We start from the raw sequence: 115,343 nt of genomic DNA, 5'->3' as shown, positions 1-115,343 counted from the left end.
GGGCCGGTCGCGCAGTTCCCCGCGCCCCTGGTGCGGTGGGGTGTGTTGTCGGGTGCGGGTTCGGTGGGGGTTGCTCGCGCAGTTCCTCGCGCCCCTGATGGGCGGGGCTGCGCCCCTGGGTTTTTTTAGCCCGTCCGGCGTTTGAGGACGAGCGTGTTCAGCGCGATGGGGGGTCCGGGGGCGCAGCCCCCGGGGTGGTTACAGGAGGGAGGGGACCTCGGCTGCCGAGACCGAGCGGGCCGCTCGATCCAGGGCGCTGGCCAGCAGCGCCAGATCCGTCGGCCCGTTGCCAAGTTCCCGCACGGGCCGCCGCGCAGGCGGATCCCCCATCCGCGCCCACTCCAGCGGCACGACCGTGGGCCGGAGCGTCGCCGTACGGGGGATGCGCCCCGTGACCCGCCCGCCCTGGAACGGCACGGACCGCCCACCGGGCCCCGCCCCACCGACCCGGCCCCGCCCCGGCGACGGCTCCTCCGCCCCCACCCCGGGCGCTTCGAGCACGACCCGCAGCCCGGCCCGCCGGGCCAGCTCCGTCTCGTCCGTACGGACCCCGCCACCGGTGGCCGCCACCAGATGCACCCCGAGCCGCTCACCGTCCCGCGCGACCCCTTCCAGGGCCCGTACGACGGACCCGGCCGCCGGACGCCCGGGGGAGCCCAGCGCGGGGGACAGCAGCGCGTCCAGGTCGTCGACGACCACGACGAGCCGGGGCAGCGGCGGCCCCGCGTCCGGACGGGGCCGGGCCGCGGCGGGACGCAGCCGCAGCGTCGAACTGGACGTCGTGTCGATGTCTCCCGCACCGGCAGCACCAGCAGCACCGGACACGGAACCCGCCGACCGTTGCGCGACGACCCGGCGGGGCCCCTCCCGGCCGGCGTGCCACTCCGTGAAGTCGAGGCGCCCGAGCAGCTCGGCCCGTCGCTTCAGCTCGGCGGACAGGGACTGCGCGAACTCCCGCATGCGTACGGGATCGTGCGCGCCCAGATGCGTCGTGACGTGCGGCAGGTCCGTACAGACCTGCAGCCCGTCCCCGCGCGCCGCCGCACCACCGCTGCCCGTGCCGTCCCGCCCGTCGACCAGCACGATCCCGAGCCGGTCGGGCCGCTCCGCGGCGGCGAGCGACGCGGCGACCGAACGCAGCAGCTCCGTACGCCCGCTGCCCGGGGGGCCCTCGATCAGCAGGTGCGGGCCCTCGCCGACGAGATCCACGCCGACGGGGCCGCGCGGTCCGGCGCCGAGCACGGCCGTGGCCCGGCCCCCGAACGCCTCCGGGTCGTCGGCCGCGTCCGCCCAACGCGCCATCAGGGACGCCGGGGTCGCCCGCGCCAGACCCAACTCGTCCAGCAGCCGCGCGGCTTGCGGCAGGGGCGCGGACACGCGGGTGTGCCGCTCACCGGCCCCGCCCTCCGCGCGCAACGGCGCCAGGGCCCGTGCGAAGCGCTCTGCCCACGCCATGGAGACGGCGTCCACCGTGGCGACCGTGCCATGTCCGACGGGCCCACCCGAAGAACCCGAAGAACCAGAAGAAACCGAAGAACCAGACGAACCAGAAAGGCCGGAAGAGCCAGCAGAACCAGAAGAATCCGTGGGGCCCGACGAGCCGTGGGCCTGTGTCGCGGGCGCCACGCGCAGCAGCCGCAGGGCCGTCGCCACATCGCCGCTGAGCAGCGCGACAGCCCCGCACTCGCGGAACGCCGGCGACACCGCACAGGCCGCCTCGTACGTGTCGCTCACGGGCGAGGAGGGCGACGCGGCCGGTGTCTCGGCGAGGCAGATGACATGGATGCCGACCTGGGGGCCCTCGGCCGCGAGTCGCGACACGGCTTCCCGTACACCGGCCGACCCGGGGTCCCCGTCCACCACGACGACGGTGTGGGGACCGGACCACCCGGTCTCCGCAGGGTCGTCCGACCGGGCCCATGAAGGCCGCCCGGCCCTGCCCCGCGCCTCACCGGCCTGGATGCCGCTGCGGGGGAGTCCGAGGTGGGTGATGTTGGCGTCGCGGCCGAGGGGACGGCTCCCGGGGGCGGGTGCGCCGGACGCGTCCTGGAGGGGTGCCGCCCCGGCGTCCGCAGGGTTCCTGGGGCGTGGCGCGAAGGCCCCGCTGTCGTCCGGCGAGCCCGAGCCGACGCGGGGACCGTGGCCCCGCTCGGCGGCCCGCCCCGTCTCCGTCAGATGGTCCTCCAGGCGCCGGATCAGCTCCTCCGTGCGCGCCGTCGCCTGTTCGCGGTCGTAGGCGAGCAGCAGGCGGCAGTCCTGGCCGTGGGTGGGGCGCACGTGGGGCAGCCAGCCGAGCCACGACCACTCGGCGATGCGCTCCTCAAGGGAGCGCGAGCGGTCGGTGCTGAGGAGGGTGATCTCCAGCGAGTCGGGGGAGTGCAGCGCGGCCAGCTGGGCCACCACCGCGCGCGAGAGCCCCGAGAGCCGCTCGCGCGGTCCGGCCAGACCCAGCGCCCCGACCTCCCGCAGCCCGGCGGTCACCGGGACCGCGGACAGCAGTCCGGAGCCGTCGGGCGTGCTCCGGTCCGCCGTACCCAGCCGGACCGTGAGGGTTTCCTGGTGTCCCGGTTCGCGCTCCCACAGCCGCGGTCCCGGTCCCAGCGCCGCCAACAGCAGTGCGGCCGGATCGGGCCACCGCTCGGGCGCGGGCACGCCCAGGGCGACGGGCTCGGCGAACGGCGCCTCGTACGAGTCGTACGGGTCGTACTCGGCTTCGTCGCCGTACTGGTCCTCGCTCCGGGACCCCGCCAGCCGGCGGGCCCACGCGGAGAGGCCGCGCTTGCGCGCGTTGCGCGGCACGGATGTCCCCCGGAGGGGAGTGCCCTTCCGCTTGCCCTCACCCGGTCCCTGGACGTCGGGTCCCGGATCCTCCTCGTACGGCTCCCCGGAGTCCCCGTACTCGACCCGGTCCCCGGTGTCCCCGTACTCGATCCGGGGCGCCCCGCCCTGGCCCGGCACCACATGCGGTCCCGCCGGCAGGTGCTCCTGGGTGCCCGGGACCCCGCCCCCGGCGGCGCCCCACCCGGCCGTGCCGTAACCGTGACCGGTCTCGGCGGTCGGTGGCGCGACGCCGGAGCGGGAACCGCCGGTGCTCCGGGCGTCCCCGGAGTCCTCGTCCCGCGCACGCGGCACCCGCGCGCCTCCGGTGCCCGAGTCGGACCGGGACGCGGACCGGGAAGCGGACCGGGACGAAGCTCCGGATCCGGCCTCCGCGGTCTCACCGGAAATGGCCGGATTCCGCCCCTGCTCAGGTCGCCGGCCCCGGCCCAGGCCCTGATCCTGTCCGTGCCCCTGGCTGTCGCCCGGGTTCGTCCCCTCGCCCCGTATCCGCCCCTGCGCCTGCCCGTGCGCCTGCGCCTGCCTCTGTCCGTGTCCTGCCCCGGAACGACCTGAAACCGTCGAGCGTCCGGCTCCCCCGGAAGCGCCCGACGACTGCCCCGACTGCCCAGTCCGCCCCGGCCCCGACTGCCCCCGGCCAGGGGCCCCGGCCGCCGTCGGCACCACCCGTACATGCCCCTCGCCGTCCGGGGCGGTCTCCAGGATGTCGGCCGGCTCGCCCGCCGGGGCCAGCAGCAGGGCCGACTCGCCCACCCGCAGCAGCGCGCCCGGTGGGAAGGGCACCGGGCGCTCGCCCACGCGCCTGCCGTCCAGCACCGTGCCGTTCGTGGAGCCCAGGTCCGCCACGGAGACATGGCCGTCCGCCGCGACCGTCACGGCGCAGTGCAGACGGGAGACGTCCGGGTCGTCCAGCGGTACGTCGGCGTCGGCGGAACGGCCGATGTCGATCCGGCCGCCGTGCAGCAGATGGACGCCCCCGGCGTCGGGCCCGGCGACCACGCGCAGCTGTGCCGCCGCGGGATCGACATCGGGGCCGGGCTGCGCGGGGGACCCCAGGGACAGCACGGCGCCGTCCATCAGGGGAGGCTCACCCAGCGTGCAGCGCTGTGCGTCGAGCCGCTCCGCCTCCGCGTACAGCACCCCGGGGCCCTCGCCCCCGACCGCCGAGGCGAGGCCGGAGGCCACCGCCGCGAGTGCGGTCCCGGCGGGTGCTGTGACCAGCACGTCGCAGGACGCGGGGCGTCCGTCGGGGCGCGTCCCCAGCGGGTCTACGACGGTCAGCCGGATCTGCATCGCCGTCAGCGGTCCCTTCTGTCGCGGGCGCCCGCGACGGGGCTCTCCCGCGGTCCCCACCGCAGATTCCCCCACCGCGCACGGGCACGTCGGCCAGTACGGAAAGCATCCTCGCACTTGATACTGACAACACGCCCGCACTCCGCAAGCAAGTGATCTTGATTGGTCGGCTCTGCCCGCAAAAGTGCCTGACCAATGCCCGGTTGAGACCGGTCACGTCAAGATCCGGCAACCAAAGCACCCGAAGCGAGCGTCTTTTCATCGAACGGATACGGGAAAGCCCCACGTAATGCATGGGTGGGCGGGACTGAGAAAACCGCAGTGCGACGACAACCCGGAGCCGTGTTCGGCGGCATTACAGTGGGTCGGAACCACCCGTAGCGCGGTGGACGGACCAGCCAAGCAAGCAGCAGGGAGCGCATGACGTGCGGCCGGTAGGCAGCAAGTACCTCCTGGAGGAACCGCTCGGGCGCGGAGCCACGGGCACCGTGTGGCGGGCCAGCCAGCGCGAGACCGCGGGCGCCGAGGCGGCCGTGGCCGGCCAGCCCGGCGAGACCGTGGCGATCAAGGTCCTCAAGGAGGAGCTCGCCAGCGACGCGGACATCGTGATGCGGTTCCTGCGGGAGCGCTCCGTGCTGCTCCGCCTGACCCACCCGAACATCGTGCGCGTACGGGACCTCGTGGTCGAGGGTGATCTGCTGGCGCTGGTCATGGACCTGATCGACGGTCCCGACCTGCACCGCTATCTGCGCGAGAACGGCCCGCTCTCACCGGTCGCCGCGGCCCTCCTCACCGCCCAGGTCGCCGACGCGCTCGCCGCCAGCCATGCCGACGGTGTCGTGCACCGCGACCTGAAACCGGCGAACGTGCTGCTCCAGCAGCTCAACGGCCAGATGCACCCGATGCTGACGGACTTCGGCATCGCCCGCCTCGCCGACTCCCCGGGGCTGACCCGCACCCACGAGTTCGTCGGCACGCCCGCGTACGTGGCGCCCGAGTCGGCCGAGGGCCGCCCGCAGACCTCCGCCGTCGACGTCTACGGCGCCGGGATCATGCTGTACGAGCTGGTCACCGGCCGGCCGCCGTTCGGTGGCGGATCGGCTCTTGAGGTCCTCCACCAGCACCTGAGCGCCGAGCCCCGCAGGCCCTCCACGGTCCCCGACCCGCTGTGGACCGTCATCGAGCGCTGCCTGCGCAAGAACCCCGACGAACGGCCCAGCGCCGAGAACCTCGCCCGCGGTCTGCGTACGGTCGCCGAGGGCATCGGGGTGCACGCGAACTCCGCGCAGATCGCCGCCGCCGAGGCCGTGGGCGTACTCCTCGTCCCGGACCCGGCGCCCGCCGCCGTACCGGGCGAGTTCGGCGCCGCCGACCCGACCCAGGTGCTCCCGCAGGGCGCCGGCTCGTACGACCCGAACGGCGCGACCAGCGTCCTGCCGCACACCGGCGCCGGCGCGGCCGACCCCACCGCCGTGCTGCCCCACCGCGGCGCGGCCGACCCGACTGCCGTGATGCCGCCGGTACCGCCGAACCAGCCCGGGGCGGGCCCCGAGGACCCGCACCCCTGGCAGAACCAGCTGCGCGCGGCCCGCGACCGCAACGAGGCGACGCAGGTGCAGTCGTACCTCGACCCGAACGAGGACCCGCTGCGCCGCCGCCCGCAGCGGCAGGTCTCCCGGCCGCCCCAGCAGCAGCCGCAGCAGCCGCCCGCCCAGCAGCCGCAGCCGCGCGGACAGCGCAGGCAGCGCTCCCCGCAGCCGCCGCCGCAGAACCAGCAGGGATACGGCTACCCCCAGCAGGGCCAGCAGCCGCAGGGTTACGCCCCGCAGCAGCAGGCCCCCCAGCCCCAGCGGTACTCCCCGCCGCAGCAGCCCCAGCAGCCCGCGCCGCGGCCACCGCGCGAGCCCCGGCAGCGCAGCGCCAACCCGATGAAGATCCCCGGACTCGGCTGCCTCAAGGGGTGCCTGTTCACGATCGTCATCCTGTTCGCGGCCGGGTGGGCGATCTGGGAGTTCAGCCCGCTGCAGGACTGGATCGGCACGTCCAAGGGGTACTGGGAGCAGCTGTCGGACTGGTTCAGCACGGTCTCCGGATGGGTCGAGAAGATCGGCGGAGGATCCACCAACTAGGCATCCCCGGAATCACCTGGGAATCCCCGGAATCGCATCGCGGTTCTGGGGATTTGTCGACACCTGGGGGGTGATTTCCGCCGCCGAAGTGAAGGTTGGTGCTCCGGGCGCGTAGTTTTGTCGCCAACACGCGCCCGTAGGAGCAGTCTTGGTACGGAAGATCGGCAGCCGGTACACCGCGCACCAGATCCTGGGACGGGGCAGCGCCGGAACGGTGTGGCTGGGTGAGGGGCCCGAGGGGCCCGTCGCCATCAAGCTGCTGCGCGAGGACCTGGCGTCCGACCAGGAGCTGGTGGGACGGTTCGTGCAGGAGAGGACGGCCCTGCTGGGCCTCGACCATCCGCACGTCGTCTCCGTGCGGGACCTGGTCGTCGACGGCACCGACCTCGCCCTGGTCATGGACCTCGTCCGCGGCACGGACCTGCGGACCCGGCTCGACCGGGAGCGGCGCCTCGCGCCCGAGGCGGCCGTCGCGATCGTGGCGGACGTCGCCGACGGGCTGGCCGCGGCGCACGCGGCGGGAGTCGTGCACCGGGACGTGAAGCCCGAGAACGTGCTGCTCGACATGCAGGGGTCGCTCGGACCCGGCGGTTCGCACCCCGCGCTGCTCACGGACTTCGGGGTCGCCAAACTCATCGACTCACCGCGGCGCACCCGCGCCACGAAGATCATCGGTACGCCGGACTACCTGGCGCCGGAGATCATCGAGGGGCTGCCGCCGCGGGCGGCCGTCGACATCTACGCGCTGGCGACCGTGCTGTACGAGCTGCTCGCCGGGTTCACACCCTTCGGCGGCGGGCATCCGGGGGCGGTGCTGCGGCGGCACGTCACCGAGACCGTCGTCCCGCTGCCCGGGATCCCCGAGGAGCTGTGGCAGCTGCTCGTGCAGTGTCTGGCGAAGGCGCCGGCCTCGCGGCTGCGGGCGTCCGAGCTGGGGGAGCGGCTGCGGGAGCAGCTGCCCCTGCTCGCCGGGATGCCGCCGCTGGACGTCGACGAGCCCGACGGGGAGGCCGAGGGTCCCTACGAGGACGCGGCGCCCGCCGAGCCGGAGGTTCCGCGGGAGCGGGTGCGGCGCGGAGCCGTTCCGCTGGTGCCGGGGGCCAAGCCGGACTCGAACCGGGACACGCACACGTCCATGCGGGTGCCGGGGCCGGACGAGCTGGCGGGGGGCGCGCTGGGTACCGCGCGGGCGCCTCGGGCGGCGGGGGCGCCGCGGCCCGGGTCCGCGCGGCATCGCGCCTCCGCGCGGCGGCGCCGGATCACGCTCGGGGTGGCGGGGGTGGCGCTCGTCGCCGCCATAGGGGGTGGCGCGTGGCTGGCCGCGTCGGGGGACGACGCGGACGGGTCCCCCTCCGACACGGAGAGCTCCGCACCGGCCTCCCCGTGACCGGAGGGGGTTCCCGCCACTGCACGGGGGCTCCGCCCCCTGTCCCCCGGTGCGCAGTTCCCCGCGCCCCTGAAGGGGCGCGGGGAACTGCGCGATCAGCCCCCGCCGGGCCGCGGACGAAGCGCCCCGGCCGCAGCCAGGGCTGCCCGGCTTGGCGGAGCCGTTACGCTGGGGGGCGTGGCAGTCGTCGATGTTTCCGAAGAGCTCAAGTCCCTCTCCTCGACCATGGAGTCGATCGAGGCCGTCCTGGACCTCGACAAGCTGAGGGCGGACATCGCCGCGCTTGAGGAGCAGGCGGCGGCACCGTCCCTGTGGGACGACCCCGATGAGGCGCAGAAGATCACCAGCAAGCTGAGCCACCTCCAGGCGGAGGTGCGCAAGGCCGAGACCCTCCGCGGGCGCATCGACGATCTCAGCGTGTTGTTCGAGATGGCCGAGGAGGAGGACGACCCGGACACCCGTGCCGAGGCCGAGACCGAGCTCACCGCCGTCAAGAAGGCGCTGGACGAGATGGAAGTCCGCACGCTGCTCTCCGGGGAGTACGACGCCCGTGAGGCCGTCGTCACCATCCGCGCCGAGGCCGGTGGCGTCGACGCCTCCGACTTCGCCGAGAAGCTCCAGCGCATGTACCTGCGCTGGGCCGAGCGCCACGGCTACAAGACGGAGCTCTACGAGACCTCGTACGCGGAAGAGGCCGGCATCAAGTCGACCACCTTCGTCGTCCACGTCCCGTACGCGTACGGGACGCTCTCCGTCGAGCAGGGGACGCACCGGCTGGTGCGGATCTCGCCGTTCGACAACCAGGGACGCCGCCAGACGTCGTTCGCCGGTGTCGAGATCCTGCCCGTGGTCGAGCAGACCGACCACATCGAGATCGACGAGTCCGAGCTGCGTGTGGACGTGTACCGGTCGTCGGGACCGGGCGGTCAGGGCGTCAACACGACCGACTCCGCGGTCCGGCTGACCCACCTCCCCACCGGCATCGTCGTCTCCTGCCAGAACGAGCGCTCGCAGATCCAGAACAAGGCGTCCGCGATGAACGTCCTCCAGGCCAAGCTCCTTGAACGCCGCCGCCAGGAGGAGCAGGCCAAGATGAACGCGCTCAAGGGCGACGGCGGCAACTCCTGGGGCAACCAGATGCGTTCGTACGTCCTGCACCCGTACCAGATGGTCAAGGACCTGCGCACGGAATGCGAAGTCGGCAACCCCGAGGCCGTTTTCAACGGGGAGATCGACGGTTTCCTGGAGGCCGGAATTCGCTGGCGCAAGCAGCAGGAGAAGTAAGCGACTTTCTCGTACGTCGTTTTGTCGACAGGGCAACTGCGGTCCACCGGACGGCAGTTGCCCTTTCTGCTGCGCTCTCGTGAGTAATGTGTGGGTTTTACATCACACTCACATGACGCTGCGCCGGTCAAAAGGCCTTGATCTGGACATCGCGGTCGCAACGACCTTGACGATGCTTTGAAAGATGGGAAAGCTGACGCGTGGCATGCGTATTTCTGGGGCGCGTGTGAACCGGGGGCCCCACTGGGCCATCCCCGAGGTCGCGGCCCCGGACGCTGCACCACTGACAATGAGCTACTGGGGGTAGCAACCAGATGACCAAGAAGACGCGCATCCGGATCGCGCGGATAGCCGCCGGCGCGGTGATCGCCGCCGGCGCCTCACTGACCGCCGCCGGTGCCGCCTCGGCACTCGACGTGGGTGTCGACGTGGCCGGTCTCAACGTCGGCGCGAGCGTCGACGAGAGCGGTGTCGGCGTCGGTATCGCCGTCGACGACCCGACGACCCCGGCCCCGACTCCTCCGGAGCCGACCGAGGACCCGACGGTGATCCCGACGGACCCCACCACGGACCCCGAGGAGCCCACCGAGGAGCCCACCGACCCCACCGAGGAGCCGACCGAGCCCACGGAGGAGCCGACCGAGGACCCCACCGATGACCCGACCAGTCCCGGCAACGGGAGCGAGAACGGGACCGGCGGCGGCAACGGCGGCGGCACCGGTGGCAACGACAACAGCGCCGACAGCGGTGGCTCCAAGGTCGTCGAGCAGGGCGCCGGCAAGGAGAGCCTGACCGACACCGGTTCGGACACCTCCGCGCAGGGCACCGGCGGCGAGCTGGCCGAGACCGGCGCCGCCGAGAACATCACGTACCTGATGATCGGCGCCGCGACGATGATCGCCGGCGGCATCGGCTTCCGTATGCTGCCGCGCCTCACGAGCGGCCGCGGCGCGGCTGCCTGACGTACGACGCGTGACGCATGACGTGTGAAGTGTGATGCGGGAAGGGCCCGGAGCCATCGGCTCCGGGCCCTTCCTGTTCGCTCTCCGAGTTCTGCCGAGTTGTCTCCCCGACGCGCGCCCACGCCTGTGACGCGTGTCTCCTGGTGTGGTGGTGGCGGGTCCTAGGCGGTCTGGTGGGCCAGCAGGGCCATCGCCGCGATCAGGATGGCGAGCAGCGCGATCAAGGTCATGGGGTTGAGTCCACCGCCCATGGGGCCCTCGTTCTGCAGCCGTGCGCGGTTCGCGCGGCACACTGGGCAGCGGCCCTCGTTCACGGGCGCGGCACAGTTCGCGCACACCAGCCGGTCGTACGTCATGCGCTCGCCCTCCTTGCACCGGTTCCACGGACACAACGCTCTCCGGGACGGATACGTTCCCTCTCCACTGTGCCAGGTTCCTCCGGAAGGTGCGCGGGTTCCCTTGCAGGGGGCTCCGTGAGCGCCTCGGGAGGGGGCTCCAGGATGTATCGCGACCGCGGGGCGGCGGGGGCTTGTCGCGCAGTTCCCCGCGCCCCTGAGGGGCGGAGCCCTTCCCGAAGAAGCCTCTCCTCCTATGTGCCCGGTACAAATGCGCACAACCCTTGTGCAACCCGTCCCGGCGCCTGCGCGCGTGTACCCGGGTCGCGTAAGGTCACGCTCATCTACCCCCGATATCCCCGACGCCCTGTGGTGCATCCGTGATCCGATTCGACAACGTCTCCAAGGTCTACGCCAAGCAGACCCACCCCGCTCTCCGGGATGTCTCCCTGGAGGTGGAGCGCGGCGAGTTCGTGTTCCTGGTGGGGTCATCCGGCTCCGGAAAGTCCACCTTCCTGCGGCTGATCCTGCGCGAAGAGCGGGCCAGCCACGGTCAGGTGCACGTGCTGGGCAAGGACCTCGCGCGCATCTCCAACTGGAAGGTGCCGCAGATGCGCCGCCAGTTGGGGACCGTGTTCCAGGACTTCCGCCTCCTGCCCAACAAGACGGTCGCCGAGAACGTCGCCTTCGCGCAGGAAGTGATCGGCAAGTCCAAGGGCGAGATCCGCAAGTCCGTGCCCCAGGTGCTCGACCTCGTCGGCCTCGGCGGCAAGGAGGACCGGATGCCCGGCGAGCTGTCCGGCGGTGAGCAGCAACGAGTGGCCATCGCGAGAGCGTTCGTGAACCGGCCCAAGCTGCTGATCGCGGACGAGCCCACCGGAAACCTGGACCCGCAGACCTCCGTCGGCATCATGAAGCTGCTCGACCGGATCAACCGGACCGGGACCACCGTCGTGATGGCGACGCACGACCAGAACATCGTGGACCAGATGCGCAAGCGCGTCATCGAGCTGGAGAAGGGTCGCCTCGTCCGCGACCAGGCGCGCGGCGTCTACGGCTATCAGCACTGACCGCGAGTCCCACGCGTCCGTCCACGGAAAGGCCTGAGAAGACGCCATGCGCGCCCAGTTCGTTCTGTCGGAGATCGGTGTCGGTCTCCGCCGCAATCTCACGATGACCTTCGCGGTCGTCGTCTCCGTCGCCCTGTCCCTCGCCCTGTTCGGTGGCTCGCTCCTGATGAGCGACCAGGTGAGCACGATGAAGGGGTACTGGTACGACAAGGTCAACGTCTCGATCTTCCTCTGCAACAAGTCCGACGCGGAGTCCGACCCCAACTGCGCCAAGGGGGCGGTCACCAGCGAGCAGAAGAAGCAGATCCAGACCGACCTGGGCAAGATGTCGGTCGTCGACAACGTCACGCACGAGTCGAGCGACGAGGCGTACAAGCACTACAAGGAGCAGTTCGGCGACTCCCCGCTGGCGGCCTCGCTGACCCCGGACCAGATGCAGGAGTCCTTCCGCGTCAAGCTGACGGACCCGGAGAAGTACCAGGTCATCGCGACCGCCTTCGACGGCCGTGACGGCGTGCAGTCCGTGCAGGACCAGAAGGGCATCCTCGACAACCTCTTCGGGCTGCTCAACGGCATGAACTGGGCGGCCCGGGCGGTGATGGCGATGATGCTCGTCGTCGCGCTGATGCTGATCGTCAACACCGTGCGCGTCTCCGCGTTCAGCCGTCGGCGTGAGACCGGGATCATGCGCCTGGTGGGCGCGTCCGGCTTCTACATCCAGGCGCCGTTCATCATGGAGGCCGCCGTCGCCGGACTGATCGGCGGTGGTGTCGCCTGCGCCTTCCTGGTGATCGCGCGGTACTTCATCATCGACCACGGTCTCGCCCTGTCCGAGAAGCTGAATCTGATCAACTTCATCGGCTGGGACGCCGTTCTCACGAAGCTGCCGCTGATCCTCGCCACGAGCCTTCTGATGCCCGCGCTGGCCGCGTTCTTCGCGTTGCGCAAGTACTTGAAGGTGTGACACATGCCAAGAGGGCCGTACCGGCAACCGCCGGTACGGCCCTTCCCGTTGTCCTAGACTCACCCGCATGTCAGGCCGTGACCTGTTCTGTCAGCCCCGCCGCATCCGCCGCGGGGCGGCCCTGACGTTGGTCTTCGCGAGCGTCCTCGCGGCGGGCGCCGCGACCGGCTCGTTCGACACCCCCGGCCGGAAATCCGTCTCCCCGGCGGCCCGTACCGCGCAGGCGGGTCACCAGGACGACGTCGCCGACGCCGCCGCCGAGGCGATGGCCGACGGCAAGTCGCCCGTGGAGGCCGCCGAGCGGGCCGTCAGCCGCAGCGGCGACCGCTGGGGCGCCGTCTACTCCCCGGGCGAGTACGAGGAGTTCGAGGAAGCCCTCGGCGGCCAGTACACCGGCGTCGGCCTCTGGGCCCGGCGCGAGCGCGGCGGACGCATCGAGGTGACCCGGGTCCAGTCGGGCTCGCCCGCCGCGACCGCGGGCATCCGCAAGGGCGACCGGCTGCGCAGCATCGACGGCCACCGTGTCGACGGCAGGCCCGTCACCGAGGTCGTCTCGTTACTGCGGGGCGACGCCACCGACGCCGACGCGGGCACCGCCGTCGACCTCGGACTGCAGCGCGGCACGCGCGCGTGGAGCGAGACCCTGCACCGGGCGCGGCTGTCCACCGACTCCGTGAGCGTGCGCGAACTCCCCGGCGGCGTCACCGTGATCAAGGTCGCCGCCTTCACCAAGGGCGCCGGCGACCTCGTACGGACCGCAGTGGCAGACGCGCCCGTCGACGGGGGGATCGTCCTCGATCTGCGGGGCAACTCCGGCGGCCTGGTCACCGAGGCCGTCACCGCCGCCTCCGCCTTCCTCGACGGCGGCCTGGTGGCCACCTACGACGTGAACGGCGACCAGAAGGCCCTGCACGCCGATCCCGGCGGCGACACCACCAGACCGCTGGTCGCGCTCGTCGACGGCGGCACGATGAGCGCGGCCGAGCTCCTCACCGGCGGTCTGCAGGACCGTGGCCGCGCGGTCGTCGTGGGCTCCAGGACCTTCGGCAAGGGCTCGGTCCAGATGCCGAGCCGGCTGCCGGACGGCTCGGTCGCCGAACTGACGGTCGGCCATTACCGCACCCCCTCCGGGCGCTCGGTGGACGCCCGTGGCATCACCCCCGACCTGGAGGTCGAGGAGGGCGCGCTGGAGCGCGCCGAGACCGTCCTGAGCGGGCTCGGGGACGCCGAGTGACCGGCCCGCGCACGGCCCTCGCGGCCGCCGGCCCGCACTTCGCGTAATCGGCTTTCCCTCCGGCCCCCCTGTAGTGCGAAAATGGCCAGCACTATGAGCAAGGGCATGTACGTACCGAAGGAATCCCAGCCGAAGCAGGGAGGTGGCGCCAAAGCCGCCGTCAAGGACGGCAAGCGCAAGATCGTCGCGCAGAACAAGAAGGCCCGGCACGACTACGCGATCATCGATGTCTACGAGGCCGGACTCGTGCTCACCGGCACCGAGGTGAAGTCGCTGCGCCAGGGGCGCGCCTCGCTGGCCGACGGCTTCGTCCAGATCGACGGGAACGAGGCGTGGCTGCACAACGCGCACATCCCCGAGTACAGCCAGGGCAGCTGGACCAACCACTCCGCGCGCCGCAAGCGTAAGCTGCTCCTGCACCGCGAGGAGATCGACAAGCTGGCCTCGAAGTCGGAGGAGACGGGTCACACCATCGTGCCCCTCGTCCTGTACTTCAAGGACGGCCGGGCGAAGGCCGAGATCGCGCTGGCCCGCGGCAAGAAGGAATACGACAAGCGTCAGACCCTGCGCGAGAAGCAGGACCGGCGGGAGTCGGACCGGGCGATCGCGGCGGTCAAGCGCAAGCAGCGCGGCGAGTAGGACGGCAGGCCCGGCACACCCGCCGCGAGGGGCCGCCGGGAATACAGTGGCATCGACGTGCGTTGGTCACGTACGATGGCAACGCACCTCACAGCGGGTGCACACTCCCTCCTCGGAGGGTCCTCTTCGGAGGGTTTTGAAAAAACAACATGGGGATGATCGGTTTCGACAGCGGCTGTCGAAGCAGGGGAAGCGAGCCGAGGAAGCGGCAATGATCTCGTTAACCATATGTCGCAACCAATAATCGCCAATTCCAAGAGCGATTCCCAGTCCTTCGCCCTCGCTGCTTAATAACCAGTGACTGAAGGACCCTAAATGGGTGTCAGCCCGGGGGTGTTCCCGACCCGGATCCTGGCATAATCAAGGGAACTAAACCGTCTGACCCGGTCACGGGGTGAGACGGGAAATCAAACAGTGACTGAGCCCGTCGGAGACTTGTTCGCGTGATCTCCGGGGCTGAGAAAATCTAAGCGAACTGCGCTCGGAGAAGCCCTGATTCTGCACCGTTGGACGCGGGTTCGATTCCCGCCATCTCCACTTTCCCATGTTCACATTTAGAAGCGAAGGCCCCGCTGCCATAGGCAGCGGGGCCTTCGTCGTGGATGCTGCTGTGGCATGAGACGACTCGCAGGAGCCGGAGAAGGCAAGAGATCTCACCACCCGCGTGGACGGGCGTGGACCTGGGCCGTGGTGCTGGGGATGCTGCTGGCCGGGCTCGGCTGGAGCGCGCCCGCCGGAGCCGACCCGGGCACCAGCGGACTGCCGGAGGCCATCGACACCATCCTCGGGGACAGCCGGCTGGAGGGCGGGGCGGCGAGCGTCGTGATCGCCGAGGCCGCGAGCGGGGACGTGCTGTACCAGCGGTCGCCCACCGCACGGCTGATGCCCGCCTCGAACACCAAACTGCCCACCTCGGCCGCGGCGATGGAGATCCTCGGCCCCGACCACACGTTCACCACGGACGTCCTCGCGACCGGCCGCCGGCACGGCTCCACGCTGAGCGGCGACCTGTATCTGCGCGGCACCGGCGACCCGACCGCCCTGGCCGCGGACTACGACGCCCTGGCCGCACGCGTCGCCGCGTCGGGCGTCACCCGCGTCGACGGGCGGCTCCTCGCCGACGACACCCGCTTCGACCGCAACCGCCTCGGCCGCGCGTGGGCCGCCGACGACGAGTCCGCGTACTACTCGGCGCAGATCAGCGCGCTGAGCGTCGCCCCGGACACCGACTACGACACCGGCTCGGTGATCGTGACGGTCGCGCCGGGCGCCGCCGCAGGGGAGAAGCCCAAGGTCACCGTCACCCCCAGGACGAAGTACGTGAACTTCGACGTACGGGCCACGACCGTCGCCGCGGGCGGGGCGAACGACCTCACCGTGGAGCGCGAGCACGGCACCAACACGATCGTCGTCAGCGGTACGACACCGGTCGGCGGCTCCGGCGCCGAGGAGTGGGTGAGCGTGTGGGAGCCCACCGGGTACGCGGCGGCCGTCTTCCGTGACGCGCTCGCCGCGCACGGGGTGAAGCTGACCGGGGCTACCCGGCTCGGGCGGGCCACCCCCGCGACGGCCCAGCGGCTCGCCTCGCACGCCTCCATGCCGCTGAAGGACCTGCTGATCCCGTTCATGAAGCTGTCGAACAACATGCACGCCGAGATCCTCACCAAGACCATGGGCCTGAAGGCCTCCGGCGAGGGCAGCTGGAGCGCCGGGCTCGCCGCCGTGAGCGGTTACCTCAAGGGCGTCGGCGTCGACACGGGCAAGGTGCGGCAGGTGGACGGCTCCGGGCTCTCCCGGATGAACAACCTCACCGCGGGGCAGTTCGCCGAACTGCTGCTCGCGGTACGGGCCGAGCCCTGGTACGCCGACTGGTACAGGTCCCTGCCGGTCGCCTGCGCCCCCGACCGCTTCGTGGGCGGCACCCTGCGCACCAGGATGTGCGGGACGCCCGCGGCCCGCAACGCGGTCGGCAAGACCGGCTCGCTGACCGGGGCGTCCGCGCTCTCCGGATACGTGAAGGACGCGGACGGACGGGAACTCGTCTACAGCGTCGTGCTCAACAACTACCTCGCCGCGTCCGTGAAGCCGCTGGAGGACGCCATCGTGGTGACCCTCGCCCGGTCCACGGCGGACGCGACCGTGACGGTGGAGCCGACGAGTCCGAGCGCGCGCTCGGCCGAGCGGAACGGCGATCTGGAGTGCTCGTGGCGCAAGCCGATGGAGTGCTGAGGGAGTGAAGCACGGTCCGGGGCGCCGGCGGGCGCCCCGGACCGTGCTTCACCGCAGGTCAGCCGAGTGTGAACGTCGACAGCCGCATGCCGTCCCCCAGCACCAGGTACACGTCCTGGCGTCCCTTCACGGCGGCCGACAGCGAGGCGCTCACCTCGGCGTACGAGTACACCGACCCCGTGCCGGCCACCGCCGCCGTGCCGACGAGCGTCCCGGAGGGCGAGCCGAGCCGTACCTCCACCTTCCCGGCTGCCCCCGCCACGCGTGCCGTGAACTCCGCGCGGCCGGAGACCGGCCGCGCGTCGGCGAACTTCAGCCAGGCGCCGTCGCGCGAGGCCCCCACGGCGGTGCCCCGCGCCTTGGACTCGTCCACCAGCCGCACCCCCTCGTAGTCGTCGAAGTTCTCCGCCCGGGTGGTCCGGGTGAGATCCCGGGCCGGAATCTTCTCGCCCGCCACCTTCAGGGACGTACGGGAGCGGATGTCCTCGGAGGACGCGCCCACCAGGACGTCGTACGTGCCGCTCTCCACCACCCACTTCGAGCGGGTGACGTCCCAGTGCGCGAGGTCCCTCTCGCGCAGCTTCAGCCTCACCGTCCTCGTCTCGCCGGGCTTCAGCGGGACCCGCTCGAAGGCCTTCAGCTGCTTCAGCGGCTGCTTGTCACGGGAGAGGCGCTGGTGGGTGTAGAGCTGCACGACCTCGTCCCCGGCACGGCTGCCGGTGTTCGTCACCGCGACCTCGTAACCGCCGTCGACGCGCTGCACCTTCCCGTAGCGGAAGGAGGAGTACGAGAGCCCGTAGCCGAACTCGTACAGCGGGTCGCCCTTGAAGTACTGGTAGGTGCGGTCGTACTTGATGTTGTCGTACTCCAGGATGGACGGCAGATCGGCCTCCGAGCGGTACCAGGTCTGGGTGAGCCGCCCGGCCGGGTTCACGTCGCCGAAGAGGACGTCGGCGACGGCGTTGCCGGTCTCCTGGCCCGCGTGCGTGGTCCACAGGAGCGCGGGGACCTTCTCCCGGAGGGCGCCGAGGGTGGTCGGGTAGCTGTTCTCGACGACCACGACGGTGTGCGGGTTGGCCTTGCGCACCGCCTCGACCAGGGCTTCCTGGGACGGGGCCAGACCCATGTCCTCGCGGTCGTCGTTCTCGCGCCCGTTGATCGCGGGCATGGACCCGACCACCACGACCGCCGCGTCCTTGCCCCGCACGGCCGCCACGGCTTCCTCGGTGCCACTGCGGACGACGTCCTTCGCGTAGTGCGCGGCTTCCGCCCTGCCGACCAGGCCGAGCGTGCCGTCGGGGCCCGCCGGGCCGAGGTAGACCGGGTTCGACCACCAGGGCTCGCGGGTCTCGTAGCCCGCGTACCGCAGCAGATACGTACCGTCGTCCTGCTCCTCCAGCGCGAACTGCTGCTGGACGAACCAGCCGCCCGGCTGGACCTGGTCGTTGACGAAGTCCGACCAGTTGTAGCCGACGTATTTCCCGTTGGCGGCCGAGCGCAGGGTCACGATCCCGGCGCCCCAGTCGAACACGTCGAACTGCGCGGCCGTTCCGTCACCGGCGCTCTCCTTCAGCGCCTCGCCATCCGCGTCCGTCCCCGCCGTGACGTACGCGCCGCTCTCCGTGTTCCGCAGCGAGATCCGGTCGACGCCCTCGCTGCCGGTCACGGGAGCCCCGAGCCGCGCGGCGATGCCCGCCTTCGGGGTGACCGCGTACGGGAGGGTGCCCGAGTACCAGTCGGTGTAGAGGGTGTCGGCCAGCGGCCCGACGACGGCCACGTCCTTCGCGGAGGCCTTCAGTGGCAGTGCGCCGCCCGAGTTCTTCAGCAGGACCGCCGCGTCGGCCGCCGCCTTCCGCGCGAGCTTCCGGTGCGCCGGGCTGTTCACCACCGACTTGTCGATGGCCCCGTACTTCCCGCCGCCCGGGTCGAACTCCCCGAGCCGCACCCGGACGTCGAGGATGTGCCCCGCCGCCGAGTCCACGTCCGACTCCTCCAACAGACCGTCGGCGAGCGCCGACTTGACGGCGGTGGTCGTCGGTACGGAGTTCGTGTCGTCCGTGGTGAAGCTGTCGATGCCCGCCTTCAGCGCCGCCGCGTTCCCCTCGGCCAGGGTGTCGTAGTACCTCTGGCTGCCCGTGCCGGTCAGGTTGTTGGGTGCGTAGGCGTCGGTCACGTTCAGCAGGTCCCGCGAGGTCCAGGTGCGTACGTCGTCGAGCGCCGGATCCACCGTGGCCGGGCGGCCGTTGACGAGGTTGTACGAGGACATCACGCCCGTCGCCGCGTCCGCCTCGATCGTGGGCCTGAACGCCTGCTCCTCGTACTCCTTCAGCACCCGCGGGCGCAGGTCGGAGGAGGTGGTGGTGCGGTCGACCTCGTTGTTGTTGCCGAGGAAGTGTTTCAGGGTCGGAGCCGTCTTCAGGTGTCCGGGATCCCCGCCGGTCAGACCGGTGCCGTACGCCGTCGCCATCGAACTCGTGAGGTACGGGTCCTCGGAGTAGCCCTCCTCGTTGCGGCCCCAGCGGGGGTCGCGCAGCGGATTGACCACGGGCGCCCACAGGTTGAGGCCCCAGCCGGGCGGGCGTTCCTGCTGGAAGCCGCGCGTCTCGTCGCCGACCGCCGAGCCGACCCGGCGGATCAGGGCGGGGTCCCAGGTCGAGGCGAGCCCCACGGCCTGCGGGAAGACGGTGGCCTCGCCGAGCCAGGCGACCCCGTGCAGTGCCTCGGTACCGGTCTTGAACGCCTGGATGCCCAGGCGGGGGATGGCCGGCTGCCACTGGTGGAGCAGGGAGACCTTCTCGTCGAGGGTGAGCCGGGAGAGGAGGTCGTCGACGCGGCGGTCCACGGAGAGGCGGGGGTCGCGGAAGGGGTACGCGGGGTCGTCGGCCGCCGCCGGGGCGGTGGCGCCGAGCCCGGCGACGAGGGTGAGCGCGAGCACGAGCGGGATGCGCGGTCCTGTCCTGCTTCTCTTGCCTTTCATGTCACGGCTCCTTCGGCCAGTGCCTTGCACGAACGGAAGTCGGGTACGGATCAGGGGCGCGGCTGTGTGCTCGCCCGTACCGTCAGCCGGGGCGGCAGCAGCGTGGCCTGCGGTACCGGCGTGCCGCCCAGCTTCTTCATGAGCAGCTCCACCGATCCCGCGCCCACCTCGGCGGCCGGTATGGCGATCGAGGTGACGGGCACACGGACGCGTCCGGCCAGCTCGTCCGGGCAGATCGCGGTGACCGACAGATCACCCGGGACCCGTAACCCGAGTGCTTCGAAGGCGTCGATCAGCGGTTCCAGGACCGGCTCGTTGTGGACCACCACACCCGTCAGGGCGGGCCGCTCCCGCAGGAGCCGCTCGGCGACCTGCCGGGCCGCCGCGGGGTCCGCCTCGCACGGGTGGACCGAGGAGGACAGGCCGTTGCGGTCGGCCGCGGCGGTGAAGCCCTGGACCACCCGCTGGGCGAACCCGGTCTCGCGCACGTACACCTCGGGCGGTGAGCCCACCAGGCCGATCACCCGGTGGCCGAGCCCCGCCAGATGTTCGACGCACAGCTCGCCCGCCGCCTTGAAGTCCAGGTCGATGCAGGTCAGCCCGGCGGGCTCGGCGGGGAAGCCGATGAGTACCGACGGCCGGTCCAGGCCGCGCAGCAACGGCAGGCGCGCGTCGTGCAGCTGGACGTCCATCACGATCAGCGCGTCCACGAGGGCGGTGTCCGCGACCCGGCGCAGCCCGTCCTCGCCCTCCTCCTGGGTGAGCAGCAGCACGTCGTGGTCGTGGCGGCGGGCGGCCGTCACCACGGACACCGCGAACCGCATCACCACCGGCACATGGATGCCGGCCCGCAGCGGGACCACGAGCGCCAGCACGTTCGACCGGCTGCTCGCGAGGGCGCGGGCACCGGCGTGCGGGCGGTAGCCCAGCTCGCGGATGCTGCCCTCGACGCGCCGCCGGGTCTCCTCGGAGATCGGCCGCTTGCCGCTCAGCGCGTACGAGACGGTGCTGGGGGAGACCCCGGCGTGCCGGGCCACATCGGTGATCTTCACCATGCTCAGCCCCGCTCCCGGTGCGCGCCGTTCCCGGGGGCCGGCTCCGGCTCGGGTGCCGGCCGCAGTTCCGGTTCCGGTTCCCGTTCCGGCTCCAGTTCCAAGGACAGGAACCCGGTTCCGGCCGCCGCCCGCGCGGTCCGCTCGCCCGCCGCCAGCGCCCAGGGCGCCTTCGGGTCGCTCGACGACGCCCGCAGTGTGTCGCCCTCCCGTACGACGGTGAAGGTCACTCCGTCCACCGCCACCGTGACCTGCGCGCCACGCGCCAGACCGTACGCGTGCAGGGTGACCCCGTCCGCGTACGGATAGTCGGGGCGGTCCTCGACGGAACCCACCGGGATCACCGCGCCCGGCCGGACGAGGAGCGGCACGCTGGAGAATCCGTGCCTCTCGCGCACCCAGCGCGGCCCGGTCACCGTCCGCCCGGTCAGGAAGTGCGTCCAGGTGCCCTCGGGCACGTAGTACGACACGTCCCCGTCGTCGGAGAAGACCGGCGCGACCAGCAGATCGGAGCCGAGCATGTACTGCCGTTCCAGATGCGCGCACCCGGGATCGTCGGGGAATTCGAGCACCATCGCGCGCATCATCGGCACCCCCTGCGCGTGCGCGGTGCGGGCGGCCTCGTACAGGTACGGCATGAGGCGCAGCTTCAGGCGGGTGAACAGGCGCAGGACGTCCACGGACTCCTCGTCGAAGAGCCACGGCACGCGGTACGAGGAACTGCCGTGCAGCCGACTGTGCGAGGACAGCAGGCCGAAGGCGAGCCAGCGCTTGAAGAGGGCGGGGGTCGGGGTGCCCTCGAAGCCGCCGATGTCGTGGCTCCAGTAGCCGAAGCCGGAAAGCCCCAGCGACAGTCCGCCGCGCAGCGACTCGGCCATCGACTCGTACGTGGCCTCGCAGTCGCCGCCCCAGTGCACCGGGAACTTCTGGCTGCCGGCCGTCGCCGAGCGCGCGAAGACGACCGCCTCGCCCTCCCCGCGGTGCTTGCGCAGCACGTCGAAGACGGTCCGGTTGTAGAGGTACGTGTAGTAGTTGTGCATCCGCTCGGGGTCGCCGCCGTCCGCGTACGCCACGTCGAGCGGGACCCGCTCCCCGAAGTCGGTCTTGAAGCAGTCGACGCCCTGCGCGAGCAGCGCCTCCAGCTTCGCCGCGTACCAGTCGCGGGCGGCCTCGCTGGTGAAGTCGACGAGTGCCATGCCCGGCTGCCACAGGTCCCACTGCCAGACACTGCCGTCGGGCCGCCTCAGCAGATGCCCGAGCGCCTTGCCCTCCGCGAAGAGCGGCGAGCGCTGCGCGATGTACGGATTGATCCAGACGCTGATGTGCAGCCCGCGCTCCTTGAGTCGGGCCAGCATCCCCTCCGGGTCTGGGAAGACCCGGGGGTCCCACTCGAAGTCGCACCAGTTGAACTCGCGCATCCAGAAACAGTCGAAGTGGAAGACGGAGAGCGGCAGTTCGCGCTCCTTCATACCGTCGATGAAGGAGCTGACGGTGGCCTCGTCGTACGAGGTGGTGAAGGACGTCGACAGCCACAGCCCGAACGACCAGGCGGGCGGCAGCGCCGGACGGCCGGTGAGGGCCGTGTACTTGCGGATGATGTCCTTCGGGGTCGGCCCGTAGATCACGTAGTACGTCAGCTGCTGGGTCTCCGCGCTGAACTGGACCCGGGACACCGCCTCCGAGCCGACCTCGAACGACACCCGGCCCGGATGGTCGACGAAGACGCCGTAGCCCGCGTCCGTCAGATAGAACGGCACGTTCTTGTACGCCTGCTCGGTGGCCGTGCCCCCGTCGGCGTTCCACATGTCGACGACCTGGCCGTTCTTCACCAGCGGCCCGAACCGCTCACCGAGCCCGAACACATGCGTGCCGACGCCCAGGTTCAGCTGTTCCCGCAGGTAGTGGCCGCCGCTGCCGCTGTCGCGCATGATGCCCATGCCCTTGGGGCCGCTGCTGGTGAGGGTGCGGCCGTCGGCGAGGAAGTCCACGTGCCAGGGGCCGGTGCGGCTCACCCGCACGGACAGGGCGCCGGCGGTGAGGGTCGCGGAGTCGTCGTCGTACTCGGCGTGCGCCCGGAAGCCCTCTTCCCTGCCCAGCTCGAACTGCGGCTCCCGGGGCTCCTCGCCCTCGAAGTGGGTGAACGTGACGCCGATGACGTCGGGCATCGGGGCGTGCGCGCCGATCGTCACGACCGGTCCTTTCAGCAGATCGCCCCGGGTGCGGATGGGCTGGGTCGGCGCGTGGATCTCCAGGGCCCCGGATCCGGCGCTCACGTCGAGCACCTCGACCGGGTGGGCGGCGCTCACGCCCTCCCGCAGCAGCCAGTAGCCGTCGGTGAACTTCACGCGCGCACCCCTTACTTGACGGCACCCACGGCGATGCCGCGGGTGAGCGTCCGCTGGAAGACGAGGAAGAAGACGATGGCGGGCAGGACGCCCAGGAGCGCGGCGGCGTTCGTCATCGTGGCGTCCATCAGGCGCTGGCCCTGGAGGACGCCGAGCGCCACCGACACGGTCTGGTTGTCGTTGGAGATCAGCATCACCAGGGGGAGCAGGAACTCGTTCCAGGTCCAGATGAAGAAGAAGACCAGGAGCACGCCGATGGTGGGCCGGCTGACGGGCACCACGATCCGCCACAGCACCTGCCATTTGTTCGCGCCGTCGATCCGGGCGGCCTCGATGATCTCGCGCGGGAACTGACCGAGGACGGCGGAGAGCAGGTACGTACCGAAGGCGGCCTGGATCACGGTGAAGACGATGATCACGCTCAGCCTGGTGTCGTACAGGCCGGCTTCCTTGCTCAGGTAGTAGACGGGGTAGACCAGGGCCTCCTGCGGCAGCATGTTCGCCAGCACGAAGAAGGCGAGCACCCAGGTGCGGCCCTTGATCCGCCCGATGCCGATCGCGTACGCGTTGAGGACGGAGAGAACCACCGCGCCGAGGGCGACCGACCCGCTGATGAGCACCGAGTTCACGAGCTTCTGCCCGAAGTCGACGCGCTCCCAGAAGTCCTTGAGCCCGTCGAGGTAGACGCCCTCGGGGAGGCTCAGGGGGCCGTTCGCCGAGTACTCGGCGGGCGACTTCACCGCGTTGACGGCGACGATCAGGAACGGCAGGACCATGAACAGGGCCCCGATGACCAGGGCGAGGAGGACGGGGTAGCGGCGGAGGGCGGTCATCGTACGACTCCCTGTTCGGCGTCCTCGGCACGGGTCTGGAGCTTCAGGCCGACCACCGCGAGCAGCAGGACGATCACGGTCAGGACGGTGGAGATCGCGGCGCCGTAACCGACCTGCGTCTTCTCGAAGAACGTGGTGAAGGAGAAGTACGAGGGCACGTCCGTCGCCCCGCCGGGCCCGCCCTTGGTCAGCACGTACACCGCGCCGAACACCTTGAGTGCGGCGATCGTGCACCAGAGCAGCACGACGTAGATCTCGGGCCTGATCTGCGGCAGTGTGACGTGCCAGAACCGCCGCCACCAGTTGGCGCCGTCCAGTTCGGCGGCCTCGTACAGCTGCGGATCGACGCGTTGCAGGCCCGCCATGAAGATCACGAGCGGGAAGCCGAGCTGCACCCAGACCATCACGCCCATGACGCTGTAGAGCGCGAGGTCGGGATCGCCGAGCCAGTCCTGCTGGAGGCCGCCGAGCCCGACCGCCTTCAGGAGTTCGTTCAGCGAGCCGTTCTCGGGCGCGAGGATCCAGCTCCACACGATGCCCGCGACCGCGATGGGCAGCACCTGCGGCAGATAGAAGCAGGCCCGCAGCACGGCGGCCGTCCTGCTGCCGAAGTGCTTGCCGACGAAGTCGAAGAGGGCGGCGGCCAGGACGAGCCCGAGGACGGTCGGTACGACCGCCATCGCGACGACCATGAAGAGGCTGTGCCGGAACGACGCCCAGAACTCGGCGTCGTCCATCAGCTCGCGGTAGTTGGCGAGCCCGGTCCACTTCGGGCTGCCGACGCCCTGCCACTCGGTGAAGCTCACGCCCGTGTTCATCAGGAAGGGCAGGACGACGATCACGGAGAAGGCGAGGGCGCCGGGGAGCAGGAACAGGGCGTAGGAGTCGCGGGGCGGACGGTTGCGCTTCGCGGTCTTCGCCTGGTGACGCGCTTCGACGACCGTCTCCTTCCGTCCGCCCCGTTCGTCGACGGTGAACGTCATCGGTCCTGAACGCCCTTGTCGTACGCCGCCTTCACCGCGTCCAGGTAGGCGTCCGGCTTCGCGCTCCCGGTGATCAGCTTCTGGGTCTCGGAGACGAGGACGTCGTAGAAACCGGGGGCCGGCCAGTCGGGATAGAACGCCAGGCCGTCGCGCTCGGAGAGGGTGTTGAAGTTGGCGATGAGGCCCTTGGAGCGCGGGTCCGTGATGGCGGCGGGGTCGGCGGCCACCGGGACGCCGCCCTTGTTGCCGAGCAGGTTCTGGATCTTCTTCGACATGGTGATGTCGATGAAGTCGTACGCCAGTTCCTTGTTCTTGGCGCCCTTGGGGACCACCCACAGGTTGCCGCCCGAGCCGAGGGTCAGGTTCGACTCCGGCCACAGGAACGTGCCCCAGTCGAACTTGTTCTCCGCGGTGAACCGGCCGTACCACCAGCTGCCGGAGAACAGGATCGGGCTCTTGCCCTGCATGAACGAGACCCCGGCGTCCTCGGCCTTCGTACTCGTGGACTTCTTGCTGATGTAGCCCTTCTTCACCCAGTCCGCGAAGGTCTCGGCGGCGTACGTCCAGGCGGCGTCGTGGAAGTCCGGCTTGCCCTTGTAGAGCTGGTACGAGTCCACCCAGGCGCGGTCGGCCTTCGACAGCGCGAGCTGGTAGAGGTACTGGTGGGCCACGTACTCGGCGCCCGCGTTGGCGAGCGGGGTGACGCCCTTGTCGACGAACGTGTCCATGGCGGCGGTCAGTTCGTCGAACGTCTTCGGCTCGGCGATGTCGTACTTCTTGAAGAGGTCCTTGTTGTAGAACACCATCGTGTACTCGGCGTAGTTGGGGATGCCGAACCACTTGCCGGAGCCCATCACGCCCTTGGCGTCGTACTGGCTGGTGGTGCGCACGCCGGCGCTGAGCTTCTTGTCCCAGCCGCGCTCGGTCACTTCCGCGGACAGGTCGGTGAGCAGGCCCTGCTGGGAGAGGTGGCCGGCTGTCGCGTTGCCCTTGTTGTACTCCATGAGGTCGGGGGCGTCGTTGGAGTTGAGGACCATCGGGGCGGTCTTCTGGATCTGCTCGAAGCCCTTCTCCTCGAACTTCACCTTGACGCCCGGGTGGGTCTTCTCGAACTCCTTGATGGCCGCGTTCCAGGCCACCGCCATGGCGCTGTCGGGGCTTTCGTAGTGCCACAGCTTCAGGGTCTTCCCGTCGGACGACCCGCTGTCGGAGTCACCGCAGGAGGCCAGCATCAGGGTGGTGCTCACCACCGCGGCCGCCGCCGCCATCACACGCCTTCGTGCCGTCAACATCCTGTGCCTCCGGGGGAGTCGGACGGGTATCGGAGCCTCGCGCGTCGCCCGCACGGGGTCTCGTCGAATCGATTCGACGAGACTCGTCGAAGCGCTTCGACGGGGGAACGTATGTGGGGGCTCCGGGGGAGTCAATGGGGTGCGCGGGAATTGAAGCGAGCGTTCGGCGGGCCGACCGGGGTCTGGTTCGTATGGTGCGGGTGGGTGGGGGCTGGTCGCGCAGTTCCCCGCGCCCCTGAATGCGGCTGCGCCGCGTGGGGTGGTTCGTATGGTGCGGGTGGGTGGGGGTTGCCCGCGCAGTTCCCCGCGCCCCTGAAAGCGGCTGCGCCGCTCCAGGGCCCCGTCAGGGGCGCGGGGAACGGCGCGGGCGACCGAGGCCGGGCGGTCAGGTGGCATGCGGCCCGTTTTTGGGGGCGCGGGGAACTGCGCGGGCGGCCCCCACCGGGCGGTCAGGTGGCGTGCGGCCTGGTTTTCAGGGACGCGGAGCGGGTCGTCGTGAGTGCGATCAGCAGCGCCGTCACCGCCGCCCCGACCGGCACCCCATAACCCGCCGCAGGCGACGCGTGCTCCACCACGAACCCGCCCAGCGCGGACCCGCACGCGATCCCGCCCAACAGCCCCGTCACCGCCCACGTCATCCCCTCGTTCAGCCGCCCCTCGGGCGTCCGGTGCTGCAGCAGCGTCATCCCCGTGACCATCGTCGGCGCGGTCGCCATCCCGGCGAGCAGCAGCGCGAGACCGAGCGTCACCAGACCGCCCCCGCCCCCGCCCCCGACCGTGGCAGCCACCAGCGGCAGGCACATCAGCGGAGCCATCGCGCCCACGCTGAGCAGGAACCGCCGTTCCACCGCCCCTCCCAGCCGCAGCACCCCGTACAGCAGCCCCGCCGCACACGACCCGGCCGCCTGCAGGGCGAGTACCACCCCGGCCGCCGCCCGGTGCCCCTGTGCGTCCGCGAACGCGATCGTCACCACCTCCATCGACCCGAACACCGCGCCCGTGGCGAGGAACCCGACCAGCAGCGGCGGGATCCCTGGCGCCCGGAGCGGCGACGGCGCCCCGGCGTCCGTACGGCCCCGCGCGGGCGGCTCCGTCGAGCGCTGGGCGCTGAACACCAGCACGCCGGTCAGCAGCAGGACGACCGCGACGAGCGTGCCCGCCTCCGGGAACAGCGCCCCGCACAGCAGCGCGGCCAGCACGGGACCGAACATGAAGCACAGCTCGTCCACGGCCTGCTCGAAGGAGTTCGCGGTGTGCAGCCGGACCGGGTCCCCTTCGAGGAGATGGGCCCAGCGTGCCCGCGACATGCCGCCCGTGTTGGGCGTGGTCGCCGTGGCCGCGTACGCCGCGAACAGCGTCCAGTTCGGCGCCCCGAGCCGGACGCAGAGCAGCAGCGCGAGCGAGCCGAGCGCGGCGACCGCGGTCGCGGGAACGGCGATCCTGGCCTGCCCGTGCCGGTCGACGAGCCGCGCCGTCCAGGGCGCGACGACCGCCGTCGCCGCCAGACCGGTCGCGGTGACGGCGCCGGCGAGCGCGTACGAGCCCCGCGTCCCCGCGATCATGATCACGGCGCTCACGCTGAACATGCCCATGGGGAGCCGCGCTATCAGATTCCCGATCGTGAACGCCCGGGTTCCAGGAATGGCGAAAAGTCGACGGTAGGGATTCCGTGAGGGAGGGGGTGAGGGGGAGGACGAGGGCGAGGGGGAAGGCGAGTGCTGCGAGGACGGGCTTGGCGGCATGGATCAACGTTCGCCCGCCCTGTCGCACGGGGTCCAACACCTTCTCCGTACCGATTCACGCACTCACGTTGTAAGTTCGCCCGATGCCCGACCGTCCCGCGCACCCCGCCCATCTCGACCCCCGGCTGCTGCGCGCCTTCCTCGCCGTCGCCGAGGACCTGCACTTCACGCGCGCGGCCGCCCGGCTGTACGTCGCCCAGCAGGCCCTCAGCCGCGACATCCGGCGCCTGGAACGGGAACTGGGCACCGACCTCTTCGTACGCACCACCCGGCAGGTGACGCTCACCCCCGACGGCGAGCGGCTGCTGCCCCACGCGCGGCGGGCCCTGGAGGCGCAGGACGACCTGCTCGCGGCCTTCGGGCGGACGGGCCCGTACGGCACGCCGGGCGCCGCGCGCCCCCTGCTCGTGGACGTGAACAGCCCGGGCCTGGTCTCCGGACGGATCCTGGACCTGGCCCGCGAACTCGCCCCCGACTGCGAACTGATGGCCCGCTTCGAGAGCGGCCTCACCGGCGCGGCGGCCGAGCTGCTGGCCGGCCGGCTCGACGCGTCCTTCGGCCGCTTCGCGGGCCTCGGCCCGGCCGTGCGCGCCCGCCTGGAGCAGCAGCCCGTACGGTACGAGCGGATGGCAGTCGTACTGCCCGAGGGCCACCACCTGGCCGCGCTGGACGCCGTACCGCTGGACGCCCTGGCGGGGGAGCGGGTGTACGCGGGCGCCGGGAACCCCCGGACGCTTGAATGGACCGACCTCGCCCGTCAGCTTTTCGAGGGACGCGGGATCGAGGTGGCTCCGCCCGCGCCGCTCGCCGTCGGCACCGAGGAGTTCCGAAGGATCATGGCCAAGACGCGGACCCCCGTTCTGGCCGTGGTGGACTTTCCGGCCATGCCCGGTTCCGCGCTTCGCCCCCTCGTCGACCCCGTCCCGTTGTCACCGGTGTCTTTGGTGTGGCGGAAGGGTCTGGTGCATCGTGGAGTTGCAGCATTGCGGGCTGCCGCGTCACGACTCGCGGCGGACGAGGGATGGCTGGAGTGCCCTTCTGAGGGGTGGATTCCGGCCACGGATGCACTCATCATGATGAGTCGGATCTGACACATAACCCTCACTCATGGCTACGTGCGATACATTCGTGGCCCGGGTGCAGTGTGATAAAGGGGGCGCTCGGACCGGATGGGGGTCCGGTTCCGGACGACGACGTGCGAGTATCCGGGTCGCACGCGCCACCCCAGAACGATTCCCGTGGGGGGATGTACGTGCGCGTGAAAAGTTGGCCAGAAGACGCTCAACCGGGTCGGAGTGAATCCGATCAGCCTGGTTCCGGCGGTGACGACCGTTCGGCCGGGGACGAGGCCGATCGGGCGCCTCGAAATGGTCCTGATCAGCCCTTCCGTAACGGTTCCGGCCATGCCGGCGGCGCGGACGTGACCGAGGTCATGGGCGGGCCGGGAGTACCCGGTCCGTCCGGTGCGCCGGGCGCGTCCGACGGCTGGTTCCGTCGTGAGGCCGCCGCGGCGGTGCCGCGGCAGAGAGACGACGGCCAGGACACCGACCGCTTCGCCACGAACCAGGACACCGCCCGCTTCCCCGGGGGCCAGGACACCGCCCGCTTCCCGCAGGGCCCGAACACCGACCGGTTCCCCGGCACCCAGGACACCGCCCGCTTCCCCGGAAGCGCGGTGGGCGGCACCACCGCGGGCGCCGGGTACGACCCGGCCGCCGCGCAGGACGCCGGTCCCGCCGTCCACGACTCCTGGCAGGAGTCCGAGCACCCCGAGCACACCCACGACCCGCACGAGGTCACGGTCCAGCTCGACGGTGTGGGACGGCAGCTGGAGGACTGGCTAGTCCAGCAGGCCAAGGGTGCCCCCAGCACCCAGGAGGGCTCGGACGGCCCGGTCTTCGTCGACGAGACGGGCCGCCGCAGCCGCAGATACCGCAGGATAGGCATGGCGGTGGGCCTGGCCTGCGCGGTCTACGCGGTGGCCATCCTCATCACCCTCCTGTCGGGCAACTCGAACGCTCCCTGGCTGCCCATCAAGGACCAGCAGGGAGACGCGCCGGCCGGCCAGGTCGAGCCCTCGTCGCCGCCCACCGAATCCGCCGGTCCGTCCGGCTCCGCGAGCGCCTCGCCCGAGGCGAGCGTCTCCGGCACCGAAGGCACGACGCCGTCACCCGGCGCCAGCCTCTCGGCCGATGCCTCGGCCAGCGCGCAGGCGCCCGACACCTCGGCCGACCCCGAGCCCTCCGTCAGCACCACCAGGCCGGGCACGGGCACCAACAACTCGCCCGACCCCGGGGCGGACCCCACCGACGAAGTCCCCGCGTCACCGGACCCCGATCCGGAACCGACGGACACCGGCGTCACGGACGGCCCCACCACCGAGGCCCCCGCCGGAAGCGGCACCAACGACGTTGCCGACGCCCCGCTCACGGCGGAGGCGACTCCCATCGAGCCGAGCCCCCCCAACCCGTCCCCGGAGAACATCCTCTGATGGCACGCCGCACCAGCAAGCGCGGCGCAGGCCGGGGCGCCGTCCGGCGCCGCCGCCTGCCCATGCGCTACCTGTTGCCCTCGCTGATCCTCATCGCCCTCATGGCGATGCTGATGCTGCGCGGGTACGTACACAGCGAGATACTCGCCGACCACCGCATCCAGCCCGAGGCCGCCACCGACCGCGTACCCGAGAAGATCCTGGACGGCGGTCCCGTCATCGACACCCGCGGCGGCCGCACCAGCAGCCTCAGCGTGCCGAAGCACCGTCTCGTCCTCACCTTCGACGACGGCCCCGACCCCAAGTGGACCCCCAAGGTCCTCGACGTCCTCAAGAAGCACCACGCGCACGCGGTGTTCTTCGTCACCGGCACCATGGCCTCGCGCTACCCGGACCTCGTCCAGCGCATGGTCGACGAGGGCCACGAGATCGGGCTGCACACCTTCAACCACCCCGACCTCTCCTACCAGTCCAAGAGCCGTATCGACTGGGAGCTGTCCCAGAACCAGCTGGCGCTCGCGGGCGCGGCCGGCATCCGGACGTCGCTCTTCCGGCCGCCGTACTCCTCGTTCGCCGACGCCATGGACGACAAGTCGTGGCCGGTGACCGAGTACATAGGCAGCCGCGGCTACCTCACCGTCGTCAACAACACCGACAGCGAGGACTGGAAGAAGCCCGGCGTCGACCAGATCATCCGCAACGCCACCCCCAAGGGCGGCAAGGGCGCCATCGTCCTCATGCACGACTCCGGCGGCGACCGCCACCAGACCGTCGAGGCCCTCGACCGCTTCCTGCCCGACCTGCAGAAGAAGGGGTACGAGTTCGACAACCTGACCGGCGCGCTCGGCGCCCCCAGCGCGCACACCCCGGTCACCGGACTCGACCTGTGGAAGGGCAAGGCCTGGACCTGGGCGGTGCAGTTCTCCGAGAAGAGCACCGACGTCCTCGTCGTCTGCCTCGCCGTCATCGGCACGCTGGTCATCACCCGCTTCGGCCTGATGCTCGTCCTGTCCGTGGCCCACGCCCGGCGCGTGCGCCGCAAGAACTTCCGCTGGGGACCGCCGGTCACCGAACCGGTCTCGGTGCTGGTGCCGGCGTACAACGAGGCCAAGTGCATCGAGGCCACCGTGCGTTCGCTGGTGGCGAGCGAGCAGCCCATCGAGGTCGTCGTCATCGACGACGGTTCGAGCGACGGCACCGCCCGCATCGTGGAGAACCTGCGGCTGCCGAACGTACGCGTCGTGCGCCAGCTCAACGCGGGCAAGCCCGCCGCCCTCAACCGGGGCATAGCCAACGCCAGGCACGACCTCATCGTGATGATGGACGGCGACACCGTCTTCGAGCCGGCCACCGTGCGCGAACTGGTGCAGCCCTTCGGCGACCCGAGCGTGGGCGCCGTCGCGGGCAACGCCAAGGTCGGCAACCGCGACTCGCTGATCGGCGCCTGGCAGCACATCGAGTACGTGATGGGCTTCAACCTCGACCGCCGTATGTACGACATGCTGCGCTGCATGCCGACGATCCCCGGCGCCGTCGGAGCCTTCCGCCGCTCGGCCCTGGAGCGCGTCGGCGGCATGAGCGAGGACACCCTCGCCGAGGACACCGACATCACCATGGCCATGCACCGCGACGGCTGGCGCGTCGTCTACGCGGAGAACGCCCGTGCCTGGACCGAGGCCCCGGAGTCCGTCCAGCAGCTGTGGTCCCAGCGCTACCGCTGGTCGTACGGCACCATGCAGGCGATCTGGAAGCACCGCAAGGCGCTCGTCGAACGGGGCCCCTCGGGCCGCTTCGGCCGCGTCGGCCTGCCCCTGATCTCCTTCTTCATGGTCCTGGCCCCGCTCCTGGCCCCCCTGATCGACGTGTTCCTGCTGTACGGGATCGTGTTCGGCCCCACCGAGAAGACGATCGGCGCCTGGCTGGGCGTCCTCGCCATCCAGGCGGTCTGCGCCGCGTACGCCTTCAGGCTGGACAAGGAACGCATGACCCACCTCATCTCGCTGCCCCTGCAGCAGATCCTCTACCGCCAGCTCATGTACGTGGTCCTCCTCCAGTCCTGGATCACCGCCCTCACCGGCGGCCGGCTGCGCTGGCAGAAACTGCGGCGCACCGGCGTGGTCGGCTCGGCCCCCGGCGCGGCGGGCGCACCCGCACCCATGCCCCGGCAGCGCGCGGAAAGCGGCAGCGGAAGCGATCGGAGGCCTGTCGGATGACGCACGGCCACACCACGAATCCGGGCGCCACTCCGCCGGAGCACACACCGTCGTTCGGGGTGCCGCAGCAGCGGGCCGACGCCCCCGGCAGCCACCCGGAGGAGCCGGGGTACGACGCGCGGTGGGTGATGTCTCCCTTCGACACATCCCCGAAATCCCCGACATCCCCGACATCCCGTACGTCCGATGCAGCCGGCGCGGCCGACACGTTCGGCACGAGGGTGCCGGCGGAGAATCCGGGGTCCCCGTTCGAGGCCCCCTCCGCGTCCGCCGCGTCCCGCGCACCGTCCGTCCCCGCTCCCGCCGTCCCCGCCGCTCCTTCGGCTTCCTCCGCGCCGAAGAAGGCGGGCGGCCGTGACCGCTACCTGGACCTGCTGCGCACCCTGGCGCTGGTCCGCGTGGTCGCCTACCACCTGTTCGGCTGGGCCTGGCTGACGGTCCTCTTCCCGTCCATGGGCGTGATGTTCGCCCTCGCCGGTTCCCTGATGGCGCGCTCGCTGAAGCGCCCGGCCCTGGGCGTGATCCGCGGCCGCATACGCAGGCTCCTGCCGCCCCTGTGGATATTCAGCGCGGTCATGCTCGCCATGATGTTCGCCGCGGGCTGGAACATCTCCGAGGACCCCGACAACGGCGGCACCTGGGGCATGATCGAGCTCTTCAACTACATCGTCCCGATAGGTGCCCCGCCGTTCCCCTGGAGCATCGGCGACAAGTCCGGCCTCCTGGAGCAGACGTGGGCGGTCCAGTCGGCGGGCGTGCTCTGGTACCTGCGGGCGTACCTCTGGTTCGTACTCGCGTCGCCGCTGCTCCTCTGGGCGTTCCGCAGGGCGCCCTGGCCGACGCTGCTGGCCCCGCTCGGGCTGACGGCCGTGGTCGGTACGGGCATCGTCACCATCCCCGGTGAAACGGGCAACGCGGTCTCGGACTTCGCGGTCTACGGCGGCTGCTGGGTCCTCGGGTTCGCCCACTACGAGGGCATGCTTCAGAAGATCCCGCGCTATGTGGCGGTGTCCTGCTCGACCCTGCTGATGGCCTTCGGCCTGTGGTGGGCGTCCGGCCATCTCGGCCCCGACGGCTGGGACCTGAACGACATCCCGCTGGCCCAGGCCACCTGGTCCTTCGGGTTCGTCGTCATCCTGCTCCAGTACTCCCCGTCCTGGCAGGACCTCCCCGGCCGCCTCAAGCGCTGGGACAAGCTGGTCACCCTCTCCAACAGCCGTGCCATGACGATCTACCTGTGGCACAACCTCCTGATCATGGCGACGGTCCCGATCCTCGACCAGCTCTACAACCTCCCGTTCATGAACGACCGGATGGTGGGCCTGCTGGACGCCACGTACATGGTGTGGATGTTCGTCCTGGTCTGGCCCCTGATCGGCCTCGCGATCCTCTGCGTCGGCTGGATCGAGGACCTGGCGGCGAAACGGAGTCCGCGGCTGTGGCCGACGGGGTCGAAGAAGCCGGCTTCGTCCGGCACGCACGCCGGCCCCGGTTCGGGCCCGCCGTCCCGCTCCCGGGCCCGCTCCCGCCCCCGTTCCCACTCCCGGGCGCGTTAGGGACAGCGAGTGAGGGACTGACGGACGGACTTCTGGTGATGATCGCGCGGGCCGAGCAGAGAGCTCGGCCCGCGCTTCGTCGGAGCTCTCTCCCTCGGTAGCGTGGCTGCGCTCATGACCCCCTCGCCCCACCGGGAGCCGTCCGTGAACCGTCGTCCCAACCGTCCCACTGTGCTCGCAACTGTTGCGCTGACCGCCGCCGCGGCCTTGTCGCTGTCCGCCTGCGGTGGCGACAGCCCCAAGGACGAAGACAGGGCCACGGACAACGACAAGATCGCGGGCGCCGACACCGGCCCGCAGAAGTCGGCTTCGCCGTCCGCGTCCGCGTCCGCGTCCGCTTCGAGTGCCGCGGGGCGGCCGAAGATCGAGCTGCCGTCGGATCTGACGTACACCTTCGAGTGGAGGAAGACCGGCGACAAGGCGAAGGACGCGGTCCTGGCCGACAGGGAGCAGTCCATCAAGGCGGTGGACCTGGCCATCGCCCATCAGGACCCGCTGGACAAGGCGTACCTCTACTTCTACGAGGGCGAGGCCGCTGCCCAGACGCAGCAGTACATCGAGGCGTACGTGAAGGCCAAGGCGCGCACCACCGGCGCGTACCGCTATTACGGCGAGGTCGTCAACGTGAGTGACGCCGACAGCGCCTCGCTCGTGTACTGCCAGGACCAGAGCAAGGGGTACGACATGTACCTGAAGCCGAAAAAGATCAACAAGACGGCTGTGACCAAGAACAGTTACGTGCTCTACAGCACCCGGCTGAGCAAGAGCGAAGAGGGTGCCTGGGTGGTCGAGAAGCTTGTTTCGCAGCGGGGCAGTGCGAAGTGCCAGCCCTGAGCGCGAGTTCGAAGCCGACCGGGACGGACGTGATCGTGCGGGAGATCCGGTCGTCCAACCGCTGACGGGACGGATGGGGGAGTAGTGGGAACCGGCGCACGTCCCTGCCCATGCAACCCGTGCGACCCGGTCGTTGCAGTTTTGCCACGAGCTTCGCTTTGCTGGAGTTCGCACTGGTGTCGTCTCCCGTGCCCTGGGTAGCGTGGCTGCGCTCAAGCCGCCTTCGCCTCACGGGAGACATCTGTGAACCGCCGTCCCACTCTGCTCGCAGCGGTCACGCTGACCGCCGCCGCGGCCCTGACGCTGTCCGCCTGCGGTGGCGACAGCGACTCCAAGGACAAGGACAACGACAAGATCGCGGGCGCCGACACCGGCCCACAGAAGTCGGCTTCACCGACCGCGTCCGCCTCGGCTGCCGCGGGGCGCCCGAAGATCGAGCTGCCGTCGGATCTCCACTACACCTTCGAGTGGAAGAAGACGAGCGACGCGGACGAGAAGGCGGTGCTGTCCGACGGTGAGCTGTTCATCAAGGCCACGGATCAGGCCATCGCCAACCAGGATCCGCTCGACCCCGCGTACCGCTTCTATTCAGAGGGTGAGCTGGCGGCGTCGACGGAGAAGTACGTGAAGCGATTTGTGGATCACGGTGCTCGTACTACGGGGACCTACCGCTTCTACGGCGAATCGGTGACGGTCCGCAGTGATGGGACGGCCACGCTCGCGTACTGCGAGGACCAAGGCAAGGCCTACAACAAGTACGTCAAGACCAACAAGATCGACAAGACGCCGGTCACCAAGGACAGCTACGTGCTTTATAACACGGCCCTGAAGAAAAACAAGGCCGGGGTGTGGGTGACCCAGGACATGATCTCGGAGAGGGCGAGTAGCAAATGCCAGCCGTGAAAATGCGGGGAGCCATAATCGGCTCAGCAGTTGTCCTGATGCTCTCGGCGAACTCCGGCTTCGCGTCGGCCGATGACGACTTCGGCAATGGTAGCCAGAAGCCCAGTAAACCACCGGTGTCCGGCAATGCCGACGGCGAGGGAAACCTGTCGGCCACGGCAGGAGCCGTTGTCTTCGATCGTTCGAAGAACGGTTCCGGGAAATCGGCCGGCCCGGTGACGTCCAGCGCGTCGAACTGGACTCCGCCCGCTTGCTATTACGCCCCTAGGTATACCCCGGAGCAGCTGCAGAAATATCTGGAGCCGATTTGGGAGGCGGGGTCGACCGGGTACGAGTGGGATGCCACTCAGCGCGAGAAGTACGTCAACGGTGGTAAGTACAAGGACTTCAACAAGGAGAAGACCGGCAAGGGCTACTTCTGGGACTCCTATGTCACCGAGGGCAGGGAAGGTGACCCCGGCGCTCTGGACTGCACGAAGGACATCTTCTGGGTGGACAACGGCGCCGCCCCGCCCCCGGACATCCCGCAGGCGATCACCCCCGAAATGCTGGCCCAGTTGGCGTACGCCGAGATCCGTGTGCCCTCGACGAAGGTCGAACTGGCCCCGGAGGGCGCCACGAAGGTGAACCTGCCGACGTGGGCGTGGCTGGACGCGGCGGAGTTCAAGCCGGTCTCCGTGACGGCGTCGGTCCCGCTGCTGAACGTCCAGGCCACGACCACGGCCGAGCCGCTTTCGCTGAAGATCGAGCCGGGTACGGCGGATGCGACGACGTATCCCGCCTCGGGTGTGTGCGAACTGAACGGGAAGCAGATCGGCGAGGCTTTCGCCAAGGGCAAGGCGGACGAGACTCCGCCGTGCGGCGTGAAGTACCTGCGCTCGTCGGGCGACGGCTCGTACCAGCTGAAGGCCACGATCACCTGGCGGATCCACTGGACCGGCACGGGCGTGGCCGGTGAACAGCTCCTCCCGAACGGCGAGTTCGGTGCCGACCAGGACGTGATCGTCCAGGAGATCCAGTCGATCAACCGCTGACCCGGAACGGCCTGCACGACGTCACCGACGACGTGCAGGCCGCTCTGTTCTGACATCGCCTTCACCAGGAGCCGTTCGTGAACCGCCGTCCCACCCTGCTCGCAGCGCTCACGCTGACCGCCGCTGCGGCCTTGACGCTCTCCGCCTGTGGTGGCGACAGCGACTCCAAGGACAAGGGCAACGACAAGGGCAACGACAAGGTCGCGGGCGCCGTCGCCGGCACCGGCACCGGCACGGAGAAGTCGGCTTCGCCGACCGCCGGCGCCGCAGACGTTGCCGACCGCCCCGAAATCACGCTTCCGTCGGATCTGAAGCTGACCTTCGAAACGAAGAAGACCGGGGATGCGGTCAAGGACGCCGTCCTCGCCGACAACGCTGAGCGGATGCGCGCCGTGGATGCCGCGATCACGGGGACAGACCCCGAGGGGGAAGCTCTTGCCTACTACAACACCGGTAAGGCGAGGGAGGCCGCTCTGACCTGGGTCAAGCAGTTCAAGGATGCCAACGCCTCGCTCACCGGAGAAGCGCGTTATTACGACCGGACCGTGACGCTGAAGAGCGAGACTACGGCTTTGCTGAGTTTCTGTGCGGACGAGAGCAAGGGATTCAGCAAGGACAAGAAAACCGGAAAGGCAGACAAGACGCCGGCCACGAAGAACAGCTATGTCCACTACAACACCCGGTTGGACAAGAACAGCGCTGGAACGTGGCAGACGTCTCAGATCATCTCCACGAGGGGGGCGGCGCAATGCCAGCCGTAGGGCGAATCGCAGCGATCACACTGACCGCCGCCGCAGCCTTGACGCTGTCCGCCTGCGGTGGCGACAGCGACTCCGAGGACACGGGTAAGGGCAGGGGCAACGACAAGATCGCGGGCGCGGACACCGGCACGGAGGCGTCGAAGACTCCAGGCGCTTCCGCTTCCGCTTCCCCGGTGGCCGACCGGCCTACGGTCGAGCTGCCGTCGGACGTCATCGACAAGTACGAGGACTGGAAGACCGGCGACGACGTGAAGGACGCCGTCCTGACGGACACCGCAGGTCGCGTCGACGCCACGAACGACGCCATCGTCCGAGGCGACAGCAGTGCTCCGGGACTTCCGTTCTACTACCGGGACAAGGCGTTGAGCGGTGCGGTGGAGTGGGTTCAGGAGTACCGGGACGCCAATCTGTCGTTCACCGGTACCACTCGCTACTTCGACCCGAAGGTCACCCTGCTCGACAGCAATTCGGCGGCGGTTGTCTACTGCGCGGACGAAAGCAAGGGCTTCAACAGGAACCGCAAGACCGGCAAGGTCGACCGAACGCCGTCGGACGAAAGCCCGTACGTGCTGTACGACACACACCTGGAGAAGAGCGAAAAGGGTGTGTGGCAGACCACTGTTCTGACCTCGAAGCGGGGCGACAAGACGTGCGCCGGATGAGAGGGACCGAGCCGCTGCCGCTCTGTTCTGATATCGCCTTCACCAGGAGCCGTTAGTGAACCGCCGTCCCACCCTGCTCGCAGCGCTCACTCTGACCGTCGCCGCAACCTTGACGCTGTCGGCCTGTGGTGGCGACAGCCCCGATGACGAGGTCGCGGGCGCCGACTCCGCTGCCGCTACCGCTACCGAGAAGTCGGGCTCGCCGAGTGCTTCGGAAGAGGCTGCGGCCGGGCGGCCCAAGATCGAGCTGCCGTCGGACGTCAAGCTCAGCTTCACCCCGGACGAGTCCGAGGATGCTGTCAAGAACGCGATTCTGAAGGACAACGCGGAACTCGTCCGCGCACTCGACGCGGCCATCGTCGCCCAGAATGCGCGACTGCCGGCCCTTGAGTTCTATACGGAGGGCGAGGGTGCGGTGGCTGCCCAGAAGTGGGTCAAGGCATTCGTGGATGCCGGTTGGACGGTGACCGGGGACACGCGTTACTTCGACCGCCAGGTCACGGTCAGTGCCAAGAACACCGCGTCGCTCAGCTACTGCGCGGACGAGAGCAAAGCCTTCAGCAAGGTGATCAAGACCGGCGAGATCAAGGGGACCGAGGTCACCAAGGAGAGTTACGTCGCTTATGGCGTCCAGGTGGAGAAGAACGACGAAGGGGTCTGGGAACTCATGAACATCTCCTCCACGCGAGGAGCTGACAAGTGCCAGCCGTGAGTCGGGTCTTTCGCATCGCGGCTGCGACCGCCGCCGCAGCCTTGACGCTGTCGGCCTGCGGTGGCGACAGCCCCGACGACGAGGTCGCGGGCGCCGCCACCGGCACGCGGAAGCCCGCTTCGCCGACCGCGTCCCAGTCGGCTGCCGTTGCCGTGGACCGCCCGAAGATCGAGCTGCCTGCGGATCTGACCTATACCTTCGCGTGGCCGAAGACCGGCGACGAGGAGAAGGACGCTGTTCTGAGCGACAGCGAGCAGTCCATCAAGGCCGTTGATCTGGCCATCGCCAATCAGGACGCTTTGGACAAGCCGTACCTCTTCTACTACGAGGGAGAGGCGGCTGCGGGGACTGAGCAGTTCATCCAAAACTACGTCAAAAACAAGGCCCGTACCACGGGTGCCTATCGCTTCTACGACCCGCATGTGAACGTTCGCGGTGACGGGACGGCCTCGTTCAGTTATTGCGAGGATCAGGGCAAGGCGTTCGTCATGTACCTCAAGGGCAAGCAGGTCAAGAAGACCGAGGTCACCGCGCGGAGTTACGTCGCTTATCAGACGTCACTCAAGAAGAACGAAAAGGGTGTCTGGGTGATTCACGAGGTCACCTCTCAGAGCGGGAGTGCCGCGTGTCAGCCCTGAAGTGACCGCATGCCGCGGGCCGCGCCGTGTCCCGTGTCTGCCGGAGACGACCGGCGGACAGGGGACACGGCGTCGGTGTCAGGTCGTGGGGGCCGGGCCCAGGCGCATCGTGCGGGGGCCCTCCCCGGGGGTGTTCGTGCAGCGGTGGTTCGCCGGGGTTCCGGTGAGGTGGAGGCCGAGGCAGGTGCCCAGGGCCAGTTGGCCGTAGTGGTTGGGGTGCAGGGACTCCTGGCGTTGGCCCTGGCCTACGCCGGTGGTCACGAAGCGGACCCATTCGCTGGTGCGGCCCGAGGGCCGGTCGGGGCCGGCCTGGACGGTGGTGGTGGAACAGACCTCCCGACCGTCGAAGGCGCGCGACAGGTCGAGGAACTCGGCGCCGGACTCACGGGCGGCGGAGGCGAGCGTGCTGCTGATCTCGGGGACGAGCTGGTCGTGGGCCCAGGTGAGGTCCTTGTCGAAGAAGGGACAGCCGCCGTCGGTCAGGCGGTCGTACTTCTCCCCGGGGTAGCGGATCCGCGCGCCGTCGGGCAGCGGTGACGGATAGGACTGCAGGATCAGGCGGTAGCTGCCCGCCGGGTGGCCCGCCCGCTTCATGGCCGTGGTGACGTCCGCGAGTGAGTTGACCGCCGCGGTACGCATCGCGGGCAGCCTCTTCTTGACCTCCGGCGCCTGGGTGGGAGCGCAGGGCGACGCCCCGATGGGAGTGACGAAGCCCTTGGCGCAGGCGACGATGACGTCCTCGAAGCCGAGGTCGTTGCCACCGACGGAGACGACGACCGCCCGTACGGGATGGCCGGTGACTGCCTTCTGGAGCTGCTCGGCCTGGGACGGCTCGGACTTGAACGGGCTCCCGCCGTGTTCGGGCAGCAGGATCGCGGTCGAGGTGGCCCCCGAGCAGGCGAGGTTGAGCCGACGTGCCCCGGCCGGGGCGGGCGAGGAATTGACCTCGGCGCTGTCGGAGCGGTTGCAGCCGTTGTCGTAGGACGTGCCGTACACCCGGTGCGCGTCCGTCGAGCCGCTTGCGGGGTCGAAGGCCCGGTCGGTGCCGGAGTAGCCGCCGGCGCTGTCGTTGCTGTTGCCCGCCCAGCGGCCCGCCTCCCCGGAGATGAAGCTGTCGCCCAGAGACACCACCCACGGTGTCTCCGCGGCCCTGCCCTGCGCGTGGACGGTCCCGCCCTGCGTGAGGCCGGCTCCGCACAGGGCGGCCACGGCTGCGGTCGCGACCGCGATGCGCAGGCGGCCTCTGCCTCGGCCTCGTACCCAAGTAGTTCTCATGCCGCTGTCAATTGCCAAAGCAAACAAGGGATATGCGCCGAGGGCCGTGCTGCCCCTCCAACGGGTCGGGCGTCGCCATCGGTTGACATCGGCCGCGCGCCGGGGTGCGCCCCGCCGCCTCCCCTAGGGCTGTGGAGCGTTCACGTCCAGCGGCTCCGTGTGCGGCCTGCGCAGGCGCGAGATCAGCGCTCCGCCGTACGGGGAGGCCAGCGGGGCGAAGAACCACAGGACGAACGCGTACGGGAGCAGCCAGGCGAGGGCGCCGCTGAGGATGAATCAGAGGCCGACCGCCCAGGAACCGTCCGCCTGGTGCCGGGTGTCCGCCGGATCGCCCGTCGTCAGACCCGTCCTGTGCGAGATCTCCCTGATGACGGCCTCGCAGCAGACCATCGCCGCCATGGTTCCGGCGAACAGCGTGTCCGCCAGCGGGTTGGTCGCCGAGGCGCCGATGACCGCCGTCGGGAACGGGAGGAACGCGACCAGCAGCAGGAACGGTGCGTGCCAGGCCGTGAAGGCGCTCGACAGCCTGCCGATCCGGTCCATCAGCTTGTGATGGCGGCGCCACACCGACCAGAGCAGGACGAACGCCAGCGCGAACGCCAGGTAGGAGTCCCGTTGGCGCACGAGGAAGCTGCCCAGCTCGCGGGCCGACGCCAGTTCCTGTTCGTCGGGGCGTTCCAGTTCGACGGCCAGCAGTGTCATCGCGATCGCGAAGATCGCGTCCGTGAAGAAGGCCAGTCTCTCGGGCGAGAAACCTGGCTCCGGCCGATTGCTCTCGCTCATCCGAAACTCCCTGACGTCAGAACCGCGTCTGTGTCTGTGATCTTAGGGAGTGGGCTGCTGTGCCTTCAGGGCGCGTATCAGTTCGCCCAGGCGGGCGCGGGTGGTTATGAGGGTGGTGTCGGGCGCGTCGCTCTCCCGGAGGGCGACGGTTCCGGCGGGGGCGGCGGCCACGTAGACGCAGTTAGCCGCTTCGGCGCTGTACGTCGACTTCTGCCAGGTGAGTTCCGGCATGGGGTCTCCTCAGAGGTCTTGTGCGATGCGATGGATGAGGTCCCGGGACTTCGCTTCAGGCAGGGCGCGTGATTCCATACGGTCCAGCACCGAGCGGTAGCGCTCCAACTGCGCTTGCGCGTCGAGGAATTCGCAACCGTGGTCGGTGTCCAGGACGACGGTGTCGAGCTCCGGCTCGGGGCCGACGGCGCAGGTGATGGGCTGGCCGGACGCCGGGAACCCCGCTTCTCCGAAGGGGATCACCAGGACGGTGATCGTGGGGTGGTCGCTCGACTCCAGCAGGTGGCCGAGTTGCGCCCGGCTGATCTCGGGGCCGCCGAAGCCCATACGCAGTGCCGCCTCGTGCACGATGACCGTGTACGGGGTGGCGACTCCCTCGAACAGGACGACCTGGCGTTTCGCGCGGTGCGAGACGCGGTGCTCGATCTCGTACGCCCGCAGAGGCGGGACCGCTTCGCGCATCACCGCTCGGGCATGCTCCGTGGTCTGCAACAGGCCGGGCATGTGGACCGTGACAGCCACGCGGAGCGCGGTGGCGTGGTGCTCCAGCTCGGCCAGGTCCAGTAGGTCGGAGGGGAGTACATCGCGGTACTCCTCCCACCATCCGCGGACCCGCCGGCCGGTCATGGTGGCGATGGCGTCGACGAGCCGTTCGTCCGCGCAGTCGTATGAGCGGGCCAGGGCGCGGACGCGGTCGGCGCTCAGGGAGCTGCGGCCAGTTTCGATCATGCTGACGCGTCCCTGGTTGACGCCGAGCAATGCGGCAGCCCCGGTGACCGTCAACCCCGCCCGCTCGCGGAGTTTGCGGAGCTCGGAGCCCATTCGCCGCTGGCGAAGAGTTGGGGTGCTGGTGGGCGGCAAGGCGCCTCCTCTCGGCCGCGGCGCGGCAATCGGGGTCCCCCACACGAGGTAACCGGGGATGAATATCGCAGCTTTGGGAGATGTATCTTCCGTGCCGCGCTAGCTTAAGACCGTACCGCCAACTCCCTGCGCCCCCAAGCCGGAAGCGCACCCCACGAGGCATTGCCACCGCACGGCGCCGACGTTGAGCGAGCCCGAAATCGCAGCCCCTTCCTTCTGGAGGCACCCATGGTCACCGTAGCCCCGCCCGACACCTGGACGTACGCCCTTCGCCTGCCCCATGACCCCCGTGCCGCCCGCGTCGCACGCATGACCGTGCGGGCCGCCCTCCACGGGCACGGGATGGCCGAAACCCTTGATGTCGTCGAGCTGTTGACGTCCGAACTCGTCACCAATGCCTACCGGCACACCAGAGGGCCCGCCTCCCTGCGGCTGACCGCGCTGGGCGACGGGCGCCTGCGCGTGGGCGTGTGGGACAGCAGCCCCCACATCCCGGCGCCCTTCGACGAGCCTCCCGGTAGCCGGGGCGTGCAAAGCACCCCGATCAAGCCGGCCCCCGCCGGCGCCGAAAGCGGGCGCGGGCTCTTCCTCGTGCAGCAGTGCGCGACCTCCTGGGGCGGCTGGTCCCTGGGGAGCGGTCTGCTCGGGCGTGGCGCCGGGAAACTGCTGTGGTTCGAGGTCTGAGGGAACCCCCGGTGCGGACCCCCTAAGGGCCCCCGCGCAACCCCCTACGCACGCCCCGATCCACACCCCCCGAGCAGGCCCCCCGTGCCACCCTCGACGGAAAACCCTCACCACGCCCCCCGCCCGAGGGTGAGAGCAACGTTCCCCCGTGGTCACTCGCAGGCACAGAGCGGAAACGAGTCGTCCCTACCTTCGGAAATACCACCCGGAGAGATCGTGGAGGCGTGAGATGACAGCCCCGAGCAGCAGCATCACGACGCGCAAGGGGGGCCGCTGGATCGAGCAGTGGGACCCGGAGGACGAGACGTTCTGGAAGGAGACGGGGGAGAAGGTCGCCCACCGGAACCTCTTCTTCTCCGTACTCTCCGAGCACATCGGGTTCTCGATCTGGACCCTCTGGTCGGTCATGGTGCTCTTCATGGGGCCCGAGTACGGACTGACCCCCGCCGACAAGTTCTTCATCATCTCGATGGCCACCCTGGTCGGCGCCATCGTCCGGGTGCCGTACACCTTCGCCGTCGCCCGCTTCGGTGGCCGGAACTGGACCATCATCGCGGCGACCATGCTGCTCGTCCCGACGATCGCCGCCTTCGTGGTGATGGAGCCCGGGACGTCCTTCGGCACCTTCCTCGTGTGCGCCATGCTCGCCGGTGTGGGGGGCGGGAACTTCGCCTCCTCCATGACCAATATCAACTCCTTCTTCCCGCTCCGGAAGAAAGGCTGGGCGCTCGGGCTCAACGCCGGCGGCGGCAACATCGGCGTGCCCGTCGTGCAGCTCATCGGCCTCGCCGTCATCGGGGCGAGCGGCGGCCCGCGGCTGCTGCTGGGGATCTATATCCCGCTCATCGTCGTCGCCGCCGTGCTCGGCGCCCTCTACATGGACAACATCACGTCCGTGAAGAACGACACCGGCGCCGCCCGGGAGGCCGTGAAGGACCCGCACACCTGGATCATGTCCTTCCTCTACATCGGGACGTTCGGGTCGTTCATCGGATACAGCTTCGCGTTCGGTCTGGTGCTGCAGACACAGTTCGGGCGTACGCCGCTGGAGTCGGCGTACGTCACCTTCATCGGGCCGCTGCTCGGCTCGCTGATCCGGCCCGTGGGCGGCTGGCTCGCCGACAAGTACGGCGGCGCCCGCATCACCCTGTGGAACTTCGTCGGCATGGGCGCCGCGACCGCCGTCATCGTGGTCGCCTCCATGGAGAAGTCGCTCGCCCTGTTCACCACCGCGTTCATCGTGCTGTTCGTGCTGAGCGGGCTCGGCAACGGCTCCACGTACAAGATGATCCCCGGCATCTTCCAGACCAAGGCCGCCGCCAAGGGGCTCACCGGCGAAGAGGCCGCGTCGTACGGGCGGCGGCTCTCCGGGGCCTCGATGGGGCTCATCGGTGCCGTGGGCGCGGTCGGCGGACTCGGTATCAACCTCGCCTTCCGGCAGTCCTTCCTCAGCGTCGGATCCGGCACCGGGGCCTTCGTCGCCTTCCTCGCCTTCTACGCCGCCTGCTTCGCGGTCACCTGGGCCGTATACCTTCGCCGCCCTGCCGCCTCCAAGGCGACCGCCACGACCGCGTCGGAGGCGAAGACGCAGCTCAGCTACGCCGAGGTGTAACGCGACACACGGCCCGACACGCGACGTAACACGGGCGACATCAAGCGGAACCGAGCCTGTCACGCATGATTGACAGGCTCGGTCGTCCGTCGTGAGGCGGGTAGGCGGGGCGCCCCGACCCAGCGGGTGACGCGGACGAACACCACTCCAGCGGGACGAGAGCCATCCATGCCATCCATGTACGAGGAACCGCAGCAACCGGACCGGACACAGCAGCAACCCGGCCGGTCCGACCAGCAGGACCACGGGCCGTTGGCGGGGTTCACCGTCGGTGTCACCGCCGCCCGCCGCGCCGACGAACTCGGCGCCCTGCTCCAGCGGCGCGGGGCCGCCGTTCTGCACGCCCCCGCCCTGCGCATCGTGCCCCTCGCCGACGACAGCGAACTCCTGGCCGCGACCAAGCAGCTCCTCGACCAGGCGCCGGACATCGTGGTCGCGACCACCGCGATCGGATTCCGCGGCTGGGTCGAGGCCGCCGACGGCTGGGGGCTCGGGGAGCAACTGCTCGACGTGCTCCGCGGTGTCGAACTCCTCGCCCGCGGACCCAAGGTCAAAGGTGCGGTACGCGCCCAGGGGCTGACCGAGGAATGGTCCCCGTCCTCCGAATCCATGGCCGAAGTGCTCGACCGCCTGCTGGAAGAAGGGGTGGACGGGCGCCGGATCGCGATCCAGCTGCACGGCGAACCGCTGCCCGGCTTCGTCGAGTCGCTGCGGGCCGCCGGCGCCGAGGTCGTCGGGGTGCCCGTGTACCGGTGGATGGCCCCCGAGGACATCGGGCCCCTGGACCGGCTGCTCGACGCCACGATCGGCCGCGGCCTCGACGCGCTCACCTTCACCAGCGCCCCGGCCGCCGCCTCACTGCTGGGCCGCGCCGACGACCGCGGGCTGCTGCCCGAACTGCTCGCCGCCCTCAACCACGATGTGCTGCCCGCCTGCGTCGGCCCGGTCACCGCGCTGCCGCTGCAGGCCAGGGGCATCGACACGGTCCAGCCGGAACGCTTCCGGCTCGGCCCCCTCGTACAGGTGCTGTGCAAGGAACTGCCGTCCCGGGCGCGGACGTTGCCGGTCGCCGGCCACCGGGTGGAGATCCGTGGGCACGCGGTGCTGGTGGACGACGCGCTGCGGCCCGTACCGCCCGCGGGGATGTCGCTGATGCGCGCGCTGTCCCGGCGGCCCGGGTGGGTGGTGGCCCGCGCCGAGCTGCTGCGCGCCCTGCCCGGCGCGGGCAAGGACGAGCACGCCGTGGAGACCGCGATGGCCCGGCTGCGCACGGCACTGGGCACACCCAAACTCATCCAGACCGTCGTCAAGCGCGGCTACCGGCTGGCGCTGGACCCGGCCGCCGACTCCAAGTACGCCGACGTCTGATCGAAGCGTCTGATCCAAGGACGCCGACGGCTGACGCGTACGTCGCGTACGTCGCGGACGTCCGGCCCCCCGCCGGTGGTCGGAGGGCGCGGGCGGGTACGGAGCGGCGCGGGGCTTCCCGCCGCGCGCGGGGGAAGGCACTGTAGGGGTACGTGCCCCGCGCGGCCCCCTCAAGGGCCCCGCGCGGCCTTCTCGCGGACAACCCCCACCCCACGACCTCCCCCGACCCCTCACCGGCCCCTCATGGCGGTAACCCCAAGGCGGTGACAGCCACATGGCACTGGGCACGGCCACGGCCCCGTACGAGCTGCGGTTCGACTCCGGGCGGATCTGTCTCGATCTCCTGGCGACCACACACCCCGAGGAACGGCTCGACTCGGCCGAACCGCTGCGGGCCTGGATCACCGGATCCGGACTCGTCCCGGCGGGCACACCCCTCGCGTCCGCCGACTCCTCCTGGATCGTGGGATTTCGCGAACTGCGCGGTCATATAGGGCAGTTGGTGTGCAAGGAGCCTTCGGGGGACTCCCGGTCCTTCGTCATCGCGCTGGCCCGGGTCAACGAACTCGCCCGCGCCGAACCGCCCGTACCCTCGGCGGTGTGGGACGCGGGCGGTTCGCTCGTCCGCGCCCTGTGCTCCGCGCCGACCTGTGCGGCGCTCCTCGCGGCGGTCGCCCGTGACACGGTGGAACTCCTCACGGATCCGGCGGCCCGCGCGAGCATCCGGCAGTGTGAGGGAGACAACTGCCCCATCGTCTACCTGGATACGTCCAGAGGGCGTCGTCGCAGGTGGTGCTCCAGTGAGGTGTGCGGAAACCGCGAGCGGGTGGCCAGGCACCGGCGCAGAGCAGCCCTCGCACGGGCTTAGGATCTGCCGTGGATCCCCCGTGAAGCACTTGTGGAGCAGATGAGGAGACGAAATCCTCGTGCTCCTCACAAAGAATTCCATTCACTTTGAACAGCGCAACGCCCGCACCCGTATCCGGAGATGAGCGACCGACTGGGGGATCCCCCGGACACCGGAGGTAGGCGTGCGCAAGGATTCCGCCGTGGCCGATGAACGATCGCCGAGGGCCCGACATCGCATGTCCCAGCCCTCGGAACCCGACGAGGAGCTGATGCGTGCGCTGTACCGGGAACACGCGGGGCCCCTGCTCGCCTATGTGCTGCGGCTGGTCGCCGGAGACCGGCAGCGGGCGGAGGACGTCGTGCAGGAGACGCTCATCCGCGCGTGGAAGAACGCCGGTCAGCTCAACCGAGCGACCGGTTCGGTACGCCCCTGGCTGGTGACGGTCGCTCGGCGCATCGTCATCGACGGGCACCGCAGCCGGCAGGCCCGGCCGCAGGAGGTGGACCCGTCGCCGCTGGAGGTCATTCCCGCGGAGGACGAGATCGACAAGGCGTTGTGGCTGATGACACTCTCTGACGCGCTCGACGACCTGACCCCCGCCCACCGGGAGGTACTGGTCGAGACGTACTTCAAGGGGCGTACCGTAAACGAGGCCGCCGAAACCCTGGGGATACCCAGCGGCACGGTGCGCTCACGGGTGTTCTATGCCCTGCGTTCGATGAAGCTCGCACTGGAGGAGCGGGGGGTGACGGCATGAGCACATACGGGGGATACGGAACGGGTAGTCCTGGACCCATGCAAAGTTCGCAAGGGCAGGGCGATCTGCACGAGACGGTAGGGGCCTACGCGCTGGGCATCCTCGACGACGCCGAGGCGACCGAGTTCGAGGCGCATCTCGCCACCTGCGAGTGGTGCGGGCAGCAGCTCGACGAGCTCGCGGGCATGGAGCCGATGCTCGCCGCCCTCGCGGATCTGCCGGGAACCCGCGGCACACCGGCCATCGGCGAGACACTGGCCGTCCGCCCGAGCCCACAGCTCTCCGACCGGCTGGTCGGCGAAGTGGTCGAGCGGCGCGTCAAGGCCAAGAAGAGCCGGCGCCTGTTCTTCGGGCTCGCGGCCTCGCTGATCATCGGCGGCCCGATCGCCGCGATCGCGGCCAGCAGCGGCGGTGACACCGCGCAGGAGACCAGGCCCCTCGCGTCCGTCAGTCCCGCCAAGCAGGTGTTCACCGACATGAAGGACAAGGTCGAGGCCACGGACGCGGCCACGCAGGTGAACGCCGCGGTAGGCACGGAGAGCAAGCCCTACGGCACGGGTATCGCCCTCCAGCTGAAGAACGTCAAGGGCCCGCAGAAGTGCTCCCTGGTCGCCGTCAGCAAGAGCGGCGAGCGGGAGACGGCGACCACCTGGACCGTCCCGAAGTGGGGCTACGGAATCAAGGGCGCAGCCACCGAGCTGGCCAGGAATCCGCTCTACCTCCAGGGCGCCGTGGCGATGAGCGACGCCGACATCGACCACTTCGAGGTCGTCACCTTCGACGGCGACAAACTGGTCGAGGTCGACGCGTGAGCCGCCGGACGGGTCGAGACCTGAGGCCACGTGCGCGGCGGCCGGAAAGTCGGCGCGAAGTCGACCGGTAAGTGGATCAAGAGCGGAAACGTAGCCCGACGGGCTCCCCTTCGCGTACGGTTGACGGCTGCCATGCACGTCAGAAGGGGGCCCGGTGGCCGCTCAGGTTCAGCAGGAAATGGCGCTCGATCCGGTAGGCGACTCCGTACGCGACCGGGAGATCGGCGTCGAACAGGAACACCTCGACCGGGTGTACCAGCGCCTTGAGGAAAAGATCCACGAGGCGGAGTTCCTGATGAACGACGCCGCCCAGCGCGGCCAGGTCGGTACGCCCGGGGCACTCGCGGAGCGCGACGCGCAGGTGTTCCGGGCGGGGATCCATCTCAACCGCCTGAACAACGAGTTCGAGGACTTCCTCTTCGGACGGATCGATCTCCTCCAGGGCAAGGACGGCAAGAAGGGCCCGGACGGCGCGTACACGGCGGTCGAACCCGCCGAGGGAGCCGTCCGCCCCGACAACACCGCCGACATCGCGGAGACCCTCCACATCGGCCGTATCGGCGTCCTCGACGCCGAGTACGCGCCGCTGGTGATCGACTGGCGGGCCCCCGCGGCGGCGCCGTTCTACCGCTCCACACCGGTCGACCCCGGCCGGGTCGTACGCCGCCGGGTCATCCGCTCCAAGGGCCGCAAGGTCCTCGGGGTCGAGGACGACCTGATGCGCCCGGAACTCAAGGCCACCCTCGCCGGGAACGAACTCCCGGTGATCGGCGACGGCGCTCTGATGGCCGCCCTGGGCCAGGCCCGCAGCCACACCATGCGGGACATCGTCGCCTCCATCCAGGCCGAGCAGGACCTGGTCATCCGGGCCCCCGCCGCGTCCGTGACCTACGTGGAGGGCGGCCCCGGCACCGGCAAGACCGCGGTGGCGCTGCACCGGGCCGCCTACCTGCTCTACCAGGACCGCAGACGGTACGCGGGCGGCATCCTGATCGTCTCGCCCACGCCCCTGCTGGTCGCGTACACCGAAGGCGTCCTGCCGTCCCTCGGCGAGGAGGGCCAGGTCGCCATCCGCGCGGTCGGCTCCCTGGTCGACGGCGCCGAGGCCACCCAGTACGACGCACCGGCGGTGGCCCGCGCCAAGGGCTCCCACCGGATGCTCAAGGTGCTGCGGCACGCCGCACGCGGGGCACTGGAGACGCCGGGCGCGCCCGGCGGGCACAGCGCCCCCGCCCCGTCCGGGCAGCTCTCCTTCGGCGACGAGGGCGAGGAGGACGACGAGCCCGGCACGCGGGCCCCGGCGGTCACGCCCACCCGCCTGCGTGTGGTCGCCTTCGGGCGCCGGCTGGAACTGGAGGCGCCCGAGCTGGACCGCATCCGGAACAACGCGCTCTCCGGTACTGCGCCCGTGAACCTGCTGCGCCCGCGCGCCCGCAAGCTGCTGCTCGACGCCCTCTGGTCGCGCTCCGGCGCGGGGTCCCGGCACACGGACCCCGAGCTGGCCGCCGAACTGCGCTCGTCGTTCGACGAGGACGTCAGCTCCGAGGACTCCTTCATCGGGTTCCTCGACGCCTGGTGGCCCGAGCTGACCCCGCGGGCCGTGCTGGCGGCGATGGCCGACGAGCGGCGGCTCGGGCGCTGGGCGCGGCGGATCCTCAACCCCGGCGAGGTGCGCCGGGTGGCCCGCTCCCTCAAGCGGGACGGTCTCTCCGTGCACGACGTGGCCATGCTCGACGAACTGGAGGCGATCGTCGGCACCCCGACCCGCCCCCGCAAGAAGCGCGAGTTCGACCCGCTCGACCAGCTGACGGGCCTGGAGGAGCTCATGCCCCAGCGCGAGGAGACGCAGCGCGAGCGGGCCGAACGGCTGGCCCAGGAGCGTACGGAGTACGCGCACGTCATCGTCGACGAGGCGCAGGACCTCACGCCCATGCAGTGGCGCATGATCGGCCGCCGCGGCCGGCACGCCACCTGGACGGTGGTCGGCGACCCCGCCCAGTCGTCCTGGTCGCATCCGGACGAGGCCGCAGAGGCCCGTGACGAGGCCCTCGGCAGCCGCCCGCGCCGCCGCTTCACGCTCACCGTGAACTACCGCAACCCGGCCGAGATCGCCGAACTCGCCGCCAAGGTGCTGGCCCTCGCCATGCCCGGCTCCGAGTCGCCGAGAGCGGTCCGCTCGACGGGCGTACAGCCCCGTTTCGTGACGGCTGCGGGCTCGGCGGGCTCTGCGGGCGGGTCCGGCGGGTCCGGCGGGTCCGGCGGGCAGGGCGGCGGCGGGCGGGACGGCCTGTCGAAGACCGTGCGGGAGGAGGCCGCGCGGCTGCTTGACCAGGTCGACGGCACGGTCGGCGTCGTCGTCGCCATGAACCGGCGCGGCGAGGCCGCACGCTGGCTCGCCGGGCTCGGGGACCGTGTGGTGGCCCTCGGCAGCCTGGAGGCCAAAGGCCTGGAGTACGACGCCACGGTGGTCGTATCGCCCGCGGAGATCGCCGACGAGTCCCCGGCCGGGCTACGGGTGCTGTACGTGGCGCTGACCCGGGCGACCCAGCAGCTCACCATCGTCTCGGCGGCCCGCGACGAGCCGGACGCGGACGGGGTACCGGACCTGCTGCGGGACTGAGCGGGGCTGAGCGGGCCTGACCCGGACCGGGCGGGCCCGTCCCTGGCCGAGTGGGGCGGGCGGCCCGTGAATCGCGGGGCCCGTCCCGGTGAACCGCGGGCCCCGTCCTCGTAAAGCTTCCCTGTGAACCCACGGTGCGGGAATTGCCTTACGGGGATCGTTTGTTACCTTTGACGTGACACCGGCCCGATCCAAGCCCCCGGGCCCAACCTTCGTCGCTACGAGCGACCACTTGCCGCGAGGCGAGCATGGCGGGTCGGTGTCATTGAACGTGAGCGACACCAGCGGTCGCACGAAAGAGGTCCACGTCACCAAGTGACGTGGACCTCTTTCGTGGTGAACAAAAGGTTCGCAATCCGGGGCGGCTACCACGTACTCCGCGGTAGGTGCGACGATCGGACGGCAAACCCGCGAGTCAGCGGTATTCGCAGCACTCGCAGTACTTCGGTGAAAGCAGAGGAAGTCGGCCATGGCAACGGCGCCCAGCGTCTCCTACTCGATCACGGTCCGGTTGGAGGTGCCCGCGAGCGGAACCGCGGTCTCCCAGATCACCACCGCCGTGGAGTCCAGCGGAGGCTCGGTGACCGGCCTCGACGTGACGGCCTCCGGCCACGAGAAGCTCCGTATCGACGTCACCATCGCGGCGTCCTCCACGAAGCACTCGGAAGAGATCGTCGAGCAGCTGCGCGGCATCGAGGACGTCACGCTCGGCAAGGTCTCCGACCGTACGTTCCTGATGCACCTCGGCGGCAAGATCGAGATGGCGTCCAAGCACCCCATCCGCAACCGCGACGACCTCTCGATGATCTACACGCCCGGTGTGGCCCGGGTCTGCATGGCGATCGCCGAGAACCCCGAGGACGCCCGCCGCCTGACCATCAAGCGCAACTCGGTGGCGGTCGTCACCGACGGCTCGGCCGTGCTGGGCCTCGGCAACATCGGCCCGATGGCCGCCCTGCCGGTGATGGAGGGCAAGGCCGCGCTCTTCAAGCGGTTCGCCGGCATCGACGCCTGGCCGCTGTGCCTGGACACGCAGGACACCGACGCGATCGTGGAGATCGTCAAGGCGATCGCCCCCGGCTTCGCGGGCATCAACCTGGAGGACATCTCCGCCCCGCGCTGCTTCGAGATCGAGGCCCGCCTGCGCGAGGCCCTCGACATCCCCGTCTTCCACGACGACCAGCACGGCACGGCGATCGTCGTCCTCGCCTCGCTCACGAACGCGCTGCGCGTGACCGGCAAGTCGATCGGCGACATCCGCGTCGTCATGTCCGGCGCGGGCGCCGCCGGTACGGCCATCCTGAAGCTGCTGATCGCCGCCGGCGTCAAGCACGCCGTCGTGGCCGACATCCACGGTGTCGTGCACGCGGGCCGCGAGGACCTGGTGAAGGCCGCCGACGACTCGCCGCTGCGGTGGATCGCCGACAACACCAACCCCGAGGGCGTCACGGGCACGCTGAAGCAGGCCGTGCGCGGCGCGGACGTCTTCATCGGCGTCTCGGCCCCGAACGTGCTGGACGGCGACGACGTGGCCGCGATGGCCGATGACGCGATCGTCTTCGCGCTCGCGAACCCCGACCCCGAGGTCGACCCGGGCGTCGCCCGGCAGACCGCGGCGGTCGTGGCCACCGGCCGCTCGGACTTCCCGAACCAGATCAACAACGTGCTGGTCTTCCCGGGGGTCTTCCGCGGGCTCCTGGACGCCCAGTCCCGCACGGTCAACACCGAGATGATGCTTGCGGCCGCAACGGCGCTGGCCGAGGTGGTGACGGAGGACGAGCTCAACGCGAACTACATCATCCCCAGCGTCTTCAACGACAAGGTCGCGGGGGCGGTGGCGGGCGCGGTCCGTGACGCGGCGAAGGCGGCCGGCGTCACGGTCTGAACAGCCCGTCCCACCGTTCCGGGGACTGCGCCCCCGGGCCCCGCATCGCGCTTGCGCGCACGAGCCGGAAAGCTTCGTCCGCGGGCCCGGTGGGGGCTGGTCGCGCAGTTCCCCGCGCCCCTGGAAGACGGGGCTGCGCCCCAGCCTTCCAGCCCGTCCGGCGCCCTGTTCTTTCAGCCGTCCGGCGTTTGCGAACCGGGGGTTCGGGGGCGGAGCCCCTGAGTTCGTGACGGGACGGGTAGGGGCGGCGGGGGCGAGAAAGGCCCGATCGGTGGCAACTGTGACGGTTGCCACCCGGCCCCCGTACCGGCGCGTCGCCGGACACAGCGCCTCGGCGCGCCTCTAGGGTGGCGGCCATGGCTCGGTCCCTGCGGGCCCACCAGGCCCTCACCGGCCCTGCGGTCCGCTGCCGGGAGCGGACGGAGCGTCACCATTTCGAGGCCGTGGCGCTTTTCGTGTGACTCCCAGGGGTGCCGGATTGGCTTTCCCGCCGCAGGTGGGGGCAGGATGCGTCTTCGGGCGCGAGGGTCCGGCCACGGACCCGGGTCCGGGGACCGCCGAGGACCCTGGCAGCATCGGCTTCGACGTGCCCGAGATGCGGCTCCGCCGCGTGGCACGCCTCAAACGGCAAGAAGAACACGGGAGTAACAACATGAACCGCAGTGAGCTGGTGGCCGCGCTGGCCGACCGTGCCGAGGTGACTCGCAAGGACGCCGACGCCGTTCTGGCCGCCTTCGCCGAGACCGTCGGTGAGATCGTCGCCAAGGGCGACGAGAAGGTCACCATCCCCGGCTTCCTGACCTTCGAGCGCACCCACCGTGCCGCTCGTACCGCTCGCAACCCGCAGACCGGTGACCCGATCCAGATCCCGGCCGGCTACAGCGTCAAGGTCTCCGCGGGCAGCAAGCTCAAGGAAGCCGCCAAGGGCAAGTAAGCGCCTAGCGCTTCGCTGAGAACGCTGATGGGGCGGTACCCGGGACTCCGGGTACCGCCCCATCGTGGTTCGCTCCGAGCCGGTCTCACTCTCCGGCCGGGCCCACCAGGACTCAGCCGAGCGCCTTGCCCGGCAGCTCCACCTTCGCGCCCAGCTCGATCAGCTTCTCCATGAAGTTCTCGTAGCCGCGGTTGATCAGGTCGATGCCGTGCACCCGGGACGTGCCCTGGGCCGCCAGCGCCGCGATGAGGTACGAGAAGCCGCCGCGCAGGTCGGGGATGACCAGGTCGGCGCCCTGGAGCTTCGTCGGGCCCGACACGACCGCCGAGTGCAGGAAGTTGCGCTGGCCGAAGCGGCAGCGCGAGCCGCCCAGGCACTCGCGGTAGAGCTGGATGTGCGCGCCCATCTGGTTCAGCGCGGACGTGAAGCCGAGGCGGGACTCGTACACCGTCTCGTGGACGATGGACAGGCCCGTGGCCTGCGTGAGGGCGACCACGAGGGGCTGCTGCCAGTCGGTCTGGAAGCCCGGGTGGACGTCCGTCTCCAGCGCGATCGACTTGAGCTGGCCGCCGGGGTGCCAGAAGCGGATGCCCTCGTCGTCGATCTCGAAGGCGCCGCCGACCTTCCGGTACGTGTTGAGGAACGTCATCATCGAGCGCTGCTGGGCGCCGCGGACGTAGATGTTGCCTTCGGTCGCCAGGGCCGCGGAAGCCCACGAGGCGGCCTCCAGGCGGTCCGGCAGGGCCGCGTGGGTGTAACCGCCGAGCTTGTCGACGCCCGTGACGCGGATGGTGCGGTCGGTGTCCATCGCGATGATCGCGCCCATTTTCTGCAGAACGCAGATCAGGTCCTCGATCTCCGGCTCGACCGCCGCGTTCGCCAGCTCCGTGACGCCCTCCGCGAGGACGGCCGTCAGCAGCACCTGCTCGGTCGCGCCGACGGACGGGTACGGCAGCTCGATCTTCGTGCCGCGCAGCCGCTGCGGAGCCTCCAGGTACTGACCGTCCGCGCGCTTCTCGATCGTCGCGCCGAACTGCCGCAGCACCTCGAAGTGGAAGTCGATCGGCCGGCCGCCGATGTCGCAGCCGCCCAGGCCCGGGATGAACGCGTGCCCGAGGCGGTGCAGCAGCGGACCGCACAGGAGGATCGGGATGCGCGACGAGCCCGCGTGGGCGTCGATGTCCGCGACGTTGGCGCTCTCCACGTGCGACGGGTCCATGATCAGCTCGCCCGGCTCCTCACCCGGACGGACCGTCACCCCGTGCAGCTGCAGCAGTCCGCGTACGACCCGCACGTCACGGATGTCCGGGACATTGCGCAGCCGGCTCGGAGCACTGCCGAGCAGTGCGGCAACCATGGCCTTCGGTACGAGGTTCTTCGCACCGCGGACACGGATCTCACCCTCCAGCGGGGTTCCGCCGTGGACAAGGAGTACGTCGTCTGAGCCGTTGACGGTCATGTATCTCGCGTTCCGATTGGTGGGACAGAGGCGAAGAAGCAAGGGTAATGGCCCCCCACCCCCCTTCAGTAAGCCCGAGGGCCTCTCAGGCACGTCATAGCTTTGCCACAACACGAACCGTGCCTAATCGGACACGCGGGGTCACCGGCCCCGCCGCGCGCTCCATCCGCGCCCCTCGTGCCCTGAGCTGCGTTCACGTGGTTACGGGTATTGCCTCCCCGTCCGCGGGGAAGATGCGGGATCATGTCTCGCATGACCGAGGTGTCCTCGCTCACAGGGCGGCTGCTCGTGGCCACACCCGCCCTGGCGGACCCCAACTTCGACCGCGCGGTGGTGCTGCTCCTCGACCACGACGAGGAGGGCTCGCTGGGCGTCGTCCTCAACCGCCCGACCCCCGTGGACGTGGGCGACATCCTCGCGGGCTGGGCGGAACTCGCGGGGGAGCCCGGGGTCGTCTTCCAGGGCGGCCCGGTCTCCCTGGACTCGGCGCTCGGCGTGGCGGTGATCCCCGGCGGCGCCTCCGGGGAGCGCGCGCCGCTCGGCTGGCGCCGCGTGCACGGCGCGATCGGCCTCGTGGACCTGGAGGCCCCGCCGGAACTGCTCGCCGCGGCGCTCGGCTCCCTGCGGATCTTCGCGGGGTACGCGGGCTGGGGGCCGGGGCAGCTGGAGGGCGAACTGGGCGAGGGTGCCTGGTACGTCGTGGAGTCCGAGCCCGGTGACGTCTCCTCGCCCGCTCCGGAACGGCTGTGGCGCGAGGTGCTGCGCCGTCAGCGCAGCGAACTGGCGATGGTGGCCACGTATCCGGACGACCCTTCGCTCAACTGATGTCCCCCGCTTTCAGTACTCTTGCGTTCATGAGCACTCTTGAGCCTGAGACCCAGCCCCAGCGAGGCACTGGGACGGGAACCCTCGTAGAGCCGACGCCGCAGACGTCGCACGGCGACGGGGACCACGAGCGCTTCGCCCACTACGTCCAGAAGGACAAGATCATGGCGAGCGCGCTCGACGGTACGCCCGTCGTCGCACTCTGCGGCAAGGTGTGGGTCCCGGGCCGGGACCCGAAGAAGTACCCCGTGTGCCCCATGTGCAAGGAGATCTACGAGTCCATGGGCGCCGGCGGCGACGACGGCAAGGGCGGCGGAAAGGGCAAGGACGGCGGCAAGTAGCGCCTCCGTGGCCTTAACGGTTTCCCGCGCCCCGCGACGCCGTGGGGCGCCGTCTCGTGGTGCCCGGCGCGCCGCGTGGACCGAGCACGTCGGAGTACGGCCGCGGCGCCCCGGTGCGGGGTGCCGCGGCCCTGTCGTGTCCGGCTGACCGGCGGGGGCTCCGGGCGCGGTCGGCGTATGCGGCGGATCCGGGGTCTTTGTCCCGCCCACCCGTTGCACGGAGTGCTTCAACCGGTCACAGAGTGGTTGAGACCTCTTGTGGGCATGTTCATGTACTCCATAGCCTCCCGGGTGTTGTGCAGCGCAAAACCACCATTGCACGTGCTGCAACGCGCCCCCGGAGGACGCCCCCATGAAGCTCGCACACCGCACTGCCCGCATGGCCGCCCCGATCGCCGCACTCGTCGTCGCCGGGCTCACGGCGACCGCCTGCGCCCCTGAGTCGTCCGACAACTCCGGAGGGAAGGACGAGAAGAGCGGCACCCTGCGCGTGTGGCTCTTCCAGGAGGTCACCAACGCGCCGAAGGAGAAGGTGGTCGACGGGGTCGTCACCGCCTTCGAGAAGGCCCACAAGGGCACGAAGGTCGACGTCCAGTACATCCCCGTCGAGACCCGCGCCGAGAAGATCAAGGCGGCCTTCAACGACCCCAAGAGCGCGCCCGACCTCATCGAGTACGGCAACACGGACACCGCCGGGTACGTCAAGGACGGCGGACTCGCGGACGTCAGCGAGGAGTTCACGGACTGGAGCGAGTCCAAGGACACCGACCCGACCGCCAAGCAGTCCGTCACGGTCGACGGCAAGATCTACGGGGCCCCGTACTTCGTCGGTGTGCGCGCCCTCTACTACCGCACCGACGTATTCGAGGACCTGGGCCTGGAAGTGCCAAAGACCCAGGACGAGCTGATCAGCACGGCCAAGGAGATCCGGCAGGCGAAGCCGGAGCTGTACGGTCTCGCTGTCGGCGGCGCCTACACGTACGGCGCCATGCCGTTCATCTGGTCCAACGGCGGTGAGATCGCCGAGGGCAAGGGCGGCTCGTACGCCTCGACCATCGACAGCGCGGAGGCCCAGAAGGGCATCAAGGCGTACACCTCGCTCTTCGGCGACGACAACTGTCCGGCCGCCAAGTGCGCGGGCATGGGCGGCAACGACACCGTCACGGCGTTCGCCTCCGGCAAGGCCGGCATGGCCATCGGCGGCGACTTCAGCCACGCGGCGATCGAGGCGGGGAAGGTCAAGGGCAAGTACAAGGTCGTACCGCTGCCCGGGGTGAAGGCCGGTGAGATCGCCCCCGCCTTCGCGGGCGGCAACAACCTCGGTGTGCTCAAGAGCACCACCCACCGCACACTCGCCGTCGACCTGATGGAACAGCTCGCGTCGAAGAAGACGCAGGGCGCGCTCTTCGACGCGATGGGCTTCCTGCCGACGTTCACGGACGTGCGCCAGGACGTCGCGAAGCGCGAACCGTTCGTCGAGCCCTTCGTGAAGACCCTCGGCTCCGGCGCCAAGTTCGTCCCGGCCTCGCCCGCCTGGTCGCAGATCGACGCGTCCCTGGTGCTGCCGACGATGTTCCAGGAGGTCGTCAGCGGACGTAAGGGCGTGGAGGCCGCCTCCAAGGACGCGGCCAAGAAGATGAACGACGCGTTCAGCTCCGCCGGATGAGCCGGATGACCGACCGTCCGCTCGCGGTGTCCGCTCCGGTGCCGGCTCCGGGGGCCGCCCCCGGGCCGGCCCCGGCGGCCGGACCCGTCGTGCAGGGCTCGTCGGCCGGGGCCGCCGCCAAGGCGCCCCGGCCGGGCCGCGGCCCCGCGGCGGGGCGCAGATCCCCGCTCGCCCGCGGCGGCTGGACGCCCTGGCTCTACCTCGCCCCCGCGCTCGTCGTCATCGGCGGCCTGCTCGTCTACCCCGTCTACCAGCTCGGGCTGATCTCGTTCCTGGAGTACACCCAGGCCCAGGTCAGCGGCGGGGAGCCGACGTCCTTCCAGGGCTTCGGGAACTACGCGACGCTCTTCCGCGACGAGCAGTTCTGGCACGTCCTGCTGGCCACCGTGGTGTTCGCGTCGGCGTGCGTCGTGTCGACCCTCGCGGTCGGCTGCGCGCTCGCCGTCCTCCTGACACGTGTCCGTGCCGTGCCGCGGCTCGCCCTGATGCTGGCCGCGCTCGGCGCCTGGGCGACCCCCGCGGTCACCGGGTCGACGGTGTGGCTGCTCCTGTTCGACCCCGACTTCGGGCCGGTCAACCGGGTCCTTGGACTCGGCGACCACTCGTGGACGTACGGCCGGTACAGCGCCTTCGCCCTCGTCCTGCTCGAAGTCGTCTGGTGCTCCTTCCCGTTCGTGATGGTCACGGTGTACGCCGGAATCCGCGCCGTGCCCTCCGAGGTCCTGGAGGCCGCCTCCCTGGACGGCGCCTCCCAGTGGCGGATCTGGCGCTCGGTGCTCGCGCCGATGCTCCGCCCGATCCTGGTGGTCGTCACCATCCAGTCGGTCATCTGGGACTTCAAGGTCTTCACACAGATCTACGTCATGACGAACGGCGGCGGCATCGCGGGCCAGAACCTCGTCCTGAACGTGTACGCGTATCAAAAGGCCTTCGCGTCCTCCCAGTACGGCCTCGGGTCGGCGATCGGAGTGGTGATGCTGCTGATTCTGCTGGCGGTCACGCTCGTCTATCTGAGGATGCTGCGAAGGCAGGGGGAGGAGCTGTGAGTTCCGTGACGTCCAGGGATTCCGCGCAGACCGGATTCGTGCGCGATCTCGTACGCCGTTCCGTGCGACGGCCGTGGCGGCTGGCCGCGGAGGCCTCGGCGCTGCTGATCGCGGCGGTGGTCGCATTCCCCCTCTACTGGATGGCGCTCAGCGCCTTCAAACCGGCCGCGGAGATCGAGTCGACCGAGCCGCGGCCCTGGACGCTCTCCCCGTCGCTGGATTCCTTCCGGCGCGTCTTCGGGCAGCAGGAATTCGGCCGTTACTTCCTCAACAGCCTTGTCGTGGCGGTCACCGTCGTCGCCGTCTCGGCGCTCATCGCGTTTCTCGCCGCGACCGCCGTGACACGATTCCGCTTCCGCTTCCGGACCACCCTGCTGATCATGTTCCTGGTCGCGCAGATGGTGCCCGTCGAGGCACTGACGATCCCCCTCTTCTTCCAGATGCGGGACTTCGGTCAGCTCAACACCCTGGGCGCGCTGATCCTGCCGCACATCGCCTTCTCACTGCCCTTCGCGATCTGGATGCTGCGGGGCTTCGTGAAGGCCGTCCCCGAGGCGCTGGAGGAGGCCGCCCACATCGACGGGGCGAGCCGGACGCGGTTCCTGTGGCAGATCCTTTTCCCGCTGGTCTTTCCGGGACTCGTCGCCACCAGCGTGTTCTCGTTCATCTCCGCCTGGAACGACTTCCTGTTCGCCAAATCCTTCATCATCAGCGACACCTCGCAGTCCACGCTGCCGATGGCCCTCCTCGTCTTCTACAAGCCCGACGATCCGGACTGGGGCGGCGTGATGGCCGGGTCCACGGTGATGACGATTCCCGTGCTGATCTTCTTCGTACTCGTACAGCGACGCCTGGTCTCCGGACTCGGCGGCGCGGTGAAGGACTGACATGAGCGCTGACACGAGCGACGCGACTCCCGCGGCCCCGGCCGGTGTGATCCCGGCGCCCCGCTCGGTGCGGGAGTCCGCCCGCCCAGGTGTCCGGCTCGACGCGGCCACCACCCTGTGGGCCGGGCCCGGCACGGGCACCACCGAACGCTGGCTGCGCCTCACCCTCGGCGCCGCGCTGGGACTTTCGCTGCCGCCCGCTTCCGAAAACGCCTCCGGCCCCGAAAGCGCGATCGGCGCCGAAAACGCGACCGGTGGGGAAAACGCCCCGAACACCCTGCGGTTGCGTATCGACGAGTCCCTCCAGCCGGAGGCCTACGTACTCGACGCCGATTCCGGACGGGGCGTCGAGATCCGCGGCGGAAGCGCCGCCGGAGTGTTCTGGGGAGCCCAGACACTGCGTCAGCTCATCGGCCCGGAAGCCTTCCGGCGGGCGCCCGTCCGACCGGGGGTCACACACGTCGTCCCGAACCGGACCATCGAGGACGCACCACGATTCGGCTGGCGCGGTCTGATGCTCGACGTCTCGCGGCACTTCATGCCGAAGGACGGCGTCCTGCGCCAACTCGACCTGATGGCCGCGCACAAGCTCAACGTCTTCCACTTCCACCTCACGGACGACCAGGGCTGGCGTATCGAGATCAAGCGGTATCCGAAGCTCACGGAGACCGGATCATGGCGGGCACGCACCAAATTCGGTCATCGCGCCTCGCCCCACTGGGAGGAGAAGCCGCACGGGGGCCACTACACCCAGGACGACATCCGCGAGATCGTCGCGTACGCCGCCGAACGGCATATCGCCGTCGTCCCCGAAATCGACATCCCGGGGCACTCGCAGGCCGCCATCGCCGCATATCCGGAACTCGGCAACACCGATGTCATCGACACGCACTCCCTCTCCGTCTGGGACACCTGGGGCGTCTCCAAAAACGTACTCGCACCCACTGACAACGTCCTTCGCTTCTACGAGGGCGTCTTCGAGGAACTCCTCGGCCTGTTCCCCTCGGAGTTCATCCACATCGGCGGCGACGAGTGCGCCAAGGACCAGTGGAAGGCGTCCCCCGCGGCACAGGCACGGATCACCGAACTGGGCCTCGTGGACGAGGACGGACTGCAGTCCTGGTTCATCCGCCACTTCGACGACTGGCTGAGCGCGCGAGGACGCCGGCTGATCGGCTGGGACGAGATCCTGGAGGGCGGGCTCGCCCCGGGGGCCGCCGTCTCCTCGTGGCGCGGCTACCAGGGCGGCATCACGGCCGCACGGGCCGGCCACGACGTCGTCATGTGCCCCGAGCAGCAGGTGTACCTGGACCACCGGCAGGCCGAGGGACCCGACGAGCCGGTGCCCATCGGCTTCGTGCGCACCCTGGAGGACGTCTACCGCTTCGAGCCCGTTCCACCGGAGTTGACCCCCGCTCAGGCGCGGCACGTGCTGGGCACCCAGGCCAACCTGTGGACCGAGGTGATGGAGGACCGGGCCCGCGTGGACTACCAGGCATTCCCGCGGCTCGTGGCCTTCGCGGAGGTCGCCTGGAGCGCCCTGCCCCCGCCCGCGGAACGCGACTTCGCGGACTTCGAGGAGCGCATGACCGCGCACTACGCGCGACTTGACGCCCTGGGAGTCGCCTACCGGCCACCCGCCGGGCCGTTGCCGTGGCAGCGGCGCCCCGGGGTGCTCGGACGTCCGATCGAGGGGCCGCCCCCGAACGTGTGAGGCGGCTCCCGGAGGGTGTCGTCCGCCACGGCACCCTGGGACGGTGGCCACTGCGGAGAAAGACACCCAAGAGGCAACGAAAACCGCCAATTGGCTCTGACGGGCGAGTAGTGCGAAAACGGACCATCCGCTGGTGGCGGGTAGGAATGCCTCCTAGCGGACCCCCGCGTCGGGGAACCGGGAAGATGTGCCAGAGTTGCCACGTCCGCCCTGTCAGCACGTACCGTACGGCAACACAGGTGGGACCAGGTGGGGCAGCGGGAAGGGGCAGCCGGTTTGACCACGCACGCACCGCAGGCGGCGCACGCCGTGACGCTGCCCGCCTCACTGGACGAGGCCGTGGCGGCGCTCGCAGCCATGCCCGCCGCCGTCCCCGTGGCCGGGGGCACCGACCTCATGGCCGCCGTCAACTCGGGGCAGCTGAGGCCCGCCGCACTCGTCGGCCTCGGCCGGATCAGCGAGATCCGCGGCTGGCAGTACCAGGACGGCCACGCGCTCCTCGGCGCGGGCCTCACCCACGCCCGTATGGGGCGCCCCGACTTCGCCGCCCTCATCCCGGCCCTGGCGGCCGCCGCGAGGGCCGCCGGACCGCCGCAGATCCGCAACGCGGGCACCCTGGGCGGCAACATCGCCTCGGCGTCCCCCACCGGGGACGCGCTCCCGGTGCTGGCCGCGCTGGAAGCGACCCTCATCATCGCCTGCCCGGGCGGCGCCCGCCGTGAGATCCCCGTGTCGCACCTGCTCGCGGGCATGGAGATGCTCCGCGGCGGCGAACTCATCGGGTACGTGCGCGTGCCGCTGCTGCACGCGCCGCAGGTCTTCCTGAAGGCGACCGGACGGACCGGCCCCGGGCGGGCCATCGCCTCCGTGTCGCTCGTCCTCGACCCCGCCAGGCGCGGGGTGCGGTGCGCCGTGGGTGCCATAGCGCCGATGCCGCTGCGGCCCCTGGACGCCGAGCAGTGGGTCGCCTCGCTGATCGACTGGGACAACAACCGCGCGATCGTGCCCGAGGCGCTGGCCGCCTTCGGCGAGTACGTCGCCGCGGCCTGCATCCCCGATCCGGCCCCCGAGGAGGACGGTTCCGTACCGCAGCTGCCGCCCGCCGTACTGCACCTGCGGCGTACCGTCGCCGCGCTGGCCCGACGAGCACTGGGGAGGGCACTGTCGTGACCGACGACCAGCACGGAGATCAGCACGGTGAGGGCGTGCCCCGCGCGGGCAGCCGCTGGGACCCGCTGCCCCAGGGCGACTACGACGACGGCGCCACCGCCTTCGTCAAGCTCCCCGAAGGGGGCATCGACGCCCTCCTCGCGGACTCGCCGCTCGCCGCGCCCGGCCACGGCTACGTACCGCCGCCGATAACGGTCGCGCCCGGCACGGGTGCGGAGAACGACCCGGGGTCCCCCGGCGCATGGGGCGCACCGCCCGAGGCGGCCGGCCCCGGGCAGCGGCAGGACGTACGGTGGCCCGACCCGAACGCCCTCCCCGAAGAGCACCGGCAGGCCCCCCAGGACCAGTTCGCGTACAACCCCGGGGCCACCGGCCAGTGGAACTTCGACCAGCCCGCACAGGGCGACCAGGGCCCGCACGGACACGGCGGGCCGGGGCACGACCCTTCGGGTCAGGACGTCACCGGGCAGTGGTCCATCCCGGTCGCCGACGGTGATCTGCCGGACGAGTCCGGTGAGTTCACCACGTCCTCGCTGGTCGAGCAGTGGGGCGGCAACGCGCCCGCCACGCTGCCGGGCGGGGCGGCGGCGCCCTGGGCCGACGAGCCGTGGGCCCAGCAGCCGACCGAGCAGCAGCCGCCCGTCGACGGGACCGGTCCCCACGCCCCCGCCGAGCACGGCGCCGCCGAGATCATCGACGTCTCCGGAGCGCACGCCGACGAGATCGCCGTCTCCGTGGAGCGCGACACGGGCCGCGACGAGGGCCGCGAGGAAGCGTCCGGCGCCGCGTCCCGTCACGACCGCCACGAATTCGCGGACGACCCCGCGGCCGAGCGGGAAGCGGCCTCTGCGCCGGAAGCGGCCTCTACGGAGGAGCCCGGCGAAGAGTTTTCCGACGCCGAGTCCGCCGAGTCCTCCGCGCACGCCGCGTCCTTCGCGGACACCGATGCCGCCGCCGTCGACGAGTCCGGGTCCGAGTCCGGGTCGGACGACTCCCAGGGCATCGCCCCGCACAACGACCACCCCCTCGCCGCGTACGTCCTGCGGGTGAACGGCGTCGAACGGCCCGTGACGGACGCCTGGATCGGCGAATCGCTGCTGTACGTACTGCGCGAGCGCCTCGGTCTCGCGGGCGCCAAGGACGGCTGCTCGCAGGGCGAGTGCGGCGCGTGCAACGTCCAGGTGGACGGCCGGCTCGTCGCGTCCTGCCTGGTGCCCGCCGTGACCGCCGCCGGCAGCGAGGTGCGCACCGTCGAGGGCCTCGCCGCCGACGGGCAGCCCTCGGACGTCCAGCGGGCACTGGCCAAGTGCGGCGCCGTGCAGTGCGGCTTCTGCATCCCGGGCATGGCGATGACCGTGCACGACCTCCTTGAGGGCAACCCGGCGCCGACCGACCTGGAGACCCGCCAGGCCCTGTGCGGCAACCTGTGCCGCTGCTCGGGCTACCGGGGCGTCCTGGACGCGGTACGCGACGTCGTGGCCGAGCGCGAGGCCCACGCGGCGGCCGAGCACTCCGGAGACGGCGACGAGGCCCGTATCCCGCACCAGGCGGGCCCCGGCGCCGGAGGCGTCAACCCGTCCGCGTTCGAGCCCCACCAGTCGAACCAGTCCCACGAGCAGCCGTACGGCCAGGACGGAGGCCAGGCGTGAGCAACGACACCGCCACCGCGACCACCGCGCAGCCCGGCACCGTGCCGGAGCCGCCGCCGCACGGTCTCGGCGTGTCCCTGCCGTCCGCGGAGGCCCGCGCCAAGACGGAGGGCACCTTCCCGTACGCGGCGGACCTGTGGGCCGAGGGCCTCCTGTGGGCGGCCGTCCTGAGATCACCCCACCCGCACGCGCGCATCCTGTCCGTCGACACCACCCACGCGCGCGAGATGCCCGGCGTACGGGCCGTCATCACCCACGAGGACGTGCCCGGCACCGCCCTGCTCGGCCGCGGCAGGGCCGATCGCCCGGTATTCGCCTCCGACGTCGTACGCCACCACGGGGAGGCCATCGCGGCCGTCGCCGCGGACCACCCCGACACCGCGCGCATGGCCGCCGCGGCCGTCATCGTCGAGTACGAGATCCTCGACCCGGTGACCGACCCGGAGCAGGCCTTCGAGGCCGAGCCCCTGCACCCCGACGGCAACCTGATCCGCCACATCCCGCTGCGTCACGGCGACCCGGACGCGGCCGGCGACATCGTCGTCGAGGGCCTGTACCGCATCGGCCGCCAGGACCCGGCCCCGATCGGCGCGGAGGCCGGCCTCGCCGTGCCCCGCCCCGACGGCGGGGTCGAGCTCTACGTGGCGTCCACCGACCCGCACACCGACCGCGACACGGCCGCCGCCTGCTACGGGCTGGAACCGGAGCGCGTGAAGGTCGTCGTCACCGGCGTGCCGGGCGCCACCGCCGACCGCGAGGACCAGGGCTTCCAGCTCCCCCTCGGGCTGCTCGCCCTCAAGACCGGCTGCCCGGTCAAACTGACCGCGACCCGCGAAGAATCCTTCCTCGGGCACGTCCACCGGCATCCCACGCTGCTGCGCTACCGCCACCACGCGGACGCCGAGGGCCGCCTGGTGAAGGTCGAGGCGCAGATCCTCCTCGACGCGGGCGCGTACGCGGACACCTCGTCGGAGGCCCTCGCCGCCGCCGTCTCCTTCGCCTGCGGCCCGTACGTCGTCCCGAACGCCTTCATCGAGGGCTGGGCCGTACGCACCAACAACCCGCCCTCCGGACACGTACGCGGCGAGGGCGCCATGCAGGTGTGCGCCGCCTACGAGGCCCAGATGGACAAGCTGGCGAAGAAGCTCGGCGTCGACCCGGCCGACCTGCGCCTGCGCAACGTACTGGCCACCGGGGACGTTCTGCCGACCGGCCAGACGGTCACCTGCCCGGCCCCCGTGGCCGAACTGCTCCAGGCCGTCCAGGACTATCCGCTGCCTGCCCTCCCCAAGGACACCCCCGAGGACGAGTGGCTGCTCCCCGGCGGCCCCGAGGGCGCCGGTGAACCCGGCGCGGTGCGGCGCGGCGTCGGCTACGCCCTCGGCATGGTCCACATGCTCGGCGCCGAGGGCACGGACGAGGTCTCGACGGCCACCGTGAAGGTCCACGACGGCATCGCCACCGTGCTCTGCGCGGCCGTGGAGACCGGCCAGGGTTTCACCACGCTGGCCCGGCAGATCGTCCAGGAGACGCTCGGCATCGACGAGGTCCACGTGGCCTCCGTGGACACCGACCAGCCCCCCGCGGGCCCCAGCGCCCGCGGCCGGCACACCTGGGTGTCCGGCGGCGCCGTCGAACGGGCCGCCAAGATGGTCCGTACGCAGCTGCTGCAGCCCCTGGCGCACAAGTTCGGCATGTCCACCGAGCTGCTCCAGATCACCGACGGCAAGATCACGTCGTACGACGGCGTGCTGTCGACGACCGTCGCCGAGGCGATGGACGGCAAGGAGCTGTGGGCGACCGCGCAGTGCCGCCCGCACCCCACCGAGCCGCTGGACGGCGCAGGCCAGGGCGACGCCTTCGTGGGCCTCGCCTTCTGCGCGATCCGCGCGGTGGTGGACGTGGACATCGAGCTGGGCTCGGTGCGCGTGGTCGAACTGGCGCTCGCCCAGGACGTGGGCCGCATTCTGAACCCCGCGCAGCTCACCGCCCGTATCGAGGCCGGTGTCACCCAGGGCATCGGCGCCGCCCTCACGGAGAACCTGCGCACCGCGCGCGGGCTCGTCCGCCACCCCGACCTCACCGGGTACTCGCTGCCGACCGCCCTCGACGCCCCCGACATCCGCATTGTCAAGCTCGTCGAGGAGCGCGACGTGGTCGCGCCCTTCGGAGCGAAGGCCGTCAGCGCGGTCCCGGTCGTCACGTCCCCCGCGGCGGTCGCGTCCGCGGTACGGGCGGCCACGGGACGCCCGGTGAACCGGCTGCCGATAAGGCCCCAGGCGGCCGTGGTGACGGCGACGCAGTGACGCGGCGCGAGTCCCTCCGGGCATAGAACGGGCTGGGTCGGGCCGGGTCGATCCGGTGCCGATGCTGTACCGCGTGGTCCTGATCACCGGCGTCACGGCAGCCGCAAAGTCACGGGAATCCGCTGGTCAGGGCGTTCGCGGGGTATTCCCGGGGCGTTGTCAGTGGTGCCGGGTAGTGTTCTGGTCAGTGGGGGAGGACCGCTGGGCGGCGGGCCGTTCTCCGGGTGTTTCGAGGCGCATCCGGATGCCTTGGCGTGCGTGGCGGCATGCCTGTGTGCAGGTGCGTGTGCATGCCCGCGTGCCGCCCGGACCGGTCCTGCCGGGGGACTGTGAACAACGATCCACGGGGGAACGATGAGCACGACGGACACCGGCACTGGCATCGGCGTTGGAGCCGGAGTTGAAGGTGGAGTTGAAGTTGGAGTCGGCACCGAGACGATCACTCTGCACGAGGGCGCACTGGACCCGTACGTCACGCACGCACCGACACGACGCTGGCTGACGGGACCCGGACTGCCGTGTGACAGCGGCCTGTTGACGTTCGAGCCCCTGCGCGAGGACGGACTGCGGACGGTGGGGGACTCGACGGGAGACCCGGCCGCTCTCCCGCCCGAACTGCGCGACCAGTTGGTGATCGGCGCGCTGCGGGACCCCGCCGGCACGGAGACGGAGTCGGTGCTGCTCGACGGAGCGACGGGCGAGGTGTCCACCACGTTCTTCCTCCACGACCGCCCCGACCTGATGGACCGCGTCCCGCTCGCGCCCTCGCTCCGGACGCTCACGGACTTTGTGACGGCGACGGACGAGATGTCCGCGAGGAGCGGCCAGTTCGCGTTCTACGAGGGCCGGTTCGGCCCGAAGGCCGTCACCGCGATGTCGCGGCAGTTGCTGGCGCTGTTCGAGGAGGGCGTCGACGGCGAGGTCCCGCCGTTCTGGAAGATGGCGGCGCTGATCCGCCCGATGGCCCTCGTGGCGGGCCCGCCGGCCGACTCCGCGCTCGCCCTCGACCTCCCCGCCCGCCTGCTGGACCAGGAGTTCGGGCCCGGACGGGTGGTGCGCTTCGAGGACGTCGACTTCCCCGCCGCCCTCGCACACGAGCCGACGCGGCACTTCCTGCGCGAGACGGGCCTGCCCGAGGACGGCTTCCTGTTCCACCTGGACACGGACGTGCCGCTGCCGACGCTCGCCGAGTACTACGAGGACGAGCGCCCGGACGTGTTCACGCCCGACCAACTCCCGCGAGACGCCAACCACTTGATACGCCTGGGCCACCTGGTCGAGGACAACAGCCTGATCGTCGACGGCGAGACGGGCGCGATCCTCGACTGGAGCGAGCCCGACGCCACGCTGCACGCGCTGAACACGGACGTCTCGACCCTGGCCTTCACCCTGTGGCTGCTCCACCGCGAGCGAACGATCGACGAGTCCCTGTCCCACGAGCTGACCGAGGAGGCCTACGACCAGCTCGCCACGACGATGACGCAGACTCTGTCGGCGGTCGACCCCACGGGCGCCTCTCAGGAGGCCGGGTGGCACTACTGGACGGAGATGTTCCAGGACGAGGCGGGAGGGGTGCTCTGACGAGCCCCGGGACGACCTGAGCCGCCCACGACGCCCACCCCGCTCACGACGCGGGGCCGACCACCCGAAGGCAGCCGGCCCCGACACCGAACCGGAGGCCGTGGCGGGAATTGAACCCACGTGCCTCGCTTTGCAGGCGAGTCCCTAAGCCACTCGGGCACACGGCCGAACTCGACTCCGATGTTCCGGACTCGATGTACCGACCGTAGGCCCCGGGCGGGAGGTGGCCAAGGGGCTCGCGGGGGCTGCAACGGGACTGCCATACGGCGTTCACAAAGGGAGGGGCGAGGCGGAGGGGGGCGTCGGCGTGGGTGGTCGTACGACCAAGGTCTCAGGTCAGGGCCGTCTTTCGACAGGGGTGAGGGTCGGTCTTGCCCCTTACCCTGGCGAGTATGACCTCCCTGGAACCGGGCGACACCGGCGTCGCCGCCACCCCGAGCACACCGGCCGGAACCGTCGCTCCGGACGGCGTCCTCAGCCGTTCCCACCGGGCGCTGAGCATCGGGATCGTGTCCGTCGTGCTGCTGATCGCCTTCGAGGCGACGGCCGTCGGGACGGCCATGCCGGTGGCGGCCCGGGAGCTGGACGGGATCTCGCTGTACGCGTTCGCGTTCTCCGGGTACTTCACGACGAGCCTGTTCGGCATGGTGCTCGCCGGGCAGTGGTCCGACCGGGCCGGCCCGCTGGGGTCGCTCACCGCGGGGATAGGGGCCTTCGCGGCGGGGCTGCTGCTGTCCGGGACGGCGGGGGTCATGTGGCTGTTCATCCTCGGCCGGGCCGTACAGGGCCTGGGCGGTGGACTGGTGATCGTCGCGCTGTACGTGGTCGTGGGACGGGCCTACCCGGCACGGCTGCGCCCGTCGATCATGGCGGCGTTCGCGGCGAGCTGGGTGGTCCCGTCCGTCGTCGGCCCCCTCGCCTCCGGCGCGGTGACCGAGCACCTCGGCTGGCGCTGGGTCTTCGTCGGCGTACCGGTGCTGGTCCTCCTGCCGCTGGCGCTCGCACTGCCGCAGATACGCAGGCGGGCGTCCGGACCGGAGGAGGGAACCCTTCCCGCGCCCTTCGACCGGCGGCGCATCCGGCTGGCCCTTGCCATCTCCGCGGGCGCCGGCCTGCTGCAGTACGCAGCCCAGGACCTGCGGTGGCTGTCCCTGGTCCCGGGCGTGGCGGGGGCCGCGCTGCTCGTCCCGGCGGTGCTCGGGCTGCTGCCGCGGGGCACCTACCTGGCGGCGCGCGGGCTGCCGTCCGTGGTGCTGCTCCGCGGGGTGGCGGCGGGCTCCTTCATCGCGGCGGAGTCCTTCGTGCCGCTGATGCTGGTCACCGAGCGGGGCCTGTCGCCGACGCTCGCCGGGTTCTCGCTCGCTGCCGGCGGCGGCACCTGGGCGCTGGGTTCCTTCGTGCAGGCGAGGGCGCGTGTGGAGCCGTACCGGGAGCGGCTGATGATGTTCGGCATGGTGCTGACCGCGGCCTCCATCGCCGCCGCGCCGACCGTGCTGATCGACGGGGTGCCGGTGTGGACGGTGGCGGTGGCCTGGGCGTTCGGCTGCTTCGGCATGGGTCTGGTGATCTCCTCCACCAGCGTCCTGCTGCTCCACCTCTCCGCTCCCGGCCAGGCCGGGAACAACTCCGCCGCCCTCCAGATGTCCGACGGCCTCGCCAACGTCCTGCTCCTCGCCGCGGGCGGCGCGGCCTTCGCGGCGCTCGGTGGCGGCACGGTCGCGCACACGGCCACCCAGGCCTCCGGCGGCCACCCGGCCGCGTTCGTGGCGGTGTTCCTGCCGATGGCGGGTGTGGCGCTGGCGGGGGCGTGGGTGACCACGCGGCTGCGGGTTCCGTGAGGACGCCGGGAGGGGACGCGGGGACGCCGGGGGAAGGCATGCGCGGCGGAAAGTCTCCCTCGGCGATGTGACCTGAGTCCCATCCAGGAGGGACCCAGCGTCGTCCGCGCGTTGACGTTCACGGGGCGCCGGTAGGGTGGCCCGGTTGTCATACGCAGCCGTCGTCATACGTAACCGAGCCGCTCGACCATCCCCCCGGAGACCGTGACTACCACCGCCGCCACTGCCGCCAGCGCCGCGTCCTCGCACCATCTGTCGCCCGCGTTTCCCGGGCGGGCCCCCTGGGGCACCGCCAACAAGCTGCGTGCCTGGCAGCAAGGGGCGATGGAGCGGTACCTCCAGGAGCAGCCGCGTGACTTTCTCGCCGTCGCCACGCCCGGCGCCGGCAAGACGACCTTCGCGCTGACCCTCGCGTCATGGCTGCTGCACCACCATGTCGTGCAGCAGGTGACCGTGGTCGCGCCGACCGAGCATCTGAAGAAGCAGTGGGCGGAGGCGGCCGCTCGGATAGGGATCAAGCTGGATCCCGAGTACAGCGCGGGCCCGCTCAGCAAGGAGTACCAGGGCGTCGCCGTGACCTACGCCGGGGTCGGCGTACGGCCCATGCTCCACCGCAACCGATGCGAGCAGCGCAAGACCCTCGTCATCCTCGACGAGATCCACCACGCCGGTGACTCCAAGTCCTGGGGCGAGGCGTGCCTGGAGGCCTTCGAGCCCGCCACCCGACGGCTCGCGCTCACCGGTACGCCGTTCCGCTCCGACACGAACCCCATCCCCTTCGTCGCGTACGAGGAGGGCAACGACGGGATCCGCCGCTCCTCCGCCGACTACACCTACGGGTACGGCTCCGCCCTTGGCGACGGCGTCGTGCGGCCCGTCATCTTCCTCTCCTACAGCGGCAACATGCGCTGGCGGACGAAGGCGGGGGACGAGATCGCCGCCCGGCTCGGCGAACCGATGACCAAGGACGCCGTCAGCCAGGCCTGGCGCACCGCCCTCGACCCGCGCGGCGAGTGGATGCCCAGCGTGCTGCGCGCCGCCGACCGGCGGCTGACCGAGGTGCGCAAGGGCATCCCGGACGCCGGCGCCCTCGTCATCGCCTCCGACCAGGACTCCGCCCGCGCCTACGCCAAGCTCATCCGCGAGATCACCGGCGCCAAGGCCACCGTCGTCCTGTCCGACGACACGGGCGCGTCCAGCCGCATCGACGACTTCGCGGCGAGCGACGACCGCTGGATGGTCGCCGTCCGGATGGTGTCCGAGGGCGTCGACGTACCGCGCCTCGCCGTGGGCGTGTACGCGACCACCATCTCGACCCCCCTCTTCTTCGCCCAGGCCGTCGGCCGCTTCGTACGGTCCCGGCGGCGAGGCGAGACCGCGTCCGTCTTCCTGCCGACCGTCCCCGACCTCCTCACCTTCGCCAACGAGATGGAGGTCGAGCGCGACCACGCCCTCGACAAGCCCAAGAAGGAGACCGAGGACGACCCGTACGCCGAATCCGAGAAGGAGATGGAGGAGGCGAACAAGGAGCAGGACGAGGACACCGGCGAACAGGAACAGTTCTCCTTCGAGGCGCTGGAGTCCGAGGCCGTCTTCGACCGGGTCCTCTACGACGGCGCCGAGTTCGGTATGCAGGCCCACCCGGGAAGCGCGGAGGAGCAGGACTACCTCGGCATCCCCGGCCTCCTCGAACCCGACCAGGTCCAGCTCCTCCTCCAGAAGCGCCAGGCCCGGCAGATCGCGCACAGCCGCAAGAAGCCGGACGACGAGGCGGACCTCCTCGAACTGCCCGCCGAGCGCCGCCCCGTGGTCTCCCACAAGGAGATGCTGGAGCTGCGCAAGAAGCTCAACACCATGGTCGGCGCGTACGTCCACCAGAGCGGCAAGCCCCACGGCGTGATCCACACCGAACTGCGGCGCGTGTGCGGCGGCCCGCCGAGTGCGGAGGCGACCGCCGGGCAGCTGCGTCAGCGGATCGAGAAGGTGCAGGAGTGGGCGACCCGTATGCGGTGACCGCCACGGCGTGGAGAGACCTGACCTGACGCGCGTCCGCATGCTGGGGCCCCCGCGTCCGTACGCCGGTACGAGCGCCGGTGCCTCGATGGCACCGGCGCTCGCTCGCGTGTGCGCTCTGTGCGGGGGCGGTGTACGCCGGGTGGCCCGAGCTGCTCAGATACGACCAAAAGTGGATCAAACCGCGGGTAACCAGGACCGGTCCGTACCTGCGCATGACCGGATTCTGGACGGAGCCTTCCGCTGAGCGAACCAGCTCGCTACTGTCCCCGCTACGCACACGCCCCGTGGCAGCGCCGCCGCGGAGCGCAGCCGGTGCCCGCCCGGGAGTACCCGGGACGCAGCCGACCGGCGGCCTCTGACGCGCGTCGCCGATGGGACCGGTGACGCGTCCGCCACGTAGGGGGTCGCCGACTCTCACCACTAAGGAGTGGGCGTCGTGACCGCGGAAACCTCCCAGACGCTCGACCGGGGACTGCGTGTCCTCAAGCTGCTCGCCGACACCGACCACGGTCTGACCGTCACCGAGCTGTCCAACAAACTCGGCGTCAACCGGACCGTTGTGTACCGGTTGCTCGCCACGCTCGAACAGCACGCCCTCGTCCGCCGTGACCTGGGCGGCCGTGCCCGGGTCGGGCTCGGTGTGCTGCGGCTCGGCCGGCAGGTGCATCCGCTGGTCCGCGAGGCCGCGCTGCCCGCGCTGCGGTCGCTGGCCGAGGACATCGGGGCGACCGCCCATCTCACACTGGTCGACGGTACGGAGGCGCTCGCCGTCGCCGTGGTCGAGCCGACGTGGACCGACTACCACGTGGCCTACCGCGCCGGGTTCCGGCATCCGCTGGAGCGGGGGGCCGCCGGGAAGGCGATCCTCGCCGCGCGGGCCGGGGGCGTGGACGGTGAGCTCGGCTACACCCTTACGCACGGCGAGCTGGAGGCCGGGGCGAGTGGGGCCGCGGCGGCGCTGGTCGGTGTGACGGGGGTGGAGGGGAGTGTGGGGGTGGTGATGCTTGCGGACGCTGTGCCCGAGCGGGTGGGGCCGCGGGTTGTTGACGCGGCGCGGGAGGTGGCGGACGCGTTGCGGTGACGGTGTCCCTGGGGGGCGCTGCGCTGCGCTGCGCGGGGCTTAGGGGGGCGGCGGGGTGGGGCTGTGTGTCGTCTGCGGGCCGCTGTGGCTGGTCGCGCCGTTCCCCGCGCCCCTAGAAGATTGCGCCGTTCCCCGCGCCCCCAAAGGATTGCGCCGTTCCCCGTGCCCCTTGAAGGGCTGGGCTGTTTCTCGTGGGCCGGTGTATGCCCCCGGGGGAAGTGATGTCGCTCTCCGTTAGATTGATCCCGTGTCTTTTCGATTCTCTGGTCTCTCGCGTCCCTGGGCCGTCGCCGTGTGCGCTCTGCCCGTTGTGGGGCTGTTCGCCGTGGCGGTGTTCGCGCCGTTGCCGTTCTCGCTGGCGCAGCCCGGCATGACGGCGGATGTGCTCGGCGAGAACAAGGGCGACCCGGTGATCACGATCTCCGGCGCGAAGGCCCGTGAGACGAGCGGGCAACTGCGGATGACGACCATCGAGGCGACGGGCCCGGACGCGGACGTCAGCTTCGGCGACGTGCTCGACGGCTGGTTCCGTACGGACCGTGCGGTCATGCCGCGGGACTCGGTCTACCCGAGCGGTGACAGCGTCAAGGAGATCGAGGAGTACAACGCCGAGGAGATGAAGAAGTCCCAGGACACCGCCACCGAGGCGGCTCTGGACCAGCTCGGCGAGCGGTCGGACGACATCGAGGTCACCCTGAAGCTCGCCGACGTGGGCGGCCCGAGCGCCGGGCTCCTCTTCTCCCTCGGCATCGTCGACAAGCTGGACGGCGACGGCAGCGGCGGCGACCTCACGGGCGGCCGGGTCATCGCGGGTACGGGAACGATCGACGCCGACGGAAAGGTCGGCGCGGTCGGGGGAGTGGCCCTCAAGACGCAGTCCGCCCGCCGCGACGGCGCCACCGTCTTCCTCGTCCCGAAGGCGGAGTGCTCGGACGCCGAGTCGGAGCTGCCGAAGGGGCTGCGTCTCATCCCCGTGACGACCCTCAAGGGCGCCGTCGACTCCCTGGTGGCACTGGAGAAGGGCCGGGGTCCGGTCCCCTCCTGCTGAGCAGCACGGCTGACGCTCAGCCCTCCTTCACGAAGCCCTCCGCCTTCATCCAGTCCAGCGCCACCGCGTGCGGATCCTCCCCGTCGACGTCCACCTTGGCGTTCAGCTCCTGCGCCACGTCGTTGTCGAGCCGCTTCGTGATCGGGGCCAGGACCTCGGCGATCGCCGGGTACTTCTTCAGGGCCTTCGTGTTGATCTGCGGAGCCACGTTGTAGTTGGGGAAGAACTTCTTGTCGTCGGCCATCACGGCGAGGTTCATGGACTTGATGCGCCCGTCGGTGGTGAAGACCTCCCCGTAGGCGCAACTGCCCTTCTTCACCTGGGTGTAGATGATCCCGGTGTCCATCTGCGTGATGTTCCCGCTCGGCAGTTTCATGCCGTAGGCCTTCTCCATGCCCGGCATCCCGTCCGCCCGGTTGGCGAACTCGCTCTCCACGCAGACCGTGACGGCCTTGGGGTCCTTCTTGGAGAGGGCGGCCACTTCGGAGAGCGTCCTGGTGCCGTACTTCTTGAAGTTGGCCTGGTTCATGGCGAGCGCGTACGTATTGTTCAGCTTCGAAGGGGGCAGCCAGGTCAGCCCGTTCTTCAGGTCGGCCTCGCGTACGGCCTCCCACTGCTTCTGCGGATCCGGAATGGGGTCGCTGTTGCCGAGGTAGGTGATCCATGCGGTGCCCGTGTACTCGTAACCGGCGTCCGCGTCCCCGTTCTTGACCGCTTCCCTGGAGCCGATGGACCCCTGGATGCCCGTGCGGTCGAGGACGTCGGCGCCGGCCGCCTGGAAGGCGATCCCCATGATCGCGCCGAGGATGAGCTGCTCGGTGAACTCCTTGGACGTCACGGTGAGATCGGCGCCCTTGAGCGGCTGCCCCTTCCCGACCGACCCCGGCTTCACATCGTCGACCATGGGCGAACCGCTGGTCAGCCCGCACCCGGAGACCGCCGCCAGCAGGGCCAGCGCCGCCACCGGACCCGTAACCCGTCTCATGAGCCCGCCTCCAGCCCGCGCGGACTGAGCAGGAGCTCGGCCAGTGACGCCAGCCAGTCGACCAGCAGTGCCAGCGCGACGGTCAGGATCGAGCCGAGGACCAGCACCGGCATCCGCTGATTGGTGATCCCGGTCGTGATCAGTACGCCCAGACCGCCGCCTCCGCCGAACGTGGCGAGGGTCGCCGTGCCCACGTTCAGGACGAGCGCGGTCCGCACCCCGGCCAGGATCAGCGGAACGGCCAGCGGGAGTTCGACGCGGCTCAACACGCCGAGTGGGGACATGCCGATGCCCCGGGCGGCCTCCAGGAGCGTCGGGTCGTTCGCCTTCAGCCCGGCGATCGTGTTCGACAGGACGGGCAGGACGGCGTACGCGATGATGCCGATCAGTGCCGCCTTCCGGCCGATGCCCAGCCAGATCACCAGCAGGGCGAGCAGCCCGATCGCGGGCGTCGCCTGCCCCATGTTGGCGAAGGTCATGACGACCGGGGTCGCCCTGCGGAAGGCGCCGCGCGTCAGCAGGATGCCGAGCGGGATCGCGATGATCAGCACGAAGAAGGTGGAGATCACGGTCAGCTCGATGTGCTGGCGCAGGGCCTTCCACACCTGCCCGTTGCTGAGCGCGTTCTCGGAGAGCGGGTCGAGGTCCGCCTGCCGGAACCAGAGCCAGGTGCAGAGCAGCCCGACGACGAGCACGGTCGGCAGGAGGGTCAGCTTCAGCCAACTGATCCTGGAGGCCGCGGGCTTGGCGGTCACCACGGCGAGATCCTGGTCGAAGGCGGCTTCCCGCCCGGCCTCCGGACCGGCGTCCCCGGATCCGGGGCGCGGCCCTCCGTGCCCCGTACGGGCGTCCTGGGTCTCCGCGTCGGCATCGCGACCGGTTCCGGGAGTCCTCACGCCTCCCCCTCCCCGCCGCCACCCACGCCCTCCTGCTCATGACGGGACTGCTCATGACGGGACTGCTCGTGACGGGGCTGCTCGGTGCGGGACTCCTCCAGCTCGTGCTGGTGCTCCATCGCGTCGAGCCGGTCGGCCTCCAGCATCTCCTGCACGGAGTTCATCAGCGTCTCCATGTCCACCACGCCGGTGTACTCGCCGCGCCGCCCGGTCACCACGACGCGCCCCGCGTTGTCCGTGAGCACCGCCTCCAGCGCGTCCCGCAGCGTCGCGTCCCGGGTCACGGTGTCGTTCACCGGCGTACCGGCCCTGGCCAGCGAGCCCCGCGCCCGCATGAGGTCTCCGCGCCGCAGCCACTTGTAGGGCCGCCCCCGCCGGTCGAGCAGCAGGATCTCGTTCGTACCGCTCGCCCTGATCCTGTTGAAGATCTCCTGCAGCGGATCGTCGACGGTCACCGTCGGATAGTCGGTGATCTCCACATCCCGTACGCGCGTCAGGTTCAGCCGCTTCAGGGCGGCCCCCGCGCCCACGAACCCGGACACGAAGTCGTCGGCGGGGTTGGTGAGGATCGCCTCCGGGGTGTCGAACTGCGCGATGTGCGACTGCTCGCGCAGCACCGCGATCCGGTCACCGAGCTTGATGGCCTCGTCGAAGTCGTGCGTGACGAAGACGATCGTCTTGTGCAGCTCGTGCTGCAGCCGGATCAGCTCGTCCTGCAAATGGTCACGAGTGATGGGGTCGACGGCACCGAACGGCTCGTCCATCAACAGCACGGGCGGATCGGCGGCGAGCGCCCGCGCCACGCCCACCCGCTGCTGCTGCCCACCGGACAGCTGCCGCGGATAGCGCCCGTGGAACTCGCCGGGATCGAGCCCCACCAGATCCAGCATCTCCTCGATCCGCTCGGCGACCCGCGTCTTCGACCAGCCCACCATCTTCGGTACGAGTCCGATGTTCTGGGCGACGGTCATGTGCGGGAAGAGCCCCGAGGACTGGATGGCGTACCCGATCTTCCGCCGCAGCTTCACGGGATCCATGTGGGTGACGTCCTCGCCACCGATCCGGATCCGCCCGCCGGTGGGCTCGATCAGCCGGTTGATCATCTTCAGCGTGGTGGACTTCCCGCACCCGGAGGGCCCGACCAGCACCACCAGCTCACCGGCGTTGATCTCCATGTCGACGCTGTCGACAGCGGGATCGGAACTCCCCGGATACCGCTTGCTCAGACTCTCCAGCCGAATGGTGGCCCCGGTGGCGTCGCGCCCACCGCCACCCTCCCGCGCCCCCTCCACGGTCCCAGCTGCCCTCGTTGCCCCAGCCGCCCCAGTTGCCCCGGCTACCCCGGCTGCCCCGGCTGTCTCAGACACGAATCCCCCTAGGGATGGTCAGCCGCCCGATGAGGACGTACGCGGCGTCGAACAGCAGCGCCAGGACGATGATCCCGAGCGTGCCCGCGAGGACTTGGTTGAGCGCGTTCCTGCTGCCCAGGGAGGCGATACCGCGGAAGATCTCATTGCCGAGCCCGGGCCCGGAGGCGTACGCGGCGATGGCGGCGATCCCCATCAGCATCTGCGTGGAGACCCGGATCCCGGTCAGGATCGGCGGCCAGGCCAGCGGCAGCTCGACGCGTACGAGCCGGGCGAGCCGCGACATCCCGATACCGGTCGCCGCGTCCACCAGCGACGGATCGACGCCGCGCAGCCCGACGATCGAGTTCCGCACGATGGGCAGCAACCCGTACAGGGTCAGAGCGACGACCGTGGGCGGCACACCCAGCCCCACCACCGGGATCAACAGACCGATCATGGCGAGGGAGGGAATGGTCAGCAGGGTCGCCGTGGTGATCGTGGCGAGGTTCCCGGCCCAGTCGCTGCGATAGGTGACCACTCCGATCACCACCCCGACGACAGTGGCGACGACCATGCACTGGAAAACCGCGCTGGCGTGCTGAAAGGCGTCGGCGAGGAGCTGCTGATGACGACTGCCGAGGTACTCCCAGAAGTTCACCGCTGTCACCCCACTCGGTAGCCCCAGTCGTTCAGCCGTCGTCGTCCCGCGCCGCCTGCTCCACCAGCGGGATGATCCGCAGCGGAACGGGGTTCTCCATGACGATCGCCGTGGAGGCCCGGACAATGCCATCAAAACCGACAACCCGGTCGATCACACGTTGCAGATCGGCGTTGGACCGGGCCACGAGCCGGCACAGCATGTCCCCGCCGCCCGTGGTCGTGTGCAGCTCCAGCACCTCGGGCACGGTCGCCAAGTGCGCCCGTACGTCCGCGCCTTGCCCCTGCCGGATCTGCAGGGTCGCGAAAGCGGTGACGGGATATCCGAGGGCCGTGGGATCCACCTGCGGGCCGAATCCCCGGATGACTCCATTCGACTGAAGGCGGTCCAGCCGCGCCTGCACGGTCCCGCGCGCGACACCCAGCCGACGGGACATCTCCAGCACCCCGATCCGGGGCTCCTCGGCGAGCAGCACAAGAAGCCGCCCGTCCAAACGATCGATCCCCACAAGCACCTCCACAGTGGTCACCCTGTACAAGACGTCGGCACAACCGGGCCTACCACTGAACACATTGTCCAGCCAAATCACAAACTGTTGCGCACCTTGCAGAAGGGCGAGAGCCTGCGCCCATGACTCAGACCACGCACCACACCCCTCACACCGCGCGGCAGGCAGACCCCTTCCCGGTCAAGGGAATGGACGCGGTCGTCTTCGCCGTGGGCAACGCCAAGCAGGCGGCGCACTACTACTCCACGGCCTTCGGCATGAAGCTCGTCGCCTACTCCGGACCGGAGAACGGCAGCCGGGAGACCGCGAGCTACGTCCTGGAGAACGGCTCCGCCCGTTTCGTGTTCACCTCGGTCATCAAGCCCGCCACCCCCTGGGGCACCTTCCTCGCCGAGCACGTGGCGGAGCACGGCGACGGAGTGGTCGACCTCGCCATCGAGGTCCCCGACGCACGCGCCGCGTTCGCGTACGCGGTCGAGCACGGGGCAACCCCCCTCACCGAGCCGTACGACGTGAAGGACGAGCACGGCACGGTGGTCCTCGCCGCGATCGCCACGTACGGCAGGACGCGCCACACCCTGGTCGAGCGCACGGGTTACGAGGGCCCGTACCTCCCCGGCTACACGGCCGCCGCCCCGATCGTCGAGCCCCCCGCCCAGCGCACCTTCCAGGCCATCGACCACTGCGTGGGCAACGTGGAACTCGGCCGGATGAACGAATGGGTCGGCTTCTACAACAAGGTCATGGGCTTCACGAACATGAAGGAGTTCGTGGGCGACGACATCGCCACCGAGTACAGCGCCCTGATGTCCAAGGTCGTGGCCGACGGCACGCTCAAGGTCAAGTTCCCGATCAACGAGCCCGCCATCGCCAAGAAGAAGTCCCAGATCGACGAGTACCTGGAGTTCTACGGCGGCGCGGGCGTCCAGCACATCGCCCTGAACACCAACGACATCGTCGGCACGGTCCGCGCGATGCGCGCCGCGGGCGTCCAGTTCCTCGACACCCCGGACTCCTACTACGACACCCTCGGCGAGTGGGCGGGCGAGACGAGGGTCCCCGTGGAAACACTGCGCGAACTGAAGATCCTCGTGGACCGGGACGAGGACGGCTACCTTCTCCAGATCTTCACGAAGCCGGTCCAGGACAGGCCGACCGTCTTCTTCGAGATGATCGAACGCCACGGCTCCATGGGCTTCGGCAAGGGCAACTTCAAGGCCCTCTTCGAGGCGATCGAACGCGAGCAGGAACGCCGCGGCAACCTCTGAACACCCCCTCCGGCACGGCCCGCACCCGGCACACACGGGAGCGGGCCGTGCCGGTACGTCGCGGTCCGCCGCGTAGGGCTCCGGCAAGTAACGGTCGCCCTCCTCCTTGGAGCAGTACACCCGGAAGGCGGCGGACGCGACGTACCGGCACGGCCCCGACCCACCCCCTACCGCGGCACGCCCACGCCCCCGGACTCGCCCAATTCCTCCAGCGCCCGCAGAGCCACCGGCACCAGCAGCGGCGAGAACACCGGACTGATCCGCAACGCCTCGCCAAGATGCCGCCGAGCGCCCGGGTCGTTCCCGAGCCCCCGCTCGATCACCCCCCGGTGGAACGAGTACAGAGCAACCCGGGCCCCACCCCCACGCACCCGATCCGTGGCCCGGGTCGCGAACCCGATCGCCTCCCTGTCCTTCCCGTCCCGATGCAACGCCCACCCCAGCGCATCCGCCACAGCCACCGACGGATGCCGAGCCCACTCACCCCGCAACCGCCGCACCGCACCCCCCGCTTCCCCGTGATCGGCCTCGAAGAGCCCGAGCACCAGCTCCTCGTTCACCCCGGCCGCGTCCCCCTCCCGCACCCGCGCCCGCAACACGTCGTACTGGGCCCGCGCGGCCCCGCCGAGCCCCAGCGACTCGTACAACTCGCCCAACTCCAGCGCGTACCGCGGCAACGGCTGCTTCGCCAGCGCGGACTGGTACGCGAGCAGCGCCTCGGAGTCCCGGCCCAGCGCGGCCAGCGCCCGGCCCTGCCCGGCCCGCGCCGCATGCTCCCCGGGATCGGCCCGCAGCGCGGCCTCGAAAGCGCGCAGCGACTCGGCGGGCTCCCCGCGCTCCCAGGCCGACTCCCCGACCCGCACCAGACAGTCGGCCTGCTCGGCGGGGGCAGCGGCAAGCGCCGCGGCGTCGGACAGCGCGGCGGCGGAATCCTCCCGCCACCCCCGATCCCGGTACACGAGCCCGGCCCGCACCAACACCTGCGCCCGCGGCCCGCCGTTCCCCGACCCCCCGCCCCCCGGGGGAAGCTCGACGAGCCTGGCCAGCGCCCGCCGCGCACCCTTGTAGTCCCCGAGCCCCCGATACGCGTCGATCAGCGCCGGATACCCGCTCCACCGCTTCGGCGAGGCGGCGACCGCCGCCTCCCCCCACCTCCGCGCCGCCCGGAAGTCGTGCCGCGCGTTGGCGAGCGCGGCCATCCCGCGGAACGCCTCGCTGTTCCCCTTCGGCCGCCCCTTCAGCGACGTACGCAACGCCGCGTCCGCCTTCGGGAAGTACCGCGGCTCGGCGGTCCGCTCGCCCCGCTCCACATACGCGGTGCCCAGCTCGGCCCACGACCGCACATCACCCGGATGGGCCCGCAGATGGGCCTCGCGGTCACTGATCAGCGCCACCAGATCGGGCAGCGAGGCGGGCGCCCCGGACCCGACCGCGGTCACGGCCCGCGCCACGGGCCCGGGGGAGGGCGGCGGCCGGCGGTCCCCGTCGGGCATCACGACCAGCACACCCCCCAGTACGAAGCACCCGGCGACGGCCCCGGCCAGCACCCGCCGCGCCAGAACGTCACGCCGAACCGCCGACTCCGTCCGTACGCCGCTCGCCCCGACGCCCTCCGTACCGCTGGCCGTGCCACTGTCCACGCCGCTGTCCATGCCGATCACTGTGCGTCAATACGAAGAGCACACCCGGCCACCACCCCGGCACGGAAAGCCTCGCGCGGGCGGGGTTCACACCGATGGCCCCGAGTGCGACGCTGTGATCATGAGCCGTATCGAAGCCCGACCCGATGAAGACACCGTGGCGGTGGGCAGCGCCCCCGAACGTCTCACCGAGAACCTCACCGAGCGCCTCCTCGCGGGCCTGCCGCCCGAGGCGGTCCTCACCGACCCGGACGTCACCAGCTCGTACGCCAACGACATGGCCAGCTTCTGCGCGGCGGGCACCCCCGCGGTCGTGGTGCTGCCCCGCACGGTCGAACAGGTCCAGCACGTCATGCGCACGGCGACCGACCTGCGTGTCCCGGTGGTCCCGCAGGGCGCCCGCACAGGCCTCTCCGGGGCGGCCAACGCCTCGGAGGGCTGCGTCGTGCTGTCCCTGATCAAAATGGACCGCATCCTGGAGATCAGCCCCGTGGACCGGATCGCGGTGGTCGAGCCGGGCGTCATCAACGCCACGCTCTCCCGCGCCGTCAACGAACACGGCCTCTGCTACCCGCCGGACCCCTCCAGCTGGGAGATGTGCACCATCGGCGGCAACATCGGCACGGCCTCGGGCGGCCTGTGCTGTGTGAAATACGGAGTGACCGCGGAGTACGTACTCGGCCTGGACGTCGTCCTCGCGGACGGCCGCCTGATGTCCACCGGCCGCCGCACGGCGAAGGGCGTCGCCGGATACGACCTGACGCGCCTCTTCGTCGGCTCGGAGGGCTCACTCGGCATCGTCGTACGGGCCATCCTCGCCCTGAAACCCCAACCGCCCCAACAGCTGGTACTCGCGGCGGAGTTCGCGTCCGGATCGGCCGCCTGCGACGCGGTCTGCCGGATCATGGAGGGCGGCCATGTACCGTCCCTCCTCGAACTGATGGACCGCACCACGGTGAAGGCCGTGAACGACATGGCGAACATGGGCCTCCCGGAGAGCACCGAGGCCCTGCTCCTCGCCGCCTTCGACACCCACGACCCCGCCGCGGACCTCGCCGCGGTCGGCGCGCTGTGCGAGGCGGCGGGCGCCACCCAGGTCGTACCGGCGGAGGACGCGGCCGAGTCGGAACTGCTGCTGCAGGCCCGCCGGCTGTCCCTCACGGGCCTTGAGGCGGTCAAGGGCACGACGATGATCGACGACGTGTGCGTACCGCGCTCCAGGCTCGCCGAGATGCTCGAAGGGGTCGACCGGATCGCCGAGAAGTACCGGCTCACCATCGGGGTCGTGGCCCACGCGGGCGACGGCAACACCCACCCGACCGTCTGCTTCGACGCGAGCGACCCCGACGAGTCCCGGCGCGCCCGTGAGTCCTTCGACGAGATCATGGCCCTCGGCCTGGAGCTCGGCGGCACGATCACCGGCGAGCACGGTGTGGGCGTCCTCAAGAAGGAGTGGCTGGCCCGCGAGATCGGCCCGGTGGGCATCGAGATGCAACGGGCGGTGAAAACGGCCTTCGACCCCCTGGGCATCCTGAACCCGGGCAAACTCTTCTGACAGAACCCTCCCTCCCCTCCTCTACCTCCTGTCCCTCCCCTCCTCCCTCTCACTCCCCGTCCCTGGACTCGTCCGAGGGCCACGGGTCGCTCAGCCACAGCTCGTCGACCGGAGTCGGCGCGAGCAGCTCGGCGAGGCCGTCGTCGATACCGAGCCGGACGGCCTCGGTGCCCGGCGGGACCGCCCGCAGTGTGCGCTCCAGCCACGCCGACACCTGCGCGGCGGGCGCTTCCAGCAGGGCGTCACCGTCGGGTGAACTCAATGCCATCAGGACGACACCGCGCCCCCCGATCTTCGTCGGCCACGCCCGCACATCCCCGTGCCCGCACGGCCGGAACACGCCTTCGACGAGCAGCTCACGCGCGAAGGTCCAGCTCACGGGGTGGTCGGTGCCGACGTGGAAGGTGACGTGGACGGCGTACGGATCGTCGCTGCGGTAACTCAGCAGGGCCGGGACGGGAATGCTGTGCTCGGGGGACAGCACCAGCTTGAGCTCCAGCTCACGTTCCACCACGGCCGGGTCGGTGTTCCTGTCGCTGTGCCTGGCGCTGTTCCCGTCGCTGTTCCTGCCGTCGTTCAGGTCGTTGTTCACGTCGTTGCTCATGCGGTCCGCTTCCTCTCGCGTCCGGAGCCCGAGGAGCGGGCCCGTACGAGTGGAGAGGCCGCGGGGGCCGCAGCATTACGCCGCTTCGGAGAACTTTTTTCGCGGGGCCCCGGACGGTCACGCCTATACCGTGCGGAGGCCGGAAAAGGTGGGGGAACCTTGCTCGAAGGGGGTAGGTACACCAGGAGCGGCAGTGGCGGTTGCGCCCGTCTGATAGATGTGGACGCTCAACACGACCCCCGAGCAGATACGGGACGACGGACATGAGCGCCCCAACCCCGGCCCCCGGCGACGACAGGCCCCGCGAGGGGTACTACCCGGACCCTTCCATTCCTGGATATGTCCGGTACTGGAACGGTGCCGCCTGGGTGCCGGGCACCAGCCGGCCGGCGCCCGGCGGCGACCCGGCCGCCTCGCCCGCGACCGCGCGGCCCGCACCCGTGTCCACGGAGGAGACGGGCCCGCACTTCTTCGACGAGGACCCGCCCGCCGCGGGCCCGTCGCCCGCCGAGGCCCAGCACGGCAGCCGCCCCGAACCGGCCACCGCGTGGGGCGCCGACCGTGCCCGCCAGAGCGGCTTCGGCGGCGATCCGGACCGCCGGGTCCGCTGGGGTTCGCAGGACCCGCGCGTACCGTCGGAGCTCGCGCACCCCGAGCCCGCACCCCCGGTCCAGCCCGCACTCCCGGTCCAGCCCGCACTCCCGGTCCAGCCCACGCCCCCGGTCCAGTCGGCGGCGCAGCCCGACGGCAGGTCGGACCACACGGACGGCACGGCCACGTTCCCCGGGGCCGACTCCGAGAGGGACCCCGGGGCGCCCATGCCTCCCCCCTCCGGCGGCACGGTGGTCTTCCGCAGGCCCACGGGGCCGGTACGCCCCGCCGGTGCGGCGGGGGCCACGGGATCGGCCGGCGCCATGGGTGCCGGGCGCGCGCATGTCGCGGGCGCGTCCGGAGCGGGGCGCGCGCAGACCCCGGGCACGGGGGCCGCTGCCTCCGGCATCCCCGGCTCCCGCGAACCCCTCGCCGCCGAGGGCACGATGAGCTTCAGACGGACGCCGCAGCGAGCGGGACAGCCCTCCGCGGCCCAGGAGCCCGTGGCCCAGGAACCGATGGCCCAGGCACAGCCGACCCCGGCCGCTCCGCAGCAGCAGTCCACCCCCACCGTTCCTCCGCAGGCCGTTCCTCCGCAAGCCGTTCCTCCGCAGGCCGCTGCTCCCCAGGCGCCCATGAGTTCGGGTCCGGGCGGCGGGCAGCCCTCCTGGGCCCAGCAGGTGCACCGCCTGGCCGGGGCGGACGAGGACCAGCCCGTCGTGCCGTGGAAGCCGGTGCGGGAGGACCCGTTCCAGGCGGTCGTCCGCTCCCAGGCGGAGGCGCGTCCGGCGGGGCTCGGGAAGCGGTTCGGCGCCCGTCTCGTGGACACGCTCGTGCTGGCCGCGGTCACCGGCGCGGCCGCGGTTCCGCTGGGCACCAGGGCGCTGGACCACGTCAACGAGAAGATCGACGCGGCCAAGCTCTCCGGCGAGACGGTCACGGTGTGGCTGCTGGACGGCACGACCGCCCTCTACCTCGGCATCGTCCTCGCCGTCCTGATCGTCTTCGGCGTCCTCTACGAGGCGCTGCCCCACGCCAAGTGGGGCCGCACCCTCGGGAAGAAGCTGTTCGGCCTCCAGGTACGGGACATCGAGGGAGGCGACCCGCCGTCGTTCGGCCTGGCCCTGCGCCGCTGGCTCGTCTACAGCGTCCCGGGCATCCTCGTCATCGGTGTCGTGGGTGTCGTGTGGGGCCTGTTCGACCGCCCGTGGCGCCAGTGCTGGCACGACAAGGCGGCCCATACGTTCGTCGCGGGCTGACGACACCCGGCGGCCGTACCGAAAGGGCGTACCCGCCGTTCCGGACGGCCGCTCCGGCGGATAGCCCGGACGGGCCGCCCCCGTTGCGTGGTCGCGGGGTTCGCGGTCCACTCTGGACATGACCACCGAGCCGCCGCCCCCTCCGGACGACGATCCGTTCCAGAAGCCGCCGGACGAGGACCCGTTCAAGAAGCGGCAGCCGCCGCCTCAGCAGTCGCAGCCGCCACCCGGTCAGAGCGGCGGCTCCCCGTACGGCGCCGCACCGCCGCCTCCCGGCGCCACACCACCGCCGTACGGTGGCGGTGCCGGCTCGCCCTACGGCGGTGGCGGTGGAGACCCCTACGGCGGCGGCCCGTACACCAACGATCCGCTCGCCGGGATGCCGCCGCTCGCCGACAGCGGCAGACGCGTCCTCGCACGGATCATCGACATGGTCCTCGTCGTCATCGTGGTGTGGCTGCTGACCTGGGGCTTCGGCGTCAACGAGTACGACGTGGACGCGGACAGGATCCAGTACGGCAAGTCCTTCGGGCAGTCGCTGATCGCCCTGCTGCTCTACGTCGGGTACGACACCTTCCTGACGACCAGGTCGGGGCAGACCCTCGGCAAGAAGTGGCTGCATCTGCGGGTGGCGAACCTCGACAACGGCTCCACGCCCTCCGTGCAGACCTCACTGGTCCGCGCGTTGGTGCTGTGGGTGCCGTTCGCGTTCTGCTGCGCGTGCATCTGGACCGCCGTCGCGGGCGGCTGGAGCTTCTTCGACAAGCCGTACAAGCAGGGGCTGCACGACAAGGCGGCCAAGACCGTGGTGGTCAGCACCGACTGAGCCGCCCGACGGCAGGCGGCGGGCGGCAAGAGGCGGACCGTAGACCGCAGGCGGCGGGCGGCAAGTGGTGGGTGGCAGTCCGGAACGGCCAGGTCCGGAACAGCCGGTTCCGTATCGGACGGGCCGTGGACCGGGCCCGTCCGGACGGACGCGGACTCAGGCGCGTTCGCGTATCGGCTCGGACGCGCTCGCGGCGGCGACGGTCTCGCGCCGTGCCGAGATCTGCGGTTCCGGAACGCGCCGATCCGGAACACGCTGATCCGTGACGGCGACGCGCGAGGGAGCGGCGGTCGCGGCCGTGGCGGTCTTCGGTACGGGAACCGTCATGGCCACGAGGAGGCCGAGTACGAGGGCGGAGAGCGCGATGATCACGACTCCCAGGCCCGAACTCGTCTGTGACAGCAGCAGCATGGCGAGCGTGGAGAAGAGCACGGTGCAGGAACCGTAGGCGAGCTGTGCGGCGGTCGGACGAGGCATGGCAGTTCCGTCCTCGGGGTGGGGGTCTCCCCCCGGTGCCTCTCGCATGGGGGAGGTGCGAATAAGAATCAAGGCTTCGACAACGGTGTCGCTCGGCAAATCACCGGAAATCCGGCGAGCCGCCAACCGACTCTATTGGCCTGTCTGCCCGAGGGGAACGAGCAGTAAGCGTGACCTAACCCACGGTGCCGGTGCACGGGGGGCGCACGGAATCATGGCTTCTGCCAACCCGCCTGTTGAACGCGCCTGTTGAGCGGTACACGGAATCCACCGGGCGGACGGGTGCCGGCGCACGACGTGGGACCGCCGGTGCATAGCTCACTTGATCTGTGCAAGTCAAGGTCTGTCTTTTCTCCTTCAACTCCGATCGAATGTCGTCACTTGTGACGCGCATAGAGCGCGCGCGGACTCCATAACCTGGACACCCTCCTTCCGCGCGCCCGGGCGTGAGGGAGGACTGCATCAAGTGACCAGCAGACCATGGACGTTCAGAGCGGCAGCAGTGGGTGTGGCGCTCACAGCGGCAGCCGCCACGTTCTCGACCTTCGCGGTGGCGCAGGCCGCCGACGCCGGCGACCAGCCGGTCGCGGCCGCGAACCGGCAGGACCCGGCACGCGCCGGGGACGACGCCGAGCACGAGCACGACCTGAAGGGGCCCCTGACCGACCGTCAGGAGGCCCAGCGCGAGGAGGCCCTCAAGAGGGTCATCTCCGGCGACGCCAAGCCCGTCGAGCGCGGCGGTTCGCAGGTCGTGAAGCTCCAGAACGGCAAGTACGTGGAGCTCGGCCGTGAGAAGACCGACGAGATCTTCACGATCCTCGTCGAGTTCGGCGACCAGGTGGACAGCCGCTACGGCGGTACCCCCGGACCGCTGCACAACCAGATAGCCGAGCCGGACCGTGCCCAGGACAACAGCACGGCCTGGCAGGCGGACTACAACAAGGAACACTTCGAGAAGCTCTACTTCGGCACCGGCAAGGGTGTCGAGTCGATGAAGAAGTACTACGAGAAGCAGTCCTCGGGCCGCTACTCCATCGACGGCACGGTCTCCGACTGGGTCAAGGTGCCCTACAACGAGGCCCGCTACGGCTCCAACAAGTGCGACCCCGACACCTGCGCGTGGAACGCCGTCGCCGACGGTGTCACCGCCTGGGTCGACGCCCAGAAGGCGGCCGGGAAGTCCGACGCCGACATCAAGTCCGAGCTGTCCGCCTACGACAAGTGGGACCGCAACGACTTCGACGGCGACGGCGACTTCAACGAGCCCGACGGCTACATCGACCACTTCCAGATCGTGCACGCCGGTGAGGACGAGTCCGCGGGCGGCGGCGCCCAGGGCGAGGACGCCATCTGGGCCCACCGCTGGTACGCGTTCGGCACCGACGAGGGTGCCACCGGACCCACGAACAACAAGATGGGCGGCGCCCAGATCGGCGACTCCGGCATCTGGGTCGGTGACTACACGATCCAGCCCGAGAACGGCGGACTCGGCGTCTTCGCCCACGAGTACGGCCACGACCTCGGTCTGCCGGACCACTACGACACGACCAACACGGCGGAGAACTCCACCGCGTTCTGGACGCTGATGTCCTCCGGTTCGTGGCTCGGCACCGGCAAGGACGCCATCGGCGACCTGCCCGGCGACATGACCGCCTGGGACAAGCTGCAGCTCGGCTGGCTGAAGTACGACACGGCGAAGGCCGCGACGCGCTCCACCCACACGCTGGGCGTGGCCGAGTACAACACCAAGAAGGCCCAGGCGCTGGTCGTCGAACTGCCGAAGAGGTCGGTCACCACCGAGGTCGTCGCCCCGGCCGAGGGCGCCAGTCAGTGGTGGAGCGGCAGCGGCGACAAGCTCAAGAACACGCTGACCCGGTCCGTGGACCTCACGGGCAAGGCCGCGGCCACGCTGACCCTCGACGGCTACTACGACATCGAGTCGGGCTACGACTACCTCTACACCGAGGTCTCCACCGACGGCGGCACCAAGTGGACCGCCGTCGACGGAACGGTCGACGGCGCGCCGATCCCGCGCGACGCCAGCGGCACCCCGGCGCTGACCGGCACGGTGGACGCGTACAAGAAGCTCTCGTACCCGCTCGACGCCTACGCGGGCAAGAAGATCGACGTGCGCTTCCGGTACTCCACCGACGGCGGCGTGGCGCAGAAGGGCTTCGCGGCGGACCGGATCACCGTCACCGCCGACGGCTCCGCGCTCTTCTCGGACAACGCCGAGACCGCCGACGCCGCGTGGAAGTCCAACGGCTTCTCCCGTATTGGCGCGTCCTTCACCAAGGACTACGCGCAGTACTACATCGCGGAGAACCGCCAGTACGTGTCGTACGACAAGACCCTGAAGGTCGGCCCGTACAACTTCGGCTTCGCGTCCACGCGTCCGTCCTGGGTGGAGCACTTCCCGTACCAGAGCGGTCTGTTGATCTGGAAGTGGGACACCTCCCAGCGCGACAACAACGTCAGCCAGCACAAGGGCACCGGCCTGCTGCTGCCGGTGGACGCCCACCCGACGGCGCTGAAGTGGACCGACGGCACGCTGATGCGCAACCGCATCCAGTCCTACGACTCGCCGTTCAGCTCGTACCGGACGGACGGTCTCACGCTGCACAAGGCGGACGTCGCGACGAAGATCAAGTCGCAGCCGGGCAACCGGATCTTCAACGACCGCACGAACACGTACTACGACACGGCCAACCCGACCGGGGGTGTCAAGATCACTGACACCAACACGAAGATCGCGATCGTCAAGGAGCCCCGCGATGGCTCGACGATCACCGTGAAGGTGTCGGCCGCGACGAAGTAAGAGACGTTTTCGCAGGTCAAACCATGATCGGCCGTGACCCCCTGGCGGGTCGCGGCCGATCGTGTTTAGGTGCGTCCTGTGACTCTCTTATTGACACCGGATCTCGCGGGGGTATGACCGAATGGCCGCAGGAGGCTTCTGCAAGCTGCCGAACGGCACCGTCGTGGTGGCGTTGAACCTGCCCCGGCCGCTCGCCGCGGGCACCGGGTCGGTGCGGGTGCTGGTGCATGCGCACAACCGCGCCCGCGCGTTGACGCGGCTGCGCAACCTGGGGCTGCGGGCGGTGTATCTGCGTGGCAACGGGCAGCCTCCGACGCCGGACGAGATCACCGCCGTCCTGCACCATCCCGATGGGCTCATATGGCGTACGGCGCCGGGGGTGGACGCGCTCGCCTCGGAGCTCTGGCATCCCATTCGCACGCTGATGCGCCGCCCGGCCGCCCCGACGCGGTGAGGGGCGCAGCCCCGTCAGGGGCGCGGGGAACGGCGCGCTCGGCCACGACGCGCCCGCGGCCGACTGTGCACGGGTCACCCCGTAAGGGGCGCGAGGAACTGCGCGGGCAGGCGCGGCAGGGCCGCAGCGGGACGACGACGTGCTGCAGGCGTGCGTGTCGGGTGCGGGCCGGTGGGAGCTTGTCGCGCAGTTCCCCGCGCCCCTTGGGGGCGACCCGTGTGGGTCGGGTGCCGGCCTGTGGGGGTGAAGCGCGCCGTTCCCCGCGCCCCTATCGGGGCGGGGCCGGCGTCAGACCACCGGCTTGCCGGTGAGTTCCACGCCTGCCTCGCGGAGGTCGTCCAGGGCCCGGGCCGTGGTGTCCGGGGCCACGCCGGCCGTCAGGTCCAGCAGGATCTGGGTGCGGAAGCCCTCCCGCGCGGCGTCCAGGGCCGTCGCCTTCACGCAGTGGTCCGTGGCGATGCCCACGACGTCGACCTCGGTGATCTCGCGCGTGCGCAGCCAGTCGCCCAGCGAGACGCCGTTCTCGTCGGCGCCCTCGAAGCCGCTGTACGCGGCCGAGTACGCGCCCTTGTCGAAGACGGCGTCGATCGCGCCGGAGGCGACCACCGGAGCGAAGTTCGGGTGGAAGCCCACCCCCTCGGTGCCGGCCACGCAGTGCGCGGGCCAGGAGTGGACGTAGTCGGGGTTGTCCGCGAAGTGGCCCCCGGGAGCGATGTGGTGGTCGCGGGTCGCCACCACGTGGCGGTAGCCGGCGGGGGCCTGCCCGATCAGTTCCGTGATCGCGGCGGCCACATCCGCCCCGCCGGGTACCGCGAGGCTGCCTCCCTCGCAGAAGTCGTTCTGGACGTCTACGACGATCAGGGCGCGGCGCATGGGCGGTGTCCTTCGGCTTGGCCAGGCGCTCCGCGGGGAGGCCGGTGAATGGTGTGCGGGTCGTGGAGGGCCGGTCGCGCGGTTCCCCGCGCCCTCTCAGGGCGCGGTTTCCGTGCGACCGAGTCCGACGGCTTGCGGGCATGGCGGAGGGTGCGGTCGTTGCGGTGCCCTTTCCCGGCTTGCCGCCCGTTCACTCCGGTACGGGGCCGGTACAGCGAGTACGGGCCCGCCTGTCTCACACGTACTCGGTCGGAATGACGGCTTCGCCCCGCGACAGCTGGGTCGCCGAGAGGGGCAGGTTCGCGCGGGCCCGGGCGTGCCGGTCGCGTACGACGTCCAGCGGCTCGCGTGCGACGACCTGGCCGCCCTTGACGAGCTGCACCAGGAGCTGACTGTCGACGAGCTCGGCCGGGACCGCCCCCGTGCCGATCACCTCGGCCTCGGCGACCCCGTGCGCGTCGAGCCGCCGCGCGGCCCACTTGCGGCCGCCGATGGACGTCTTGCCGCCCGAGGACTTCTTGGCCACCGGCAGGAGCGGAGCCTTGAGGTCCGCCGACTCGGCACGCGCGACGATCTTGTAGACCATCGAACACGTCGGATGGCCGGAACCCGTCACGAGCTGGGTGCCCACCCCGTACGCGTCCACGGGCGCCGCGGCCAGCGAGGCGATCGCGTACTCGTCCAGGTCCGAGGTCACGATGATGCGGGCCTTCGTGGCGCCCAGCTCGTCCAGCTGCTGCCGTACCCGGTGTGCCACGAGCAGCAGGTCACCGGAGTCGATGCGGACGGCGCCCAGCTCCGGCCCGGCCACCTCGACCGCCAGCCGCACGGCCTCGGCGACGTCGTACGTGTCCACGAGCAGCGTGGTGCCCCGGCCGAGCGAGTCGACCTGGGCCCGGAAGGCGTCGCGCTCGGTGTCGTGCACGAGGGTGAAGGCGTGGGCGGACGTGCCGACCGTCGGAATGCCGTAGCGGAAGCCCGCGGCCAGGTCCGAGGTGGTCGTGAAGCCGCCGACGTACGCTGCGCGGGACGCCGCCACCGCGGCCAGCTCGTGGGTGCGCCGGGCGCCCATCTCGATCAGCGGGCGCCCGCCGGCCGCCGAGGCCATCCGGGAGGCGGCGGCCGCGATGGCCGAGTCGTGGTTGAGGATGGAGAGGATCACGGTCTCCAGGAGGACGCACTCCGCGAAGGAGCCCTCGACCCGCAGGAGCGGTGACCCGGCGAAGTACACCTCGCCCTCCGGGTAGCCCCAGATGTCACCGCCGAAGCGGTACGAGGCCAGCCACTCAAGCGTCGGCTCGTCCACGACGTTCCGCTCGCGCAGGAAGCCGATGACGTCCGCGTCGAAACGGAAGTTCTCCACCGCGTCCAGGACCCGCCCGGTGCCGGCGACGACACCGTAGCGGCGGCCCTCGGGCAGTCGGCGGGTGAAGACCTCGAAGACCGAACGCCGGTCGGCCGTGCCGCCCTTGAGCGCGGCCTGCAGCATGGTCAGCTCGTAATGGTCCGTGAAGAGAGCTGTCGACGGCACATCCACCGGCAGTCCCAGGTCCGCAGTGTTCATGACCAGGATGCTACCCCTATCTCGTCACTCTGACGATTTCTAGGTCCTGTGATGTGCGGCTCGCTCGCGGGGCGCACGATGTGCGGTGCTCGTTTGGCCGGGCACCCGCCTGTGGTGGCAGCATGGGCCGTGTGACGGCTCCCGCACCCCTAGAGACCGAAAAGACCGAGTCGGCTGAGGAGGTCTTCGCCGTAACCGAGCCCGACGTTCCCTGGGTGACCATCGTCCACAACGATCCGGTCAACCTGATGAGCTACGTGACCTACGTCTTCCAGTCGTACTTCGGGTACTCGAAGGAGAAGGCCACCAAGCTGATGATGGACGTACACCACAAGGGCCGGGCCGTTGTCTCCAGCGGCACCCGTGAGGAGATGGAACGCGATGTGCAGGCCATGCACGGCTACGGTCTGTGGGCCACCCTCCAGCACGACCGGAAATGACCCGACCGGACATCGCGAGACCGACCAACGCGAGACCGACCAACGCGAGACCGGCCATCGCGAGACCGGACGCCGCAGGACCGGACCTCGCAGGACCGGACCCGGCAGGACCGGCACCCGCCCGACGCCGGCGCGGTACCCGACGCCCGCGCAGTACTGGAAGTAGCGACGCAACCTGATGCCAGGACACTTCGAACCGCTCCCCGGCGGCGGCGCGGCCGTCGCGCTCGACGAGGTCGAGATCTCCATCATCCGCTCCCTCGCCGTACAGCTCCTGGAGCTCATCGGACCGGGCCCCGGCGGGGAGGTCTCCGACGACCCGCTCGCCGAACTGTTCGCGGAGGGACCGAGCGAGCCGCCCTCGGACCCCGTGCTGAAACGCCTCTTCCCGGACGCGTACAGCGGGCCCGACGTCGAGGCCACCTCGCCCGAGCAGGCCGAGGAGCAGCGCGCGTACTCCTCGGAGTTCCGCCGCTTCACCGAGAACGACCTGCGCGCCGGCAAGCGGGACAACGCCCTCGTGGTGATCCGCTCCCTGGACGGCGTCGCGGCCGTGGGGGAGGGGGGAGCGGTCCTGAAGCTGACCTCCGAGGAATCGAAGCAGTGGCTCAGCTGCCTCAACGACCTGCGCCTCGCGATCGGCTCCCGGCTGGACGTCGTCGACGAGGAGGACACGGACCTTCTCTACCGGCTCCCCGACGAGGACCCGCGCAAGCCGATGGTGATGGCGTATCTCTGGCTCGGCGGGCTGCAGGAGACGCTGGTCGAGACCTTGATGCCGTGACGCCGAGCCGTCGATGAACCCCTTGCCAGGGAGACACCGAACGTTCGCTCAGCGGACGCTCAAATCCGGATAACGATCACATCACCGCCCGGGCCTGCAATGTGGGCCCGGGTGTCGTATGTCCGCTTCTTCCTGTGGCATGCGCTACAAGCGGCACGGACGACGCATGTTGCGGCCGTGATAAATCTTCACGATCGCCTGGCGGGACACCACCCACGCCCCGCCGGGTGCGCCACCGAGCCGGCGACCGCCGGCCAGGCGACGGCGGGCTCGGGGAGCCCGTTCGACTCCAGTAATCCGGGGGGATCGGAAACCGGACCGCAGCCGACGAAGGCTCGGACCGGCATGGAGAAAGGCGCATCAGACATGACCTCGGTGCAGGTCGGCAAGCACGACGACGAGCAGGGCGGCAACGGCGCCCTCGACGGCGACGCCTCCGGAGAGGGCTACGAACGCGGGCTCGGCAGCCGTCAGGTCCAGATGATCGCGATCGGCGGCGCGATCGGTGTCGGCCTCTTCCTGGGAGCCGGGGCGAACATCGCCAAGGCGGGCCCCAGCCTCATCCTCATGTACGCCCTCGCGGGCGTCATCATCTTCTTCATCATGCGGGCCCTCGGTGAGCTGCTGCTCTACCGCCCGGTCTCGGGCTCCTTCGCGGAGTACTCCCGCGAGTTCCTCGGCCCGTTCTTCGGCTACTTCACCGGCTGGACGTACTGGCTGATGTGGGTCGTCACCGGCATGGCGGAACTCACCGCCGCCGCGATCTACGTCAACTACTGGTTCCCGCAGATCCCGCAGTGGGTCACGGCCCTGGTCTTCCTGGTCCTGCTCTTCGTGGCGAACCTGATCTCCGTCAAGCTCTTCGGCGAGATCGAGTTCTGGTTCTCGATGGTCAAGGTCACCGCGCTCATCGGCATGATCGTGATCGGCCTCGGCGTGCTCACCTTCGGCTTCAGCTCCGCGGGCGACACCGCCGCCGTCTCCAACCTCTGGGCCTTCGACGGCTTCTTCCCCAAGGGCATCGGCTCGTCCCTGATGACCCTGCAGGGCGTGATGTTCGCCTACCTGGCCGTCGAACTCGTCGGCGTCACCGCGGGCGAGTCCGAGAACCCGGAGAAGACCCTCCCCAAGGCGATCAACACCCTGCCCTGGCGCATCGCCCTCTTCTACGTCGGCGCGCTCACGGTCATCCTCTGCGTCGTGAAGTGGACGGAGTTCGCGCCGGGCGTGAGCCCCTTCGTGGCGGCCTTCGCGAAGATCGGCATCCCGGCGGGCGCCGGCATCGTCAACTTCGTCGTGCTGACGGCGGCCCTGTCCTCCTGCAACTCCGGCATGTACTCCACGGGCCGCATGCTGCGCACCCTGGCGGACAACGTCGAGGCCCCGAGGATCTTCAACAAGCTGTCCTCCACCAGGACGCCCGCGTTCGGCATCACCGTCTCCGTCCTGTTCATGGGCGTCGGCGTGATCCTGAACTACATCGTCCCCGAGAAGGCCTTCGGTTACGTCGTCTCGGTGGCCACCGCGGCCGGCATCTGGACCTGGCTCATGATCCTCATCAGCCACATCCTGTACCGCCGGGCCGTCGACGCGGGCCGCCTGCCCGCCTCGCCCTTCCCGGCCCCCGGCGGTTCGAAGTTCAGCTGGGTCGCGGTCGCGTTCCTGCTCTTCGTCACCGGCCTCATCGCCTACGACGCCGACTCCCGCGTCTGCCTGTACGTGATGGCCGGCTGGGCCGCCGCGCTGGGCATCGGCTGGGCCGTGCTGAAGTCCCGCAACCCGGAGGTCACCGAGCGCCGCGAGCCGGAGTTCGAGAGGGCCAACTAACCGGAGTCCGAGAAGGCCGACTTGCCTGAGTCCGAGAAGACCGGCCGGAGTCAGAGAAGGCACCGACCGACGAAGACCCGCCGGTCCCGTTCCCGCGGCGCGGACCTCGTCGCCCAGCATGTGGGCAGCCCCGTACCACTCTCCGGTACGGGGCTGCCGTCTGCCTATCCTGACCCCATGCTGACCATCACCCAGGCCCTCGTCGACCAGATCGTCGCGCACGCGCGCCAGGACCACCCCGACGAGGCGTGCGGCGTGATCGCGGGCCCGGAGGGCACCGGCCGTCCCGAGCGCTTCATCCCCATGCTGAACGCGGCGATGTCGCCCACGTTCTACGAGTTCGACTCCGGGGACCTGCTCAAGCTGTACCGCGAGATGGACGACCGCGACGAGGAACCGGTCGTCGTCTACCACTCCCACACGTCCACCGAGGCCCACCCCTCCCGCACGGACATCTCCCTCGCGAGCGAGCCGAACGCCCACTACGTCCTCGTCTCGACCGCCGACACCGACGGACTCGGGGACTTCCAGTTCCGCTCGTTCCGGATCGTGGACGGCGAGGTCACGGAGGAGGAGGTGGCGGTGGTGGAGGCGTACTGAGCCCCCACGGATACCGGCCGGTTCGCGTCCGGTTCGCGTCCGATGCGCGCCCGGGTCCCACCTGGTTCGCACCTGGCACCCGCCCGATCCCGCATTTCGGGCAGAATTCATCCACCATCTGAGATCACATTCCGGGACCCGGACCGGGAATCGATACGATGAGCCCATGGTTTCCCACGACGTGAGCGACAAGACGCCGGGCATGCTGCTCGTGGCGCGGCTGCACGTCGACCTGTGCAGGCTGCAGAGCGCCATCTGTACGCGCTGAACCCCGCCGCCGTACGGCAGTGCGAGCCTCGGCTCCGCGCGGGGCCGCGACCGGCGTCCCCCTGCCCTTCCCGGCGCGGTTTCCGCACGCACCGCCTCGCGCACCCCACCCAGACCCGACTCGCCTTCCGACTTCCGCTTTCCGACAGGAGCCCGCAACCATGGCCATCGAGGTCCGCATCCCCACCATCCTCCGCACCTACACCGACGGCCAGAAGGCCGTCGAGGGCGGCGGGGAGACCCTTGCCGCGCTCTTCGCCGACCTCGAAAGCCGCCACACGGGCATCCAGGCCCGCATCGTGGACGGGGGCGAACTGCGCCGCTTCGTGAACGTGTACCTGAACGACGAGGACGTCCGCTTCCTCGACGGCATCAACACCAAGCTCACCGACGGCGACAGCGTCACCATCCTGCCGGCCGTCGCCGGCGGCATGGTCTGACCGGGCTGCCGGGCTCTGATCGCTGATGCGCTACGACTCTCCGCTGGCCGCGGTGGGCAACACCCCTCTGGTGCGCCTGCCGCGGCTCTCGCCGTCCGCCGACGTCCGTATCTGGGCGAAACTTGAGGACCGCAACCCGACCGGCTCGGTCAAGGACCGCCCCGCGCTGCACATGGTCGAACAGGCCGAGAAGGACGGCCGGCTGACACCCGGCTGCACGATCCTCGAACCGACGTCCGGCAACACCGGCATCTCGCTCGCCATGGCCGCGAAGCTCAAGGGCTACCGCATGGTGTGCGTCATGCCGGAGAACACCTCGCAGGAGCGGCGGGACCTGCTCGGCATGTGGGGCGCCCGGATCATTCCCTCCCCGGCGGCGGGCGGCTCCAACACGGCGGTGCGCGTGGCGAAGGAACTGGCCGCCGAGCATCCCGACTGGGTGATGCTCTACCAGTACGGCAACGCCGACAACGCGGGCGCGCACTACGCGACCACGGGCCCCGAGATCCTCGCCGACCTGCCGTCCGTCACGCACTTCGTCGCCGGACTCGGCACCACCGGCACGCTGATGGGCGTGGGCCGGTTCCTGCGCGAGCACAAGCCCGACGTGAAGATCGTCGCGGCCGAGCCGCGCTACGACGATGTCGTCTACGGGCTGCGCAACCTCGACGAGGGCTTCGTGCCGGAGCTGTACGACGCGTCCGTGCTCACCACCCGTTTCTCGGTCGGCTCGGCCGACGCGGTGACCCGTACGCGGGAGCTTCTCCAGCAGGAGGGCATCTTCGCCGGGGTGTCCACCGGGGCCGCGCTCCACGCCGCGATCGGTGTCGGCCGCAAGGCAGTGCAGGCGGGTTCACCCGCCGACATCGTGTTCGTCGTGGCCGACGGCGGGTGGAAGTACCTGTCGACGGGCGTCTACACGGCGGAGACAACGGAAGAGGCGATCGCGACGCTGCAGGGCCAGCTCTGGGCCTAGTAGCCCTTGGGGCTTCCCCCTCGCCCTCATATCGCGCTCGCGCGCTCGTCCTAGAACGCCGGACAGGCTGGTCTTCCAGCCTGTCCGGCGTTTGAGGACCGGGGGTTCGGGGGCGGAGCCCCTGAGTACGTGACGGGAAGGGTAGGGGCGGCGGGGGCGGGAAAAACCCCTACCGGGCGAGGTGCCGCACCTGGTCCCAGACCCGCGCGTCCACTTCCCCGACCCGCCGCCGGAACTCCCGCACCGGCACCCCCCGCAACTCACCCGTCTCAAGAAAACTCGCGCGCCCCCGCGCATCCCCCACCGACCCCGCGGGCAGCGCGATGACCCCGTCCCGCCCGTCGTCGTGGTACTTCGTCGTGATCTTCGCGACGACGGCCTTGCGCCCCCGTACCGACAGGACCAGACAGGGCCGGTCCTTCGCCCCGGGCCCGTCCTCGAACGGCACGTTCGCCCACCAGATCTCAGCGGGCTGAGGCCGCGACGAGCGCCGGACCCCGTCGGCCCGCCCGGGCGGGCGCCGAGTGGGCCGCTGCTCGGGACGCCTCGCGGGACGCCGCCGCGCGGACGGCTTGCGCCCGCGTCCCCACCCGTCCACGAAGGTCGCCACGGCCGCGAGCAGCACCACGGCCACCAGCGCCGGCCACCACGACATGTTCATGCGTACGACGGTACCCGGCACGCCCGAACCCACGCCCGCACGCCCCCGAACCGGTGACACCGCAGGTGAGTTCCCCCACAACAGCCCTCGACGGAGGAGCGACCCGCCCTTTCGCGCCTTACGCTCGATGGACCGCACGCCCCCCCCTCACGACTCCTTCACGACCCCCGTCTTCACTCCCCGCCCGCGGAGGTTTCTGCTCTATGAAGCTCACCGTCGTCGGCTGCTCGGGGTCGTTCCCGTCCGCGGAATCGGCCTGTTCGAGCTACCTCGTCGAGGCCGACGGCTTCCGGCTGCTTCTCGACATGGGCAACGGTGCCCTTGGCGAGCTGCAGCGCCACTGCGGTCTCTACGACCTCGATGCGATCTTCCTCAGCCACCTGCACGCCGACCACTGCATCGACATGTGCGCGTACTTCGTCGCGCGCTACTACCGCCATGACGGCGGCCGCTGCGATCCGATCCCGGTCTACGGACCCGAGGGCACGGAGCAGCGCCTGACCACCGCGTACGCGGACACCCCCTCCGCCTCCTCCATGAGCGAGGTCTTCGACTTCCACACGGTCAAGCCGGGCTCCTTCGAGGTCGGCCCGTTCTCGGTGCACACCGAGAAGGTCAGCCATCCCGTGGAGGCGTACGGCATCCGCGTGGAGCACGGCGGGCGGTCGCTGACCTACTCCGGGGACACGGGCGTGTGCGACACGCTCGACGAACTGGCCCGGGACACGGACCTGTTCCTCTGCGAGGCCGCGTTCACCCACGGCAAGGAGAACATCCCGGACCTGCACCTCAACGGCCGCGAGGCCGGCGAGACCGCGACCCGGGCCGGCGCGCGCCGTCTCGTCCTCACCCACATCCCGCCGTGGACGGACCCCCAGGCGAACCTGGACCACGCCCGCGAGGTCTTCACCGGCCCCGTCGAACTGGCGGCGCCGCGAGCCACGTACGACATCTGAGCCTCGGGCGCGGCAGGCGGTTCCCGCCCCGTGAACGCGGAATTCCCCGGACCGCCCGCAGGCGGTCCGGGGAATTCCCTGAGATCGAGGAGGGCCTCGCGGCTACTTGGCTTCCGCCTTCTGCAGCTCGGCGAGTTCCTCGTCCGACTCACGGCCCGGAGTCGGGAGGTTGAACCTGACGATCGCGAAGCGGAAGACCACGTAGTAGACGACCGCGAAGCACAGACCCACCAGGACGAGACCCCACGGGTTGGTCGCGATGCCCAGGTTGAGGCCGAAGTCGACCGCGCCGGCCGAGAAGCCGAAGCCGTCCTTCATGCCGAGCGCCCAGGTCAGTGCCATGGAGACACCGGTGAGGACCGCGTGGATCGCGTACAGGACCGGCGCGATGAACATGAAGGTGAACTCGATGGGCTCGGTCACACCGGTGACGAACGAGGTCAGCGCCAGCGAGAACATCATGCCGCCGACGACCTTGCGACGCTCGGGGCGGGCGCAGTGGACGATCGCGAGGCAGGCCGCGGGCAGCGCGAACATCATGATCGGGAAGAAGCCGGTCATGAACTGCCCGGCGGTCGGGTCGCCGGCCAGGAAGCGGGAGATGTCACCGCTCTTGCCCTCGTACTCACCGGCCTGGAACCAGGGGAACGAGTTCAGCAGGTGGTGCATGCCGATCGGGATCAGCGCGCGGTTGGCGACACCGAAGATGCCGGCGCCGACAGCGCCCGAACCGACCAGCCACTCACCGAAGTTGTGCAGGCCCGTGCCGAGGACCGGCCAGATGTAACCGAAGACGATGCCGAGCAGCAGACCCGCGAAGGCGGAGAGGATCGGGACCAGGCGGCGACCGCTGAAGAAGCCCGCCCAGTCGGGCAGCTTGGTGCGGTGGAAGCGCTGGTAGAGCAGGGCCACCACGATGCCCATGACCACACCGCCGAGGACCTTGGCGTCCACGGGCGCGTCGACCATGACGACCTTGCCGTCGACGGCCTTCGCGACCTGCGGCAGGTTCTTGTCGGTGAACGTGGCCAGCACGTTCTTGAAGACGAGATAGCCCGTGACCGCCGCGAGGGCCGTGGAGCCGTCCGACTTCTTCGCGAAGCCGATCGCGATGCCCACGGCGAACAGCAGCGCCATGTTGTCGAGGATCGCGTTGCCGCCCGCCGCCATGAAGCCGGCGATCTTGGTTATGAACGCCGGGAACGACTCGCGACCGAGCATGTCGGTGTTGCCGAGACGCACCAGGAGCGCTGCCGCGGGCAGGACGGCGACCGGGAGCATGAGGCTGCGGCCGATGCGCTGCAGAACAGCCATCGCGCCGGCACCCTTCTTGTTCGCCGCGGGAGCGGCGCTGGCCGTGGACACAACTTCCTCCTGGGTGTCCCCCCGGCCACGGGAGGCCGGAGGAGGGCGAAGCGCCGCCTGCGGACAGGGAAAAGGGAGACGGCGGCGTCTTCGGGGGAACGCGGTCAATGACCACGTGGTCTACACCACTCAGTGGTGTAGACCTGTTGTAGCACGGTGAAGGTGAGATAAGGAACCCGCCAGTTTTGTGGCCCCGGCCATAGCTGGAGGGTCGGCTCATATCGTTATGAACGCGGCTCAGGAGCACGCCGAAGGGCCCCCGGACCGGTCGTCCCGTCCGGGGGCCCTTCGTGGAGCACGGGGCTTCTCGCCCGCGAGCTACGCCTTCGTCACGTCCTCGACCTCGTCCTCCGGCTCCCGCCCGGGCGTCCGCAGATCGAACCTCGTGATCGCGAAACGGAAGACCGCGTAGTAGACGACCGCGAAGCACAGACCGATCGGGATGATGGCCCAGGGTCTCGTGGCGAGGTTCCAGTTGATGACGTAGTCGATCAGGCCGGCCGAGAAACTGAACCCGTCGTGCACCCCGAGTCCCCACGTCACCGCCATGGAGACACCGGTGAGCACCGCGTGCACCACATACAGCGCCGGCGCGATGAACACGAACGAGTACTCGATCGGCTCGGTGATGCCCGTGACGAACGAGGTCAGCGCGATCGACAGCATCAGACCGCCGATCTCCTTGCGCCGATGGGGTTTCGCACAGTGCGTCATGGCCAGGCACGCGGCCGGCAGCGCGAACATCATGATGGGGAAGAACCCGGACGTGAACTGCCCGGCATTCGGATCGCCCGCCAGGAACATGTTGATGTCCCCGTGCACGACCGACCCGTCCGGCTTGGTGAAGCTGCCGAACTGGAACCAGATGGGCACATTCAGGAACTGGTGCAGCCCGATCACCAGCAGCGCGCGGTTGGCGACACCGAAGACACCCGCACCCCACGCGCCCAGACTCACCAGCCAGTCGCTGAAGTCCTCCAGGCCCCGGCCGATCGGCGGCCACACCCACAGGCAGAGCGCGGCGAACGCGATCGCCACGAACGCCATGATGATCGGCACCAGCCGGCGGCCGTTGAAGAAACCCAGCCAGTCGACGAGCCTGGTGCGGTGGTAGCGCTGCCAGAAGTAGGCCGCCATCAGCCCGATGGCGATACCGCCGAACACACCCGGATTCTGGTACGTGAAGACCGCCACCGTGCCGTCCTGCGCCTGACAGCCCGCCGCCACCACCTTCGCCTGGTCCGCACAGTCCTCCGGGAACTGCCGCAGCACGCTGTAGTAGACGAGGAAACCGGCCGTCGCCGCCAGCGCCGTCGAACCGTCCGCCTTCTTCGCCATCCCGATGGCCACACCGACGCAGAACAGCAGCGGCAGACCCAGCGAACCGTCGAGCAGCGCACCACCCGCGCCCGCCATCACCTTCGAGACGTTCGTCCAGCCCAGCCCGTCGGCCCCGAACACGTCCGGCTGCCCCAGCCGGTTGAGGATGCCCGCCGCCGGCAGTACCGCGATGGGCAGTTGAAGGCTGCGGCCCATCTTCTGCAGACCCTGGAACAGGTCGCTCCACCGGGAGCGCGCGGGCACGGCCGCACTGTCGGCACTCATGGGTGTCCTCCTGCGTCCCAGGTTTGGCCGCCGCTGAAAACTGGTGTAGACCAGTCGGCGAACGATATGTGAACGGTTCTCGCTGTCGTGATCGCCATCATTCGGCAGGGGCGACGTGGCCGCTCGCGAAGATGGGCCAACTGTGGGTTACTGCGAAAAAGCGCTGCGACAAAGCGGTTCGGATCAGGGAGAAGGACATGGCCAGCAAGGCTGAGAAGATCGTCGCCGGGCTCGGTGGCATCGACAACATCGAAGAGGTCGAGGGCTGCATCACCCGGCTGCGCACCGAGGTCGTCGACCCGAGCAAGGTCGACGAGGCCGCCCTGAAGGCCGCGGGCGCCCACGGCGTCGTCAAGATGGGCACCGCGATCCAGGTCGTCATCGGCACCGACGCCGACCCGATCGCCGCCGACATCGAAGACATGATGTAACTGCCGGGACAGGTGTCGAGGTCTCACCCGGGCGAGGGGCCGCTTCCGGATACGGGGGCGGCCCCTCACCCGTGTACGACTAGGCTCTTCGCCATGTCTCGCATCGACGGCCGCACGCCCGAACAGCTCCGCCCGATCACCATCGAACGCGGCTGGAGCAAGCACGCCGAGGGCTCCGTCCTCGTCTCCTTCGGCGACACGAAGGTCTTCTGCACCGCCTCCGTCACCGAAGGTGTCCCGCGCTGGCGCAAGGGCAGCGGCGAAGGCTGGGTGACCGCCGAATACTCCATGCTTCCCCGCGCCACGAACTCCCGCGGCGACCGCGAGTCCGTCCGCGGCAAGATCGGCGGCCGCACCCACGAGATCAGCCGGCTCATCGGCCGCTCCCTGCGCGCGGTCATCGACTACAAGGCACTCGGCGAGAACACCATCGTCCTGGACTGCGACGTCCTCCAGGCCGACGGAGGCACCCGCACCGCCGCCATCACCGGCGCCTACGTCGCCCTCGCCGACGCCGTCACCTGGGCCCAGGGCAAGAAGCTCATCAAGGCCAACCGGCAGCCCCTCACCGGAACGGTCAGCGCCGTCTCCGTCGGCATCGTCGGCGGCGTCCCCCTCCTCGACCTCTGCTACGAGGAGGACGTCCGCGCCGACACCGACATGAACGTCGTCTGCACCGGCGACGGCCGCTTCGTCGAGGTCCAAGGCACCGCCGAGGCCGAGCCGTTCGACCGCGACGAACTCAACTCCCTCCTCGATCTGGCCGTGCTGGGCTGCACGGAACTCGCTGTCGCCCAGCGCACGGCACTTGATACGGTCCTCGAAGGGTAAAGGACGTACCAAGAAGGCCGGAGGTCGCGGGCAACCACGGCACCGGCGGTCGCGTCCCTACAGGTGCGGGCGAGCGGCACACCACCGTCTCGCCCGGCCAGCACCAAACGGGGGCCCTGAGGCCTACGAAACGGGCCCTCGGGGGCCTGACCACGGGAGGACCGTTCCATGGCCGCGAGCCGTCGCCGACCACGCCGTATCACCGCCGTCGCCGCAGCAGTGGCAGCCGTCGCGCTGACGGCCGGGCTCACCACCGGCTGCGACGCCGTCAACAAGGCGCTCGACTGCGTCCAGACCGCCGACACGATCGCCGACAGCGTCACCGACCTCCAGCAGGCCGTGGAGAACGCGTCGAACGACCCGACGCGGACGGACGACGCACTCGACTCGATCGACAAGAACCTCGACACCATCGGCGACAAGACCGACAACGTCGACATCAACAAAGCCGTGGACGACCTCCAGAAGGCAGTCGGCGACGTCCGCGACGACATCAAGAACGGCGACGAGACCCCCGACATCAGCTCCGTCACCGACGCGGCGGGCGAGCTCACCAAGGTCTGCACCCCGTAGCGACAGCGGCCGGCCCCGGCGGGCGGCGAACGATCACGGGCGGCACGCGAACAGAAGCGTCCACCCAGTGCCTGCCACGGCACTAGTGCCGTGGCAGGCACTGGCTAGGGTGAGCACCATGACCCGCCTGATCCTCGCCACCCGCAACCCCGGAAAGATCACCGAGCTGAGGGCGATCCTCGCCGCAGCAGATCTGTCACACGAACTCGTCGGCGCGGACGCCTACCCGGACATCCCCGACGTCAAGGAAACCGGCGTCACCTTCGCCGAGAACGCGCTGCTCAAGGCCCACGCCCTCGCCCAGGCCACCGGACTCCCGGCCGTCGCCGACGACTCCGGCCTGTGCGTCGACGTACTCGGCGGCGCCCCCGGCATCTTCTCCGCCCGCTGGTCCGGCACCCACGGCGACGACCGCGCCAACCTCGACCTCCTTCTCGCCCAGCTCGGCGACATCGCCGACGGGCACCGAGCCGCCCACTTCGCCTGCGCCGCCGCCCTCGCCCTGCCCGACGGCACCGAACGCGTGGTCGAGGGCCACCTGCGAGGCACCCTGCGCCACGAACCCGCCGGCGCCCACGGCTTCGGCTACGACCCGATCCTCCAGCCCGACGGCGACACCCGCACCTGCGCGGAACTCACCCCCGACGAGAAGAACGCGATCAGCCACCGGGGCAAGGCGTTCCGAGGACTCGTACCGGTGGTGAAGGAACTGCTGGGCTGAACTACACCTCACCGTACGAACGCATCGTCACCCGGGCGGCCAGGTCTATGCCGTTCGCGCCCGCCGGTGACGGAAGGCGCAGCGCCTTGTCGAGCACGGGTCCCAGTGGGCCGCAGCCCGAAGTCCCCGGTACGGCAAAGCGGTTGTCCGCCACTCCGAAGGTGACGACCAGCGGGTCCGGCGTGACGACCTTCGGCGGATCCGTCTCCAAGAGCACCAGATGGACCGGGTCCGCCCCACTGCCTATGGAGCAACCGGGTGGCACCCCGGGCCCGGATATCCGGAACGTCAGATCCAGCTCGCCACGCCGCTCGTCGTTCGACTGGAAGTCGGAGTACCCGCCGTACCGCGGCGTGATCGACAGCGGCGTACCCCGAACTCGCAGGGGAGCGGCGGCCATCGCGCCGAACACCTGACGGAACTCGCCGTCCACCGTGCCCTCCGCGAACGTGATCGCCAGCGGGCGGCCGTCCGGCACCTCGACATCGACCCGGCCGAGCGTCAGATGCCCGACGGCCGTCATCGCCTCGCAGCGCCACCGCGCCGGATCGGCGCCGGGGGGCAACTCGGACAGGGCCGGGCAGTCCTGGAAGCCGCGATCCCGCGTGCCGAGGTCGCGGTCGCGGCCAGTGCCGGGCCCGGCATGAGCGGGCACCATCGCCGCCGCGCCCAGGCCCGCGGCGAGAGCCACGGCGGACAACGCCCTCGCGATACGTCGGACAGGAAACATGAAAACCCCCAGGTGAGCGACCGGTTGAGTGACCGGATGGGCGGAAGGCTGTCGCCCACCGCGCTTCCTCAAGGATTGCAGCCATTCCTCTGCAATGGAAGGTCTGCAGAGAAAATTCTGCAGAAATATGTCTGCAGAGAATCGGCTGTGCGGACGGTAAACTGCCCCCATGAGCGACGAAGGCGAGTCACGGCCCGCACGCGCGCCGACGGAGCCGGGCGGCGAGCGGCGCACCGTCAGCGACCCCGCGGCCCTCAAAGCGCTCGCCCACCCGCTACGGCTGAAGATCCTCCGTCACCTCGCCGTCTCGGGCCCGGCGACCTCCACGACCCTCACCGCCGCGCTCGGGGAGAACACCGGCACGCTCAGCTACCACCTGCGCCGGCTGGAGAGCGGCGGCTTCATCGAGGACGTACCGGAGCGGCCCAACAGCCGTGAGCGCTGGTGGCGGGCGGTGCGCGGGCTCGACGTACGCAGGCCGGCGCAGGACGAGATGACCGACGGCGAGCAGGCGGTCGCGGGAGCCCTGGACCGCCTGCGGCTGGACGAGGACATCGAGTTGGCCCGGCGGTTCACGGAAGGGCACGGGGAATCGGAGGGCTGGATGCGCGGCTCCCGCAGCCTCAGTCACCTCACCAAGGACGAGGTGACCGCGTTCCACGACGCCTACCTGGACCTTCTGACCCGCTTCGCCCGGGGTCCGGAGGAGGCCCCGCCCGACGCGAAGCCAGTGCTGCTGCGATGGTTCGCGCTGCCGGCCGGGCAGTAGCGCGAAGCGGCAGGTGTCACGCTCGGCGCAAAGCGACGGCCTGTGAATCAACCCTTCGATTCACAGGCCGTCTGCCGTGCGGCGGAAGGGATTCGAACCCTCAAGCCGTTTCACGGGCCACAGATCCTAAGTCTGCTGCGTCAACCGTTGCGCCACCGCCGCCAGCGCATGCCATCGTACCGGTCAACTGGTCGGTGGTTCGAGGGGGTTTGCGTCACGCGGTTCACGGCTCCCCGGACTCGGGCCGTCAGATCTCCAGGTCCTTGATGATCTTCGCGACGTGGCCGGTCGCGCGGACGTTGTACAGGGCCCGTTCCACCTTGCCCTCCTCGTCCACCACGATCGTGGAGCGGATGACGCCCAGGTAGGTCTTGCCGTAGTTCTTCTTCTCGCCGAAGGCGCCGTACGCGTCCAGGACCGTCTTGTCCGGGTCGGCGACCAGGGTGACCTTCAGGTTCTCCTGGTCGCGGAACTTGGCGAGTTTCTCCGGCTTGTCGGGGGAGACGCCGATCACGTCGTAGCCGGCGCCCGCGAGCAGGTCCAGGTTGTCGGTGAAGTCGCAGGCCTGCTTGGTGCAGCCTGGAGTGAGCGCGGACGGGTAGAAGTACACGATGACCTTGCGGCCCTTGTGGTCGGCAAGGGACACCTCGTTGCCGTCGGCGTCGGGCAGGGTGAAGGCGGGGGCGGTGTCGCCGGGCTGGAGTCGCTCGCTCATCTCGGTTCGGTCTCCTTGCGAGGTGGTGGATACGGAACCGAGCGTAATGGGGGTGCCGGGCGGTGCGCGGAGGGTGAAGCTGACAGACTGTCGATCAGGTACAGGGCCGACAGGAACCGGCCATGGACCGGCCACGGGAAGAAACGACCACGATTACGGAGGCAGCGCGTGTCGGACACGTCGAGCACGCCGGACACCAGGACTCCGGCGCAGATCGAGGCGGACATCAAACGCCGTCGCGAAACCCTCGCCGAGACGCTCGACGAGATCGGTGTGCGGGTGCACCCGAAGACCATCGTCGGGGATGCCAAGGCCAAGGTGGCGTCCAGCGTCGACCACACGCTCGGACGCGCCTACGTCGGCGTCAATCGCGTCGTCGACGATGTGAAGGGCCAGTTCGTCACGGAGGACGGGGCGCCGCGGCTGGACCGCATCGTGCCCGTGGCCCTCGTGGTGGTCGGCGTCGTCGGACTGCTCACCCTGGGCCCCAGGCGTTCCGGGCGCCCCAGGCGCCGCAGGCGCTGAGCCCGGCCCGAACCCTTCCGTACCCCACCCACGTACGAGTGGCGCGAAGGCAGGTAAATTCGGACCGTGAGCGCCAAGAGGACTGAGCCCAGCAGCCAGCACGACAAGCTGCCCATCCGGATGCTGCACGACCGTGTGCTCGTGCGGCAGGACGCCGCCGAGGGTGAACGCCGGTCGGGTGGCGGCATCCTGATCCCCGCGACCGCGGCGGTGGGCCGGCGGCTCGCCTGGGCCGAGGTCGTGGCGGTCGGGCAGAACGTACGGACGGTCGAGCCGGGCGACCGGGTGCTGTACGACCCGGAGGACCGCGCCGAGGTCGAGGTGCGCGGCACCGCGTACGTGCTGATGCGCGAGCGGGATCTGCACGCCGTCGCCGCGGACCGGTTCGAGGGGTCCGAGGACTCCACGGGCTTGTACCTCTAGACACGGCCGAAGTCCAAGGAGCAGGCAGCGGGGGCTGGTGACCATCGTCACCAGCCCCCGCTGCCTGCTCCTTGCTACCTTGGAAGAACCCGACGAGACGCGCCGTACCGGGACAGGCAAAGACGACGCACCCCTGTTGATTCCCGCACGGAGGTGCCTCATGGCCTGGGTCCTGCTCGTCGTCGCCGGTCTGCTCGAAGTCGGCTGGTCGGTCGGTATGAAGTACACCGAGGGGTTCACGCGGCTCGTGCCCAGCGTGCTCACCGGTGCCGGCATCGTCGCCAGCATGCTGCTGCTGTCGTACGCGGCGAAGACGCTGCCCATCGGAACCGCGTACGGGGTCTGGGTGGGCATCGGCGCGGCCGGGGCGGCGGTGTACGGCATGGCGGTGCTCGGTGAACCGACGACCGCCGCCCGGATCTTCTTCGTCTGTCTGCTGCTGGTGGCCGTGGTCGGCCTGAAGGCGACCTCCGGCCACTAGCCGGCGCCCCCTCCGGGACGCCGGCGTCGGGGCTACGGGAAGTCCCCGAACGTCGTCCCCGTGCTCCCGTCCGCCCCGTCCGTGGTCGTCCCGCCGTCCGTCGTGGCGCCGCCGTCCCCCGTGGTGCCGCCCGTGGTGCCGCCGTCCGTGGTCGTGCCACCGCCGTCGGTCGTCGTGCCGCCGGTGCCGGTGGTCCCGCCGTCCGTGGTGGTGCCGCCGCCGTCGGTCGTCGTGCCGCCCGTGTCGGTGGTGCCCCCGTCGGTGGTGGTGCCGCCGTTGTCCTGGCCCTGGGTGTCCGGGGTCTCCTCGCCTCCCGTGGTCGTGCCGCCGTCGGTGGAGGTGCCGCCCGTGGCGGTCGCGTCCTCGTCGGGGTCGGCCGGCGGGAGTTCCTGCTCCTCGGCGCCGTCCTGGAGGTTCAGGTCGAAGTCCTGGACCTTCACGCCCTTCAGCGCGGCCTTCGTGTACTGGGCCCAGATCTGCGCCGGGTACCCGCCGCCGTTGATACGCGCCTGCCCGAGCGCCCCGTACAGCGCCTTGTGCTCACCGGTGTCGGGGTCCTGGCCCATCACGGCGACGACCGTGGCGAGGTTCGGGGTGTAGCCCGCGAACCAGGCCGCCTTGTCGTCCTCCGCGGTGCCCGTCTTGCCCGCCACGGGACGCCCGGCGGCCTGCGCGGCCGTACCGGTGCCGCCCTCGACGACGCTCTGCAGGATCGAGGTCGTCGTGTCGGCGGACTCCCGGCTGACGGCCTGCTCGGTCGCCTTGTCCGGCAGCTTCACGTCCTCGGAGCCGTCCTTGGTGACCTTCTCGATCATCGTGTACGTGCCGTGCTTGCCGTGGTTGGCGAGGGTCGCGTACGCCTCCGTCATGTCGAGGACGCTCGCGGTGGCGGTGCCGAGCGCGATGGACGGGGACGCGTTCAGGTCGGGGGTGTCGGCCGGGATGCCGAGGTCGACGGCGGTCTGCTCGACCTTCGCGGAGCCGACGTCCACGGCCAGCTGCGCGTACACGGAGTTCACGGACTTGTCGGTGGCGGTACGGACCGGGATCTGGCCGTACGAGACCTGGTCCTCGTTCTCCGGGGCGTACGTGCCGTCGTCCCAGCCCTGCACGGGCCGCTTGTTCGTGCCGTCGTAGACGGTGTTCGGGGTGATCGTGCGGCCGTCCTGGGTGACCGAGTCGTTCTGCACGGCCGAGGTGAACACGAACGGCTTGAAGATGGAGCCGACCTGGTAGTCCCGGCGGGTGGCGTTGTTGTAGTACTGCTTCGTGTAGTCGATGCCGCCGTACATCGCGAGGACCTTGCCGGTCTTCGGGTCGATGGAGGCGCCGCCCGCGCGGACGTAGTTGTCGACCTTGCGGTTCTTCTTGTCGAGTTCGTCCATCACCTGGTCGTCGACGGCCTTCACGAAGGCGTCCTGCTTGGGCTTCTGCAGGGTGGTCGTGATGCGGTAGCCGCCCGCGTTCAGCGCGTCCTCGCCGAGGATCTTGTTGTCGGCGAGGTAGTCGTTGACGGCCTTCACGATGTAGCCGCGCTGGCCCGACATCCCGGCCGCGACCACCGTCTCCTTGGGGGCGGGGAACTCGACGTCGGCCCGCTCCGACTCGCTGATCCACTTCTTCTTGACCATGCCGTCGAGAACGTAGTTCCAGCGGGCCAGCGCGGCCGGCTTGTTCTCGGGGTGCGCGACCACGTCGTACTCGCTCGGCGCGTTCAGGAGCGCCGCCAGGTAGGCGCCCTGCCCGGCCGACAGGCCCTTGGCGTCGACTCCGTAGTAGGCCTGTGCCGCGGCCTGGACGCCGTACGCGTTGCGGCCGAAGTAGCTGGTGTTGAGGTAGCCCTCAAGGATGTCGTCCTTGCTCTTCTCCCGGTCCAGCTTGATGGAGATGAAGAACTCCTTCACCTTCCGCGTGACCGTCTGCTCCTGCGCCAGGTAGTAGTTCTTCACGTACTGCTGGGTGATCGTCGAGCCGGACTGCTTGCCCTTGCCGGTCGCGGTGTTCCAGCCCGCGCGGAGCATCGCCTTGGGATCGACCGCCGACTCGGTGTAGAAGTCGCGGTCCTCGGCGGCGAGCACCGCGTGCTGCGCGTCCTTGGAGATCAGGGACAGGTCCACGTTCTCGCGGTTCACCTCGCCGTCGCGGGCGAGCTGGCTGCCGTCCGCGTACAGGTAGACGTTGCTCTGCTTGATCGCCGTCGCGTTGGCCGACGGGATCTTCACCAGGTAGTAGCCGAGCGCGAAGGCGCCGACGAGCAGCAGGATCACGCCGACGAACGTGCCGAGCACCATCCGCCAGGTCGGGATCAGCCGCTTCCAGCCGGTGCGCTTGGGCCGCTTGGCCTTCTTCGACTCCTCGGATCTCTCGGGCTTCCCGGGCCTCTCGGGCCCCTCACCGGGTGCGGCTCCCGCGCCGACGGACGCGGCCGTCAACGCGACGGTCGCGTGGTCCCGCGCGTCCGGGCCGCCCGGGCCGTCCGGATCGTCCGGGCCGTCCGGCGTCCCGCCGGATGCGGCCGATGTCGCACCCGGTACGTCCGGAGCCGTCCCCGACGCCTTACCGGGTGTATCCGACTTACCAGGCTTACCCGGTGTGCCCGGCTCATCCGGTGTGCCCGACGCGCCCGCCGAGGCGGAGTCGGGGTCTCTCGGTGCCCAGCCCTCGCTCGGCTGCTGCGGCTGCGGCTGGTCGTTCATCTTGTGCCGTGCTCCCGTTTCACGTCGTACGTCTGGTACGCCCTCGTACGCCTGCTGCGCCCTCCCTTGAAGACTGTCCCACCCGGCGAATCGTTCCCAGCGCGTGGCACGCTTCCCAGGAGAAAATGCCTGGCACGCGGTACCGCCCCGGGACTAGGCTCCAGCGCTTTGGCTCAGAACGGCTGGAGAGGGTTCCTGGTGCGGGCTTGGAGGTTGTACGCGGCCGTCGCGGCGGGCGGGTTCCGGCGGTACGCGACCTATCGGGTGGCCACCGCCGCGGGCGTGTTCACCAACACCGTCTTCGGACTGATCCTGGCGTACACGTACATCGCGCTGTGGGACGAGCGGCCGGGGCTCGGCGGGTACGACCAGGCGCAGGCGGTGACGTACGTGTGGGTGGGGCAGGGGCTGCTGTCGGTGGTCGCGGTGATGGGCGGCGGCTTCGAGGACGAGATGATCGAGAGAATCCGTACGGGTGACATCGCCATCGACCTCTACCGGCCCGTGGACCTCCAGGCGTGGTGGCTGGCGGCGGACGCGGGGCGGGCCGCGTTCCAGTTGCTGGGGCGCGGTGTGGTGCCGATGGTGTTCGGCGGGCTCGTCTTCCAGCTCGCGCTGCCCGCCGACGCCGGGACCTGGCTGGCCTTCCTCGTCGCCGTGGTGCTGGGGGTCCTGGTGAGTTTCGCGATCCGCTATCTCGTGGCGCTGGCGGCGTTCTGGTTCATGGACGGGGCGGGGGTGCAGCAACTGGCCGTCCTCGCCGGCCTGTTCTTCTCCGGGATGACCCTGCCGCTGAACGTCTTCCCGGGCGCGCTCGGCGAACTGGCCCGCGTACTGCCCTGGTCGGCGCTGATGCAGGCCCCGGCGGACGTGCTGCTCGGCGAGCGCACGGGCCTCGCACTGCTGCGTACGTACGCCTTCCAGGCCGCCTGGGCCGTCGGGCTGCTGGCGGTGGGCCGGCTGGTCCAGTCGGCGGCGACGCGCAGGGTGGTGGTCCAGGGTGGCTGACCTGCGGGAGAAGCCCGGCCCCGGCGGCGGTACCGGCTCCGGCTCCGGCCCCGATACCGGCCCCGATACCGGCTTCGGGTCCGCGCCGACGTACGGGTCGCGGCTGGTGGACGGGCTGCGGGCCTACCGGCTGATCGCCTGGATGTGGATCCGCTCGACGATGGCGTACCGCGCGTCCTTCGCGATGACGCTCTTCGGCAACTTCGCGGGGACCGTGCTCGACTTCGTCGCGATCCTGCTGATGTTCTCGCGGGTCGACGAGCTCGGCGGCTACTCGCTCGGCGAGGTGGCGTTCCTGTACGGGCTGTCCAGCGCGGCGTTCGGCGTCGCCGATCTGACGCTCGGTTCGATGGACCGGCTCGGGCAGCGGGTGCGGGACGGCACGCTCGACACCCTGCTCGTACGCCCCGCGCCGGTGCTCGCGCAGGTCGCCGCGGACCGGTTCGCGCTGCGGCGCCTGGGCCGGATCACCCAGGGGCTGCTGGTCCTCGGGTACGCGCTCGTCGTGGTCGACATCGACTGGACCCCGGCGAAGGTGCTGCTGATGCCGGTGACGGTGGTCAGCGGGGCCGCCATCTTCGCGTCGGTGTTCGTGGCGGGCGGGGCCTTCCAGTTCGTGGCGCAGGACGCGTCCCAGGTGCAGAACTCGTTCACGTACGGCGGCACCACGCTGCTGCAGTATCCGCCTACCGTCTTCGCGAAGGACCTGGTGCGCGGGGTGACCTTCGTGCTGCCGCTGGCCTTCGTCAACTGGCTGCCCGCGCTGTACGTGCTCGGGCTGCCGTATCCGCTCGACCTGCCGGAGTGGGTCGCGTTCCTGTCGCCACTCGTGGCCGTCGTCTGCTGCGGGCTCTCGGGTCTCGCGTGGCGGGCGGGCCTTCGTTCGTACCGCAGCACCGGGAGTTAGCCGCACATGAAATCCACTCACGCGGACACCGGCGTGCCGCACTCCGACAGTGACTTCATCAGCCTCGACGGCGTGGAGAAGGTCTTCGACGTACGCAAGAAGACCGGCTTTCTGCGCAGTGAGCGGCGGGAGGTGCGGGCGGTCGACTCGATCTCCTTCACCGTGTCGCGCGGCGAGATGGTCGGCTACATCGGGCCGAACGGCGCGGGGAAGTCCACCACCATCAAGATGCTCACCGGCATCCTCACGCCCAGCGGCGGCCGTCTGCGCGTCGCGGGCATCGACCCCTCCCGTGAACGCACCCGGCTCGCGCGGCGCATCGGCGTGGTGTTCGGGCAGCGGACCACCCTGTGGTGGGATCTGCCGCTCATCGACTCGTACCGGCTGATGCACCGCATGTACCGGATCCCGGACGCGCGGTACGCGGAGAACCTCGACCGGTGTGTCGAACTCCTCGAACTGGGCGAGCTGCTGGACGTGCCCGTACGGCAGCTCTCGCTGGGGCAGCGGATGCGCGGGGACATCGCGGCGGCGCTGCTGCACGACCCCGAGGTGCTGTACCTGGACGAGCCGACGATCGGGCTCGACGTGGTCAGCAAGGTGCGGGTGCGGGAGTTCCTGCGCGACCTCAACGCGGAGCGCGGCACGACCGTGCTCCTGACGACCCACGACCTCTCCGACATCGAGCAGCTGTGCCGGCGGGTGATGGTCATCGACCACGGGCGCCTGATGTACGACGGTGCGCTGACCGGGCTGCACGAGATCGGGGAGAGCGAGCGGACGCTGGTCGTGGACCTGGAGCGCGAACTTCCGCCCATCGAGGTGGAGTCGGCGCGGGTGGTGAGGGTCGAGGGGCCCCGGCAGTGGCTCGCCTTTCCGGCGGCGCAGTCGGCGGCGCCGCTGGTGGCGCGGATCGCGGCGGAGTATCCGCTGGTCGACCTGTCGGTGCGGGAACCCGATATCGAGGCGGTCATCAGCCGCATGTACGCGGGGAAGGCAACCTCGTAGGCTTCTGTCCATGACGGACGAACTCCCGGCCGAACCTTCCGGCGGACTCCCCGAGTTGCGCGCCTCCGATGCCGATCGCGAACAGGTCGCCGAAGTGCTGAGGGACGCCCTCGCCGAGGGCCGCCTGGACATGGCGGAGTTCGAGGAGCGGCTGGAGGCCACGTACAAGGCGCGTACGTACGGGGAGTTGGAGCCGATCACCCGGGATCTGCCCGCGCCCGGTGTCTCCGTGCCCGCGCCCGCCGTGTCGATGGTCAAGCGGTCCGCGGGCGCCGTCGGTACGGGGGACTGGGCGAGCCGGATCGTCGGCGGTGAGGGCTCTTCCCGGTGGGGCGTCGCGGTCATGTCGGGGTTCGAGCGCAGGGGGCACTGGACCGTGCCGAAGCGGTTCAACTGCTTCGCGTTCTGGGGCGGCGGTGTCGTGGATTTGCGCGAGGCGAACTTCGCGGACGGCGAGGTCGTGGTCAACTGCGTCGCCGTCATGGGCGGGGTGAACGTCATGGTGCCGCCGGGGGTCGAGGTCGTCGTCCGTGGGATCGGGATCATGGGTGGGTTCGACCACGGGCAGGAGGGTGTCGCGGGCGAGCC

Annotated in this window: 99 protein-coding genes, 2 tRNA genes, 1 other RNA gene and 1 riboswitch (1 of these 103 running past the window's edge); of the genes, 70 read left to right on the top strand and 32 right to left on the bottom strand. The window is 70.4% G+C overall.

The window, feature by feature from the left end:
- Positions 1-198: 198 nt before the first annotated feature.
- On the bottom strand, positions 199-4,131 hold the full coding sequence (locus ACH4DZ_RS08420; RefSeq protein WP_398286157.1) for an FHA domain-containing protein: 3,933 nt from the start codon (positions 4,129-4,131) through the stop codon (positions 199-201).
- A gap of 425 nt (positions 4,132-4,556) precedes the next feature.
- On the opposite strand from ACH4DZ_RS08420, the gene ACH4DZ_RS08415 reads away from it, so the two are divergent.
- The 4 genes from ACH4DZ_RS08415 to ACH4DZ_RS08400 all read left to right on the top strand — a co-directional run bounded on the left by ACH4DZ_RS08415 (position 4,557) and on the right by ACH4DZ_RS08400 (position 9,893).
- Positions 4,557-6,260 carry a protein kinase gene (locus tag ACH4DZ_RS08415; protein ID WP_398286156.1) on the top strand — a complete coding sequence of 568 codons (1,704 nt, stop codon included), beginning with the start codon at positions 4,557-4,559 and terminating at the stop codon, positions 6,258-6,260.
- Positions 6,261-6,408: 148 nt separating this feature from the next.
- A complete protein-coding gene (locus ACH4DZ_RS08410; RefSeq protein ID WP_398286155.1) occupies positions 6,409-7,647 on the top strand; it encodes a serine/threonine-protein kinase in 1,239 nt (412 codons plus the stop codon).
- A 177-nt stretch (positions 7,648-7,824) separates the two neighbouring features.
- The gene (gene prfB / locus ACH4DZ_RS08405) at positions 7,825-8,931 is read left to right on the top strand and encodes a peptide chain release factor 2 (protein WP_398286154.1); all 1,107 of its coding nucleotides are present in this window, start codon (positions 7,825-7,827) and stop codon (positions 8,929-8,931) included.
- Positions 8,932-9,245: 314 nt separating this feature from the next.
- Positions 9,246-9,893 (top strand): hypothetical protein, encoded by a 648-nt coding sequence (locus tag ACH4DZ_RS08400; protein ID WP_398286153.1) that lies wholly within the window; start codon positions 9,246-9,248, stop codon positions 9,891-9,893.
- A 161-nt stretch (positions 9,894-10,054) separates the two neighbouring features.
- On the opposite strand, the gene ACH4DZ_RS08395 is transcribed toward ACH4DZ_RS08400, so the two are convergent.
- Complete coding sequence (locus ACH4DZ_RS08395; protein ID WP_398286152.1) at positions 10,055-10,249, bottom strand: hypothetical protein; 195 nt, start codon at positions 10,247-10,249, stop codon at positions 10,055-10,057.
- Positions 10,250-10,608: 359 nt separating this feature from the next.
- On the opposite strand from ACH4DZ_RS08395, the gene ftsE reads away from it, so the two are divergent.
- From ftsE to dacB, 6 genes are all read left to right on the top strand, one after another.
- On the top strand, positions 10,609-11,298 hold the full coding sequence (ftsE, locus tag ACH4DZ_RS08390; RefSeq protein WP_107015900.1) for a cell division ATP-binding protein FtsE: 690 nt from the start codon (positions 10,609-10,611) through the stop codon (positions 11,296-11,298).
- A gap of 46 nt (positions 11,299-11,344) precedes the next feature.
- A complete protein-coding gene (gene ftsX / locus ACH4DZ_RS08385) occupies positions 11,345-12,262 on the top strand; it encodes a permease-like cell division protein FtsX (RefSeq protein WP_398286151.1) in 918 nt (305 codons plus the stop codon).
- A gap of 67 nt (positions 12,263-12,329) precedes the next feature.
- Positions 12,330-13,496 (top strand): S41 family peptidase, encoded by a 1,167-nt coding sequence (locus ACH4DZ_RS08380; RefSeq protein ID WP_398286150.1) that lies wholly within the window; start codon positions 12,330-12,332, stop codon positions 13,494-13,496.
- Between the two features lie 105 nt (positions 13,497-13,601).
- The gene (gene smpB / locus ACH4DZ_RS08375; RefSeq protein ID WP_189775199.1) at positions 13,602-14,135 is read left to right on the top strand and encodes an SsrA-binding protein SmpB; all 534 of its coding nucleotides are present in this window, start codon (positions 13,602-13,604) and stop codon (positions 14,133-14,135) included.
- Between the two features lie 151 nt (positions 14,136-14,286).
- Positions 14,287-14,675: a transfer-messenger RNA gene (ssrA, locus tag ACH4DZ_RS08370) on the top strand.
- Between the two features lie 75 nt (positions 14,676-14,750).
- Positions 14,751-16,364 (top strand): D-alanyl-D-alanine carboxypeptidase/D-alanyl-D-alanine-endopeptidase, encoded by a 1,614-nt coding sequence (dacB, locus tag ACH4DZ_RS08365; RefSeq protein ID WP_398286149.1) that lies wholly within the window; start codon positions 14,751-14,753, stop codon positions 16,362-16,364.
- A 58-nt stretch (positions 16,365-16,422) separates the two neighbouring features.
- Here the strand turns inward: dacB and ACH4DZ_RS08360 are convergent, their stop codons facing one another.
- From ACH4DZ_RS08360 to ACH4DZ_RS08330, 7 genes are all read right to left on the bottom strand, one after another.
- A complete protein-coding gene (locus ACH4DZ_RS08360; protein ID WP_398286148.1) occupies positions 16,423-19,341 on the bottom strand; it encodes a glycoside hydrolase family 3 C-terminal domain-containing protein in 2,919 nt (972 codons plus the stop codon).
- 50 nt (positions 19,342-19,391) lie between these two features.
- Positions 19,392-20,396 carry a LacI family DNA-binding transcriptional regulator gene (locus ACH4DZ_RS08355; RefSeq protein ID WP_398286147.1) on the bottom strand — a complete coding sequence of 335 codons (1,005 nt, stop codon included), beginning with the start codon at positions 20,394-20,396 and terminating at the stop codon, positions 19,392-19,394.
- A 2-nt stretch (positions 20,397-20,398) separates the two neighbouring features.
- Positions 20,399-22,738 carry an alpha-xylosidase gene (gene yicI / locus ACH4DZ_RS08350; protein ID WP_398286146.1) on the bottom strand — a complete coding sequence of 780 codons (2,340 nt, stop codon included), beginning with the start codon at positions 22,736-22,738 and terminating at the stop codon, positions 20,399-20,401.
- Between the two features lie 11 nt (positions 22,739-22,749).
- Positions 22,750-23,571, bottom strand: a complete 822-nt coding sequence (locus ACH4DZ_RS08345; protein WP_398286145.1) for a carbohydrate ABC transporter permease — start codon at positions 23,569-23,571, stop codon at positions 22,750-22,752.
- Positions 23,568-24,554, bottom strand: coding sequence for a carbohydrate ABC transporter permease (locus tag ACH4DZ_RS08340; protein WP_398286144.1), 987 nt, complete (start codon positions 24,552-24,554; stop codon positions 23,568-23,570). The genes ACH4DZ_RS08345 and ACH4DZ_RS08340 overlap by 4 nt, the downstream gene beginning before the upstream one ends.
- Complete coding sequence (locus tag ACH4DZ_RS08335) at positions 24,551-25,846, bottom strand: ABC transporter substrate-binding protein (RefSeq protein WP_398286143.1); 1,296 nt, start codon at positions 25,844-25,846, stop codon at positions 24,551-24,553. Before ACH4DZ_RS08335 ends, ACH4DZ_RS08340 begins: the two co-directional genes overlap by 4 nt.
- A gap of 449 nt (positions 25,847-26,295) precedes the next feature.
- The gene (locus ACH4DZ_RS08330; protein ID WP_398286142.1) at positions 26,296-27,588 is read right to left on the bottom strand and encodes an MFS transporter; all 1,293 of its coding nucleotides are present in this window, start codon (positions 27,586-27,588) and stop codon (positions 26,296-26,298) included.
- A gap of 83 nt (positions 27,589-27,671) precedes the next feature.
- On the opposite strand from ACH4DZ_RS08330, the gene ACH4DZ_RS08325 reads away from it, so the two are divergent.
- The 11 genes from ACH4DZ_RS08325 (at position 27,672) to ACH4DZ_RS08275 (ending at position 39,392) form a co-directional block, all read left to right on the top strand.
- Complete coding sequence (locus ACH4DZ_RS08325; RefSeq protein ID WP_398286141.1) at positions 27,672-28,679, top strand: LysR family transcriptional regulator; 1,008 nt, start codon at positions 27,672-27,674, stop codon at positions 28,677-28,679.
- A 329-nt stretch (positions 28,680-29,008) separates the two neighbouring features.
- The gene (locus tag ACH4DZ_RS08320) at positions 29,009-30,079 is read left to right on the top strand and encodes a hypothetical protein (RefSeq protein ID WP_398286140.1); all 1,071 of its coding nucleotides are present in this window, start codon (positions 29,009-29,011) and stop codon (positions 30,077-30,079) included.
- Positions 30,079-32,292 (top strand): glycosyltransferase, encoded by a 2,214-nt coding sequence (locus ACH4DZ_RS08315; RefSeq protein WP_398286138.1) that lies wholly within the window; start codon positions 30,079-30,081, stop codon positions 32,290-32,292. The genes ACH4DZ_RS08320 and ACH4DZ_RS08315 overlap by 1 nt, the downstream gene beginning before the upstream one ends.
- Positions 32,289-33,848 carry an acyltransferase gene (locus ACH4DZ_RS08310; RefSeq protein ID WP_398286137.1) on the top strand — a complete coding sequence of 520 codons (1,560 nt, stop codon included), beginning with the start codon at positions 32,289-32,291 and terminating at the stop codon, positions 33,846-33,848. Before ACH4DZ_RS08315 ends, ACH4DZ_RS08310 begins: the two co-directional genes overlap by 4 nt.
- A 171-nt stretch (positions 33,849-34,019) precedes the next feature.
- Complete coding sequence (locus tag ACH4DZ_RS08305; RefSeq protein WP_398286136.1) at positions 34,020-34,682, top strand: hypothetical protein; 663 nt, start codon at positions 34,020-34,022, stop codon at positions 34,680-34,682.
- Positions 34,683-34,925: 243 nt separating this feature from the next.
- Positions 34,926-35,585 carry a hypothetical protein gene (locus ACH4DZ_RS08300; RefSeq protein WP_398286135.1) on the top strand — a complete coding sequence of 220 codons (660 nt, stop codon included), beginning with the start codon at positions 34,926-34,928 and terminating at the stop codon, positions 35,583-35,585.
- Positions 35,573-36,619 carry a hypothetical protein gene (locus tag ACH4DZ_RS08295; RefSeq protein ID WP_398286134.1) on the top strand — a complete coding sequence of 349 codons (1,047 nt, stop codon included), beginning with the start codon at positions 35,573-35,575 and terminating at the stop codon, positions 36,617-36,619. Before ACH4DZ_RS08300 ends, ACH4DZ_RS08295 begins: the two co-directional genes overlap by 13 nt.
- A 77-nt stretch (positions 36,620-36,696) precedes the next feature.
- A complete protein-coding gene (locus ACH4DZ_RS08290) occupies positions 36,697-37,380 on the top strand; it encodes a hypothetical protein (protein WP_398286133.1) in 684 nt (227 codons plus the stop codon).
- Positions 37,368-38,042, top strand: a complete 675-nt coding sequence (locus ACH4DZ_RS08285; protein ID WP_398286132.1) for a hypothetical protein — start codon at positions 37,368-37,370, stop codon at positions 38,040-38,042. The genes ACH4DZ_RS08290 and ACH4DZ_RS08285 overlap by 13 nt, the downstream gene beginning before the upstream one ends.
- Positions 38,043-38,097: 55 nt before the next feature.
- Complete coding sequence (locus tag ACH4DZ_RS08280; protein WP_398286131.1) at positions 38,098-38,754, top strand: hypothetical protein; 657 nt, start codon at positions 38,098-38,100, stop codon at positions 38,752-38,754.
- Positions 38,742-39,392, top strand: a complete 651-nt coding sequence (locus ACH4DZ_RS08275) for a hypothetical protein (RefSeq protein ID WP_398286130.1) — start codon at positions 38,742-38,744, stop codon at positions 39,390-39,392. The genes ACH4DZ_RS08280 and ACH4DZ_RS08275 overlap by 13 nt, the downstream gene beginning before the upstream one ends.
- 78 nt (positions 39,393-39,470) lie before the next feature.
- Here the strand turns inward: ACH4DZ_RS08275 and ACH4DZ_RS08270 are convergent, their stop codons facing one another.
- The 4 genes from ACH4DZ_RS08270 to ACH4DZ_RS08255 form a co-directional block, all read right to left on the bottom strand.
- A complete protein-coding gene (locus ACH4DZ_RS08270) occupies positions 39,471-40,667 on the bottom strand; it encodes a hypothetical protein (protein ID WP_398286129.1) in 1,197 nt (398 codons plus the stop codon).
- 276 nt (positions 40,668-40,943) lie between these two features.
- The gene (locus ACH4DZ_RS08265) at positions 40,944-41,450 is read right to left on the bottom strand and encodes a TMEM175 family protein (protein ID WP_398286128.1); all 507 of its coding nucleotides are present in this window, start codon (positions 41,448-41,450) and stop codon (positions 40,944-40,946) included.
- Positions 41,451-41,492: 42 nt separating this feature from the next.
- Positions 41,493-41,681: a DUF397 domain-containing protein gene (locus ACH4DZ_RS08260; RefSeq protein WP_314411957.1), complete on the bottom strand. Its 189-nt coding sequence runs from the start codon at positions 41,679-41,681 to the stop codon at positions 41,493-41,495.
- A gap of 9 nt (positions 41,682-41,690) precedes the next feature.
- On the bottom strand, positions 41,691-42,542 hold the full coding sequence (locus ACH4DZ_RS08255) for a helix-turn-helix domain-containing protein (protein ID WP_398286127.1): 852 nt from the start codon (positions 42,540-42,542) through the stop codon (positions 41,691-41,693).
- Between the two features lie 228 nt (positions 42,543-42,770).
- Here ACH4DZ_RS08255 and ACH4DZ_RS08250 point away from each other — a divergent pair, with 228 nt between their 5' ends.
- The 9 genes from ACH4DZ_RS08250 (at position 42,771) to ACH4DZ_RS08210 (ending at position 54,064) form a co-directional block, all read left to right on the top strand.
- Positions 42,771-43,226 carry an ATP-binding protein gene (locus ACH4DZ_RS08250; RefSeq protein ID WP_398286126.1) on the top strand — a complete coding sequence of 152 codons (456 nt, stop codon included), beginning with the start codon at positions 42,771-42,773 and terminating at the stop codon, positions 43,224-43,226.
- 229 nt (positions 43,227-43,455) lie between these two features.
- Positions 43,456-44,838: a nitrate/nitrite transporter gene (locus ACH4DZ_RS08245; protein WP_398286125.1), complete on the top strand. Its 1,383-nt coding sequence runs from the start codon at positions 43,456-43,458 to the stop codon at positions 44,836-44,838.
- Between the two features lie 177 nt (positions 44,839-45,015).
- Entirely contained in the window at positions 45,016-46,206 is a 1,191-nt protein-coding gene (locus tag ACH4DZ_RS08240) for a uroporphyrinogen-III synthase (protein ID WP_398286240.1), read from the top strand.
- Positions 46,207-46,480: 274 nt separating this feature from the next.
- Entirely contained in the window at positions 46,481-47,074 is a 594-nt protein-coding gene (locus tag ACH4DZ_RS08235) for a CGNR zinc finger domain-containing protein (protein ID WP_398286124.1), read from the top strand.
- Positions 47,075-47,291: 217 nt separating this feature from the next.
- The gene (locus ACH4DZ_RS08230; protein ID WP_010039908.1) at positions 47,292-47,813 is read left to right on the top strand and encodes a sigma-70 family RNA polymerase sigma factor; all 522 of its coding nucleotides are present in this window, start codon (positions 47,292-47,294) and stop codon (positions 47,811-47,813) included.
- Between the two features lie 38 nt (positions 47,814-47,851).
- Positions 47,852-48,625 (top strand): zf-HC2 domain-containing protein, encoded by a 774-nt coding sequence (locus tag ACH4DZ_RS08225; RefSeq protein WP_398286123.1) that lies wholly within the window; start codon positions 47,852-47,854, stop codon positions 48,623-48,625.
- 154 nt (positions 48,626-48,779) lie between these two features.
- Positions 48,780-51,245, top strand: coding sequence for a HelD family protein (locus ACH4DZ_RS08220; protein WP_398286122.1), 2,466 nt, complete (start codon positions 48,780-48,782; stop codon positions 51,243-51,245).
- Between the two features lie 469 nt (positions 51,246-51,714).
- Positions 51,715-53,130: an NAD-dependent malic enzyme gene (locus ACH4DZ_RS08215; RefSeq protein ID WP_398286121.1), complete on the top strand. Its 1,416-nt coding sequence runs from the start codon at positions 51,715-51,717 to the stop codon at positions 53,128-53,130.
- Between the two features lie 652 nt (positions 53,131-53,782).
- A complete protein-coding gene (locus ACH4DZ_RS08210; protein ID WP_007382399.1) occupies positions 53,783-54,064 on the top strand; it encodes an HU family DNA-binding protein in 282 nt (93 codons plus the stop codon).
- 112 nt (positions 54,065-54,176) lie between these two features.
- Here the strand turns inward: ACH4DZ_RS08210 and murA are convergent, their stop codons facing one another.
- Complete coding sequence (gene murA / locus ACH4DZ_RS08205; protein ID WP_189775097.1) at positions 54,177-55,523, bottom strand: UDP-N-acetylglucosamine 1-carboxyvinyltransferase; 1,347 nt, start codon at positions 55,521-55,523, stop codon at positions 54,177-54,179.
- A gap of 252 nt (positions 55,524-55,775) precedes the next feature.
- Between murA and ACH4DZ_RS08200 the strand changes: the two genes are divergently transcribed.
- The 10 genes from ACH4DZ_RS08200 (at position 55,776) to ACH4DZ_RS08155 (ending at position 68,708) form a co-directional block, all read left to right on the top strand.
- The gene (locus ACH4DZ_RS08200) at positions 55,776-56,348 is read left to right on the top strand and encodes a YqgE/AlgH family protein (protein WP_398286120.1); all 573 of its coding nucleotides are present in this window, start codon (positions 55,776-55,778) and stop codon (positions 56,346-56,348) included.
- A 29-nt stretch (positions 56,349-56,377) separates the two neighbouring features.
- Entirely contained in the window at positions 56,378-56,689 is a 312-nt protein-coding gene (locus ACH4DZ_RS08195; protein ID WP_189775099.1) for a DUF3039 domain-containing protein, read from the top strand.
- Positions 56,690-57,041: 352 nt separating this feature from the next.
- Positions 57,042-58,355 carry an extracellular solute-binding protein gene (locus tag ACH4DZ_RS08190; RefSeq protein WP_398286119.1) on the top strand — a complete coding sequence of 438 codons (1,314 nt, stop codon included), beginning with the start codon at positions 57,042-57,044 and terminating at the stop codon, positions 58,353-58,355.
- Between the two features lie 5 nt (positions 58,356-58,360).
- Positions 58,361-59,401, top strand: a complete 1,041-nt coding sequence (locus ACH4DZ_RS08185; protein WP_398286239.1) for a carbohydrate ABC transporter permease — start codon at positions 58,361-58,363, stop codon at positions 59,399-59,401.
- Between the two features lie 5 nt (positions 59,402-59,406).
- Positions 59,407-60,288, top strand: coding sequence for a carbohydrate ABC transporter permease (locus ACH4DZ_RS08180; RefSeq protein ID WP_398286118.1), 882 nt, complete (start codon positions 59,407-59,409; stop codon positions 60,286-60,288).
- A 1-nt stretch (position 60,289) separates the two neighbouring features.
- Entirely contained in the window at positions 60,290-62,002 is a 1,713-nt protein-coding gene (locus ACH4DZ_RS08175; protein ID WP_398286117.1) for a beta-N-acetylhexosaminidase, read from the top strand.
- 276 nt (positions 62,003-62,278) lie between these two features.
- The gene (locus ACH4DZ_RS08170; RefSeq protein ID WP_398286116.1) at positions 62,279-63,172 is read left to right on the top strand and encodes an FAD binding domain-containing protein; all 894 of its coding nucleotides are present in this window, start codon (positions 62,279-62,281) and stop codon (positions 63,170-63,172) included.
- Positions 63,169-64,821, top strand: coding sequence for a 2Fe-2S iron-sulfur cluster-binding protein (locus tag ACH4DZ_RS08165; protein WP_398286115.1), 1,653 nt, complete (start codon positions 63,169-63,171; stop codon positions 64,819-64,821). Before ACH4DZ_RS08170 ends, ACH4DZ_RS08165 begins: the two co-directional genes overlap by 4 nt.
- Complete coding sequence (locus ACH4DZ_RS08160; protein ID WP_398286113.1) at positions 64,818-67,127, top strand: xanthine dehydrogenase family protein molybdopterin-binding subunit; 2,310 nt, start codon at positions 64,818-64,820, stop codon at positions 67,125-67,127. The genes ACH4DZ_RS08165 and ACH4DZ_RS08160 overlap by 4 nt, the downstream gene beginning before the upstream one ends.
- Positions 67,128-67,481: 354 nt before the next feature.
- Entirely contained in the window at positions 67,482-68,708 is a 1,227-nt protein-coding gene (locus tag ACH4DZ_RS08155; RefSeq protein WP_398286112.1) for an SUKH-4 family immunity protein, read from the top strand.
- A gap of 95 nt (positions 68,709-68,803) precedes the next feature.
- Here ACH4DZ_RS08155 and ACH4DZ_RS08150 read toward each other — a convergent pair.
- Positions 68,804-68,875: transfer RNA gene (locus ACH4DZ_RS08150), tRNA-Cys, on the bottom strand.
- 225 nt (positions 68,876-69,100) lie between these two features.
- Here ACH4DZ_RS08150 and ACH4DZ_RS08145 point away from each other — a divergent pair.
- The 4 genes from ACH4DZ_RS08145 to ACH4DZ_RS08130 all read left to right on the top strand — a co-directional run bounded on the left by ACH4DZ_RS08145 (position 69,101) and on the right by ACH4DZ_RS08130 (position 74,691).
- Complete coding sequence (locus ACH4DZ_RS08145) at positions 69,101-70,546, top strand: MFS transporter (protein ID WP_398286111.1); 1,446 nt, start codon at positions 69,101-69,103, stop codon at positions 70,544-70,546.
- A 204-nt stretch (positions 70,547-70,750) separates the two neighbouring features.
- Positions 70,751-72,559: a DEAD/DEAH box helicase gene (locus ACH4DZ_RS08140; protein ID WP_398286110.1), complete on the top strand. Its 1,809-nt coding sequence runs from the start codon at positions 70,751-70,753 to the stop codon at positions 72,557-72,559.
- A 439-nt stretch (positions 72,560-72,998) separates the two neighbouring features.
- The gene (locus ACH4DZ_RS08135; RefSeq protein ID WP_210882227.1) at positions 72,999-73,643 is read left to right on the top strand and encodes an IclR family transcriptional regulator; all 645 of its coding nucleotides are present in this window, start codon (positions 72,999-73,001) and stop codon (positions 73,641-73,643) included.
- A 247-nt stretch (positions 73,644-73,890) separates the two neighbouring features.
- The gene (locus ACH4DZ_RS08130; RefSeq protein ID WP_398286109.1) at positions 73,891-74,691 is read left to right on the top strand and encodes a S16 family serine protease; all 801 of its coding nucleotides are present in this window, start codon (positions 73,891-73,893) and stop codon (positions 74,689-74,691) included.
- A 16-nt stretch (positions 74,692-74,707) separates the two neighbouring features.
- Here the strand turns inward: ACH4DZ_RS08130 and ACH4DZ_RS08125 are convergent, their stop codons facing one another.
- The 5 genes from ACH4DZ_RS08125 to ACH4DZ_RS08105 all read right to left on the bottom strand — a co-directional run bounded on the left by ACH4DZ_RS08125 (position 74,708) and on the right by ACH4DZ_RS08105 (position 79,087).
- On the bottom strand, positions 74,708-75,676 hold the full coding sequence (locus ACH4DZ_RS08125) for a glycine betaine ABC transporter substrate-binding protein (RefSeq protein WP_398286108.1): 969 nt from the start codon (positions 75,674-75,676) through the stop codon (positions 74,708-74,710).
- Positions 75,673-76,434 (bottom strand): ABC transporter permease, encoded by a 762-nt coding sequence (locus tag ACH4DZ_RS08120; RefSeq protein ID WP_398286238.1) that lies wholly within the window; start codon positions 76,432-76,434, stop codon positions 75,673-75,675. The genes ACH4DZ_RS08125 and ACH4DZ_RS08120 overlap by 4 nt, the downstream gene beginning before the upstream one ends.
- A 134-nt stretch (positions 76,435-76,568) precedes the next feature.
- Positions 76,569-77,864, bottom strand: a complete 1,296-nt coding sequence (locus ACH4DZ_RS08115; RefSeq protein ID WP_398286107.1) for a betaine/proline/choline family ABC transporter ATP-binding protein — start codon at positions 77,862-77,864, stop codon at positions 76,569-76,571.
- 67 nt (positions 77,865-77,931) lie between these two features.
- Positions 77,932-78,579: an ABC transporter permease gene (locus ACH4DZ_RS08110; protein ID WP_398286106.1), complete on the bottom strand. Its 648-nt coding sequence runs from the start codon at positions 78,577-78,579 to the stop codon at positions 77,932-77,934.
- 31 nt (positions 78,580-78,610) lie between these two features.
- Positions 78,611-79,087: an Lrp/AsnC family transcriptional regulator gene (locus ACH4DZ_RS08105; protein ID WP_107016413.1), complete on the bottom strand. Its 477-nt coding sequence runs from the start codon at positions 79,085-79,087 to the stop codon at positions 78,611-78,613.
- Between the two features lie 122 nt (positions 79,088-79,209).
- Here ACH4DZ_RS08105 and hppD point away from each other — a divergent pair, with 122 nt between their 5' ends.
- Positions 79,210-80,355, top strand: a complete 1,146-nt coding sequence (gene hppD / locus ACH4DZ_RS08100; protein WP_398286104.1) for a 4-hydroxyphenylpyruvate dioxygenase — start codon at positions 79,210-79,212, stop codon at positions 80,353-80,355.
- Positions 80,356-80,522: 167 nt separating this feature from the next.
- Here the strand turns inward: hppD and ACH4DZ_RS08095 are convergent, their stop codons facing one another.
- Positions 80,523-82,007 (bottom strand): tetratricopeptide repeat protein, encoded by a 1,485-nt coding sequence (locus ACH4DZ_RS08095; protein WP_398286103.1) that lies wholly within the window; start codon positions 82,005-82,007, stop codon positions 80,523-80,525.
- 103 nt (positions 82,008-82,110) lie between these two features.
- On the opposite strand from ACH4DZ_RS08095, the gene ACH4DZ_RS08090 reads away from it, so the two are divergent.
- Positions 82,111-83,550 carry an FAD-binding oxidoreductase gene (locus ACH4DZ_RS08090; protein WP_398286102.1) on the top strand — a complete coding sequence of 480 codons (1,440 nt, stop codon included), beginning with the start codon at positions 82,111-82,113 and terminating at the stop codon, positions 83,548-83,550.
- A 49-nt stretch (positions 83,551-83,599) separates the two neighbouring features.
- On the opposite strand, the gene ACH4DZ_RS08085 is transcribed toward ACH4DZ_RS08090, so the two are convergent.
- Entirely contained in the window at positions 83,600-84,154 is a 555-nt protein-coding gene (locus ACH4DZ_RS08085) for an SsgA family sporulation/cell division regulator (RefSeq protein ID WP_398286101.1), read from the bottom strand.
- Between the two features lie 263 nt (positions 84,155-84,417).
- Here ACH4DZ_RS08085 and ACH4DZ_RS08080 point away from each other — a divergent pair, with 263 nt between their 5' ends.
- Positions 84,418-86,004: an RDD family protein gene (locus ACH4DZ_RS08080; RefSeq protein WP_398286100.1), complete on the top strand. Its 1,587-nt coding sequence runs from the start codon at positions 84,418-84,420 to the stop codon at positions 86,002-86,004.
- A 118-nt stretch (positions 86,005-86,122) separates the two neighbouring features.
- Complete coding sequence (locus tag ACH4DZ_RS08075) at positions 86,123-86,830, top strand: RDD family protein (RefSeq protein ID WP_398286099.1); 708 nt, start codon at positions 86,123-86,125, stop codon at positions 86,828-86,830.
- A gap of 156 nt (positions 86,831-86,986) precedes the next feature.
- Here ACH4DZ_RS08075 and ACH4DZ_RS08070 read toward each other — a convergent pair whose 3' ends face one another.
- Positions 86,987-87,307 carry a hypothetical protein gene (locus tag ACH4DZ_RS08070; RefSeq protein ID WP_398286098.1) on the bottom strand — a complete coding sequence of 107 codons (321 nt, stop codon included), beginning with the start codon at positions 87,305-87,307 and terminating at the stop codon, positions 86,987-86,989.
- Positions 87,308-87,773: 466 nt separating this feature from the next.
- On the opposite strand from ACH4DZ_RS08070, the gene ACH4DZ_RS08065 reads away from it, so the two are divergent.
- The gene (locus ACH4DZ_RS08065; protein ID WP_398286097.1) at positions 87,774-90,125 is read left to right on the top strand and encodes an immune inhibitor A domain-containing protein; all 2,352 of its coding nucleotides are present in this window, start codon (positions 87,774-87,776) and stop codon (positions 90,123-90,125) included.
- A 121-nt stretch (positions 90,126-90,246) separates the two neighbouring features.
- The gene (locus ACH4DZ_RS08060) at positions 90,247-90,579 is read left to right on the top strand and encodes a hypothetical protein (protein WP_398286096.1); all 333 of its coding nucleotides are present in this window, start codon (positions 90,247-90,249) and stop codon (positions 90,577-90,579) included.
- Positions 90,580-90,867: 288 nt separating this feature from the next.
- Here ACH4DZ_RS08060 and ACH4DZ_RS08055 read toward each other — a convergent pair whose 3' ends face one another.
- Positions 90,868-91,452 carry a nicotinamidase gene (locus tag ACH4DZ_RS08055; protein ID WP_398286095.1) on the bottom strand — a complete coding sequence of 195 codons (585 nt, stop codon included), beginning with the start codon at positions 91,450-91,452 and terminating at the stop codon, positions 90,868-90,870.
- A gap of 235 nt (positions 91,453-91,687) precedes the next feature.
- Complete coding sequence (locus ACH4DZ_RS08050) at positions 91,688-93,016, bottom strand: nicotinate phosphoribosyltransferase (RefSeq protein WP_398286094.1); 1,329 nt, start codon at positions 93,014-93,016, stop codon at positions 91,688-91,690.
- A 122-nt stretch (positions 93,017-93,138) separates the two neighbouring features.
- On the opposite strand from ACH4DZ_RS08050, the gene clpS reads away from it, so the two are divergent.
- From clpS to ACH4DZ_RS08015, 7 genes are all read left to right on the top strand, one after another.
- Entirely contained in the window at positions 93,139-93,456 is a 318-nt protein-coding gene (gene clpS / locus ACH4DZ_RS08045) for an ATP-dependent Clp protease adapter ClpS (RefSeq protein WP_398286093.1), read from the top strand.
- 178 nt (positions 93,457-93,634) lie between these two features.
- Positions 93,635-94,240, top strand: coding sequence for a DUF2017 domain-containing protein (locus ACH4DZ_RS08040; RefSeq protein WP_398286091.1), 606 nt, complete (start codon positions 93,635-93,637; stop codon positions 94,238-94,240).
- Positions 94,241-94,606: 366 nt separating this feature from the next.
- Positions 94,607-96,067 carry an amino acid permease gene (locus ACH4DZ_RS08035; RefSeq protein WP_398286090.1) on the top strand — a complete coding sequence of 487 codons (1,461 nt, stop codon included), beginning with the start codon at positions 94,607-94,609 and terminating at the stop codon, positions 96,065-96,067.
- A gap of 177 nt (positions 96,068-96,244) precedes the next feature.
- Positions 96,245-96,667: a Mov34/MPN/PAD-1 family protein gene (locus tag ACH4DZ_RS08030; protein WP_398286089.1), complete on the top strand. Its 423-nt coding sequence runs from the start codon at positions 96,245-96,247 to the stop codon at positions 96,665-96,667.
- Positions 96,668-96,833: 166 nt separating this feature from the next.
- Positions 96,834-96,935 carry a putative leader peptide gene (locus ACH4DZ_RS08025; protein WP_313904860.1) on the top strand — a complete coding sequence of 34 codons (102 nt, stop codon included), beginning with the start codon at positions 96,834-96,836 and terminating at the stop codon, positions 96,933-96,935.
- Positions 96,936-97,095: 160 nt separating this feature from the next.
- A complete protein-coding gene (locus ACH4DZ_RS08020) occupies positions 97,096-97,374 on the top strand; it encodes a MoaD/ThiS family protein (RefSeq protein WP_189775146.1) in 279 nt (92 codons plus the stop codon).
- 25 nt (positions 97,375-97,399) lie between these two features.
- Entirely contained in the window at positions 97,400-98,350 is a 951-nt protein-coding gene (locus ACH4DZ_RS08015; protein WP_398286087.1) for a PLP-dependent cysteine synthase family protein, read from the top strand.
- 169 nt (positions 98,351-98,519) lie between these two features.
- Here the strand turns inward: ACH4DZ_RS08015 and ACH4DZ_RS08010 are convergent, their stop codons facing one another.
- Positions 98,520-99,011, bottom strand: coding sequence for a type II toxin-antitoxin system PemK/MazF family toxin (locus ACH4DZ_RS08010; protein WP_398286086.1), 492 nt, complete (start codon positions 99,009-99,011; stop codon positions 98,520-98,522).
- Positions 99,012-99,214: 203 nt separating this feature from the next.
- Here ACH4DZ_RS08010 and ACH4DZ_RS08005 point away from each other — a divergent pair, with 203 nt between their 5' ends.
- A complete protein-coding gene (locus tag ACH4DZ_RS08005; protein ID WP_398286085.1) occupies positions 99,215-99,967 on the top strand; it encodes an MBL fold metallo-hydrolase in 753 nt (250 codons plus the stop codon).
- Between the two features lie 102 nt (positions 99,968-100,069).
- Here ACH4DZ_RS08005 and ACH4DZ_RS08000 read toward each other — a convergent pair whose 3' ends face one another.
- Complete coding sequence (locus ACH4DZ_RS08000) at positions 100,070-101,332, bottom strand: PTS transporter subunit EIIC (protein WP_398286084.1); 1,263 nt, start codon at positions 101,330-101,332, stop codon at positions 100,070-100,072.
- A gap of 318 nt (positions 101,333-101,650) precedes the next feature.
- Positions 101,651-102,937, bottom strand: a complete 1,287-nt coding sequence (locus ACH4DZ_RS07995; protein ID WP_398286083.1) for a PTS transporter subunit EIIC — start codon at positions 102,935-102,937, stop codon at positions 101,651-101,653.
- 131 nt (positions 102,938-103,068) lie between these two features.
- On the opposite strand from ACH4DZ_RS07995, the gene ACH4DZ_RS07990 reads away from it, so the two are divergent.
- From ACH4DZ_RS07990 to rdgB, 4 genes are all read left to right on the top strand, one after another.
- Positions 103,069-103,368, top strand: coding sequence for a glucose PTS transporter subunit EIIB (locus ACH4DZ_RS07990; RefSeq protein WP_384805189.1), 300 nt, complete (start codon positions 103,069-103,071; stop codon positions 103,366-103,368).
- Between the two features lie 93 nt (positions 103,369-103,461).
- On the top strand, positions 103,462-104,199 hold the full coding sequence (gene rph, locus ACH4DZ_RS07985) for a ribonuclease PH (protein WP_398286082.1): 738 nt from the start codon (positions 103,462-103,464) through the stop codon (positions 104,197-104,199).
- A 168-nt stretch (positions 104,200-104,367) separates the two neighbouring features.
- Complete coding sequence (locus tag ACH4DZ_RS07980; protein ID WP_398286081.1) at positions 104,368-104,772, top strand: hypothetical protein; 405 nt, start codon at positions 104,368-104,370, stop codon at positions 104,770-104,772.
- Between the two features lie 118 nt (positions 104,773-104,890).
- Complete coding sequence (gene rdgB / locus ACH4DZ_RS07975) at positions 104,891-105,493, top strand: RdgB/HAM1 family non-canonical purine NTP pyrophosphatase (protein ID WP_398286079.1); 603 nt, start codon at positions 104,891-104,893, stop codon at positions 105,491-105,493.
- 1 nt (position 105,494) lies between these two features.
- On the opposite strand, the gene ACH4DZ_RS07970 is transcribed toward rdgB, so the two are convergent.
- Positions 105,495-106,223: a hypothetical protein gene (locus tag ACH4DZ_RS07970; RefSeq protein WP_398286078.1), complete on the bottom strand. Its 729-nt coding sequence runs from the start codon at positions 106,221-106,223 to the stop codon at positions 105,495-105,497.
- Positions 106,224-106,392: 169 nt separating this feature from the next.
- On the opposite strand from ACH4DZ_RS07970, the gene ACH4DZ_RS07965 reads away from it, so the two are divergent.
- Complete coding sequence (locus ACH4DZ_RS07965) at positions 106,393-106,992, top strand: ArsR/SmtB family transcription factor (protein ID WP_398286077.1); 600 nt, start codon at positions 106,393-106,395, stop codon at positions 106,990-106,992.
- A gap of 77 nt (positions 106,993-107,069) precedes the next feature.
- Here ACH4DZ_RS07965 and ACH4DZ_RS07960 read toward each other — a convergent pair.
- Together ACH4DZ_RS07960 and bcp are read right to left on the bottom strand one after the other, a co-directional pair.
- Positions 107,070-107,154: transfer RNA gene (locus ACH4DZ_RS07960), tRNA-Leu, on the bottom strand.
- 85 nt (positions 107,155-107,239) lie between these two features.
- On the bottom strand, positions 107,240-107,707 hold the full coding sequence (gene bcp, locus ACH4DZ_RS07955) for a thioredoxin-dependent thiol peroxidase (RefSeq protein ID WP_398286076.1): 468 nt from the start codon (positions 107,705-107,707) through the stop codon (positions 107,240-107,242).
- 168 nt (positions 107,708-107,875) lie between these two features.
- Here bcp and ACH4DZ_RS07950 point away from each other — a divergent pair, with 168 nt between their 5' ends.
- The 3 genes from ACH4DZ_RS07950 (at position 107,876) to ACH4DZ_RS07940 (ending at position 109,136) form a co-directional block, all read left to right on the top strand.
- Positions 107,876-108,232 (top strand): DUF3618 domain-containing protein, encoded by a 357-nt coding sequence (locus ACH4DZ_RS07950; RefSeq protein WP_398286075.1) that lies wholly within the window; start codon positions 107,876-107,878, stop codon positions 108,230-108,232.
- 66 nt (positions 108,233-108,298) lie between these two features.
- A complete protein-coding gene (locus ACH4DZ_RS07945; RefSeq protein ID WP_107015997.1) occupies positions 108,299-108,655 on the top strand; it encodes a co-chaperone GroES in 357 nt (118 codons plus the stop codon).
- Between the two features lie 65 nt (positions 108,656-108,720).
- Positions 108,721-108,787, top strand: a riboswitch (guanidine-III (ykkC-III) riboswitch).
- Between the two features lie 28 nt (positions 108,788-108,815).
- Complete coding sequence (locus ACH4DZ_RS07940; RefSeq protein ID WP_189775160.1) at positions 108,816-109,136, top strand: multidrug efflux SMR transporter; 321 nt, start codon at positions 108,816-108,818, stop codon at positions 109,134-109,136.
- Positions 109,137-109,168: 32 nt separating this feature from the next.
- Here ACH4DZ_RS07940 and ACH4DZ_RS07935 read toward each other — a convergent pair whose 3' ends face one another.
- A complete protein-coding gene (locus ACH4DZ_RS07935) occupies positions 109,169-111,832 on the bottom strand; it encodes a transglycosylase domain-containing protein (protein ID WP_398286073.1) in 2,664 nt (887 codons plus the stop codon).
- 198 nt (positions 111,833-112,030) lie between these two features.
- On the opposite strand from ACH4DZ_RS07935, the gene ACH4DZ_RS07930 reads away from it, so the two are divergent.
- The 4 genes from ACH4DZ_RS07930 to ACH4DZ_RS07915 form a co-directional block, all read left to right on the top strand.
- Complete coding sequence (locus tag ACH4DZ_RS07930) at positions 112,031-112,840, top strand: ABC transporter permease (protein ID WP_398286071.1); 810 nt, start codon at positions 112,031-112,033, stop codon at positions 112,838-112,840.
- Between the two features lie 103 nt (positions 112,841-112,943).
- The gene (locus ACH4DZ_RS07925; RefSeq protein WP_398286237.1) at positions 112,944-113,747 is read left to right on the top strand and encodes an ABC transporter permease; all 804 of its coding nucleotides are present in this window, start codon (positions 112,944-112,946) and stop codon (positions 113,745-113,747) included.
- A gap of 6 nt (positions 113,748-113,753) precedes the next feature.
- Positions 113,754-114,755, top strand: a complete 1,002-nt coding sequence (locus ACH4DZ_RS07920; protein ID WP_398286069.1) for an ATP-binding cassette domain-containing protein — start codon at positions 113,754-113,756, stop codon at positions 114,753-114,755.
- A 10-nt stretch (positions 114,756-114,765) separates the two neighbouring features.
- Positions 114,766-115,343: the 5' portion of a DUF1707 domain-containing protein gene (locus tag ACH4DZ_RS07915; protein ID WP_398286068.1), read on the top strand. It continues 166 nt past the right edge of the window; only the first 578 of its 744 coding nucleotides appear in the window; it begins with the start codon at positions 114,766-114,768; its stop codon lies beyond the right edge, outside the window.

It is taken from the genome of Streptomyces sp. NPDC017991 (assembly GCF_044328075.1).
Taxonomy (GTDB): domain Bacteria; phylum Actinomycetota; class Actinomycetes; order Streptomycetales; family Streptomycetaceae; genus Streptomyces.
The sequence above is the reverse complement of the archived record's forward strand: the minus strand, read 5'-3'. Positions and strand labels throughout refer to the sequence as shown.

Coding starts and splice junctions, on each gene's coding strand:
- ftsX (WP_398286151.1), top strand. CDS start 11,345: ATGCGCGCCCAGTTCGTTCTGTCGGAGATCGGTGTCGGTCTCCGCCGC.
- ACH4DZ_RS08200 (WP_398286120.1), top strand. CDS start 55,776: ATGACCGAGGTGTCCTCGCTCACAGGGCGGCTGCTCGTGGCCACACCC.
- ACH4DZ_RS08215 (WP_398286121.1), top strand. CDS start 51,715: ATGGCAACGGCGCCCAGCGTCTCCTACTCGATCACGGTCCGGTTGGAG.
- ACH4DZ_RS08040 (WP_398286091.1), top strand. CDS start 93,635: ATGCCAGGACACTTCGAACCGCTCCCCGGCGGCGGCGCGGCCGTCGCG.
- ACH4DZ_RS08155 (WP_398286112.1), top strand. CDS start 67,482: ATGAGCACGACGGACACCGGCACTGGCATCGGCGTTGGAGCCGGAGTT.
- dacB (WP_398286149.1), top strand. CDS start 14,751: ATGAGACGACTCGCAGGAGCCGGAGAAGGCAAGAGATCTCACCACCCG.
- ACH4DZ_RS07990 (WP_384805189.1), top strand. CDS start 103,069: ATGGGCCAACTGTGGGTTACTGCGAAAAAGCGCTGCGACAAAGCGGTT.
- ACH4DZ_RS08050 (WP_398286094.1), bottom strand. CDS start 93,016: ATGAACACTGCGGACCTGGGACTGCCGGTGGATGTGCCGTCGACAGCT.
- bcp (WP_398286076.1), bottom strand. CDS start 107,707: ATGAGCGAGCGACTCCAGCCCGGCGACACCGCCCCCGCCTTCACCCTG.
- ACH4DZ_RS08085 (WP_398286101.1), bottom strand. CDS start 84,154: ATGAGCAACGACGTGAACAACGACCTGAACGACGGCAGGAACAGCGAC.
- clpS (WP_398286093.1), top strand. CDS start 93,139: ATGGGCCGTGTGACGGCTCCCGCACCCCTAGAGACCGAAAAGACCGAG.
- ACH4DZ_RS08070 (WP_398286098.1), bottom strand. CDS start 87,307: ATGCCTCGTCCGACCGCCGCACAGCTCGCCTACGGTTCCTGCACCGTG.
- ACH4DZ_RS08355 (WP_398286147.1), bottom strand. CDS start 20,396: ATGGTGAAGATCACCGATGTGGCCCGGCACGCCGGGGTCTCCCCCAGC.
- ACH4DZ_RS08335 (WP_398286143.1), bottom strand. CDS start 25,846: ATGTTGACGGCACGAAGGCGTGTGATGGCGGCGGCGGCCGCGGTGGTG.
- ACH4DZ_RS08395 (WP_398286152.1), bottom strand. CDS start 10,249: ATGACGTACGACCGGCTGGTGTGCGCGAACTGTGCCGCGCCCGTGAAC.
- ACH4DZ_RS08010 (WP_398286086.1), bottom strand. CDS start 99,011: ATGAACATGTCGTGGTGGCCGGCGCTGGTGGCCGTGGTGCTGCTCGCG.
- ACH4DZ_RS07970 (WP_398286078.1), bottom strand. CDS start 106,223: ATGTTTCCTGTCCGACGTATCGCGAGGGCGTTGTCCGCCGTGGCTCTC.
- ACH4DZ_RS08020 (WP_189775146.1), top strand. CDS start 97,096: ATGGCCATCGAGGTCCGCATCCCCACCATCCTCCGCACCTACACCGAC.
- ACH4DZ_RS08295 (WP_398286134.1), top strand. CDS start 35,573: ATGCCAGCCGTGAAAATGCGGGGAGCCATAATCGGCTCAGCAGTTGTC.
- ACH4DZ_RS08055 (WP_398286095.1), bottom strand. CDS start 91,452: ATGCGCCGCGCCCTGATCGTCGTAGACGTCCAGAACGACTTCTGCGAG.
- ACH4DZ_RS08210 (WP_007382399.1), top strand. CDS start 53,783: ATGAACCGCAGTGAGCTGGTGGCCGCGCTGGCCGACCGTGCCGAGGTG.
- ACH4DZ_RS07940 (WP_189775160.1), top strand. CDS start 108,816: ATGGCCTGGGTCCTGCTCGTCGTCGCCGGTCTGCTCGAAGTCGGCTGG.
- ACH4DZ_RS08330 (WP_398286142.1), bottom strand. CDS start 27,588: ATGCCGCCAAGCCCGTCCTCGCAGCACTCGCCTTCCCCCTCGCCCTCG.
- ACH4DZ_RS08190 (WP_398286119.1), top strand. CDS start 57,042: ATGAAGCTCGCACACCGCACTGCCCGCATGGCCGCCCCGATCGCCGCA.
- ACH4DZ_RS08360 (WP_398286148.1), bottom strand. CDS start 19,341: ATGAAAGGCAAGAGAAGCAGGACAGGACCGCGCATCCCGCTCGTGCTC.
- ACH4DZ_RS08185 (WP_398286239.1), top strand. CDS start 58,361: ATGACCGACCGTCCGCTCGCGGTGTCCGCTCCGGTGCCGGCTCCGGGG.
- ACH4DZ_RS08235 (WP_398286124.1), top strand. CDS start 46,481: ATGGCACTGGGCACGGCCACGGCCCCGTACGAGCTGCGGTTCGACTCC.
- ACH4DZ_RS08175 (WP_398286117.1), top strand. CDS start 60,290: ATGAGCGCTGACACGAGCGACGCGACTCCCGCGGCCCCGGCCGGTGTG.
- ACH4DZ_RS08195 (WP_189775099.1), top strand. CDS start 56,378: ATGAGCACTCTTGAGCCTGAGACCCAGCCCCAGCGAGGCACTGGGACG.
- ACH4DZ_RS08035 (WP_398286090.1), top strand. CDS start 94,607: ATGACCTCGGTGCAGGTCGGCAAGCACGACGACGAGCAGGGCGGCAAC.
- ACH4DZ_RS07965 (WP_398286077.1), top strand. CDS start 106,393: ATGAGCGACGAAGGCGAGTCACGGCCCGCACGCGCGCCGACGGAGCCG.
- ACH4DZ_RS07980 (WP_398286081.1), top strand. CDS start 104,368: ATGGCCGCGAGCCGTCGCCGACCACGCCGTATCACCGCCGTCGCCGCA.
- ACH4DZ_RS07920 (WP_398286069.1), top strand. CDS start 113,754: ATGAAATCCACTCACGCGGACACCGGCGTGCCGCACTCCGACAGTGAC.
- ACH4DZ_RS08240 (WP_398286240.1), top strand. CDS start 45,016: ATGTACGAGGAACCGCAGCAACCGGACCGGACACAGCAGCAACCCGGC.
- ACH4DZ_RS08345 (WP_398286145.1), bottom strand. CDS start 23,571: ATGACCGCCCTCCGCCGCTACCCCGTCCTCCTCGCCCTGGTCATCGGG.
- ACH4DZ_RS08145 (WP_398286111.1), top strand. CDS start 69,101: ATGACCTCCCTGGAACCGGGCGACACCGGCGTCGCCGCCACCCCGAGC.
- ACH4DZ_RS08245 (WP_398286125.1), top strand. CDS start 43,456: ATGACAGCCCCGAGCAGCAGCATCACGACGCGCAAGGGGGGCCGCTGG.
- ACH4DZ_RS08125 (WP_398286108.1), bottom strand. CDS start 75,676: ATGAGACGGGTTACGGGTCCGGTGGCGGCGCTGGCCCTGCTGGCGGCG.
- smpB (WP_189775199.1), top strand. CDS start 13,602: ATGTACGTACCGAAGGAATCCCAGCCGAAGCAGGGAGGTGGCGCCAAA.
- ACH4DZ_RS08285 (WP_398286132.1), top strand. CDS start 37,368: ATGCCAGCCGTAGGGCGAATCGCAGCGATCACACTGACCGCCGCCGCA.
- ACH4DZ_RS08325 (WP_398286141.1), top strand. CDS start 27,672: ATGCCCGACCGTCCCGCGCACCCCGCCCATCTCGACCCCCGGCTGCTG.
- ACH4DZ_RS08030 (WP_398286089.1), top strand. CDS start 96,245: ATGCTGACCATCACCCAGGCCCTCGTCGACCAGATCGTCGCGCACGCG.
- ACH4DZ_RS08250 (WP_398286126.1), top strand. CDS start 42,771: ATGGTCACCGTAGCCCCGCCCGACACCTGGACGTACGCCCTTCGCCTG.
- hppD (WP_398286104.1), top strand. CDS start 79,210: ATGACTCAGACCACGCACCACACCCCTCACACCGCGCGGCAGGCAGAC.
- ACH4DZ_RS08310 (WP_398286137.1), top strand. CDS start 32,289: ATGACGCACGGCCACACCACGAATCCGGGCGCCACTCCGCCGGAGCAC.
- ACH4DZ_RS08315 (WP_398286138.1), top strand. CDS start 30,079: ATGGCACGCCGCACCAGCAAGCGCGGCGCAGGCCGGGGCGCCGTCCGG.
- murA (WP_189775097.1), bottom strand. CDS start 55,523: ATGACCGTCAACGGCTCAGACGACGTACTCCTTGTCCACGGCGGAACC.
- ACH4DZ_RS08015 (WP_398286087.1), top strand. CDS start 97,400: ATGCGCTACGACTCTCCGCTGGCCGCGGTGGGCAACACCCCTCTGGTG.
- ACH4DZ_RS08420 (WP_398286157.1), bottom strand. CDS start 4,131: ATGCAGATCCGGCTGACCGTCGTAGACCCGCTGGGGACGCGCCCCGAC.
- ACH4DZ_RS08270 (WP_398286129.1), bottom strand. CDS start 40,667: ATGAGAACTACTTGGGTACGAGGCCGAGGCAGAGGCCGCCTGCGCATC.
- rph (WP_398286082.1), top strand. CDS start 103,462: ATGTCTCGCATCGACGGCCGCACGCCCGAACAGCTCCGCCCGATCACC.
- rdgB (WP_398286079.1), top strand. CDS start 104,891: ATGACCCGCCTGATCCTCGCCACCCGCAACCCCGGAAAGATCACCGAG.
- ACH4DZ_RS08230 (WP_010039908.1), top strand. CDS start 47,292: ATGTCCCAGCCCTCGGAACCCGACGAGGAGCTGATGCGTGCGCTGTAC.
- ACH4DZ_RS08400 (WP_398286153.1), top strand. CDS start 9,246: ATGACCAAGAAGACGCGCATCCGGATCGCGCGGATAGCCGCCGGCGCG.
- ACH4DZ_RS08005 (WP_398286085.1), top strand. CDS start 99,215: ATGAAGCTCACCGTCGTCGGCTGCTCGGGGTCGTTCCCGTCCGCGGAA.
- ACH4DZ_RS07935 (WP_398286073.1), bottom strand. CDS start 111,832: ATGAACGACCAGCCGCAGCCGCAGCAGCCGAGCGAGGGCTGGGCACCG.
- ACH4DZ_RS08080 (WP_398286100.1), top strand. CDS start 84,418: ATGAGCGCCCCAACCCCGGCCCCCGGCGACGACAGGCCCCGCGAGGGG.
- ACH4DZ_RS08095 (WP_398286103.1), bottom strand. CDS start 82,007: ATGGACAGCGGCGTGGACAGTGGCACGGCCAGCGGTACGGAGGGCGTC.
- ACH4DZ_RS08260 (WP_314411957.1), bottom strand. CDS start 41,681: ATGCCGGAACTCACCTGGCAGAAGTCGACGTACAGCGCCGAAGCGGCT.
- ACH4DZ_RS07995 (WP_398286083.1), bottom strand. CDS start 102,937: ATGAGTGCCGACAGTGCGGCCGTGCCCGCGCGCTCCCGGTGGAGCGAC.
- ACH4DZ_RS08060 (WP_398286096.1), top strand. CDS start 90,247: ATGGCCGCAGGAGGCTTCTGCAAGCTGCCGAACGGCACCGTCGTGGTG.
- ACH4DZ_RS08025 (WP_313904860.1), top strand. CDS start 96,834: ATGGTTTCCCACGACGTGAGCGACAAGACGCCGGGCATGCTGCTCGTG.
- ACH4DZ_RS08075 (WP_398286099.1), top strand. CDS start 86,123: ATGACCACCGAGCCGCCGCCCCCTCCGGACGACGATCCGTTCCAGAAG.
- ACH4DZ_RS08380 (WP_398286150.1), top strand. CDS start 12,330: ATGTCAGGCCGTGACCTGTTCTGTCAGCCCCGCCGCATCCGCCGCGGG.
- ACH4DZ_RS08225 (WP_398286123.1), top strand. CDS start 47,852: ATGCAAAGTTCGCAAGGGCAGGGCGATCTGCACGAGACGGTAGGGGCC.
- ACH4DZ_RS08340 (WP_398286144.1), bottom strand. CDS start 24,554: ATGACGTTCACCGTCGACGAACGGGGCGGACGGAAGGAGACGGTCGTC.
- ACH4DZ_RS08265 (WP_398286128.1), bottom strand. CDS start 41,450: ATGAGCGAGAGCAATCGGCCGGAGCCAGGTTTCTCGCCCGAGAGACTG.